Origin of the sequence: Herbaspirillum robiniae, from assembly GCF_002213415.1 — a bacterium.
GTDB lineage: Bacteria > Pseudomonadota > Gammaproteobacteria > Burkholderiales > Burkholderiaceae_D > Herbaspirillum > Herbaspirillum robiniae.
On sequence record NZ_NJGU01000005.1, the window covers coordinates 284,377 to 399,719 of the forward strand.

Genomic DNA, 115,343 nt, shown 5'->3' on the forward strand with positions numbered 1-115,343 from the left:
CGACACCACGATATCCGCCAGCTCGATGAGCGGTATGACGTCCAGCACGCTTTGCGAGTCGAAGAGAGAGGCGTGCTCCGAAGCCTGCACATGCCGGGTTCGTTCCTTTTCGCCGATCAGCACGACATGGTATCGGCTGCTCAGCAGCCGGCACACAATCCCGATCTGCTCGTCCGACAGAAAGCGTGCGGCAACGCTGCCAAAGGGGTTGAAGACGGCGATCTTCTTCCCCTCTGGATTATCCAGGGACTGCAGGAACGACGAGGCCTTCTTCCTGATCTCGTCGCTGACAAACAGTTCGTAGTGCAGGTCATCCGGCGTCACGTGCAGCTGATCCAGCAAGGTGCGCAGCTGGACGGTGACATGACTCTCAGGCGAATAATAGGGAATAGAAAAATTGAATGTGGCGAGATCACTCTTATTGAAGCCGGCCAGAATCGGCGTCTTGATATACGAGCAAAAAGCAATGTTCTTGAGATCGACGAAGCGATTACATCTGACATCTACCGCCAGATCGAACGTGTGCTTCCGGACTTCTCTGATCGAGTGGAGCCACGCATTCAGGCTGCTGTCGTCATAGGCGAACGTGCCGCTGACATGCGGGTTGTACTCAATGATATCCAGGGAGGGCTTCCTGGAGGACACATAGACCGCATAACCACATCTGGACAGATTCCTGATCAGCGCCGTGGTGGCAATCATGTCGCCAATACGATCATTTCTGACAATCAGGACTTTCTTTACCGATGACAAATCATATTGTTCTTTTCTGGGCCGCAAGACATATTTGAGCAACCCCATCAGCGCATAACGCATGCGCAATTTCCATCGTTTCACCAGGAAATTCTGTTCCCAGTTATATTCGCGCAGCGTCTGCTTGAATGTTTTTCCCATTTCTCACCAAGATATCTGCTTGATCTGAACAACCGATTCGTATTGACGTGACGAAATGCTGTTCATTGCGGCGTGCGAATTCCTGCAGCACTCGACAATGGTCTTGATTTCAGCCAGTCGTCAATTTTCTTGCAGAATTTCCCCTCTCCATTTTTGCCCCAACATTCATTGGACTCCGAAGGCGGTCATCGCGGCATGCCATTTGATGGCGCCCGCTGCTCGCACTGTCTCGAAGATCCCCGCTTCTCTTTGCACAAGTTTGCAATGATATCTCAAGGGTTTCATGGCACCGCGACTTGGTCAGGTCACCGTTGCCTCTTTGTCGACTCAGTCCAAAAGAAAAAAGGGACTCCGATCTCTCGGAATCCCTTACTGGTACTGGTGGCCCCCCCGTGAGTCGAACACGGCACCAACGGATTATGAGTCCCTCGCGATGGGCAACATTGAACAACTATGCCTAGCAATATGGGCGATTAGAAGGACTCAGGGCACTTTAGGAAAGCGTTAGGTCACTACACGGTTGAACCTTTGTTGACCCATGTCGCAAATCGGCAATGGAAAGATCTATAGTTTTATATACTGGATGTTTAGTGTGATCGCTTCGCTATAACGCAAAACAAAGTAATCACCATCAACAGGATAAAACCGGCTCTGTGGCAGAGCAGCCGAAGCAGTAGCGGAAGAATCAGCGCTCGCCAGTCCGTCAGCGGTTTCTGCGGACTTATCGGCGCCAATTGGCCGTCGAGATACATCCTGCAAGATTAATCGATCTAGCACACCATCTGCATTCACGAAAAACTCGTCCAAGATGCCTTTATAAAGAACAGCATCCCCTGCCACATCAACTATCGCAGAAATGTAAATGAAGTCCGGCTGTTCCTCTTCCGAAAAATCAGCTCCGGTAAGAAGATAGTACCAAGGTGCTTTATGAAATCGGAAATATCGAGCCGCGAATGAATCAATTCGATCAAGTCTTAATTCCTTGATGCCCCATCGCAAAACAGTTGGAATGACATAAGCACCGAATATGATCGAAGCAAAGTACACCTCTACTTGATCGGCTTTCCCCGAAATCTCTTTTATGGCATCAGCCTGACTTGCTTGATGTGCGGAGATAAGTTTTAACAGTATCCCGATATCAAAATAGTTTTCGAAGAAAAAGGCCGCGCCAGCTATCCAAATGGCATGCAAAATTGCGGCCCAAGTTGTCGCTTCAACAACAACCTCGCCGAAAGGAGAATAATCAAGCGAAGTTAATTCAACATGCTTGAATCTAGAACGGAATAAAAAACCTGGCAGGAGAATGAGGAATACAACTAATGCAGGCAACGCCAAATTCATAAATTAGGCGGCTTTTGCTACGACGCGAGGTCTAACGGTAATAGATTTACCGCCAGGTACTGTGATCTCGATGGCGATGCTCGAATATCTACCGTTATCAGCGAGCCGCTCTGATTTATCTTCCAAAAAGTGGCGCAACTGAGCCTTTCCCTGAGGATTAGCCAGCACTTCCTTTGCAAGTTGTGATTTCAGAGCTTTCATGATGCCTCTACTATGACATAAAACAATTAATTTGCGACGTTATGTTGTCGCATTGAAAACTGAAATACAGACACTTCAATCAAATCTAGCGAGCAATAATTCTGGCTTCGCTTTCACGCCCTTTCAAAGCGCGTAGCATCTTCGCCCGCTCATCCTTATTAGCCGTTCGAATTTCTTGCTTTAATGTCCATATTTTCTTATGCCTTGAATTAGGCAAGAGAACTTGCTCGTTGGAAACAATAACTCCTGTAACCGTTTTTGCAGAGTATGGTGCGAACGTTTTGGACTTTTTCTCCTTCGTCTTAAAGCCATGCCGCCTTATAACACCGCGAACTTTGGCTAAAAACTCCTTCGTCGCCCCTGGGCCTGACACCGTGACATCATCTACATAAAGTGTCATTCTATTTCCAGCCGAGGAGGCAAGTCTTGCGATCTCGTCAAACATTGGCAGCGCAGCAAAAAAGGCAACTCTCCCGCCTAACGGGCTCCCAGTTGGGAGATGCTGCTTATAGCAGCAAATGTCTGCCAAAATCCCAGCCACATCCTTCGCACAACGAAATTCAGTCACGAACATATTCCAAACCATGTAGTGCGTGGTACTAGGATAGAACTTTGAAATGTCGGTTTTGGCGAGTAGATGAGGGCCTATATGCTGACGAGCGTTATCTACATACGAGCGACCTTTTTGAGAAAAGACATACTCTGGAAGATCTATCCGAGATAACAAGTCACTGATTCTTTTGTGCACACTCTCCAGCCACCCAATCGGTTGCTGAATCTCACGGCCAGTTTCAGTCATCCACACACGATAACTTTTAGGATTGAGTAATCTATCCAAACAATCTAGGTCGATGCCTAGAAGCTCCGCTAATTTGCCTTTCCCTAGCAAACCATAGAGAGGCGATTGATTTAACGAGTAACGCACTTTAGCCATGTGACAAAGCGTCCTTCTCATCAATCCACTCAAGTAACCTCAGAATTTTGTCTGCCGCGGCTACACGCAATTTTTCACTGGGACGTCGTTCGTTGCTCATCTGCTCTGAAAAAAGCAAGATAGATGACACAGGCATCTTAAAGAGCTGGGAATATTTTTCGAGTAAATCCATTCCTGGCGCCTTCACGCCTTTTTCGATTTCACTCAGATAGGAATTGGAGACGCCAAGCTGCTTAGCCAACTCAATTTGCTTCAACTGATGATAGGTTCTGAGCAACCGAAGGGCTCGGTTCAACATGATAGTCCTTAAAAATAAGAGAGGTGCGAGCTCATTTGAAGTGGTCGATAAGGCGGACGACCAAGCTAATTAAATTCAAAACAAAAGCTGCTGCCTTGAAAGTGCCTGGACGCTTGAACCACGAACTCTTCTTACGTACTCGCCCCTGCCGCTGGGAGGTTTTAAGGTCACGCATGTGATCTCCTTGGTTATGCCATCAACAGGATGTCGATGACCGTCGTCCATAACCAAGCAAAGCTAACGGCAGGTTCTCCTCTCTTACCCGTAATGCATGTTCGGGGTCGTCCCGAACATGCTCGCCTTCGGCGGCATATTGATCATCATGACATCGCAGGATGAGCGGCATGCGCTGAAAACGAAATAGAGCCAAAACGCAGCTCCACGAACCGCGATCGCGGTCCACATAACAACGGTTGTACTTTGCTAACCTCAACACGAATACTACGAAAATCGTTTTGAAAATGCAATATTTATTTCGCTAATAGCGAAATAAATATGCAGATTTACGTATTTCACGATCGGTAAGTGATGAGCTCTCCTACGCATTTCGATGATCTGCTACGATTCACCCTTATTGCCTGGGGGATACATACATGAAATGTCACGTTGTTACGCTAGTCGCTGCAGCCACCGTTCTGTCAGTCACGCAATCTGCGAACGCTGGTTCGCCGGCTGACAAGATCACTCAGCATTTCGCGGAGAACAAGGAAGCTTGCACGTTTATCGGGACGTTCCCGATCACCGTCTCTCCTGGCTCGCTGTCGCCTTCGGTGACGTCGATAATGAATGAAGATGTACCCGCGCAGATGCTCGCTTTAGAGAAGGCCGGGGTAGTAAAACGAAGTAAGGTGGCGAAAGTCATAAAGGCAGGAGCCGCTCAAGGCAAAGTTGAAATGATCAACTTTGACCTCACCGAACTTGGCGCCAAATACTTCGGCAACCGAGAAAGTGACATCGTGACCATGTCAGGTCTAAAACACGTGACTCGCCCTGAGCTGTGTTTTGCCACTCAAAAATTGATCAGCATCAAGAAAACAGATGAAGGCAAAACGGCTGACGGGCGAAAAAAAGCAGTAGTCACCTATCAACTGACTATCACGCCTAATGACTGGGCCAAAGGAAAAGACATAAGTGACGCATTTCCCGAGATTCGTCGTTCATTGCAAAAATCTGGAAAAGATCTGAGCAGGACATTACTGAATGACGACGGTAAGTGGATCTTCGCGTTATAAGCCTAGCATTGCTCTGCGGCAGAAATATCAGGCCTGTTGACCGCAGAGCCTGCGTTAAAAATGCGTATCTTATTCGTTAATGATCGCCAACTTTGACCCAGTCCCTTCGACGCATCTATCGACCATGGCAAAAACCATTCTTAATGGCGAAGTGGATCTTTCCCACGCATACCGGACTTTCGAACGCCTTCAACAAGAAAGCGGAGATATAGAGGGCATCTACTGGTACAAGGTAGCGTGCTTCGTGAAGGAATCAGAAGAAGCCCAAGCACGAGCGCTTGCTGCGAAAACATCCGTAGAAACGCAAAAACCTGTCGACGGCTCAAAATAGTTTACGGTTTTCTTTACTGAGCCACTTTCGTTAGCTGCAACACAAGCAGGATTTCCGATCTGGATGTCTCGCTATTATTAGATCGAAAAAAAGATGGCAAAAAGGAGAATCCAGTTCTCCCATAGGTCTCCTTATTTTCAGCTAGTCCACCCAAGACAATAATCTCGCCATCCGACAAGGACACGTTCGTCTGAACCTCACGCTTATTCAACGTCGGGCTACCGTTCACTGTTGAATTGCATCCAAAACTGACCCACTTAACCCCATAAATTGCATCCAAAGTTGACCCACGTTTAAGACACAATCCTGCTCAAGACAGCGAGCAGGAGATCGGAGTGATAGACGTGGTATTACTTGGAATCATTCGGCGCTGGTACATCAGAGATCGCGTCTCGATCAGGGAGATAGCCCGCAGGCTAGACATCTCCCGAAATACTGTTCGCCGCTACATTCGATCCGAAGCGGCCGAGCCCTCCTACGCCAGCAGGCAATCAGCGAGTTCGCTTGATGAATACGCCCCCAAGCTCTCAGCCTGGCTAGTCTCAGAATCCGCAAAGTCACGCAAGCAACGCAAAACGCTTAAACAGATGTTTCTCGACTTGAGAACCCTCGGCTACGAGGGCTCCTATGACCGCGTGGCGGCATTCGGACGAGAGTGGAAGGTGGGTCAAATGGAGAGGGTCAAATCTGCGAGCAAATCAACAGATCTACCACATCCATGCCGCGATAAAACTCAACGTCGAAAAGCGCCATCTTTATTTGCCGACAAATAATCTGCGTTGACCTTCGGTTGAACCTCAGCATAAAAAAAGGGACTCCGATTTCTCGGAATCCCTTTTAGATACTGGTGGCCCCCCCGTGAGTCGAACACGGCACCAACGGATTATGAGTCCGCTGCTCTAACCAAGCATGAGCTAGGGGGCCAAAAAATCAGCCGGCGATTTTAACATCCTCGCCGGCTGGTTCTGACACCCGTTGGATCAATTTCCTTCGAGGAAGCTCTTCAGCTTGTCGGAGCGCGATGGGTGGCGCAGCTTGCGCAGCGCCTTCGCCTCGATCTGGCGGATACGTTCGCGGGTGACGTCGAACTGCTTGCCGACTTCTTCCAGCGTGTGGTCGGTCGACATTTCGATGCCGAAGCGCATGCGCAGGACCTTCGCTTCGCGCGGGGTCAGCGAGTCCAGGATGTCCTTGACCACGCCGCGCATCGAAGCGTGCAACGCCGCGTCGGCCGGGGCCAGCGTGTTGTTGTCTTCGATGAAGTCGCCCAGGTGCGAATCGTCGTCGTCGCCGATCGGCGTTTCCATGGAGATCGGCTCCTTGGCGATCTTCATGATCTTGCGGATCTTGTCTTCCGGCATTTCCATCTTGATCGCCAGCGTTGCCGGATCCGGCTCGGCGCCGGTTTCCTGCAGGATCTGGCGCGAGATGCGGTTCATCTTGTTGATGGTCTCGATCATGTGCACCGGAATACGGATGGTGCGCGCCTGGTCGGCGATGGAGCGGGTGATGGCCTGACGGATCCACCAGGTCGCGTAGGTCGAGAACTTGTAGCCGCGACGGTATTCGAACTTGTCCACCGCCTTCATCAGGCCGATGTTGCCTTCCTGGATCAGGTCCAGGAACTGCAGGCCGCGGTTGGTGTACTTCTTGGCGATCGAGATCACCAGACGCAGGTTGGCCTCGGTCATTTCACGCTTGGCCATGCGCGCCTTCTTCTCGCCGGCGCCCATCTTCTTGTTGATGGCGCGCAGGTCCTGCAGCGGCAGCACGACGCGCGCCTGCAGGTCGATCAGTTTCTGCTGCAGTTCCTTGATGGCCGGCACGTTGCGGCTCAGCACGGCGCTGTAGTCGTGGTTGGCGGCGACTTCGCCGTCGACCCAGTCCAGGTTCACTTCATTGCCGGGGAAGACCTTGATGAAGTGGGTGCGCGGCATGTTGCACTTGTTGACGGCAACGTCCAGGATCTGGCGTTCGACCTGGCGCACTTCGTCCACCTGCGCGCGCAGCGTGTCGCACAGCTTCTCGACGATCTTGGCGGTGAAGCGGATGCCCAGCAGCTCGTTGGAGATGATCTCCTGCGCCTTGACGTAGGGCTTGGAGTTGTAGCCTTCCTTCTCGAAGGCCTTGCGCATGTTCTCGAACTGGGTGGCGATGACGCCGAACTTGCCCAGCGCGTCGCGCTTGAGCTGCTCCAGCTGCTCGGCGGAGAAGCCGGCGGCGCCCGAGCTGTTGCTCTCGCCTTCGTCTTCTTCCTCTTCGTCTTCTTCTTCCTCTTCGTCCTCGTCCGATTCGTCGGAGTCGGAAGCGGCTTCAACCTGCTGTTCGCTTTCGTTGGGGTCGACCAGGCCGTCGACGATTTCGTCGACCTTGATCTCGTCCTTGGAGATGCGGTCGGCCGCGGCCAGGATCTCGGCGATCGTGGTCGGGCAGGCGGAGATGGCCTGGATCATGTCCTTGAGGCCGTCTTCGATGCGCTTGGCGATTTCGATTTCGCCTTCGCGGGTCAGCAGCTCGACCGAGCCCATTTCACGCATGTACATGCGGACCGGGTCGGTGGTGCGGCCGAAGTCGGAGTCGACGGTCGACAGCGCGGCTTCGGCCGCGGCTTCGGCGTCGTCGTCGCTGGCCACGTTGGCCACGTTGTCCGACAGCAGCAGGGTTTCGGCGTCAGGGGCGTGCTCGTAGACCGAGATGCCCATGTCGCTGAAGGTGCCGATGATGCCTTCGATGGCTTCCGGATCGACGATGTTTTCCGGCAGGTGGTCGTTGATTTCGGAGAAGGTCAGGAAACCGCGCTCCTTGCCCAGCTTGATCAGGGTCTTGAGCTTCTGGCGACGACGCTCCAGCTCTTCTTCGCTGGCCTCGGTGTCGGAGGAGAAGGCGTCCTTCAGCAGGGCCTTTTCCTTGGCCTTGCGGTCCTTGGCCTTGGCCTTGTCGACGGCCTTCAGTTCGGCGCGTTCGACGGCGTTGAGCGCTGCGACTTCTTCGCTCTCGGGCTGGAATTCCTTGGGTTTGCGGCCACGGCGGCCCGGCACCTTGACGGACGGCAGGACATAGCCCGACGTGTCGATGGCTGCCAGCGCAGCGGCATCAGTGGTTTGGCTTACGCTCGACGATGCGGTCGCGCTGACGTCTTTGCCTTCGACCGCTGCTGCTTTGGTCGTCTTGGCTGTCTTGGTTTCGGGTTTCTTGGTGGTCACGGAAGTCTTCGATTTCACAGAAACCGCTTTTTCGGCGGCTTGAGGTAACTTTTTGGCTGGCGTTGCAGTCGCCTGGGGCGCTGCGGCGCGGGCCGGCTTGGCGGGAGCCGCCTTGGCTACCGCTTTGTTGGGCGTCGCTGCTGATGCAGTCTTTACTGCTGCAGTCTTGGCCGCCGCGGTCCTGTCTACCGCTTTTACGGCTTTGGCCGTGGTTGCAGTCGTCTTGACTGCAGCAGGTTTGGCGGCTGACGCCCTGGGTGGTTTGGCAATGGCGGTCGATTTTACCGCCGTTGCCGTCTTCGTGCTGCTGGTGCTCTTTGCGGACGCTGCTGGTGTTTTTGCGGGTTTCTTCATTGCATTTGCCATAGAATCAACTGCCAATTGAGATATCCACTCATTGCGCCAATCAAGTCATGCTAATGATGCAACTCCGGCACCGGCTTACCCGGTAGACTCCGGCTGCACGCGCAACGTTCCTTTTTGCCTATGCGGCCCTCAATCGCGGAAGACGGGCAGTTACGCCATTCCGGATCCGGCCTGCGGTTGCGCCGCTTGCCGGCATCGCTGCCCCGCTGCGTTGCGAGGCGTGATGCATGAGCCGCCAGGTTGAGGATGCAAGAGCCATCCGACGGAACTAAAGCCCTATAGTATAGCACAGATAAGGCCCTTTTCTTCCCGATCAAGTCGCCAACGACGCCTATCGGGCGGGTAAATAACAGCAATTTGCGCCGCTTTACCGTTTCCGCCGATTTCCGACCATTTCCCGCATCCTCCGGGACCGGCCGCCGCCTTCATGCCGCGCCAGCCCGCCCCGTCCTTCCTGATGCGCCGCCCTCCGACAGGACGGCGCAGTGATCATCCCGCCATCGCCGCGCCGGGCTGGCGCTTGAGCACTTCCTTGCTCTGCATCAGCTCACGGTAGCGGTTGCGCTCCTCCTCGGTACGGAGATTGGAGGCCACCAGGACCTGCATCTCCTCCTCGATCGCGCGAATCTTGCTCTGGCGTATGGCGCCGGCCATTTCGGCGCGCACCACGTCGAATTCGGATTCCGACTCGGACGCGATCTCGGCGATCATCGAATCGAACTCGGGCCCGGCCTCGCGCAGGTGCTCGACCAGGCTGGCGAAATTGGCCTGCTCGCCCATGCTTTGCGCCGCGCCCACCAGGAAGCTCAGCATCTCGGCGCGGTCCGGCGCGATGCTGGCGACCGCCTGCAGCGCTTCGGCGTCAAGATCCGCGGACAGCTGCGGATGAGCCACCAGCAGCCGCATGATCTGCCGCTCCAGACCGGCCGGCGCGGTGCGCTTGGCGCGCGGCGGCGCGGCCCTGAGGCGCGCGACCGGCTTTTCCAGTTCGAATAATGCTTCGATCTCGGCCGGGGTTGACTGCGTGGCCTGCGCCACGCTGCGCACGATCTGCAATCGCAGCGAAGAAGCCGGCAAGGCCTGCAGCATCGGCTTGGCCGCGAACTGCGCGTGCGCGCGACCCTCGGGCGTGCGCAGGTCGTTCTCGCCGATGATCTCGCGCAGCAGGAACTGCGACAGCGGCAGCGCTTCGCGGATCTGCTCCTCGAACGCCGGCGCGCCCATTTCGCGCACATAGCTGTCGGGGTCGTGCTCCTTGGGCAGGAACAGGAACTTGATGGTCTTGTTGTCCGAGGCGTGCGGCAGGCAGGCCTCCAGCGCGCGGCGCGCGGCGCGGCGGCCGGCGTTGTCGCCGTCGAAGCTGAAGATCACCTGGTCGGTCTGGCGCAGCAGCTTTTGCACATGCACCGGCGTGCAGGCTGTGCCCAGCGTGGCCACGGCCTGCGGGAAGCCCAGCTGCGCCAGCGCCACCACGTCCATGTAACCTTCGGTCACCAGCGCGTAACCGGCCTCACGGATCGCCTGTCGCGCTTCGAACAGCCCGTACAGCTCGCTACCCTTCTGAAATAACGGCGTTTCCGGCGAGTTCAAGTACTTGGGCTCGCCGCCGTCCATCACGCGACCGCCGAAACCGATGACCTGGCCCTTGGTATTGCGGATGGGGAACATCACGCGGCCGCGGAAACGGTCGTAGCGCTTGCGGCGGCCGCCGGCTCCGCTCTCTTCTTCGCTCTTGTCGATCACCAGGCCTGATTCGACCAGGGCCTCGTTCTCGTACTCCGGAAACACTTCGCGCAGACTGTCCCACTCATCAGGCGAATAGCCGAGCCCGAAACGCGCGGCGATCTCGCCGGTCAGGCCGCGTCCCTTGAGATAACCGATGGCCGGCTGCGCCGAGCGCAGCTGCGCCCGGTAGAAATCGTTGGCGCGCGACATGACGTCGGACAGCGCCATGCTCTTGGCCTGCTTTTCCTGGCGCTGGGCCAGGGGAATGTTGTCTTCGCGCTCGGGCACCACCATGCCCACGCCCTGGGCCAGATCCTTGACGGCCTCCACGAAGCCCATGCCGGAATACTCGATCAGGAAGCTGATCGCGGTGCCGTGCGCGCCGCAGCCGAAGCAGTGATAGAACTGCTTGGTCGGGCTGACGGTGAAGCTGGGGGATTTTTCGTTGTGGAAGGGGCACAGGCCCATGAAGTTGGCGCCGCCCTTCTTCAACTGCACGAAGCGGCCCACCACGTCGACGATGTCGACGCGGTTCAGGAGATCCTGGATGAATGACTGTGGAATCACCTTGGCGAAACAGTCCGGTGCGCGAAAGCGGGAAGACGGATCAGGAAGCCAGCGCGGCCTTGACCAGCGCCGACACCGCGGTCATGTCCGCACGGCCGGCCAGCTTGGGCTTCAACACGCCCATCACCTTGCCCATGTCCTGGGGACCTGCGGCGCCGGTGGCGGCCACGGCGGCCTGCACTTCGGCCTTGATTTCGTCTTCCGACAGGCCTGCAGGCATGTAGGCTTCCAGCACGACCAGCTCGGCCTTCTCAATGTCGGCCAGGTCCTGGCGACCACCGGCTTCGAACTGGGAAATGGAATCCTTGCGCTGCTTGACCATCTTGTCGATGATGGCCAGCACCAGGGCGTCGGTCAGCTCGACGCGCTCATCAACTTCCTTTTGCTTCATCGCGGCCGTCAGCAGACGGATGGTGCCCAGCTTGCCGGTGTCCTTGGCGCGCATGGCGGCCTTCATGTCTTCCGTGATTTGCTCTTTCAAACCCATTAGGTGCTCCGAAGATGAGGTGGATGTCGTTCTGGCGTGCCGCCGGCGCCTTCGCCCGCCATGGCCGGACAAGCGGCAAAGCGGCAGGACGGCGCGGCGACAATACAGGAATGCCGATGTTGCCGATCCTTAAGATCGTAGAACATAGATGTGCTTATCGCCAGTACCTCGCTTGCCCCCGCTTGATACATATGCGGCCGCGCCCCGGAAAATCCAGGCGGGGCGGCGCAGACATCCCGGCGCCGGCAAAAACGATTTCGACGAAAATGCGAAAACCCGCTGCGGACCAACACCGGAGCGGGTTTGCACATCAGCCGCACGAGCGCGCGGCGAGAAATTCTTAGTACAGCTTCTTCGGCAGCTGTTGGCTGCGGATGCGCTTGTAGTGACGCTTCACAGCAGCGGCCAGCTTGCGCTTGCGCTCAGCGGTCGGCTTTTCATAAAACTCGCGTGCGCGCAGTTCGGTCAGCAGACCAGTCTTTTCAATGGTGCGCTTGAAGCGGCGCATTGCGACTTCGAACGGCTCGTTTTCTTTAACACGAATAGTGGTCATTTAATTCAAACCAAAAAGGTTAGGCTGGATTAGCAAAGAAAGCGATTCTATCAGACCGAAGCCCCGATTGGAAGGCCAAACGTAGCATTTTTTCCACCGGACGTCAAAAATCCGGATAAAAATCAATCGCTTAGCGAGGACAAGCTGAGACACTCCATGAACTGCCGTCGAATTCTTGTCAGACAGCCAATCCCGCCGCCACGCCGGAAGCCCAGGCCCACTGGAAATTATAGCCGCCCAGCCAGCCGGTGACGTCGACCGCCTCGCCGATGAAGTGCAGGCCCGGCGCCTTGGTCGCCATCATGGTCTGCTGCGACAGCTCGCGCGTATCCACGCCGCCCAGCGTCACTTCGGCCTTGCGGTAGCCTTCCGAACCGCTGGGCAGGATCACCCAGCGGTTGAGCGAATCGCCCAGCCGGCGCAGGGACTTGTCGGGCATGTCGGCGATGCGCGCGCCGGCGTCGACGCCGTTGACCTTGAGCCAGCCCTCGGCCAGCCGCCCCGGCAGCCATTGCGCCAGCAGGTTGCCGAGGTTCTTCTTCAGCGTGCCCTTGCCCTCGATCAGGGCCTCGGCCACATCCAGTTCCGGCACCAGGTTCAGGGTCAGCGGCGTGCTCAGCTTCCAGTAGCTAGAGATCTGCAGGATGGCCGGGCCGGACAGGCCGCGGTGGGTAAACAGCAGGTCTTCCAGGAAATGGCCGCGCTCCTTCTTCTGGCCGGTCTCGACTGCCACCGGCAGCGCCAGCCCGGCCAGCTCGGTGAAAGGCTCCCAATGCCTGCCGTCGAAGGTCAGCGGCACCAGGCCGGGATTGGTGGCCACCAGCTTCAGGTCGAACTGGCGCGCGACGCGGTAGGCGAAGTCGGTGGCGCCGATCTTGGGGATGGACAGGCCGCCGGTGGCGATCACCACGCTGGAGGCCAGTATCTCGCCGGCGGCGGTGTCGATGCGAAACAGCTCGCCGCTCTTGCCGATCGACTCCACGGCGCAAGGCATGCGCCAGGCGACGTTGCCGGCATCGCACTCGGCCTTGAGCATGGCGATGATGTCTTCCGACGAATCGTCGCAGAACAGCTGGCCCTTGTGCTTCTCGTGGAAGGCAATGCGATGGCGCTTGACCAGGGCGATGAAATCCTGCGGCGTATAGCGCGACAAGGCGCTGCGGCAGAAATGCGGATTCTGGGACAGATAGTTCTGCGGCCCGGCGCCGACGTTGGTGAAGTTGCAGCGCCCGCCGCCGGAGATGCGGATCTTTTCGGCCAGCTTGGCCGCATGATCGATCAGCACCACCCGCCGCCCGCGCTGGCCGGCCACGGCCGCGCACATCATGCCGGCGGCGCCGGCGCCGATCACGGCTACATCGAATTGCTGTTGGGTGCTGCTCATCATTCCTCCGGCTGACATCTCGGATGCGGCCCGAGCGCGCGTCAAAAGCGCGATTGCAAAGCCGTGATTGTCCGCGATTCGACCGCACAAGGCAAAAACACGTGTGCGGCTGTGGAAAAGACAAAGGCCGGCATCTCTCGATGCCGGCCCCTGCCCTCTCGCCTTGCCCGGACACGCGCTCTGCAATCGCGCGCCCGGTGCGGGCAAGACCTACTGGAAATACGGCGGCGGCTCCACGCCCATCCACAGCTCGGAAGACAGCCGCATCATGTCGTTGAGCGAACCGCGCTGGGCGAACATCTGGCGCAGCCAGCCGGCGTCGGACAGGCGGTCATGCGCGATGCGGCGCAGGCGCTGCACGGTCTGCTGCTCCGCCTCGTTCTGCACATAGGGTTCCAGCAGTTGCAGTTGCTGCAGCAGGTGCTCGAAGATGGGCAGCTTGCGCGACTCCGACGGCGTGGCGCCGTGCAGCGCCAGCATTCCGTTCAAGCCGAAGCGGCTGGCCTCGAAGCGGTTGTACTGGTAGAGCAGGTAGAAATCGTCGCCGATCACGAACGGACGCTCGGTCAGCACCCAGCGCGCCAGCAGCTGCGCGTAGGCGCCCAGGTGGGCGGCGTGCTCGATGGTCAGCGGCGTGTCGCAGACGCGGATTTCCACGGTGCCGTACTCGGGCTTGGGACGGATGTCCCAGTAGAAGTCCTTCATGCTGGCGACGATGCCCATCTGGATCAGCTCGTCGTAATAGGTCTCGAACTCGGCCCAGCGCGTATGCACCGGCGCCGTGCCCGACAGCGGAAAGGCGCGCACCACGTTGCTGCGCGAGGAATCGAACTTGGTGTCGGCGCCCTGGTAGAACGGCGAGGCCGCCGACAGCGCGATGAAATGCGGCACGTAACGCGAGAAGGCGTGCGTCAGGTACAGCGCGTCGTCGCCATTGGGCACGCCGATGTGGATATGCTGGCCGAACACGGTGAAGGTCTTGGCCAGGTAGCCGTACTTCTCGTGCAGGTAGTGGAAACGCTCGCTGGGCGTGATGCGCTGCTCGTTCCAGTGCTGGAACGGATGCGCGCCGCCGCCGGAGACGTCGATGTTCAGATATTGCGCGCCCTTGTTGAGCGCGGCGCGCAGGCCCTTGAGCTCTTCGATCAGTTCGTCCACGCGGGTGTGGATGCCGGAGTTGAGCTCGATCATACCCTGCGTCATCTCCAGCTTGATCTGCTTTTGCAGATCGCGCGGCTCGATCCAGTTCAGCAGGTCGACCGCATCGCTGGCCAGGTTGTAGTTGCGGCGGTTGACCAGCTGCAGCTCAAGCTCGATGCCCATGGTGAAAGGCGTCGACGAGCTGAACGGCAGGATGCCGGCGCTGGTCTGCGGACCGGCCGCGTGCTCTTGCGGCGCAGCCGCAGCCGTGGCTGCGCCCTCCGCGTCGTTTCGGATCAGTGTCTCGGTATTCATTCGCGTCCACTCTCTCCAGATTTGATCAGCGCAAACTGAGTCGCCACCGGGCCCAGGAACTCCAGCACGATCAGCGTGCCCGCCAACAGCGGCAGCACGTTGGCCGTGGTGTGCGGGTACAACGACGACACCGTCTGCATCAATCCCACGCCCACTTCGGTCATGGGCAGGGTTCCCAATGTCAGCAGCCCGGCCTGGCGCCAGTTCATGCGCGCGAAACGCGCGAACAGGAAGACCCCGCAAGCCATCGCCAGGAACCGCGCGGCGATCAGGATCAGCACCGAGAAGCCGAGGATGGTCAGGTCCGACAGGCGCATCGATGCGCCCACGGTGACGAACAGCATCACCACGAACAATTCGTTGGCGACGCCGAACTCCAGCTCCATCAAATCGAACTGGCGATCCAGGTTCTTCGACAGGATGGCGAAGATCAGCATGGTCAGCATCACCGGCAAATGCAGCGCATGCGCCACGCCGATGGCCAGCGCGATCACCGAGATCACCAGCACGAACTGCGAACTGCTCTCGCGCCCCAGCAGCCGCGCCAGCGGCATCATCAGCCAATAGGTCAGGTAGGCCAGCACGGCCGAGCCGACCAGCGAATACAGCGTGTGCTGGATCAGCGTCCAGACCGGCGTGCCGGCCTCATGGGCGATCACCGGCAGCAGCGCGTAGGCGGCCAGCACGGCGACGAAGTTGTTCAGCGCGGTCATGGCCGCCAGGCGACGCGTGACCTGGCCCTCGGCCTTCAGGTCGCGGAGCACCACCAGCACCACCGCCGGCGCGGTGGCAATCGCCATCACGCCGCCCAGCAGGGCCATCACCGGATCGGTGCCGAACCACGTGAGCGCGGCGCTGACGAAGCCGAAGCACAATACCGCCGACGTGGCGACCGTGATCAGCAGCCATTTTTCACGGCGCAGCCAGCCGATGTCGACATAGCGCCCGAGCTGGTAGACCACCAGCGCGACGGCGATGTCGGCAAAGACGTTGGTGACCTTGAGTACTTCACCTGACAGCAGGTTGAGGCCGCCGGCGCCGAGCACGAAACCCACCAGCAGATAGCCGGTGATGCGCGGCACCCAGGGCGACTTGGAAACTACGTAACCCGCGATCAGCCCGAACAGCAACAAGCCGCCGAATACCAGCAAGGCATTCCATTGCAGCGACTGTGCGAGGGTGAAAGACGGAAGAGCCCACTCCATATCTCCTCCTGAGAACAATGATTCGGATTGTTGAAACCGCGCCGCATCGCATGGACAGGACCACACTGCATGCACTGCGCGGATCGCGAGAGCGCCGGTAAGCCGTTCGACGTGTCGATGGATGCTTGCCCGATGATGTCGGTGCTGGCTGATGGAGCCTAGCCGATGATGCTGCTCGTCGCGATGATCTTTTTTATATTACAACGGAATAATTGATTTTCTTCGTTTGATGTTTTTCGGTTTGAAGTTTATCCGCTGCGCATGCAGTCCGGGATCAAGAGTTTTGGTGCCTCATTGTTCCCAGAAGCGGCCATCGGCGGTAATCAGAGCAGACCTGATTCGCTTGTCAGAAAACACCGACAGCAGCGCCGCGCGATAGCCCGCCAGTTGCGCCGCGTAGTCGGCGCGCTCGCTGTCCAGCAGGCGCCGCTTGTAATCGAGGATCCACACTTCATCGTCGAAGCTGACCACGCGATCGCAGCGCAGCACGCCGCCAGGCGTGACGACTTCCATCTCGTTGCGCGACCAGCGGTGCAGCGCGGGATTGAAGAAGCGCTCCAGTTCCGGTTGCGCGAACACGTGCAGCGCCTGCGCGTGCACCACCTGCGCCATCTCCGCCGAGATCCCCAGCCAGCGCACCAGGGCCGCTGCTTGCGGCACCTGCGGCGGCCATTGCGGCGACCACGTTACGCGCTCCAGCAGCGCATGCAGCGCCACGCCTTCGTCGATGGCGGCGCTGCCGGCCAGCGTTCCGTCTTCGCCGACGGCGATGGGGGCGTCGTCTTCGTCATCGAACGCGGCGCCGAAGAGAGACGGCGGCACCGGGCGCGGATCGAACAGCGCCAGCGCGAAGCCCTGCGCCGCTTGCGCCGCGCCGGCTTCAGCCACCGCTTCCGCGGCGATCTCGCGCACCGGCGCGTCGCCGGCGAACAGGCGCTGGTACCAGCTGCCCTCCTGCACGCCGCCCTCGCCCGCGCCGCGCGTGCCGGCCACGCCCGACACCAGCAGCAGTTGCTTGGCGCGCGTGACGGCGACGTAGAGCAGGTTCCAGTCCTCCTGCAGGCGGAAGCCTTCCTCGGCGTCGAACAGGTGCTCGCGCGCGAGTCCGCGCTCGCTGCGGCGACCGAAGGCCGAGAAATGCGTGGGCGCGTCCTCGTCCTGCGGCCACTCGCACAGGATGCCGACGTTGTCGTCCACCGAGTCGCTGTGGTTGGCGTCGAGGATGGCCACCACCGGCGCCTCCAGGCCTTTGGCGCTGTGCACGGTAAGGATGCGCACGGCGTCGGCCGCGGCATCGACGCTGGCCTCGTCGGGCGCGTCGCCGCCGGCGCTGCGCTGCAGTATGCGCAAGGCATCGATGAATTTGGGCAGGCTGGGATAACGGCCCGCGTCCATGTTCAGCGACAGTTCGACGAAGGCCGCGATGTTGCCCAGCGTCTGGCTGCGCGTGAGCGGCGAGGCATTCTGCGCATAGCGCGCCACCAGCTCGCCCTGGTGCAGGATCATGTCCAGCAGGTCGTGCACCGGCAAATGCGGCGCGGCCTGCAGCCAGCGTTCCAGCAGATTGACCGCGCGCACCATGCCGGCGGAGGCGACGCCCTCGCGCTGCATGGCCTGCATGCGCCACCACCAGTGACCGGCGCCGCCCTGCGCGTCGTTGCGCGAGGCGATCTGGATCAGGTCGTCGTCGGACGCGCCCACGATCGGGCTCTTCAGCACATGCGCCAGCGCGCGCGTGTCGTTGGGCGTGATCAAGAACGTCAGCAGCGCGATCAGGTCGGCGATCTCCAGCGACTCCAGCAGGCCGCCGCGCTTGTCGGAGACGAAGGGAATGCCGGCCGAGCGCAACGCGCTCTCGTAGGCGGCCAGGTGCGTGCGCTTCCTGACCAGCAGCATGACGTCGCTCCAGCGCATGGCGCGCGTTCCCTTGCCCTCGGCCACCGGCACCTCGCGGAAGGCCTTGATCAGGGCCTGCGCCAGCGCCTCGCCTTCAAGGCGGCGGCGCGCGTCTTCTTCCTCTTCGCGCGGGTTGGTCAGCGGATTGCGCCAGGCGATGACCGTTTCAGGCTCATCGGCTGCGTCCTCCTGCGGCTGTTCTTCCGGCTCGGCCTCGGCGACCTTTGCCAGCGGCAACCGCCACACCTCGCCGCCTTGCATGCCCAGCGTGGTCTGCGCGGCGAACAGCGGATTGCCGCCTTGCAGGAAGGAGCGGTTCAATACCTCCACCACCGCGCTGGCATTGCGGCGGGTCTGGTTGGCGCGCAGGACGGCGGCGCCCTGGGCGCGCAGCAACTCGCGCGCGGCCACGAACACGCGCGGCTCGGCGCGGCGGAAGCGATAGATCGACTGCTTGGGGTCGCCCACCACGAACACGCTGGGCTGCGAAGCGTCGTCGCCATAGGCGCGCAGCCAGGAGCGCACGATGCTCCATTGCAGCGGATTGGTGTCCTGGAACTCGTCCAGCAGGATGTGCTTGTAACGCGCGTCCAGGCGGGTCTGCAGATAGGCGGCGCTGGATTCGTCGTTGAGCAGGCGGTAGGCCTGCCATTCGAGGTCGGCGAAGTCGAACACTCGCTGCTCCGACTTCACCTCCTGATAGAAATCGAGATAGGCGCGCCCGGCGGAGAACAGCGCGCGGTTCAGCTGCACCACCAACTTTTCCTTGCTGCGCAGCTGCAGCGCCCTGAGCGCCTCGCCGACGGCATTGAATTGCGCCTCGAAGGTTTCCAGCGCGGCGTCGTCGCTGTCGGCGCCGAACTGCTTCACCAGCGCGGCAACCAGCGACTTGACCTTGCCGTTCTTGCGCGGCTTGTCCTTGTCGTCGAAGAACTGGGTGTACAGCGCCTCGAAATTCTCCAGCCCGGCGCCGGCCGTCAACGCGCTCTCGATGGCCACGGCGCGCGCCTTGTTGGCGGCGCCGCCCTGCCCCAGCAGTACCGCCAGCAGCGATGCGCGTTCGCACAGTTCGCGCGTTTCCCACAGCGACAGCCGCGCGTCCAGGCGTGCGTCGTCGCCGCACATCTGCTCCAGCCACAGTAGCGGCGTGGGCATGTCGACCTGGTCGGCGTCGTCGCCGTCATCCTGGGTCGCGGCCCACCATTCGGCGCGCTTGTCGATGAAAGCATCGAGCAGGTTGCGGGCGTTGAAGTCGCCGGCCAGGTCGTACAGCTCGAGCAGCGCCGCCTTCGCGCCTTCGCCCTTGGGCGTGCGCAGGCCTTGCATGAAACGGCGATAGGCTTCGTCCAGCAGCTCGCCGTTCTTCTCGGTCAGCGAATAGCCGTGCGGCACGCCCGCGGCCAGCGGCGCGATCTGCAGCAGTCGCGCGAACCAGCTGTGGAAGGTATCGATCGACAGGCTTTGCTCCGACGACAGGATGCGCTCGTACAAGCCGCGCGCCGCCGGCATCAGCCGCGCCAGGTCGGCCTCGGCCACGCCGCGCTCGCGCAGCAGCGCCGCCGCGTGGGCGTCGTCGGCCAGCGCCAGCTCATGCAGCAGCTCCATCAGGCGCTCGCGCATTTCCTGCGCCGCCTTGCGGGTGAAGGTGATGGCCAGCAGTTCGGATGCCTGCGCGCCCGACAGCAGCAGGCGCAGCATGCGCGCCACCAGCAGCCAGGTCTTGCCGCTGCCGGCGCAGGCCTCGACCACCACCGAATGGCGCGGATCGCAGGCCGCGCGCGTGAACACGGCGGCGTCGACGGGCTCGCCGTCGACCTCGTAGGCGGCCGGTTTCTTATTCTCGCTCACAGCCACGCTCCCTTGCGGCACAACCCGCGCATGTCGCAGTACTGGCATACCGTTTCGATGCCGTTGGCGGGCAAGGCGGCGCCATGCGCCACGGCTTGCATGGTGGTCGATATCTGCTGTTTCAGCATCTGCTGTTTGCGGCTGAATTCGGGGGCGGCGGCGTCGCCGATCTTCTTGTCGGCGCCCAGCTCCAGCGCGACGTAGTGGGCGGCGTCGATGCGACTGTCGGCCAGCAGGCCGTAGAAGGCCAGCTGGTGATCGTCCTCATCCTTCACCTTCTGCTTCAGGCTGACGGCGGCGCGCGTCTTGTAGTCGAGCAGCGCGCGTTCGCCGGCCTCATTCTGGTCGATGCGGTCGAGACGGCCGTAGAGTTCGATCGCGCCGTCGTCCCAGGCCAGCATGCTTGACTGCGCCTCCTCGCCGATCACGAAACGCCAGCCCTGTGCCTCGCGCTCGTTGGCCCACAAGAGGTAGGCGGGGATCACCTTCTGCCAGCGCGCGTAGTAGGAAAGCGCCGCCGGATGCTGGTTCATGGCGCGGTTGAAGACCTCGGCGGAGACCTCTTCCAGCAGCGCGGCGCGCGCGCCTTGCGGCGTGTCGCGGTCGCGCACGGTCTCGTGGTAGCGCGTCAGAATCTCATGCAGCCAGCTGCCGTAGTCGCGCTTCTCGGGCATGTCGGAGAGCTCGTCCATCACCGCCACGCGCAGCATGCGCTGGGCGAAGAATTGATAAGGGCAGGCCAGGAAACTGCCGAACGAACTCGACGACAGCTTGCCCGGCAGCAGCGCCGGCGCGACCGGCGCCGGCATGACCGAAGGCGCGGCCTGCAGCGTCTTCTCGGGCGGCGGCGCGCTGATCTCGCGTAGCGGCGGCAAGCCGTCCTGCGCCAGCTTCAGTTCCAGCCGCTGCACCCAGGGACTGACCGGATTGGGCTCGCCGTCCTGCCGGGTCTGCCAGCACAGCACGACCTCGTCGTTGACGCACAGCAGCTCGGTCAGGTCGCGCAATTGCTGGCGCTGGCGCGAGGCGCGCGTGGCGAGGTTCAGTTCGCGCCGCACGGCGTTGGAGAAGAACAGGGTTTCCTGCGGCGGCGAGGGCAGGTGCGCGGCGTCGGCGCCGATCACCAGCACCGCGTCGAACCGGCGCAGGCGCGCGCCGTTCAGCGGCAGCATCACCACCCGGCGGTCGCTGATGGGCGGCATGTACGAGGTCGCGTCGAGTCGCAGGTTGAGCAATGCGCGCCACTCCGGGAAGGAAAATTCGTCCTGCAGTCCGCCGCCCTGCTCGGCGGCGATCTCGTCGAGCAGCAGCAGGCATTGTTCGCCGGCCACGTCAGCGCGCAGCGCGGCTTCCATATCCAGCGCCGCAAACATCGCGCGCTCGGCGCGGCACCACGCCGCCAGCGTCTTGCGGCCGGTGAACTGGGCGGCCTGGCGCGCCAGCGTGACGATGCATGCCAGGTCGCCGCTGTCGGCGGCGTCGGCGAAGGCGTTCTGCAAGGCGCTCCAGTCGCCGGCGATGTTGGCGCGGCGCAGCCTGGCTTCGACCCGCATCACGCGGTCGGCCCGGGCTTCGTCGCCGGCGAAGACGAAGGGCGACTTCAGCAGATCCAGCAGCGCGCCGGTCTCGCCGCGCGCCGATACCAGTTCGTTCCATGCCGCCAGCGCGGCGGCGGCGCGCGTGGTGGAAAGCTTCCATCCGGTTTCGTCGGCCACGGCCACCTGGGCGCGCTCCAGCAGCGCCCGCAGGCGACGCGCCGTCACCCGGTCCTGCGCCACCACGGCGATCTCGCTCTTGCCCTGCTCCAGCCAGCGCAGCACGATCTGCGCGCTTTGCACGGCGGCGTTTTCCAGGTCGCCGGCCGGGCACAGCGCGGGCATGGCAAGGGCGGGGATGGCGGCGCTTTCTGCGTTCTCCGTGTTTTCCGGCGGCGGCGTATCGTCGTCCTGCGCCAGCTCGGACCAGGCGCCGAGATACACCGGATGCAGCGGCGCGATCGCTGCCCGGCTCCAGTCCAGCGTGACCACCCGCACCGGCTGGCGCTCGGCCCATGCGGCCAGGAAGGCGGCGTCCAGCGGCTCGGGCGCGGTGGGGCTGACCCAGATCAGCGGCATGGCGGCGTCCGCCGCCAGCGCCAGCATGGCGTCGAAGCGCTGGGCGATGCGGTCGCTGGCGTCCAGTTGCCCTTTCCATACCTGCCATACCAGTTGCGCCTCGTCGGAGAGCATGCCGTGCGCCGAGGGTTCGAGCTGTTCCAGCAGTTGCGCCAGCGCCTGGCGCCAGCGGTCGTCGGCGGCATCGGCGTTGGCCCGGATCTCGGGCAGCAGCGCCATGGTGAGCTCATCGGAGAGCGCCAGCAGCGTGTGCGCCAGCGGCAGCAGGTCGGCGTTGCGGCGCGCGGAAAACATTTTCTTGAGCCAGCCGTGCTCGCGCAGCTGGGCGTACAGCTGCATCAGCCGTTCGCTCTCGGGCGGCGCGGACTGTTCGACGGGCGGCTGCATGGCCAGCAGGCCCGAGGGCGTGTTGATGCGCGGCGCCAGGTAAGGCCGGCGCAGCTCGCGCGCCAGCGCGGCCTTGAAATTCTGCGCGTGCGAGAACGCCGGCACCAGCAGCTGGCAACCCGAGAGGTCGAGCGCGCCGCCCTGCCCGGCCAGCGCGTCGCCCAGCGGCTGTCCCTCCCTCAGCAGCAGGCGCACGGCCTGTTGCCAGAAATCGGGAGACGGCGGAATCGGGACGGTTGCTAGAGGCATGCGGCTTTCTATATATAAGAGGGCGCGCCGGCAGGACGCGGCGGCGATTGTATTTTTCTCTCGGCCCGACAGATTTTTTCAATCGTCGCGGCCGGCACACTGCTGCGCATTGTAATGCCAGCGCGCCCCACCCGCTGCGCCCGGCCACGGCAGGGCGGCCGCAAAGCCGCTAGCAGCCTGCGCCGGGGCCTGCCGCCGATGCTGATGATGGCTCGCAACAACAGCGCCGGGCGCGGCCACACTTTTGCCAAAAATCGGTTATGATTGCCTCCGTACCCCGCCGCTTACCCCTGCCGCGCTTCAAAAACAACTTGAATCGGCGCGCAACGACTCCACGTAGACTCAGCAACTCCGGAAGCGTTGATGGCTTAACGCCAGGCAAATGGTATTCGTCCACCGGCGCTATTTGACTACTTACTCTCCCTCATACCGAGGATCTGCCATGAGCGAAAATATCAAACATATCTCTGACGCATCTTTCGAAGCCGATGTGCTGAAGTCCGACAAACCCGTGCTGGTCGATTTCTGGGCCGAATGGTGCGGTCCCTGCAAGGCGATCGCCCCGATCCTGGAAGAAGTCGCCAAGGAATACGACGGCAAGCTGCAGATCGCCAAGCTGGACGTGGACTCCAACCAGGCCATTCCGGCCAAGTTCGGCATCCGCGGCATCCCGACCCTGATCCTGTTCAAGAACGGCGCCGCCGCCGCACAGAAAGTGGGCGCACTGGCCAAGGGCCAGCTGACCTCGTTCATCGACAGCAACATCTGATCGCATCCGACGGCGGCGCGCCCGCGCCGTCGTCAGCCTGGGGCGCATCCGCCCCGGGCAGATTCCTAGACCACACCACGCAACTCCCTCCCCCACCCTAAATTTTCCCGTCCCGGGACACTCATATGCATTTATCAGAACTAAAAGCGTTGCACGTCTCTGCATTGCTGGAAATGGCAATCAGCCTGGACATCGAGAACGCTGCGCGCCTGCGCAAACAGGAGCTCATGTTTGCCATCCTGAAGAAGCGCGCAAAATCAGGAGAACAGATTTTCGGCGATGGCGCCCTGGAAGTGCTGCCTGACGGCTTCGGCTTCCTGCGCTCGCCCGACGCCAGCTACATGGCGTCCACCGACGACATTTACATCTCGCCTTCGCAGATCCGCCGTTTCAACCTGCACACCGGCGACTCCATCGAAGGCGAAGTGCGCACGCCCAAGGACGGCGAGCGCTATTTCGCCCTGGTCAAGGTCGACAAGGTCAACGGCGAACCGCCGGAAGCCTCCAAGCACCGCATCCTGTTTGAAAACCTCACCCCGCTGCACCCCAACAAGCTGCTGCAGCTGGAACGCGACATGCGCGGCGAGGAAAACATCACCGGCCGCATCATCGACCTGATCGCCCCGGTCGGCCGCGGCCAGCGCGGCCTGCTGGTGGCCTCGCCCAAGTCCGGCAAATCGGTGATGCTGCAGCACATCGCGCACGCCATCACCACCAACCATCCCGACACCGTGATGATCGTCCTGCTGATCGACGAACGTCCGGAAGAAGTGACTGAAATGCAGCGCTCGGTGCGCGGCGAGGTCGTGGCATCGACCTTCGACGAACCGGCAACGCGCCACGTGCAGGTCGCCGAAATGGTGCTGGAAAAGGCCAAGCGCTTAGTCGAAATGAAGAAGGACGTGGTGATCCTGCTGGACTCCATCACCCGCCTGGCGCGCGCCTACAACACCGTGATCCCGGCCTCCGGCAAGGTGCTGACCGGCGGTGTGGACGCCAACGCGCTGCAACGCCCGAAGCGCTTCTTCGGCGCCGCGCGTAACGTGGAAGAAGGCGGCTCGCTGACCATCATCGCCACCGCCCTGATCGAAACCGGCAGCCGCATGGACGACGTGATCTACGAAGAATTCAAGGGCACCGGCAACATGGAAGTGCACCTGGAGCGTCGCCTGGCCGAGAAGCGCGTCTACCCGGCCATCAACCTGTCCAAGTCGGGCACCCGCCGCGAAGAGCTGCTGATCAAACCCGACCAGCTGCAGAAGATCTGGGTGCTGCGCAAGCTGATGTACGACATGGACGAAATCGAGGCGATGGAATTCATCCTCGACAAGATGAAGTCCACCAAGAACAACGCCGAGTTCTTCGACATGATGCGCCGGGGCAACTGATCCCCGCCGCACAGGCGACACGAGAACGGCATGCCCTGCGCATGCCGTTTTTTTTCGCTCCGACAAAACGTGTTCTTTTCGACAACAAATCCGGCACGAATGCGGCAAAAAGCTACACCAGGCCCGTCCGCGGGACGCCCGGCTTGACCCAAGCCCCTGATTTGATTGTATAATTTCGGACTTTTCCAAACCGGCAAGTGATCGACAATCGGGTCAAGAAGCAGTGCGACCGACGAAGTGGCGATTGGCTACCAAACTACCCTGAGGCAGAAAATGAAAGAAGGCATCCACCCGGATTACCGCGAAATCCTGTTCCACGACGTGTCGAACGACTTCAAGTTCATCACCCGCTCGACCATCGCTACCCGCGAAACCGGAGAGTTCGAAGGCAAGGAATACCCGCTGGTGAAGATCGAAGTTTCGTCCGAATCGCACCCGTTCTACACCGGCAAGCACAAGATCGTCGACACCGCTGGCCGCGTTGAGAAGTTCCGCCAGAAGTTCGGTTCCGTCGGTTCGAAGACTGCAGTCTCGAAGGCGTAATCAGCGACTTTCCAAAAAAGGCAGCTCCGGCTGCCTTTTTTTGTTTGTGCGCCGGGGCATGCGCCCGGGCGTCAGCCCGCCGCAACACGTCATGGCGATCGCCGGAGGAAGTGCCCGTCTGTAGCAGTCGGACACAACTATTTACGGTGAATTGCTGCACAATGACGGCTGCGAAAAAATCTCCCGGCGGCAAGACCTCCGTGGGCAATGCCGGCCGCTCTCCATGCGACGGCAAGCAAGCCCGGGCGCGACATGAGGCGCGCCAGGTGATCCGATGGGCCGCAACGATGCCTGCCGCGCCGCCGGCGCCGGGCCCGAACCGATAAGCACGACAGAACAAGAGCAATAAGATCTTGATGAAGCCAGTCCGTCTTCCAGCTGCTGCGACCAACGCGCTCCCGCGCATGGCGCTGCTTGCACTCGCCCTTTTGTACATCCTGCCCGGCCTGATCGGCCGCGACCCGTGGAAAAACGAGGACGCCACCAGCTTCGGCATCATGTGGACCATGGCCCATGGCACGCTGGCCGACTGGCTCACGCCCAACGTCGCCGGCCTCGCGCTGCCGGCCGAAAGCCCGCTGGCCTACTGGTTCGGCGCGATCTGCATCAAGCTGTTCGGCTGGCTGCTGGGCGACCCGCTGGCCGCGCGCGTGTCCACCGTCGGCTGCTTCCTGGTCGGCTCGCTGTCGATCTGGTACACCACCTACCTGCTGGGGCGTCGCCCCGAAGCGCAGCCGCTGAAGCTGGCCTTCGGCGGCCAGCCCGAGCCGCGCGACTTCGGCCGCACGCTGGCCGACGGCGCCTTCCTGATCTACCTCGGTTTCCTGGGCCTGCTGCTGCACAGCCACGAGACCAGCCCCAAGACGCTGCAGATCGCGCTGGTGGCCTACGCCATGTACGGCGCGGCCCGCGTGTTCGACCTGCACAGGCTGCGCCATTCGGTGTGGCTGGGCCTGGCGCTGGGCATGCTGATCCTGACCTACGGCTGGCTGCTGCCGGCCGGCGCCATGGTCGGCCTGCTGGTGCTGGCCGCAGTGCGCAAGGATGGCGCCGCCGGCAAGCTGCTGCTGGGCGTCGCGCTGCCGGTTGCGGTGCTGATCACCGCGCTGTGGGTGTTCGCCATCCGCACGCTGTTGCCGCAGGAGGCGGCCGGGCAGTTCGACCTCTGGATGAGCTGGAACATCTACCAGTTGAACCGTCCGACGCTGTCGACCCTGTCCTTCCTGCTCAAGTACGGCGTATGGTTCGCCTGGCCGGCCTGGCCGTTCGCCGGCTGGGCGCTGTACGCCTGGCGCCGCCAGCCGGGCTCGCTGCATATCGCGCTGCCGCTGGCCTTCTTCATTCCGCTCACGCTGCTGGTGCTGATCAACGTCCACACCGAGGAAGGCATGCTGCTGCCGCTGCTGCCGGCGCTGGCGATCCTGGCCGCCTTCGGCCTGCCGACCATGAAGCGCGGCGCCATCAACGCGGTGGACTGGTTCTCGGTGATGACGCTGACCACTTCGGCGGCCTTCATCTGGATCGGCTGGATCGCCAAGGAAACCGGCTGGCCGGCACAGATCGCGCGCAACGCCTACAAGCTGGCGCCGGGCTTCAAGCCGGGCTTCGAATGGATTTCGCTGGCCATCGCCATCGCCGCCACCGTGGCCTGGATCTTCGTGGTGCACTGGCGCATCTCGCGCCGGCCGTCGGTGCTGTGGCGCGCGGTGGTGCTGTCCTCGGGCGGCGTCATCCTGTGCTGGGTGCTGCTGATGACCTTGTGGCTGCCCTGGGTCAACTACGGCAAGAGCTACGCCGGCGTGGCCGAGCAGATCGAATCCAAACTGACCTCGGTCAAGCAGTGCGTGCAGACCAATGTGGGCCCGGCGCAGCGCGCATCGTTCGCCTATTTCGGCAGCGTGCGCTTCGCCGACGAGCGCGGCCAGACCTGCGACTACCTGCTGCTGCAGGACGACATCAGCAACCAGGATGCCTCGCTGATGCTGCGCCAGTACCCCGGTTCCTGGCGCATGGTGTGGGAAGGCCGCCGCCCGTCCGATCGCGACGAGCGCTTCCGCCTCTACCGCCGCGCCGGCGAGTGATGCCGGCCGCATCCGCTCCCACTTCCATTCCAGCTTGAACACCGACGCCGCTCCCCTGTCCTCCCGTATCCATGTCGGGCGCATCGCGCGCCTGGCATGGCCGCTGCTGGTCGGCCAGCTGGCGCTGATCGCCAACGGCGTGATCGACACCGTGATGGTGTCGCGCTTTTCCGCGCTCGACCTGGCCGCGCTGGCGCTGGGGGTGTCGATCTACGTGAGCGTCTTCGTCGGTCTCTCCGGCGTGCTGCAGGCATTGCAGCCGACCATCGGCCAACTGTTCGGCGCCGGCCGCCACGGCGAGATCGGCAACGAGGTCAAGCAGGGGCTGTGGCTGGCCGCGCTGCTGTCGGTCGCTGGTTGCCTGGTGCTGGCGTTTTCCCCGTACTTCCTGTCTTTCGCCAAGGCCTCGCCCGAGCTGGTGGAGAAGGCCACGCTTTACCTGCGCATCGAGGCGCTGGCCCTTCCGGCCACACTGGCCTTCCGCGTCTACGCCTCGCTCAACACCGCGATGGCGCGTCCCAAGATGGTGATGGCGATCCAGCTGTGCGGCCTGCTGCTGAAGCTTCCGCTGAACGCGCTGCTGATCTTCGGCGGCCTGGGCCTGCCGGCCTTCGGCGGTCCCGGCTGCGCGATCGCCACCACGCTGATCGCGTGGCTGATGATGATCGTGGCCTGGCTGCTGGTGGCGAAGCTGCCGGCCTACCGTCCGTTGAACCTGTTCGGCACCGGCTTCGTGAAGCCCTCGTGGCGCATCCTGCGCACGCTGCTGCGACTGGGCATCCCCATCGGCCTGTCCTATTTCATCGAAGTGACGGCCTTCACGCTGATGGCGGTGTTCATCGCGCGCCTGGGCGCGGTGCCGGTGGCCGGCCACCAGATCACCGCCAACGTCGGCACCGTGCTCTACATGCTGCCGCTGTCCATCGCCAGCGCCACCAGCACGCTGGTGGCGCAAGCCATCGGCGCCAACGAATGGAAGGCCGCCAAGAAGATCGGCTACGCCGGCATCCGCCTCTCGGTCTGCCTGTCGGTAATGATCGGGGTGGTGGTCTGGTTCACGCGCGCGCATATCATCCGCGCCTACACGCCCGATCCGCTGATCGTCGGCGCGGCGCTGCCGCTGTTCCTCTACATCGCCTTCTACCAGATGTTCGATTCGCTGCAGGTGACCACCGCCTTCGTGCTGCGCGCCTACAAGGTGGCGGTGATCCCCACCGTGATCTACGCGGTGACGCTGTGGGGCGTGGGTCTGGGCGGCGGCTATCTGCTGGGCTTTGACATCCTCGGCATCACGCCGGCGTCGCTGCAGGGCGCATCGGGATTCTGGCTGGCCAACAGCGCCAGCCTGGGACTGGTCGGCGCCGGGCTGCTGGCTTACCTGCGCGTGATCCAGCGCCGCGCCGGCGCGGTGGGCGAAAGCGCCTTCAAGGTCTGAGCACGCCGGCGGCGAACAGGTCGTCGTTGCTGGCGTCGAGCACGCCCTTCAATTGCGGCGCGCCGGCCGGACGTCCCAGCAGGAAACCCTGCACCTGGTCGCAATGCAGCGCCTGCAATTCGCGCAGCTGCTCCTCCGTCTCCACCCCCTCGGCCACCACTTCCATCTGCAAGGCATGGGCCAACGCGATGATGGCCGACACGATGGCGCGCCCGGAGTGGTCACCGGCATCCAGGCGCGAGGTGAAGAAGCGATCGATCTTGATTTGCCGGCAGTGGAACTGCGCCAGATAGGCCAGGCTGGAATAGCCGGTGCCGAAGTCGTCGATGGCGATGTCGAAGCCCAGCGCCTGCAGGTCACCGATGATGTGCGTGCTGCGCTCGACGTTCTTCATCGCGGCCGTCTCGGTGATCTCGAACATCAGGCGCTGCGGCGCGATCCCCGCCTGCCCCACGATGCAGGTGATGCTGTCGACCAGGTCGGCGCGCATCTGCACCGGCGACAGATTCATCGCCACCTTCACCGGCCGCACGCCTTCGGCATCCCAGCTGCGGATCTGCTCGCACACGGCGCGCAGCACCCAGTCGCCGATCTGGATGATCTGGCCCGAGCGCTCGGCGATGGGGATGAATTCAGACGGCGCCATCTCGCCCAGCTCCGGATGGGTCCAGCGCAGCAGCGCTTCCACGCCGGTCAGCTCCTTGCTGCCGCCGCGGTACTTGGGCTGGAAGTGCAGCGAGAACTGCTCCTCTTCGATGGCCTGCTGCAGCGCCTGGCGCACCTGCAGATGGCGCATCGCGCTGGCGTGCATGGCCGGCTCGAAGAAACGATAGGTGTTGCGCCCGCTCTGCTTGGCTTCGTACATCGCGGCGTCGGCGTTCTTCATCAGCGCATCGACCGAGTCGCCGCTGTTGGGATAGACGGCGATGCCGATGCTGGAGGTCACGCGCAATGTCGCATCCTCGATCTGGAAATCCTGGCGCAGCGCGGCGAGAATGTTTTCCGACAGGTGCTCCACCACCTCGGGCGACTGCAGGTTGCTCATCACCACCACGAACTCGTCGCCGCCGATGCGCGCCACCATATCCTCGCCGCGGATGCAGCAGCGCACGCGCTGCGCCACCGCCACCAGCAGGCCGTCGCCCACCGCGTGGCCGAGCGTGTCGTTGATGCCCTTGAAACCGTCCAGGTCCATGAACAGCACCGCGAACGGCTTGCCGTTGCGGCGCGCCACCTGGATCGCGTGCTGGATGCGGTCCGACAGCAGCGCCCGGTTGGGCAGTCCGGTCAGCACGTCGTGCGTGGCGAAATGCAGCAGCTTGTCGTTGGTGCGGCCGACGATGCGCTTGAGCACGCGGTTGCGCTGCGCGCCGGTCACCACCAGCGCCAGCGCCATGGTGAGGAAGGCGCCGAACACGATGCCGTTGACCAGGTGCTCGCGCGTGACGCTGTGCAAGGCGTGGCTTTGCGCGTCGGGCATGATGGCCACCGCGCGCAGGCCGGTGCAGGCGCTGGCCACCAGGGCCGCGCCCACCAGCAGCGACGCCAGCACCCGGCGCGTCTGCTGCGAGTTGAGCGAACCGGCCATGGACTTGCGGCTGTTGGTCACCGAGAACAGCGCGACGGCGAACACGGCCGTCAGTTCGGTCACCACCACCGCCAGCGACAGCAGCGCCTTCTGGTACATCAGTTCGGGAGTCAGCAGCATGGCCTTGAGCGCCATGTGGAAGGCGGCATTGACGGCTGCGCCGATGGCCAGTCCGCCCACCAGGAGGCGCATCGCATGCGGGCGCCGCAAGCCGGAAAGATGCATCAGGTAGAAGGAGCTGCCCACGGTCAGCAACAGCGCCAGCACGGCCAGCCGCGCCTCGAACCCGACCGCCGTCGGCAGGCGCAGCGCGGCGACGCACAGGAAGATCGCCGCCCAGATGCCCAGCCCGAACACGGCGGCGCCGAGCGACAGCCACAACCTGCGGTACTGCGCCTCCTGCGTCGAGATGCGCTCCGAGACCTCGAGCGCGGCATAGGCCGACAGGCTGGCGACCAGCAGCGCGAACGCCAGCAACAGGAAATTGTACGAACCAGGCATGGTGAGGGGACCCGCGTTCTTTCGGCGCCGCCTGCCCGGCAATCGCTGGAAGCCCGGGCGGTGACGCTTTTTTTCGATGTCGCGGCCGTTCCGCCCCTGCCCTGTCTCGGGCTGCGCGACTGGCGGCGGCACGAACGGGAAGACGTCAGTCGATTTGCCGCTGCTGCCAGCGGGTCGCCGCGTTCCATCCGGAGCGGGAGGACCGGCGGCGCGCAAATGTGCGCGTTCCCGCCGGAGACCGCCGGCGGCTCCGGAACAACAAAAAAGTTACGTAACTAAAACGATACTTCGGAAGTGCTGCCGACTGCTTTGATTATTTGACTTGTTTCATCCGGACCCGGCCTGGCAGGAACATTGATGCGGCCATCCGTTTGCCGGCCCGGTTTTCGCCGGCCCATCCCCACAAGATGAGAGCGACGCGTGACGACGCTGGTCCGCTGTCGCGAAATTCCCCCTGACGACGCTATTCTAGCCGCTTCCCCCGCCCTGCGCCGCAGTTGCGGCCGGCATTTGCGGGCGTCGCGGCTGTCTCGCCGCGGACACAAAACTTAAAAAAAAGTTAATAACAATATGGCAATTTTTTGAATCTGGATTATAACTACACCAAGGGTCCCGCAAATCCGGAACCCTTTGGTCCGGCAGCATGCATCATGTCGATCCCTCGTCACGGCACGTACCGAAAGTGGCCTGATGACCTGACATCTGAACATCTGCTGCGCCGGCCGGTTAGTGCTTCAATCTTCATCCGCCACATGATCGGAGGCCCTGCATGGTGCATTTCAAGCCCTCTGCAAACGCCCGCCACAGCTGCTTTGGACAGGCCGCGACGCATCGCCGACGACACCGGGACATGCCCATTTCTGTGCAGTGAGTATAAATCACGTTTGCTGCGTAACTCATTTCTAAAGCAAACGTACCCCGGGACGCTCGACCTCAAAGTACCTTCGAATCATGGAAACCGCCAATCAAAAATTCGCCAAGCGCCTGCGCGCTTCGATGGAAAAAGCCGGATACGAACCCAAGCCCGCCGTTCTGGAAAGGGAATTCAATCTGCGTTACTGGGGCAAGCCGATGACCCTGCACGGGGTTCGTCGCTGGCTGCTCGGAGAATCGATGCCCAAGCAGGACAAGCTGGAGACGCTGGCCGAATGGCTCATCGTCACGCCCCAGCACCTGCGCTTCGGCGAAGAGATCGGCAAGCGCATCGACAAGCGCAAAGCCCGCTGGGAAGAGGCTATCGGCTATCGCGAGCGCGAGGCGTTCGAGGCTTTCATCAATCTGCCGGCGCCGCAGCGCAAGATCGTCAAGGAGGTGATCTTCGCGTTTTCGCAGATAGCGGCCAACGCCCCGGACAAAGGGGCGACGCCGGTGAAATCGGGTACCCGGCGTCGCACCCGAAGCTGACCGAAAGGTCTCCCGAAGACGCTCCGACGCCCCTCCGATTCAGATCCCGCCCTCAACAGGGATCGCATCTTTTCTCCCCCTCCGCCTTGCCGCACTGCCGGCTTTTCTTTTCTTTTTTTTCCAATCGCACTGTCGTTTCATTCTGACGCGATCGTCAGCTTCTCGCCTGGCAGGAAGCACTTGTGGTTATTCATCCACGCTGTTTGATCGCGGCGGCGACTTCGACGCAATGGCCGACCTGTTCGGCAATCGATTCCGGCACCGGGCGCTTGCCGTCCAACACCTCGGCGATCCATGCCGCCGTCGTCTCGGCATCGCGCCCTTCCGGCAGATCCGGCAGGTCTTCGGCCACGCTCTGCTTTTCCACCAGCACCGTCTTCACGCCGCGGCTGAACCAGTCGATGCGCTGCGCGCGACGCGCGTTGGCCACGGTCTCGCCTTCGGTGCCGCGCATGAGGAAGGCGTCGCCGCGCTCGTGCGGCGCGGCATGGGCGAAATAGTCGCTCAGCATGTCCAGGTATTCGGGATGGGTGTAAGAAGTCAGGCGCAGCGCCGGCGAGGAAAACGGCTGCATGATCTTCACCAGCGTATGGGTCGAGTTGCGCACGCCGAGGATGGCGCGCATTCCCAATAGGCGGGAAATTTTTGGCGCCAGCGCCTGGATGGGAATGAAGGCCGGCTTGCCGGCCGCCATCAGCGCCTGCGCCTCCTGCGCCGAGGCCGCATGCGCGATGCCCAGCGCGCTGAAGATCTCGGCGCTGGTCACGCGCAGCGGATCGTGGGTGACGCCGTGCATCAGCACCGGCACGCCCTGGCGCACCAGCAGCATGCACAGCAGCGGCGTCAGGTTGGCCATCTTGCGCGAGCCGTTGTAGCTCGGCAGTACCACCGGCGCATAAGCGCAATCGGGCGCGGCGAGCGCAGCGAACGACGCTTCGGCGGCATCGAGGAAACCGCCGATCTCTTCCACCGCCTCGCCCTTGACGCGCATGGCCAGCAGGATCGCGCCCAGTTCGAGGTCGGACACGCGTGCGTCCAGCATGGCCTCGTACATCAGGCGGGCGTCCTGGCGCGACAGGCTGCGCGCGCCGTCCTTGCCGCGGCCGATCTCCTTGATGAAGCGGGCCGCCGCCAGCGGCTGTTGAGCTTGGGAGGCAGCGTCGGCGGCCGCGTCCGGGGAAGGGGAAGTGGGATGATTTTGCATGGCCGAAGGGTACACCAAAACCTCCCCCGCACGCAGCGGGCGGCCCGGCCAAAAACGCGGCCAGGCCCGTGGCGGCGGGCTTTCCAGTACAATAGCGCCTTTCCCGCGCGGCCCGTCGCCACGGCTCCTGAGGCCGCCGCCAGCATTCCCATATTCCATCCATGATAGTTCTCGGCGTCGAATCCTCCTGTGACGAAACCGGCCTCGCTCTGTACGACACCGATCGCGGCCTCCTGGCGCACGCGCTGCATTCGCAGATCGCCATGCACCAGGAATACGGCGGCGTGGTGCCCGAGCTGGCCTCGCGCGACCACATCCGCCGCGCCATCCCGCTGCTCAAGCAAACCCTGGCCGACGCCGCCATCGCGCCACAGGAGATCGACGCCATCGCCTACACCCAGGGCCCCGGCCTGGCCGGCGCCTTGCTGGTGGGCGCTTCGGTGGCCTGCGGCCTGGGCCTGGCGCTGGACAAGCCGGTGCTGGGCATCCACCACCTGGAAGGCCACCTGCTGTCGCCGCTCTTGGCCAGCAAGCCGCCCCAATTTCCCTTCATCGCCCTGCTGGTCTCGGGCGGCCATACGCAATTGATGCGCGTGGACGGCGTGGGCCGCTACGAGCTGCTGGGCGAAACCCTGGACGACGCCGCCGGCGAAGCCTTCGACAAGTCGGCCAAGCTGCTGGGCCTGGGTTATCCGGGCGGCCCGGCGATCTCGCGCATGGCCGAGTTCGGCGATCCGGCGGCGTACCAGCTGCCGCGCCCGATGCTGCACTCCAAGAACCTGGACTTCAGCTTCTCCGGCCTGAAGACCGCGGTGCTGACCGTGGTCAAGCAGCACAGCGGCAACATCTGCGAGCAGGACAAGGCCAACATCGCGCGCGGCTTCGTCGACGCCATCGTCGACGTGCTGGTGGCCAAGTGCATGTCGGCGCTGAAGGAAACCAAACTGAAACGCCTGGTGATCGCCGGCGGCGTCGGCGCCAATGCGCAGCTGCGCGCCGCGCTCAACGCGGCCGCCGCCAAGCGTCGCTATGAAGTCTTCTATCCGGAGCTGCAGTTCTGCACCGACAACGGCGCGATGATCGCCTTTGCCGGCGCCATGCGCCTGCGCGAACAGCCGGATGCGGCGAAGAAGGAATACGGCTTCGGCGTTCGCCCGCGCTGGCCGCTGGATGAGTTGCGCCCGCCGCAGGCAGCCTGAGCGCTGCGCACGCCCATGAAAAAGGCCGCTTGATGCGGCCTTTTTCTTTGCGGATCGGTCGGCGCTGGCCGGCCAATTTCGCCCGGCGGACTTACTTGCCCGCCTTTTTCTTGTCGCCGATCCGGCTTTCCTTGCCGGCCAGCAGATTGCCGATGTTCTTGCGGTGGCGATAGATCAGCAGCGCCGCCATCGCCACCACCGCCAGCAGGATGCCGTCGGTGGTGCCGAACAGCAGGCCGTAGTAGAACGGCGCGAACAGCGCCGCCACCAGCGCCGCCAGCGAGGAATATCGGAAGGCGAAGGCCACCACCAGCCAGGTCGCCAGCGTCGCCAGGCCCAGCCACACGTCCAGCGCCAGCAGGATGCCCAGCGCGGTGGCCACGCCCTTGCCGCCGACGAAGCGGAAGAACACCGGCCACAGGTGGCCCAGGAACACCGCCAGCACCACCAGCGCCATGCCGGTGTCGTCGACGCCGAACTGCGGGCCGAACTTCTGCGCCAGCCATACCGCCAGCCAGCCCTTGAAGCCGTCGCCGACGAGCGTCAATGCCGCCGCCTTCTTGTTGCCGCTGCGCAGGACGTTGGTCGCGCCCGGGTTCTTGGAGCCGTAGGTGCGCGGATCGGCCAGGCCGAACAGCTTGGAGACGACCACCGCGAAGGACAGCGAACCGATCAGGTAAGCGGCGATGGCGAAGAGGATGTTATACATGGATGAAAGTCTTTCTGTTGGATCTCGTCGTTATTATGTGGTCAGCCCTGCTCGCGCAGCGCGCACTGCACCGCCTTGGCGGGCAGCACCTTGAGGATGGCCGCCGGGTCGATGCCGACCAGGAAGCCGCGGCGCCCGCCGTTGATGTAGATCTTCTCCAGCGCCAGGATGCTCGATTCCACATACACCGGCATGGCCTTGCGCGTGCCGAACGGCGACGTGCCGCCGATCAGGAAACCGGAATGGCGGTTGGCCACCTCCGGCTTGCAGGGCTCGACCGACTTGCAGCCGATCTGGCGCGCCAGGTTCTTGGTGGACACCTTGCAGTCGCCGTGCATCAGCACCAGCAGCGGCTTGGCCGCCTCGTCCTGCATCACCAGCGTCTTCACCACGGCATGCTCTTGCACGCCCAGCTCGCGCGAGGACACCGATGTGCCGCCGTGCTCCTCGTAGTCGTAGGGATGCTCGGTGAAGGCCACGCCGTTCTTGCGCAGGAACTGCGTGGCGGGGGTCTCGGAAATGTGTTCTTTCTTGGAGCTCATGGGATTCGGTCTTCTCCGGCGCCCGAGGCGCCGCCATGGGCGCACATTATGCCGCAAGTCCGCCGGCTTGCGAGCGCGCGCTGCAGCATGAAGCGCGCTTCAACCGCGCGGGTGATGCTGGGCATGCAACTGCTTGAGGCGTTCGCGCGCCACATGGGTGTAGATCTGGGTGGTCGAAATATCGGCATGGCCCAGCAGCAGCTGCACCACGCGCAGGTCGGCGCCATGGTTGAGCAGGTGGGTGGCGAAGGCGTGGCGCAGCGTGTGCGGCGACAGGCGGGCGGTGACGCCGGCCAGCAGCGCGTACTTCTTGATCAGGGTCCAGAACATCTGGCGCGTCATCGGGCCGCCGCGCGCGGTGACGAACAGGGCATCGTCGACCTGGCCCTGCAGGATCTGCGCCCGGCCTTCGGCCAGGTAGCGCGCGATCCACGCCCCGGCTTCTTCGCCGAAGGGCACCAGGCGCGTCTTGCTGCCCTTGCCGGTGACCCGCAGCACGCCCTCGTTCATGCCGACCTCGATGCTTTTCAGCAGCACCAGTTCGGACACCCGCAGGCCGCTGGCGTACATCAGCTCGATCATGGTGCGGTCGCGCAGCCCCAGCGGCGTGGCGACATCGGGTGCCGCCAGCAGCGCCTCGACCTGCCCTTCCGACAAGGTCTTGGGAAAGCGCTGCGGCTGCCTGGCCGAGCGCAGCTTCAGGCAGGGATCGGCGGCGATGCGGTTCTGCCGCAGCGCCAGCTGGAAGAATCGCTTGAGCACCGCCAGCCGGCGGTTGGATGAACTGGCCTTGGTTTCGGCATGGCGCGCGGCGAAATAGGCGTTCAGGTCCTCGGCCTGGGTGGCGTAGAGCGGCTTGGCGCGCTCATGGTGCAACCAATGCGCGTACAGCGTCATGTCGCGCCGGTAGGCCTCCAACGTGTTCTTCGACAAGCCGTCCTCCAGCCACAGGCTGTCGCAGAACTCGTCGATGGCCTCGCGGCTTGGCTCGGGCGCTTCTATCTTGGGGGTGGTGCGTCCCATCGTGTTCAGTAGCCTTCCACGCCTTCGTGCCTGAGCAGCCAGCGCTTGACGTCGAGATAAAAGCCGTCGACGTCGTCGTGGTGCGAGAAGCCGCCCAGACCGCCCGCGGCGGTCACGCGATGGCAGGGACTGGCCAGCGCAAACCAGTTGGCGCCGCAAGCCTGGCCGACCGCGCGCGGCGCCGACTTGATGCGGCGCGCGATGTCGCCGTAGGTCAGCACCTGGCCGCTGGGGATCTCGGCGATGGCGGCCCACACGCGTTTCTGGAACGCGCTGCCCACGTCCGCCAGCGGTAGTTTGAAGCGGAACCCGGGATCTTTCAGGTAACGCGCGATCTGTTTGGCGGCCTTGGCTGCGGCGGCATCAGTGGCGTCTTTCTCGGCATAGTGCCTGGGCAGGTAGACCATCTCCAGGATCAGCCCGGCCTGGGTGCGGATGCCCATGCCGCCGAAGGGCGTGTGCACCACGGCGGAAAAGATGTCGGCCAGTTGCGAGGGCTTCGCAGGCGGCTGCACGGCGGGAGCTTGTTTCTTCATGGAGAAGTCGGGCTGGGCATTGATATCTTGTTGCGTTGATGCGTTCGTCACGTCCGCGCTATTTTAAGCAATTCCCGGCAGCCCTTGATACCATCGCCGCTTGCCGGGCACAACAAGGAGACAAGATGGGCAATATCACACCACGCGCCGAACCCGATCACCTGGTCGTCACCGCCGCCTCGCTGGAGCAAGGCATGGCGTGGGTCGAGGACAGGCTGGGGATCTCGATGGCGCCGCGCATCGGCGGCGAACATGTGCGGCTGGGCACGCATAATGCGCTGATGTCGCTGGGCCCGGGCTTCTATCTGGAAGTCATCGCCATCAATCCGGAGGCGCCGCCGCCGTCGCGGGCGCGCTGGTTCGCACTGGACGCCTTGCCCACCGGCGCCGCGCCGCGGCTGGCGCACTGGGTCGCGCGCACCGGCGACATCCATGCCGCGCTGCAGGCTTCGACGATCCAGCCTGGCATCGTGGAAGAGATGAGCCGCGGCAAGCTGCACTGGCTGATCACCATCGCCGCCGACGGCGCGCTGCAATGCGACGGCGCCCTGCCGTCGCTGATACAGTGGCAGAGCGAACCGCATCCCGCCGCCGCGCTGCCCGAGCTCGGCTGCCGGCTCGAGCGCCTGGCGCTCGAGCACCCACAGGCGCAACGGATCGGTGAATCGCTTGAAGCCATCGGGCTGCGCGACCACAGGATCGCATTGCGCGATGCGCCGGCGGCGCGCCTGTCGGCCGCGATTGCCACGCCGCATGGCGTGCGCGTACTGGACTGAATCGGGATGGCCGCCGCGACGGAATCGGCGGCGCAGAAGGGACACGAAAGTGGCGAGGAAGATGTCTGGAAGAGCCACAAAAGAAAAAGGCGCATCTGCGATGCGCCTTCAAAAACTCCTGATGCATTCCCGGCTGTTAAGACAGCTCAATCGAATGCACGTCTCCTCAGTTTCCTCGGTATCGATACCGTTTGTTATGCACCACCCGCTTTGTATCCGGTGAACCTGGCGACCGCGTTTCCGATGCATCGGAAGGCTTGCCGCAAGGCGTGTACATCAACAACTCAAAACATCATCAAAGACTGCCAAATTCGATTTGCTGAAGCGGCAACAGTTGCTTGCCGTTTCAGCAGAGCCCGCACTTTAACAGTACTTGCCGTGCTTTTCAAAGCACTTTTTTAGTGAAAATCAAACATACTTTTTAGCAACTTGACTGACATCCGACCAAGCCGGGAACGCCGCTGGCGGCGCCCCAACTTGTCATACAAATTTCGGCCGAATTCGGTCGGATGTCACCCAGGTTTCAATTGAATACCAGGTTCGGCAGCCACAGCGACAGCGCCGGCCAGTAGGTCACCAGCACCAGGAAACCGAGCATGGTCAACAGCCATGGCATGACCGCGATGGTCAGCTCGGTGATGCCCATCTTGGTGATGCCGGAAGCCACGTACAGGTTCAGGCCGACCGGCGGGTGGCACATGCCGACTTCCATGTTCACCACGATCAGGATGCCGAAGTGCACCGGATCGATGCCCAGCTTCATCGCCACCGGGAACAGGATGGGCGCCATGATCAGGACGATCGAGGACGGCTCCATCACGTTGCCCGCCAACAGCAGCAGGATGTTGACCACCAGCAGGAAGGTGATCGGACCGAGGCCCGAATCGGTGATCCACGCCGCCATCGCCTGCGGGATGTTCTCGCTGGTGACCAGGAAGGAGAACAGCACCGCGTTGGTGATGATGTAGAGCAGCATGGCCGACATCGAGGCCGAATCCAGCAGCACCTTGGGCACCTGGCTGAGCTTGAGGTCCTTGTAGACGAACACCGCGATGATGAAGGCATACACCGCCGCCATCGCCGCCGCCTCGGTCGGCGTGAACACGCCGGAGTAGATGCCGCCCATGACGATGACGATCAGGAACAAGCCCCAGCCGCTCTTGCGGAAGGCCGCGACACGCTCTGCCCAGGTGGCCTTCTTCAGGCGCGGGTAGTTGTTCTTGCGCGCCAGGTACCAGGTCGTCAGGCCCAGCAGGAACGCCAGCAGCAGGCCGGGCACCACGCCCGCCATGAACAGCTTGCCCACCGAGGTGTTGGTCGAGACCGAGTACATCACCATCACGATGGACGGCGGGATCAGGATGCCCAGCGCGCCGGAGGTGGTGATCACGCCCGCGCCGAAACGGTTGGGGAAGCCCTGCTTGACCATGGCCGGCAGGATGATGGAGCCGATCGCCACCACGGTTGCCGGCGACGAGCCCGACACCGCCGCGAACAGCGCGCAGGCCATCACGCCGGCCAGCGCCAGGCCGCCATGCCAGTGCCCCACCATCGAGGTGGCGAAGTTGATCATGCGCCGCGCCACGCCGCCGTGCGTGAGGAAGTTGCCGGCCAGGATGAAGAACGGGATCGCCATGATCTCGAACTTCTCGATGCCCGTGAACAGCTTCAGCGCCACCGACTGGATCGGCACGTCGGTCATCGTGAAGAGGAAGGTCAACACTGTCAGGCCGAGCGAGATCGAGATCGGCATCCCGGTCAGCATCAGCGCAAACAGCAAAATGAAAATGATGGCTGCGTTCATGCTTTTCCTCCGCTGATTTCTTCGTCCAGACCTTCCACGTGGGAATGGTCATGCTTGGGCAGTTCGCCGGTCTTGTGGAAATTCCACGCGACCTGGAGGAAGCGGAAGCACATCAGGTAGGAACCCAGCGGCACGGCCAGGTAGACGATCCACATCGGCATTTCCATCACCTCGGAGGTGCTGTCGTGCTGCGCGATGCCGTAGACGAACTCGACACCGAAGGTGCCGACGATGCCGGTAAACAGCGCACCGGCCAGCAGGCCGAAGATCACGAACTTGTTGCGCCACGGGGTGTTCAACCGGTTGATCAGCACGTCGACGCCGACGTGGATGCCGGTGCGCACGCCATAGGCGGCGCCGAACTTGGCCATCCACACGAACATGTAGATGCACAGCTCCTGCGCCCAGCTCATGTTGATCTGGATCAGCTCATCCTGCAGCCAGGGGATGTCGAGGCCGGATGCGTAGCGGTGCACCACGGCGAGAAAAATGATGAAGGTGGCGGCCGCCATGAGGAACGCGATCAGCCACTCTTCCAGATGGTCGAGGAACTTCATTGGGTCTCCTTGCGCCAGCAGGCCGCCGCATCGCATGCGACGGCCTGTGCGCCGGTATCGGTTTTTGATTTATTGGTCGTTTGCGCCCGATGCGACCGCGGGCGCCCGGTGAAACGCAGCGCGGATTACTTCTGGCCCAGCGCTGCCGCTTCCTTGTTGACGGCCGCGATCAGCTCCTTGCCGATACGGCTTTCCATCTGCTTTTGCACCGGCAGCAAGGCCTTGCGCCACTCCGCCTTCTCGGCGTCGGTCAGGCGGTAGACGGTGGTCTTGCCGGTCTTCTCGACGGCGGCCAGGGCGGCGTCGTTTTCCTGTTGGGCGATGGCGTTGGCGTACTTGGTGGCGTCCTTCATGGCGCCTTCAAGCTGCGTGCGGATGTCGGCCGGCAGGCCGTCCCAGAACTTCTTGTTGACGATCACCGCATAGCCCAGGTAGCCGTGGTCGGAGACGGTCACGTGCTTCTGCACTTCGTGCATCTTCTGGGTATAGAGGTTGGAAGGCGGGTTCTCGGTGCCGTCCACCACGCCGGTCTGCAGCGCCTGGTAGACCTCGGAGAAGGCCAGCACCTGCGGGTTGGCGCCCAGCGCGCGCATCTGCGCGTCCAGCACCTTGGAAGACTGGATGCGCATCTTCAGGCCGCGGAAATCGGCCGGATGGTGCAGCGGCTTGTTGGCCGACATGCCCTTGAAGCCGTTGTCCCAGTACGCCAGGCCGGTAATGCCCTTGGGCTCCAGCTTCTTGAACAGATCCTTGCCGATCGGACCTTCGGTCACGCGATACAGCACTTCCTTGGTCGGGAAGATGTAAGGCAGGTCGAAGACCTCGAACTCCTTCACGCCCAGCGGACCGAACTTGGCCAGCGACGGCGCCAGCATCTGCACGGCGCCCAGTTGCAGGGCTTCCAGTTCTTCCTTGTCCTTGTACAGCGTGCTGTTGGGATAGACCTCGATCTTCACGCGCCCCTTGGTGGCCTTCTCGGCCAGTTCCTTGAAGCGCTCGGCGCCCTTGCCCTTGGGCGTATCGCCGGCCACCACGTGGCTGAACTTGATGATGATCGGTTGCTGCGCGAAGGCGCTGCTGCTGACGACGGCTGCCGCGGACAGCGCAAACAGCAATGACTTGAGTTTCATTGTGTGTCCCCTTTGAGGTATTGGAAATTGGTTTTATTTTTTATTGTCTGGCGCGGGGCCAAGAATGGCCTGCGAATTCTGACCAGCTCCCCAGAAGGGGGCAACTGTGGTTAACCACAATGTCACGCGGCCGGGTAATTTCGCCCCCGTTTCATGATGCGTCGCAGCATGCTGGCGCAAGCGGGATGCCGCGGCTACACTGGCGGCGTCATGAAACCGCCCGCACCGACCTCCGCCCAGCCCACGCCCGCCTCGCTGCTGCTTGCGCCCAGCCGCAAGACCACCATGCGCTGGCTGATCCCGTTCCTGCTGGTGTTCCTGTTCATGGCCACGCTGATCTGGCTGCCGCGCCAGGCGCAGCAGATGGAAGCCAGCGAGCGGCTGGAGCAGCTGATCGCCGATTCTCTGTGGGTGGAACAGGCGATCCGCTTCCAGCTGAGCCGCGACGACGAGAGCATGCGCATCATCGGGCGCGAAATCATCAACTCGCACCTGCGCCAGGATCATTTCCGCAGCCGCCTGAACGCGCTCCTGCGCAACAACCGCGAGTTCTACCGCGTCACCTGGTTCGGCGCCGACGGCAAACCGATCGCCTCGACCGACGATTTCCCGATCACCCGCGACGACCTCTCCGAACCCTCGCGCATGACCGGCGAGCGTTCGCGCCAGCTGCGCCGCCCGCTTTACAGCCCGCCGGCCGTGCCGCCGGGCATCGCCGAACCGTCGCTGATGGACTATCACGTGCCGCTGTTTCGCGACAACCATTACATCGGCAGCCTGGTGGCCAGCTATGCGGTGGCGCGCATCCTGAACGAGATGGTGCCGTGGTGGTTCGCCCAGGACAACGAGATCTCGCTCACCGACACCGACGACAACGTGGTGGCGCGCCGCACCTCCGGCGGTCCCGGCCTGAACGTCTACACCCACCGGCGCGAGCTGGAGCTGCCGGGCCTGACGCTGGTGCTGCACACCAACAGCACCAAGAGCGCGCCCAAGCTGTTGCCCAACCTGCTGGTGGGCTCGGTGATGGTGCTGTCGCTGGGCTTGCTCTGGAGCCTGTGGGCGCTGTGGCGCGACATCAACCGCCGCACCAAGGCCGAAGGCGCGCTGTTGAACGAAGCCTCGTTCCGCGCCGCGATGGAAAACTCGCTGGTCACCGGCATGCGCGCGCGCGACCTGGAGGGGCGCATCACCTACGTCAACCCGGCCTTCTGCAAGATGGTCGGCATCCCGGCCGAGGAACTGGTGGGCAAGATCCCGCCCATGCCCTACTGGGCGCCGGAGGCGATGGACGAATACCAGGAGCGCTTCTCCAACGTGCTGGCCGGGCGCGCCACGCCGCAGTACGAAACCATCTTCCAGCGCATCGACGGCGAGCGTTTCCCGGTGCTGATCTTCGAATCGCCGCTGGTGGACCAGCACGGCAAGCAGACTGGCTGGATGGGCTCCATCCTCGACATCTCCGAGCGCAAGCGCGCCGAGGACCTGAACCGCACCCAGGAGGAAAAGCTGCAGGCCGGCGCCCGCCTGGCCAGCATGGGCGAGATCGCCTCGACCCTGGCGCACGAACTGAACCAGCCGCTGGCGGCGATCTCCAGCTTCACCACCGGGGCGCTGAACATGATGCAGCAGGGCAGCGCCGACCCCAGGACCTTGCAGCCGGCGCTGGAAAAGATTCACGCCCAGGCCCAGCGCGCCGGCCATGTGATCCGCAGCGTGCACCAGTTCGTCAAAAAGCGCGAACCGGCGCGCCAGCGCCTGCAGGTGCGCCAGCTGATCGACAACGTGGCGCCGCTGGTGGAGCTGCAGGCGCAGCAGTTCTTCGTGGTGCTGCAGATCAGCGTGCAGGCCAACCTGCCGCCGGTGCTGGGCGACCAGGTGCTGCTGGAGCAGGTGATCCTGAACCTGACCCGCAACGGCATCCAGGCCATGGCCGGCGTGCCGTCGGCGCGCCGCATCCTGCGCATCGTCGCCGAGCTGGACCGCGGACCGGGCACCTCGGAGTCGGTGCTGGTGTCGGTCATCGATCAGGGCCACGGCATTGCCGAGGACGTGGCGGCGCGCCTGTTCTCGCCGTTCTTCTCGACCAAGGCCGAGGGCATGGGCATGGGCCTGAACATCTGCCGCACCACCATCGAATTCCACGGCGGCACGCTGACATACACCGATAACCCGGCTGGCGGTACAATCTTCCGGTTTTCGCTGCCCGCCCAGGGCGGGACCTATTAAAAAATATCCGAGGAAGAGACTGACGGGTACGCGCCTGCCGCGCCCCGTTCCATACCGATGCTGCACATAGTCGACGACGAAGAGATCATCCGCGACTCGCTGGCCTGGCTGGCGCGCTCGCGCAACATCGCCGCCACCAGCTACGAAAGCGGCCAGGCGCTGCTGTCGGCGCTGGAGACGGCCGCCGGCTTCGACGCCGACGGCGAATGCATCCTGCTGGACGTGCGCATGCCGGGCCAGTCCGGCGTGGCGATGTTCAACGAGCTCAAGTCCAAGGGCCTGCTGCGGCGGCGTCCGGTGATCTTCCTCACCGGCCATGGCGATGTGCCGATGGCGGTGGACATGCTCAAGAACGGCGCCTTCGACTTCTTCGAAAAACCCTTCAACGACAACCAGCTGATGGACCGCGTGCTGCAGGCGCTGGAGAATTCGCGCGCCTCGGGCGCCGAAGATGCGGTGCAAAACCGCCTGGAGGCGCTGTCGGTGCGCGAGAAGGAAGTGCTGGACCTGATCCTGGCCGGCAAGATGAACAAGGTGATCGCCGACGAACTCGGCATCAGCATGCGCACCGTGGAAGTCCACCGCGCCCACATTTTCGACAAGATGAACGTCAAGACCGCGGTCGAGCTGGCGCGCCTGCTCAAGTAATCCGTGGACATCCTCAATCTCCTGCTGCCCGATTTCAGCCTGATCGCGCTGGGCGTGCTGGTCTATCGCATCAGCGGCTGGAGCGACGAATTCTGGGCCGGGCTGGAGAAACTGGTCTATTTCCTGCTGTTCCCCGCGCTGCTGTTCTACTCCACCGCGCGCCTCAAACTGGACCTCTCGGTCACCGGCGGGCTGGTGCAGACCGGCGTGCTGGCGCTGCTGTGCGGCATCGCGCTGACCTGGCTGGGCAAGACCTTCATCCGCGCCACGCCGATGACCTACGAGTCCGGCATGCAGACCGCCTACCGCTTCAACTCCTATATCGCGCTGGCGCTGGCCACGCGCATGGCGGGCGAAGAAGGCGCGGGCCTGATGGCGATCCTGCTGGGCTTTGGCGTGCCGCTGTGCAACGTCGCGGCGGTGCACGCGCTGGCGCCGAAGAACGGCAGCCTGCTGCGCGAGCTGGCGAAAAATCCCCTGCTGATCGCCACCGCGTCCGGCCTGGCCTTCTCGGCGGCGGGATGGCAGCTGCCTGAAGTCGCGGGCGTGGTGCTGTCGCGCCTGGGCGGCGCCTCGATCTCGCTGGGGCTGCTGATGGTGGGCGCCGGCCTGCGGCTGTCGGGCCTGAAGGAGAGCAAGCTGATGGTGGCCTGGCTGCTGGCGATCAAGCTGGTCGCGGTGCCGGCGGCGGCGTATGTCATCGGCCGCCATCTGCAGTTGCCACCGCTGCAGCTGCGCATCGTGGTGCTGTTCTGCTGCCTGCCCACCGCCTCCAGCTGCTACATCCTGGCTGCGCGCATGGGCGGCAACGGGCCGTTTACGGCCTTCCTGATTTCCTTCGGCACGCTGGTGTCGGCCCTGACCATTCCGTTCTGGCTGGCGCTGGTGCATTGACCGGCGCCAGCCCTTCCCTCACTTCGCCGGCTTGAGCACGATCCTGCGCTCGGTCACCTTCTCGATGGCCGCGCGCGAATACAGCAGCGGGAAGTACTCGCCCTTGAGCCACTTGTCCGCCAGGTCGCGGTAGTGCGGGCTGTCCGGGTCGCCGGACTGGCCCGGCGAATTGACCGCCCACGAATTGTCCCAGTTGCCCACGTCCACCACCACGCGGAACGACGGTCCGTTGGTCTGGCGGAAGTCGCTCACGCGATAGGTCGACTGGTTCGGCGAATAGGCGCCACCATGCTTGGGCAAGGGCCCCACGTTCAATTTCTTGCGCGTGGATTCGTCGACCACCTCGGCGAAGGGATGCGCCATCAGGTTGTGATGCAGCTTGCCCCACTGCCATTGGGTGGCGTCGGCGCCTTGCAGCCTGACCATCTCGGCATAGGCCTGGCCCAGGCTGGACAGCAGCACCTGGTCGCGCCGGGCGCGCGCCTCGGCCTCGGTGGCGCCGAACGCCGGCACCGGGCTTTCCAGCGTGTCGAGCAGCACGGCCGTGTCGGGCGCCGCCATGGCATCGGCCGCGGCCTTGGACAACACCGCCTGCTTGAACGCCGTGCCGAGATGACGCGACAGCCACACCTCGTAGAGCGCCGGCTGCGCCGCGTCGCTGCGCTCCACATAGTCCCAGTTGCCCAGGATCTTCAGCGCCGCGGCGGTATCGGCGTCATCCGAGGAGAGCGGCTTGAGCAAGGCCGCCAGCCTGCGGGCGGGAATGGCGAGGTCGTCGTTCTGCAGCTTCATCGAGTCCTGCAGCGAGACCTTGGGCAGGCCGGCCAGCACTTCGCTGATGCGGGTAAAGCGCGAATTGTTGGTCCACTCGAAGCCCAGCTTGCGCTCCTGGTACGGATAGTCGGCCGGGATGTTCATCTGGTTGGCCGAGGCGAACCAGCCCTGCTGCGGGTTGTAGGTCGACGGCAGCTGGTCGCCGCGCCAGAAGCCGGCCCATTCATAGCGGCCGTCGCCGGGCACCGGCAACAGGCCGTCCCAGTTGGGACGCTTGGGCGCGAGGCCGCCCGGCACCCAGCCGATGTTGCCCTTCACGTCGGCGTAGACCTGGTTCTCGGTGGGCGCGCCCCAGTTCAGCATCGAATGTTTGAAGCTCTTGAAGTCGCGCGCGCGCATGTAGTCGATGCTGCCGAAGTAAGGCGACATGCCCGGCTCCAGCCAGCCCGAGCGCACCGCGTAGGCGCGGTTCTTCTCGCGGTCCACATAGATCACCGGGCCGTGGCGGGTAAACGTCAGGTCGGCTACCGCCGGCGCGCCGTTCTTCACGCGCACGGGCTCGTGCAGCACGCGCATCGCCTCCCACTTGCCCTGGTACTTGTACTCATTGGGATTGGCCGGGTTGAGCTCGTAGACGTAGAGGTCTTCCTGGTCGATGTTGAAGATGGTCAGGCCGAAGGCGATGGTGCCGTTGTGGCCGATCGACACGCCCGGCAAGGCCGGTTCGCCGGCGCCGATCACGTCCAGCCCGGGCGCGCTGATGTGGGCGATGTAGCGCAGCGAAGGCGCCGAATAGGCGCGGTGCGGATCGTTGGCCATGATGGCGCGGCCGGTGGCCGACCTCGACGGCGCCACCACCCAGTTGTTGCTGCCTTCCTGGGTTTCCTCCAGGTTGGCGGCAGGCTCGGCGCGCACCAGGCGGCCGTCGGCGTCGGCGGCCGAGGCGTTCAGGCTGGCCTTGGTCAGCCGCACGTCCTGGGTCGCCAGCGTGAACACCTTCAGCAGGTCCTTGGGCAGGCAGGGATCGAGCCCTTCGGGCATCTGCGCGGTCCATTTCGGCGTGAGGCCGAAGCGCACTTCATCGGATTTCAGGTCGGCGGCGCAGGCCACCTTGGCGCGCGCGACCTCGCTCAACAGGTTGCGCGTCAGGCCGTGACTGCGGATGCGCACCACATCTTCGGCCTGCCACTTGGCCGGCAGGTAGCCGAGCTGGCGGAACTCCCAGGGCAGCTGCTCCTGGTGCAGCGAGACGTAGTCGATATAGGCGTTGATGCCCTCGACGAAGGCCTGCGCCACCTGCTCCGCCCCCTTGCCGTAGGAATTCCACTCGCGCCGCATGTCGCCGCGGTAGAGGAACAGCCGGGTAGCCTTGTCCTGCGCCAGGTAGGCCGGACCGAACACTTCCGCGAGCTGGCCCAGCCCGCGGCGGCGCCACAGGTCGATCTGGAACAGGCGGTCGCGCGCGGCGTTGAAGCCCTGCATGAAGAAGGCGTCGCGCTGGCTGCCGGCGAAGATGTGCGGCACGCCCCAGCGGTCGACCAGGATCTCGGCGCGCTTTTGCAGGCCGGGGATGGCGATGGTCTCGTTGCTGGCGGTGGGGGGAAGCCTGAATGCCTGCGCGTCGCGGGCGTGGGCTGCGGGGATGAGGGCGAGATGAATGGAACAGCCCAGGGCGGCGGCGATGATGCCCGCCTGGTGTTTCAATATTGGCATCTGTGGTCTCCATGTTTCTTTTTATGGGAGACCTACTTTACTCCATGCTTCTCCAGCGCCCAAGCCACGTGTTCGCGCACTAGCGCCGACGGATGAGCCTGGCGCGCGCGCAATGCCGCGACCATGCCGGCGTCGCCGCGATGCGCCTGCGACTGCGCGGCGTTGCCCAGGCCCACCGCCAGGTTGCGCAGCCAGCGCTCGTGGCCGATGCGGCGGATCGCGCTACCCTCGGTGTTGGTCAGGAACTCCTCCTCGCTCCAGCCGAACAGCCTCACCAGGCTGGAATCATCCAGGCCGTTGCGCACGTCGAAGTCGGCCAGGGCGGCGCGCTGCGCGAACTTGTTCCACGGGCAGTAGAGCTGGCAATCGTCGCAGCCGTAGATGCGGTTGCCGATCAGCGGGCGCAGCTCCTCGGGGATGCTGCCTTTCAGTTCGATGGTGAGATAGGAGATGCAGCGCCGCGCGTCGAGCTCGTAGGGCGCCACGATGGCCTGGGTCGGGCAGACGTCGATGCAGGAGCGGCACTGGCCGCAATGCGGCGTGACCGGCTCGTCCACCGGCAGCGGCAGGTCGGTCAGCATCTCGCCGAGGAAGAACATGGAACCGGCTTCGCGATGCAGCAGCAGCGTGTGCTTGCCCTTCCAGCCCAGGCCGGCCTTCTCGGCCAGCGCCACTTCCATCACCGGCGCCGAGTCGGTGAAGACGCGGTAACCGAAGGCGCCGATCTGCCCCTCGATGCGGATGGCCAGCTGCTGCAGCCGCGAGCGCAAGACCTTGTGATAGTCGCGGCCGCGGGCGTAGACCGACACCTGAGCCGCCGCCGGGTCGGCGCTGCGGGCTTCTTCGCGGGCGCGCCAGTCGGCCTGCTGGCCGTCCCCGGGCGCCGGCAGGTAGGGCATGCGCACGCTGACCACGCGCACCGTGCCCGGCACCAGTTCGGCCGGGCGCGCGCGCTTCATGCCGTGGCTTGCCATATAATCCATCTCGCCGTGATACCCCTTGTCCAGCCAGGCCTGGAAACCGGCCTCGCGATGCGACAGGTCGACATCGGCGATGCGCACCTCGGCGAAGCCCAGGTCTTTTCCCCAGGCCTTGATGGCGGCGGCGAGTGCAGACAGATCAACGGGATCGACGGAAGCGGTCATGAACCAGAAAACGGAATCGGAAATCAAGTAGTGAGCAAGCAGAGTCTTCACCTCCACCTGCCCGACGAGGCGGCCACCGCCAGGCTTGGCGCCGACCTGGCGCAGGTGCTGACGCCGGGTCTGGCGGTCTACCTGCACGGCGACCTGGGCGCCGGCAAGACCGCGTTGACGCGCGCCTTGCTGCATGCGGCCGGCCACCAGGGGCGGGTCAAGAGCCCGACCTATACGCTGGCCGAACCCTATGAAGTGAAAATCGCAGACCGCATGGTAACAGTCATCCACTTCGACCTGTACCGGATGGCCGGGCCGGAGGAGTTCCTGGATGCGGGATTTCGCGAACATTTCAACGAAAACACCGTCTGTATCGTCGAATGGCCTGAAAAGGGCAACCCGGTGTTGCCGCCGCCGGACATTCACGTCAGCCTGATGCTTGCACAGCACGGGCGTGATGTAGAATTACGTGCGTTGTCTGACAAGGGTCATCAATGCCTCGCTCGACTGAAATTCGCTCCGAACCTGTAAAGTCCAAAAGCCGCCGCACCATCCTCAAAGCAGGCGGCGCCCTCTTCGTCTCCGTCGTCACTCCCCTGCCCGCCTGCGCCTCGCAGATCCTGGCGGTGCGCGTGTGGCCGTCCGAGGACTACACCCGCGTCACGCTGGAAAACGACAGCGACCTCAAGGTCACCCACTTCGTGGTGAAGGACCCGGAGCGCCTGGTGGTGGACATCGAAGGCATCGACCTCAATAGCACCTTGAAGGACCTGGTCGCCAAGATCCAGCCCAACGACCCGTACATCCGGCAGGTGCGCGTGGGCCAGAACCGCCCGAGCGTGGTGCGCCTGGTGTTCGACCTGAAGGACGAGATCAAGCCGCAGGTCTTCACGCTGGCCCCGGTGGGCGAGTACAAATACCGTTTCGTGATCGACCTGTACCCGGCCAATCCGCCGGATCCGATCGCCGCGCTGATCCAGAAGGGCGACTGGATGAAGGAAATGCCCAAGGACCCGGCCCAGGCGCAGGCCCAGCCGCAAGCGCCGGCCAAACCCGACCCGGCGCCGCTGGCCGAAGCCAGGCCGCCGGTGGAGGACAAGCCGGAAAAGAATCCCAAGGTGGCCCAGGACGAGCCGCGCCTGCAGCTGACGCGCATGATCACCATCGCGCTCGACCCCGGCCACGGCGGCGAGGACCCCGGCGCCACCGGCGCGCGCGGCAACCGCGAGAAGGACGTGGTGCTGTCCATCGCCAAGCGCTTGAAGCGCAAGATCGAGCAGTATCCCAACATGCGCGTGATGCTGACCCGCGACGCCGACTTCTTCGTGCCGCTGGGCCAGCGCGTGGTCAAGGCGCGCAAGGTGCAGGCCGACCTGTTCGTGTCGATCCACGCCGACGCCTTCGTGCAGCCCACCGCGCGCGGCTCCTCGGTGTTCGCACTGTCGGAGAAGGGCGCCAGCTCGACGGCGGCGCGCTGGCTGGCCAACAAGGAAAACTCGGCCGACCTGATCGGCGGCGTCAACATCAAGACCCACGACCGCCAGCTGGCCAGCGTGCTGCTGGACCTGTCGACCACGGCGCAGATCAACGACAGCCTGCGCGTGGGCAATGCGGTGTTGAAGGAGATCGGCGGCATCAACAAGCTGCACAAGGGCGCGGTGGAACAGGCCGGCTTCGCCGTGCTCAAGGCGCCGGACATCCCCAGCATCCTGATCGAGACCGCTTTCATCTCCAACCCGGAAGAAGAAGCCAAGCTGACCGACGACCATTACCAGGACCAGATGGCCGACGCGATCCTGACCGGCATCCGCAAGTACTTCGCCAAGAACCCGCCGCTGGCCAAGAACAAGCTGACCTGATTCACGCTACCCGGGGCCCGATCTTCGCGCCCCAAATCAAAAGCCCCGGCCTGCATCGCAGCGCCGGGGCTTTTTGTTGTTCTTACGGGTCAGATCAGGTCGAACTCAGGCGTTGCTGACCTTGCGCTTGCCGCGCAGCTTGCGCCACACCTGCCAGCCCGCGCCCAGCACGATGGGAATGATGGCGCCGATGATGCCGACGATGACCAGGCAGTTCAGGTTCTGCTGCACCACCGGAATGTTGCCGAAGAGATATCCCAGCACCACCAGGCCGACCACCCACAGGAAGGCGCCGAGCACGTTGAACAGCTGGAACTTGGCGAAGGTCATGGCCGACACGCCGGCGATGAAAGGAGCGAAGGTGCGCACGATGGGCGTGAAACGGGCGATGACGATGGTCTTGCCGCCGTGCTTCTCGTAGAAGGCGTGGGTCTTCTTCAGCGCCTCGGGGTTGAGCCAGCGGTAGTTGTGCGTGTACACGCGATGCCCCACCAGCGAGCCTATCCAGTAATTGAGGGTGTTGCCGGAAACGGCGGCCACGATCAGCAGGGCCATCAGCACCCAGATGTTCATGGCGCCGGTGGCACAGAAGGTGCCGGCGATGAACAGCAGCGAATCTCCGGGGAGGAAAGGCAGCACCACCAGGCCGGTCTCGCAGAAGACGATCAGGAAAAGCACCGCGTAGATCAGCGTGCCGTACTGCTCAATCAGGAAACCGAGGTATTTGTCTACGTGCACCAGCACGTCCAGCAACTGCAGATAATCCATAAGCCCCATCGTCTGGAAATCATCGCGGCTGGCGTTTCCGTGCCGCGCGGTCGATATTGCAATGATAGCAACATCTGGAAGACGAGTGGTCACCTCATCCGACGACCCATCATACACCATCGTTCCCGGCTCTTTTGGACTAGAGTAAAGCGGATAGCCACAATTTTCCGCTGCTTTGCAACAGCCGACGTGACTGTAAATTACGGTTCGCACTCTTAAGAACGCATGTGCGACGACCGATAACAGCCGTGGCGCTCCATACACCGGCGCGCCGCTTCACTAAACCAAAAGGGGGAATACAGGTGAGCATCAGTCTGAAAAATACAAAGATAGGGATTCGCCTGGCAATCGGCTTCGCCGTCATGGTCGTGCTGCTGGTCTGCGTGGGCGGGCTGGGCCTGTCGCGCATGGCCGAACTGAACCGGCAGATGGACGGCGTGACCAACAACCTCTATCCCAAGACGGTGCTGGCCAACGACGTCGTGCTGCAGGAGAACGTGATCCTGCGCTCCACGCGCAACCTGCTCCTGCTCAACGACCCCGAGCGGCTCAAGCAGCAACAGGACATCATCGCCGCATCAATCAAGAAGATCGGCGAGGACATGCAACAGCTGGACAAGACCATCATCAGCACCCGCGGCCGCGAACTGTTCGGCCAGATCCAGACCGCCCGCACCGCCTACATCGCCAGCAGCGAAAAGACCGTGCAGCTGCTCAAGGACAACAAGCGCGAGGAAGCCATCGCCGCCATGTACGCGCCCAGCGAGCAGAACCTGCGCCAGGCCTACCTGGACAAGGTGGGCGAGCTGGTGCGTTACCAGGACCAGCTGATGCGCGAAGCCTCCGACGCGGTCCACGCCCAGTATGAAGAGGCGCGCAACCTGACCCTGGGCCTGATCGGGCTGGCCATCCTGTTCGCGGTGGCGGTGGCCTGGCAGCTCACGCGCAGCATCACGCTGCCGCTGAACCACGCCGTCAGGCTGGCGCGCACGGTGGCCGACGGCGACCTCACCAGCCGCATCGAGGTCACCAGCCGCGACGAAACCGGCCAACTGCTGGGCGCCCTGCAGACCATGAACGGCAACCTGCAAAAGATCGTCACCCAGGTGCGCCAGGCGACCGACACCATCAACACCGCCTCCGGCGAGATCGCCACCGGCAACCTCGACCTGTCCTCCCGTACCGAAGAGCAGGCCAGCTCGCTGGAAGAGACCGCCTCGGCCATGGAAGAGCTGACCTCCACCGTGCGCCAGAACGCCGACAACGCGCTGCAGGCCAACCAGCTGGCCGCCTCGGCCTCGGAAGTGGCGCTGCAGGGCGGCAGCGTGGTCGGCGAAGTGGTGCAGACCATGGGCTCGATCAACGAGTCCTCGCGCAAGATCGTCGACATCATCGGCGTGATCGACGGCATCGCCTTCCAGACCAACATCCTGGCGCTCAACGCCGCGGTGGAAGCGGCGCGCGCCGGCGAGCAGGGCCGCGGCTTCGCGGTGGTGGCCTCGGAGGTGCGCTCGCTGGCCCAGCGTTCGGCCACCGCCGCCAAGGAAATCAAGGAACTGATCGCCGACTCGGTGGAAAAGGTCGGCAACGGCAGCAAGCTGGTGGAACAGGCCGGCGTGACCATGGGCGAAGTCGTCAACAGCGTGCAGCGCGTCACCGACGTGGTGGCCGAGATCTCCTCGGCCAGCAAGGAGCAGAGCAACGGCATCGAGCAGGTCAACCACGCCATCTCGCAGATGGACCAGACCACCCAGCAGAACGCGGCGCTGGTCGAACAGGCGGCCGCCGCCGCCCAGGCGCTGCAGGAACAGGCCAGCCGCCTGACCTCGGTGGTGAGCGTGTTCAGGATCGATGGCATGGAAGCCGCCCCGGTGCGCGCGCAGGCGGCATCCGCAGCGCCCGCGCGGGCGACGCCGGCGGTCCGCGCGGCAGCGCCGAAGGCTGCGGCCACGGCCGCCGCAGCGCCCAAAAAGTTGCCGGAAAAACAAACCGTTCCGGCAGGCAAGCCGGGTCGCGACGACGCCGACGATTGGGAACAATTCTGAGCGCCGCCGCGGGCGTTGCGCGCCTGCGGCGAAGCCAGCACAGACGAGGAAATTAGGCATATGATCAAGCGAGGCGGCGCGCAACCGGGGCAGGCGCCGTTACCGGCAGACCAGGGGGTGCCTGCAATGCATAGCCATGAGCCGTTTATTGGTGACTTGAAACATCGGCAATTGCCGAGCGACGAGCAGGAAGCCTTGCTGGCAGCTCTCTCGCGCTCGATGGCGATGCTCGAATTCACGGCCGACGGCACCCTGCGGGACGTCAACGACAACTTCCTCAACCTCCTGGGCTACCGGCGCGAGGAACTGATCGGGCAGCATCACAGCATGCTGTGCGACCCTACCTATGTCGCCACCGGCCACTACGAGCAATTCTGGCAGCACCTGCGCGCGGGCGACGTCATCTCCGGCACCCTGCAGCGCCGCCGCGCCGACGGCAGCACCCTGTGGCTGGAGGCGATCTGCAGCCCCATCCTGGATGCCGGCGGGCAGTTGCAGAAGGTGATCTCGGTGGCGGCCGACATCACAGCCTACATCGACGATTCGCGCCAGAGCCACAGCGTGCTCAACGCCCTGAACCGTTCGCTGGGCGTGGTCGAACTGTCGGCCGACGGCATCATCCTCTCGGCCAACAGCAATTACCTCAAGACCATGGAGTACCTGGCCCACGAGCTGGTGGGCCAACCGCATCGCATCCTGTGCCCCGACGACTACGCCCAGAGCCCCGAATACGCCGCCTTCTGGCGCGACGTCTGCCACGGTCGCTTCTTCTCCGGCCGCTTCCAGCGGCGCGCGCGCAACGGCCGCACGGTATGGTGGGAAGCCACCTATTCACCGGTGCTGGACGCGCGCGGCAAGCCCGAGAAGATCATCTGCATCGGCGCCGACGCCACCTACCGCGTCACGCGCGAGGTGAGCGACCGCGAGCACCTGCACCTGCTCTCGCTGGGCATCAACGAGACCGACAACGCCGTCATCATCACCGACGACAGCAACCGCATCGTGTTCCACAACATCGGCTTCACCCGCATGCTGGGTTTCCAGGCGCAGCAGGTGATCGGCAAGCGGCCGCATGAACTGTTCGCCGCCCATCCCAACTTCGTCAAGTCGATCGAGCGCTGCCACGGCGAGCTGCTGCAGGGGCGCAGCTTCCACACCGAAGAGCTGATCCACAACATGAACGACCAGCCGCTGTGGATGTCGGCGGTGGTCAACCCCATCCTGGACGCGTCGGGCAAGCTGATCAACGCGGTCTGCGTGATGACCGACATCACCAACACCAAGGTCCACGAGGTGCTGCAATACCGCGTGCTCAACGCCATGGCGCGCGACTCCTCGCTGACCGAGCAGATGAACCTGCTGTGCGAGGAAGTGGAGCGCGTCGCGCCCGAAGTGATCGCCTCCATCCTGCGCGTGGACGAACAGGGCCGCCTGCATACCCTGGCCGGCCCCAGCCTGCCGGAAATCTACAACCGGGCCATGGACGGGGTGCAGATCGGCGCGTCCGTCGGCGCCTGCGGCGCGGCGGCCTTCAGCGGCGAGCCGGTGGTCAGCGCCGACATCGAATCCGACCCGCGCTGGGACGACTTCCGCCACCTGGCGCTGCCGCACGGCCTGCGCGCCTGCTGGTCCACGCCCATCAAGTCGTCCGACGGCAAGGTGATCGGCACCTTCGCCTTCTATTACCGCCAGCCGCGCAGCCCGAGCGCCTTCCACCACCTCCTGGTGGATGCCGGCCTGCACCTGTGCGCGCTGGCCATCGAACGCGAAGCCTCGCGCGCGCGCATCCACCAGCTGGCCTTCTACGATTCGCTGACCGGCCTGCCCAACCGCAGCCTGCTGCTGGTCCAGGCCGGCCAGGCGATCGCCACCGCCGAGCGCGGACGCAGCACGGTGGCAGTGATGTTCATCGACCTCGACCGCTTCAAGCAGGTCAACGATTCGCTGGGCCACCAGGCCGGCGACGAGCTGCTGCGCACTGTCGCCACGCGGTTGCAGTCGCAGGCGCGACGTTCGGACATCGTCGGCCGGCTGTCCGGCGACGAGTTCGTGGTGGTGCTGACGCAGTACGACGACAACCACCTGGCCGAAGTGGTCAAGCGCATCCAGGACCGGCTGTCGCAGCCGGTGCACATCAACGGCACGCCGCTCAATCCCTCGGCCAGCATCGGGGTGGCGCTGTTCCCCGCCAACGGCAACGACATCGAGACGTTGCTGCACCGCGCCGATATCGCCATGTACCAGGCCAAGGCGGTCAACCGCGGGCGCTTCAGCTTCTTCAGCGAGGAAATGAACAGCATGGCGCAGGAGCGCCTGGCGCTGGAGGGCGCGCTGCGCGATGCGCTGCGCGGCGGCGATTTCGAACTGCATTACCAGCCGCAGATCCATCTGCGGGATCATCGCCTGCACGGCGTGGAGGCCCTGGCGCGCTGGCCGCATCCGCAGCTGGGCAATATTTCCCCGGGGCGCTTCATCCCGATTGCCGAAGAGTCGGGCCTGATCGGCGAGCTCGGCAAATGGGCGCTGGAGGAAGCCTGCTTCCAGCTCTCCGACTGGCGCCGGCGCGGCATCAAGGTGCCGTCGATCTCGGTGAACCTGTCGGCCACCAACTTCCACGACCTGGAGTTGCCGCAGTTCGTCAGCAACCTGCTGCAGCGCTACTCGCTCTCCCCCACCGACCTCACCCTCGAGATCACCGAAACCGTGCTGATGGACACCAACCCCAGCACCAACCAGACCATCGCCGCGGTGCATGCGCTGGGCGTGCCGCTGGCCATGGACGACTTCGGCACCGGCTACTCCAGCCTGGGCTACCTGCGCAAGCTGCCGGTCGGCGAACTGAAGCTGGACCAGAGCTTCGTGCGCGACATGGTCAAGGACGAGGCCGTGAGCGCGCTGACCAACGCCGTCATCCGCATCGGCGAGAGCCTCAAGCTGATCGTGGTGGCCGAAGGGGTGGAAGACGCCGACCAGTACGAACTGCTGATCAAGCAGGGCTGCGACGTCGCCCAGGGCTATTACTTCTCGCGCCCGCTGACGGCGGACAACCTGGAGATCTGGATACGCGACTTCATGGCCGGCAAGGAAAACCCAGGTTGAGGTGAAGCCGGGGCGCCGCGCCGTTCCACCGCGCGGCACACAAACTCACCAATTCTTCGCCAGTGATGACAGCTTGAAATGTCAAAGAATTACTTTCCGAATGGAAAAACAACAGCCTCGGATAATGTGGGCGCAAACATCGCAAGAATTTGAGTCAAATCAAAGACCTGTCGATATACTTCTGCCTTCCCCAGCAAATCCAGAGATGTCAACGTAACCCGCCAGGATCCACAGCCTGGCCGCTTTTGTATTTCCCCGGCAGCCGTATCGCCGGCCGGCAAGTTCAGCAAGCGCAGTATCGGCGCCCGTCCAGGGATGCCGCTGGTTGCACCGATTGACCGATTGCGGTCTGCAAGGCATCTCGATCGGCATTTGCACGATTCCTCGTTTCGCTTTTCAAGAACAAGAACACTTATGGCTACTTACATGTCCGCTACGGCGCGTCGCGCGTCCCTGTTTAACCGATCGGTCGGTGCAAAACTCACTGCCCTGACGGTGGCCCTGGTGGGCGCCGTCTTCGTCATCGCGCTGCTGCTGATCACCTACTCGACCTCGCGCATGATGGAACAGCGCTCGATCGAGCAGATGGGCAACGAGGCGCGCAGCGTGTCGCACATGGTCGAGATGTTCGACCACTCGGTCAACAGCCAGGTGGACCGCTTCTCCACCATGTTCGGCAACGAGTTCAGCGGCAAATTCACGCTCGACGAAGGCCGCACCATCCAGATCGGCGACCGCGCCACGCCGGCGCTGCAAAACGACGGCCGCGACCTGAACATGGACTTCACGATCCCGGACCGCTTCACCGCCGAGACCGCCGTGACCGCCACCATCTTCGCCAAGACCGGCGACGACTTCGTGCGCGTGTCGACCTCGCTGAAGAAGGAAAACGGCGAGCGCGCCATCGGCACCCTGCTCGACCGCGCCCACCCCGGCTACGCCGCGCTGAAGGCGGACAAGAGCTACAGCGGCCTGGCCACGCTGTTCGGCAAGCAATACATCACCAAGTACGTGCCGATGAAGAACGCCGCCGGCCAGATCATCGGCGCGCTGTACGTGGGCATCGACATCTCGCCCGACGTCAAGGCCCTGAAGGACAAGATCAAGGCGCTGAAGATCGCCGACACCGGCTTCTTCTATGTGCTCAACGGCAAGGAAGGCAAGGACCTGGGCGTGATGATCGCCGGCGCCCCGCGCGAGGGCAAGGAAGAAGGCGCCAGCCTGCTGGAGCTGAAGGACGCGTCCGGCGACAACTACATCAAGGCCATGCTGGCCGAGAAGGACGGCTCGCTGCACTACACCGCCGCCGACGGCCGCAAGAAGATCATCGCCTTCACCCGTTATCCGGGCTGGAACTGGGTGATCGCCGGTGAAACCTACGTCGACGAGATCACGCGCGAAGTGCGCAGCATGCGCAACCTCTACATCGGCTTCGGCCTGCTGTTCCTGGCGGTGCTGGGCGTGATCCTGACGCTGATGGTCAACCGCACCGTGACCCGTCCGCTGGACGCGGTGTGCGACGCCGCCGACCGCATCGCCGCCGGCGACCTGACCACCCGCCTGCATGTCACGCGCGGCGACGAGATCGGCCGCCTGATGGGCTCCTTCAACGGCATCAGCGAAGGCCTGTCGGAAGTGGTCGCCAGCGTGCGCGCCGGCACCGACGAGATCAACACCGCCGCCAGCGAGATCGCGGCCGGCAACCTGAACCTGTCTTCGCGCACCGAGCAGCAGGCCGGCGCCCTGGAAGAGACCGCCTCGGCCATGGAAGAGCTGACCTCCACCGTCAAGCAGAACGCCGCCAACGCGGTGCAGGCCGACGAACTGTCGAACTCGGCTTCCGACGTCGCCAGCCAGGGCGGCGAAGTGGTCGGCCAGGTGGTGCAGACCATGGACGCGATCAACACCTCCTCGCAGCGCATCGTCGACATCATCAGCGTGATCGACGGCATCGCCTTCCAGACCAACATCCTGGCGCTGAACGCCGCCGTGGAAGCCGCGCGCGCCGGCGAGCAGGGCCGCGGCTTTGCCGTGGTCGCCACCGAAGTGCGCACGCTGGCCCAGCGCTCGGCGGCCGCCGCCAAGGAGATCAAGGAGCTCATCGACGCCTCGGTGCAGACCGTCGGCACCGGCGGCCAGCTGGTGGCCCAGGCCGGCTCCACCATGGGCGACGTGGTGGCCAGCGTGCAGCGCGTCTCCACCGTGATCAGCGAGATCACCACCGCCAGCCGCGAGCAGAGCGAAGGCATCGACCAGATCAACCGCGCCATCGCCCAGATGGACGAGACCACGCAGCAGAACGCCGCGCTGGTGGAAGAAGCCGCCGCCGCGGCGCAGTCGCTGCAGCAGCAGGCCGAGCGCCTGGCGGCAGCCGTCAGCACCTTCCGCATCTGAGGCTGCAAGCGGCAAGCGGCCGGGCAAGCCGCCCGGCCGGCCCGGTGCCGGCGGACGGTATAATCGCGCCATGAACGCACCGCACTCCCCTACCGCCACGCCCCCGACCTATCGCCCCATCCAGGCCCTGCCGGATCAGCTGATCTCGCAGATCGCCGCCGGCGAGGTGATCGAGCGCCCGTCCGCGGTGGTCAAGGAGCTGCTGGAGAACGCGCTGGACGCCGGCGCTACCCAGATCACCGTGCGCCTGGAGCAAGGCGGCGTCAAGCGCATCGCCATCACCGACAACGGCCGCGGCATCCCGCCGGACCAGCTGCCGCTGGCGCTGGCGCGCCATGCCACCTCCAAGATCGCGTCGCTGACCGACCTCGAGAACGTCGGCACGCTGGGCTTTCGCGGCGAGGCCCTGGCCTCCATCGCGTCGGTCGCGCAGCTGACCGTCACCACCCGCACCGCCGATGCGCCGCACGCCTGGGAAATCACCGGCTCGCAGCACGGCACGGTGTCGCCCGCCTCGGGCGCCCAGGGCACCACCATCGACGTGCAGGACCTGTATTTCAATACCCCGGCGCGCCGCAAGTTTCTCAAGTCCGAACAGACCGAATACGGCCATTGCGCCGAGATCGTGCGCCGCATCGCGCTGGCGCGTCCGGACGTCTCCTTCTCGCTGACGCACAACGGCAAGACCGTCGACCACTGGAACGTCGGCGAATTCGCCAAGCGCAGCGCGCACATCCTCGGCGACGAGTTCGCCAATGCCCGCCTGTCGCTGGACGAGGCCGCCGGCCCCTTGCGCCTGCACGGCTTCGTCGGCCTGCCAACCGCCTCCAAGGCGCGCGCCGACGGCCAGTACTTCTACGTGAATGGCCGCTTCGTGCGCGACAAGCTGCTCACACACGCCGTGCGCGCCGCCTACCAGGACGTGCTGCACGGCGACCGCTATCCGTCCTATGCGCTGTCCATGGAACTGGATCCGGCGCTGGTGGACGTCAACGTGCACCCGTCCAAGATCGAGGTGCGATTCCGCGACAGCCGCAGCGTGCACCAGTTCGTATTCCACGCGGTCTCGCGCGCGCTGGCGCAGACCTCCGCGACCTCCTTCGGCAACACGCCCGCGCCGCAGCCGAACCAGCCCGCCGGCAGCGCAGCCATTCCCTGGATGCGCGAGCAGCAGCAGACCAGTTTCCCGCAGCAGTTCGCCGAACAGCCGCGCCCGTTTTCCTTCGGCGGCGGCGGCTTCGGCGTGCGCCAGAATTCGGAAGCCTATGGCGCCATGTTCCGCGGCAATGCCGAAGACGGCGGCAACCCATCGCAGTTCAACCAGCCGCAGACGGGATACACCACAGGCGTCACCCCGCGCAGCAGCACACCGCAGGAAATGCCGGCCGGCGACTTTCCGCTCGGTTTCGCGCTGGCGCAGCTGCACGGCATCTACGTGCTGGCGCAAAACAGCGCCGGCCTGGTGGTGGTGGACATGCACGCCGCCCATGAACGCATCCTCTACGAGCAACTGAAGAACGCGCTGGACGACAAGGAAATGTTCGTGCAGCCGCTGCTGATCCCGGTGACCTTCTACGCCGACGCGGTCGAGGTCGGCACCGCCGAGGAGCACCAGGAGACGCTGTCCGCGCTGGGCTTCGACATCGCCGTGATGTCGCCCACCACGCTGGCCGTGCGCGCGGTGCCGGCGCTGCTCAAGAACGCCGACGCCCAGACCCTGGCGCGCGACGTGCTGCGCGACGTGCGCGAATACGGCGGCTCGCGCGTGCTGCTGGAACGCCGCAACGAACTGCTCGGCACCCTGGCCTGCCACACCGCCGTGCGCGCCAACCGCAGCCTGACCATCCCCGAGATGAACGCGCTGCTGCGCCAGATGGAAGCCACCGAGCGCTCCGACCAGTGCAACCACGGCCGTCCGACCTGGAGCCAGATGGCCCTGTCCGACCTGGACAAGCTGTTCCTGCGCGGGCAATAAGCGATGGCTGCAGCACGTCCCCTGGCTGTTGCCATCATGGGCCCCACCGCCTCCGGCAAGACCGCGGCAGCCCTGGAAATCGCGCGCCGCATTCCCAGCGAAATCATCTCGGTCGACTCCGCCCTGGTCTATCGCGGCATGGACGTGGGCACCGCCAAACCCAGCCGCGAAGAACTGGCCGAGGCGCCGCACCACCTGATCGACATCATCGACCCGGCCGACGCCTATTCGGCCATGCAGTTCCGCCAGGACGCGCTGCGCCTGTCCATGGAGATCGCCGCACGCGGCAAGCTGCCGCTGCTGGTGGGCGGCACCATGCTCTACTTCAAGGTGCTGCGCGACGGCCTGGACGAGCTGCCGCAGGCCGACCCGGCCTTGCGCGCGCAACTGGACGAGGAAGCCGCGCGCGTGGGCATGCCGGCCATGCACGCCAAGCTGGCGGCGCTCGACCCGGCCACCGCCGAACGCCTCAAGCCCAACGACAGCCAGCGCATCCAGCGCGCGCTGGAGATCACGCTGCTGACCGGCCAGCCGATGTCGTCGCTGCTGTCGCAAAAGGCCGCCGAACCCTTGCCCTTCGACCTGCTGCCGCTGGCGCTGGAACCGTCCGAGCGCGCCGTCCTGCATGAGCGCATCGCGCTGCGCTTCGACCTGATGCTGGCCGGCGGCGCGCTGGAAGAAGAAGTGAAGGCGCTGCGCGCGCGCGGCGACCTGCACCTGGGCCTGCCGTCGATGCGCTGCGTGGGCTACCGCCAGATGTGGGAATACCTGGACGGCGATATCGGGTTGCCCGAGATGCGCGAAAAAGGCATCGCCGCCACCCGCCAGCTGGCCAAGCGGCAACTGACCTGGCTGCGCTCGATGCCGGACCGTGTGGTGGTGGACTGCAATCGCGCCGACGCCACCGACCGGGTCGTGGCCGAGGTCGAGCAGGCCCTGGCGGGCAGGAAGACAGGCTGACCGCCTCCTCGGCAGGGTTTTCCAAATAATTTCAGAAAATGCCGAAGACGGTGTTGACAGGATCAAACAAAGCCACTATAGTTTCGGGCTTGCTTCTGGTGATATAGCTCAGCTGGTTAGAGCACAGCACTCATAATGCTGGGGTCGGTGGTTCAAGTCCACCTATCACCACCAGATACCCGTCGCTGCATGTGCAATCATGCGTATGCGGCGCCGTCCGAAAAACCCGCTGTCTCGAAAGAGCAGCGGGTTTTTTGTTGTCCCTCCGGTTCAGATCAATCCCAGCGTCAGCCCCTTCAAGGTCGCGGCCGCCCGAGTCGAGCATTCCAGCTTGCGAAAGATGCTCTCGATATGGGTGCGCACGGTCGACGGGCTGATCTGCATCACGCGCGCAGCCTCCTTGTTGCTCTCCCCCAGGCTGATGCGGCGCAGGACCTCGACCTCGCGCTCCGACAGCAGGCCCTTGCGCACCGGCGCGCCGCCAACCGCTCCGCCGGCCGCGGCGATGACCAAACCGGTCGCCTGCGCATCGAGTCGCCCGGCCTGCACCTCCTGCTCCAGCAGCTGCGCGGCGTCCTCGCTTGCGTATGCCGCGCGCCAGGGACGCGGCGCGCATAGCGCGGCATAGGCGCCGGCGGCCGCCAGCAGGCGCTGCGGCAAGCCCAGCGCGTCCTTGTCCAGGCTGCGGAAATATCCGCTGCCGTCCAGGCGCTCGTACATGTGGGACGCCAGCGCCGCCTCCTCGCGCAGCTCCGGCACCAGCGCGCCGCAACGCGCGGTCCAGTACGGCGCCAATCGAATCTTCTCCCAGTCGGCGCTGTCGGGCTTGCCGTTGCGCTCCCACACGGTATTGGGCACCGACGCGCGGCCGATGCCGTGGACCAATGCGGCGCGCGCCAGACGCTGCTGCTGCGGCGGCGCCAGTCCGGCCAGTTCGGCGGCGCGCAGGGCCAGCTCCGCCACCCGCCGCGAATAGCCGGCCAGCCACGGCAACTTCAATTCGATCAGGTCGGCCACGATGCTCAGCGGCACCTCGTGCGCGGGCAAGGCGGCGTCGGTCTCGGGCGCGTCCAGCTGCGTCAGCAGCGCGGCCGCCTGCCCGGCGACCAGCGCGGCCAGCGCCGCCGGATAACGGATGTCGGCCCAGCCGCGGATCATGCGCACCGCAGTCGCCGCGTCGTGGGTGCGCGCCATGATTTCCAGGTCGCCCGCCACGCTGGCGTAATAGACCGCCTGCGGAATGGCCTGCGCGCGCAGGCGCTGCGGCGCGCCGCTGCCGTCGTAGTGCTCCCAGACGTGGCGCAGCCCGGTCTCGACCTGCGCCGGCAATCCCAGCATGCGGGCCACATCGCCCGCCACCTCGCAGTGGATGCGCGCCAGCGGCTCGACATTGCTGAACGTGAGCGGGTGATCCGGCGGCAGGGCGTGGCGCAACATGGCGTTGCGCCCGGCCACGTCGTCGCCCAGCAAGGCGGCGAAGCCGGATGCGTTGGCGGTGCAGCCGGACCAGCGCAGCAGGGCCACCAGGCGGGCATGCAGCGCGCCGGCGCCATCGGCTCCATCAAGCGCGGCGATATGTCCGGCCAGGCGCGCCGAGCGCGCGGACTGGTCGGTCGGCTGGCCCATGCTCAGGTCGCCGGCGATGGCCAGCGCGCGGATCGCGACATGGGCGGGGACGACGAGGGGGCAATCGTGGGGAACGGAGTTGTCGGATGGCATCCCGGCACTCTAGCGGCAATGGCAGGCGCGGGCAAGGCGGCCTCCGCGGCCGGGTCGGTCAATTGACCGATACCGCCGCCCGGCCGGCTTTTCTACACTTGCCTCACCGATTCCGAACCACCACCCTCACCAAGGAGAATGTCATGAAAGCAATGTCCCCCCTCTTCAGCCTCAAGACCGGCCTGAGCATCCTCGCGGCGGCCGCCGCCTTCTCTGGCGCCAGCGCCATGGCAGCAGCCCCGGCCGAACAGCCTTCGGTCGTGATCGTCCACGGCGCCTTCGCCGACGGCTCCGACTGGGCCAAGGTGATCCCGCTGCTGCAAGCCAAGGGCATCAAGGTCACCGCCGTGCAGAATCCCCTGACTTCGCTGGCCGACGACGTCGCCGCCGCCAAGCGCGCCATCGACAACCAGCCGGGCAAGGTGGTGCTGGTCGGCCACTCCTGGGGCGGCACCGTGATCACCGAAGCCGGCAATGACGACAAGGTCGCCAGCCTGGTCTACGTCGCCGCCTTCGCGCCGGACGCCGGACAAGCCACCGGCGAACTCGGCCACGACCTGCCGACGCCCCCGGGCATCGCCAGACTGTCGGTCGACAAGGCCGGCTTCGCCAGCCTGCCGGCCGCTGCCGTGGCCGAGGATTTCGCCCAGGACGTGCCGGCCGCGCAGGCTGCGGTGATGGCGTCGACCCAGGGTCCGATCGCCGTGAAGGCCTTCGGTGAAAAAGTCAGTGTCGCGGCATGGAAGACCCGCCCCAGCTGGTACATCGTCAGCAAGAACGACCGCATGATCCAGCCGGCGCTGGAGCGCTCCTTCGCCAAGCAGATCGGCGCCACGACCACCGAGCTGCCGACCAGCCACGTGCCGCAGCAGTCGCGCCCGGCCGACGTCGCCAAGGTGATCCTGGACGCGGTGGCGGCCAGCAAGTAAGAAGAACCCGGCAAGCGCCGGACCGGCTTGCGCCATCGGCCGCCCGCATTGCGCGGGCGGCCGTTTTCGTCTCCGGGCGCAGCTCCCCGGGTTATGCCTTCAGTGCGCCGGCGTCCATCACGTCCCAGCACGCGCCCATCGTGTGGTAGTCGACCTTGCCGGCGGGCGACTTGGTGTCTTCGACCTTGGCGCCGTCCTCGGCCAGGATACGGAACCACGCGCCATGTCGGTGATCGACCAGGTGGCGCCAGCTCCAGGCCCAGATCTCGGCGTACTGCCGCCGGAACTCCTCGTCGCCGGTGACGCGCCATAGCCGCCAGGCGCTGGCGAAGGACTCGGCCTGCACCCAGAAATACTTGTAGGTGTCGTAAGGCCGGAAGTCGGGATCGAAGCCGTAGATCAGGCCACCGTGCCGGGCATCCCACCCGTGCGTCCATGCCGCGCGCTGCAGGGCCGCGGCGCGTTCGACATAACGCGGGTCGGCGGCGTGCCCGTGGGCGATCAGCAGCAGCTTGGCCCACTCGGTCTGGTGGCCGGTCTGGTAGCCCCAGGGCTTGAAGATGTTGTCGGGATTGCCCTTGTTGTAGTCCCAGTCCACCGACCAGTCGCGGCCGTAATGCTCCCACACCAGCGCCTTGGTCTGCGCGGCCAGGCCGAAGACGAAGGTCTCGATCAGCTCCCGGGCGCGCTGCAGGTAGCGCGCTTCCCGCGTGGCGTCATAGGCGGCCAGGCAGGCCTCGCACATATGCATGTTGGCGTTCTGGCCGCGATAGTCGATCAGCGTGCCGGCCGGCGTGATCTCGTCGGCGTAGGCGCGATGCGCGGCCTCGTAGAACGCGGCGTCCATCCGGTCGAAGGCGTGCGCGACCTTGTCCGCCGCGCACAGGCCGACGCGGTGCGCATGCGCATACGCCAGCAGCACGAAGGCCTGGCCGTAGGCCATGACGGTGCCGTCCTCGATACGACCCTGCTCCAGGGTCCAGGCGAACAGTCCCGCCAGCGGCCCGTCCGGATGCCGGAAGCGTTCCAGGTGCGCCAGCGCGTGCGCGGCCTGCTCCTTGTAGCGTCCCTCGCCGGTATGCGTGAAGGCCATCGCCTGGGTGAACACCAGCCGGGTGGCGCTGACCAGGTGGCGGTGCGTGCGGTTGTAGACCGTGCCGTCGTCCTTGAGGTAATGGAAGAACCCGCCCTGCGGGTCGATGGCGTGCCTGTCGTAGAACGCCAGCGTGGCGGCGACATGCTCCTGCAGGAAACGGCGGCTTTCAAAATCGGGAAGATTCATCGTCTGCTTTCTGTCTGTGTTCTGCCTGCGTTCTGCGCAATTACTGCGCCGCGCCTTGCTGGCGCCACTTGTCGAGGATGACGGCCAGCACGATCACCGCGCCCTTGGCCACATACTGCCAGAACGACGAGAGACCGAGGATGGTCAGGCCGTTGTTCATCACGCCGATGATGAGCGCGCCCACCACCGTGCCCCATATCGTGCCCACGCCGCCCATCAGGCTGGTGCCGCCCAGCACCACGGCGGCGATGGCGTCGAGCTCGTAGCCGCTGCCCCAGTTGCCGTTGGCGCCGTACAGGCGACTGGCCGACATGGCGCCGGCCAGTCCCGAGAACAGCCCGCTGATCGAATACACGAACAGCAGCACCAGGCCCACCCTGATGCCGGTCAGGCGCGCCGCCTGCAGGTTGCCGCCGATGGCGTAGATGTGCATGCCCAGCACCGTCTTGCGCAGGATCACCCACGACGCCAGCACCACCGCGACCGCGACCCAGATCAGCCACGGCACATGCAGGAAATCGCCGTTGCCTATCCACTCGAAGCTGGGGATGTCGTTGTTGAGCACCGTGGTGCCGTCGGCCAGCAGGTAGGCCGCGCCGCGAAAGGCCGTCATCGTGCCCAGCGTGACCACGAAGGCGTTGATGTTGAGGAAGGCCACCATGGCGCCGTTGATCACGCCCATCACCAGGCCCGAGGCGACGAACATCGGGATCGACCAGCCCGGCGCGACCGACAGCGAGACCTGCATGCCCAGCACCGCCGACACCGCCAGCACCGATCCCACCGACAGGTCGATGCCGGCCGTCAGAATCACGAAGGTCATGCCCGCCGCCAGCACCAGGTTGATGGCCACCTGGCGCAGGATGTTCATGGTGTTTTCCGGCGTGGCGAAGTTGGAGGTGCCGTCGCCGCTCAGGTAGATCGTCAGCGCATAGAAGATCACGTACAGCACCACCAGCACCGGCAGCATGCCCAGCCGGTGCAGCATCCATTCCGAGGCGTGGCGGGATTTGCGCGGCGCGCCGTGGTCGGCGTTTTGCATAGTATTGGAATCAGCCATGATGATGAGGAGGAGCGGAAGAAGGAGAAGAAGCCGTCGCGGCGTCGTGGGACGCCGCAAACGGAACGGCGGCGCCATGCGGCGCCGGATGGTCGGTGTCGGTGGCCAGGCGCATGATGTTTTCCTGCGTGATGGCGGCGCCGTCCAGTTCGCCGGTGATGGCGCCTTCGCGCATCACCAGCACGCGGTCGCAAATGCCGATCACCTCCGGCAGCTCGCTGGAAATCACGATCACGGCCACGCCCTGCCCGGCCATCCGGCGGATGAACTGGTAGATCTCGCTCTTGGCCAGGATGTCCACGCCGCGCGTGGGCTCGTCCAGGATCAGCACCTTGGGATTGATCTCCAGCCAGCGCGCCAGCAAGACCTTTTGCTGGTTGCCGCCGGAGAGCTTGCCCACCTGCACCTCGGGATGCGCCACCTTGACGTTGAGGCGCCGGATGGCGTCAACCGCCGTCGCGCGCAGCGCGCCGCTTCGCAGCATGCCCAAGCGGGTATGGCGGCCGGCGACGTTGATCGTCGCATTGGCGCCGACGGCCATCTGCAGGAACAGCCCCTGCCCCTTGCGGTCCTCCGGCACATAGGCGATGCCGTGGCGCATGGCCGCGCGCGGGTCGGGCGTGGCGATGACCTGGCCGTCGAGCCGGATCTCGCCGGAGGTCTTGGGATCGGCGCCGAACAGCAAACGCGCCAGCTCGGTGCGGCCGGCGCCGACCAGCCCGGCGAAGCCGAGCACCTCACCCAGGCGCACCTGGAACGACGACGGCCTGACCTTGCCGCCGCCCACGTCGCGCGCCTCCAGCATCGGCTGGCGGCGCGCCGCTTCTTCGGGCGCCATGCGCTCGTGCTGGTAGAAGTCGGACAGCGAGCGCCCCACCATCATCTGCACGATGCGGTTGGGATTGACCTCGGCCGGCGTCAGCTCGCCGACGAAGCCACCGTCGCGCAGTACAGTGACGCGGTCGGCCAGCGCATAGACCTCGGCCATGCGATGGCTGATGTAGATGATCGCCAGCCCCTCGTCGCGCAGGCGGCGCACCACCGCGAACAGATGCTCGGTCTCGCGCTCCGACAGCGCCGCGGTGGGCTCGTCCATGATCACGATGCGGCTGCGGTGCACCAGCGCGCGGGCGATTTCCACCTGCTGCTGCTCGGCGATCGACAGGCGTCCGGCGCGGTCGGTGGCGCGAAAGCCGGCGCCCAGTTGCGACAGCACGGCGTCGGTGCGGCGCCGCATGCCGGCATGGTCGATCAGGCCCAGGCGCGTGCGCAGCTCGCTGCCCATGAAGACGTTGGCGGCCACGCTGATGTTGGGCGCGATCGCCAGCTCCTGGTAGATCAGGTTGATGCCGGCGGCGCGGCTGGCGCCGGGGTCGCGCAGCGAAACCGGTTTGCCGTCGAGCAGGATCTCGCCGCGGTCGGGCGCGTAGACGCCGGAAAGCACTTTCATCAGCGTGCTTTTGCCGGCGCCGTTCTCGCCCATGAGCGCGTGGATCTCGCCGGGACGCACCGTGAGCTTCATGTCGACCAGCGCGCGCGTGGCGCCGAAGGCCTTGCAGATGCCGCTCATCTGAAGAATGGGATTGGTAGTCATCGTCAGCAGGCAAGGGTTGATCCCGCGCCTAGAAGACGCGGGAAACAAAGGGCAACAAAGGGCAACAACACAATGAAGGGCGGGAGCCGCAGCCCCCGCCCTTCGTTCAGTTATGCACCCAGCCCTTGTAGCTGCCGACGTTGTCGCGCGTGATCAGCTGCACCGGCAGCAGCTTGACCGGCTTTTCCGGCTTGCGCCCGTTCATCGCCGCATAGCCGATGGCCACGCTCTCGGCCGCCATGCCGTAGGGATCCTGCGCGGGCGAAGCGGCGAACAGCGACTTGCCGTCCTTCAAGGCGCGCTCGGCGTCGGGCGCGCCGTCCACGCCGCTGATGAGCTTGACGTCGGTACGCTTGGCCTGGCGGATCGCCAGCTCGGCGCCGATGGCGGTCGGGTCGTTGATGGCGAACACCGCGTCGATCTTGGGATAGGCCGCCAGCAGGTTGGACATGGTGGTCATGCCGCCGTCGCGGCTGCCGCCGGCGTTCTGGTTGTCGGACAGCACCTTGATGCCGGGCGTCTTCTTGAACTCCGCCTTGCAGCCGGCGGCGCGGTCCATCACCGCCGACACCGGCGGGCCGTTGACGATCACCACGTTGCCCTTGCCCTGCAGCTGGGTGGCGATGTACTTGCAGGATTCGGCGCCGGCCATGGTGTTGTCGGACATGACGGTGACGTCGGCACCCTCGGCCACGACGTCGACCGCGACCACCACGATGCCGGCCTTCTGCGCCTTCTTCACCGCCGGGCCGATGCCCTTGGAGTCGGCGGCGTTGACCACGATCATGTCGACCTTGTTGGCGATGAAGTTCTCGATCTGCCCGACCTGGGTGTTGAGGTCGTACTTGGAAGAGACCACGGTGACCTTGGCGTCGGGATTGATCTTGTGGACGCCGCTCTCGGCGCCCTTGGAGATGGCGACGAAGAAGGGATTGGCCAGGTCGCCGAGAGTGACGCCGACCGATTTCAGGGGCTTGTCCGCGGCGCTTGCCGTGGATGCGGTGAAGGCTGCGCAAGCCAGCAGCGACAGGGAACACGCCGCGACGAGGGATTTCTTGACCATGTTTGTCTCCGGATTCAGGTTATAGGTTTTGGGTGAAGCTCACTGCTCACTGCAAACTACAACGTACGGCGCCCATGCGCCGCCTGCTGCTTGAACATGCCCCGCGCAGGGCGGAGCACAGACAATCGAAACAGCCGGGCCTTACTCCCTTACTCCCAGCGGAAAATGAGATGCGCGCGCGACCGGGTCGATTCGATCAGCTCGGCATTGGGTTCGTCGCTGTCGCGTACCCAGGCCTCGGCCTGGGCGCGTTCGCGTCCGTACTGCTGATGGCGCGCGATCAGGCGCTCGCGCCGCAGGTCATGGTCGACATCGACATACCAGACCTCGTCCAGCAGGGGCTGCACGCGCGACCAGTGGCCGCGGTCGAGCAGCAGGTAATTTCCTTCGGTGATGATCAGCTGCGTTCCGGAAGAGACCGGGATGGCGCCGGCGACGGCTTCCTCGATGTCGCGATGGAAGGCCGGCGCGTAGACGGTCTCGCCGTCGCGCCGGCGCTTCAGGCGCTCCAGCAGATGGACGTAGCCGGCGCTGTCGAAGGTATCCTCGGCGCCCTTGCGCGACGCCCGGCCCAGCCGCGCCAGCTCGGCATTGGCCAGGTGGAAGCCGTCCATGGGAACGATGACGGCGTGCTCGCCGACATGCTCAAGCATGGCCTGGGCAAGGGTGGATTTCCCGCTTCCGGGAGCGCCGGCGATGCCGAGCATCTTGCGCCCGCCGCCGGCGAGCAAGGCATCGAGCCTGTCGCGATAGACCGCCGAAATCATGTTCGACAAATCCTCATCTGTTGTTGTCTGTTCTTGTGAGAGACCAACGCTGCGCTGACGATACGAACCACAACATCCGGGCGCGCTTGGCGCGCTCCGACTTTCCCTGCGGTGGCGGCCTTTGGCGATGGCCGTTTGGATTCCGCCGGGGAAAGATTTCCGTTTAGAACGTGATCCCGCGAGCCAGTTCCGCAAAGAAAGCCCGTCGCGCGCGCATTTTTCCTGGGCGCTGACAAGAATCGCCGCGGCTTGTCCCATGTTCGCCGACAGAAATACTCGCAGAAACTCTTCATTTAGCTTAACAGGGAACTCGACAGCAAAAGACAAGACTATTGTCCGGGTTCCGGATGTTGCTATTTTTGCTGCAAAGCAAGGTATCGAATCAGTGGTTTCGCGGCGCAGCAAAATGGTGAAAAGCGAGCTGTACCGCCGGGGCCTGAAACAAGAAAATCATTTGCATTTTTTGACCGGTCGGATTGCACAAGAGCATTTAATTTCCGCAAGAAAATTTCCATCGAAAAACTTTGAAAACCCTTTACCGGCGCGGCTTTGCGCGAAACACGAAAGTTCAGCGGAAACGCTGTTTTTTGTTAAATTTCCGTTGTATTTTCTTTAAGCGCTAAGTAAGCTTCGATCTGTTGAGCTCCACGATCAACAGCGCAGCAAAATGCGAAGGGCGTAGAAATTCCGAGAGGAAATTTTCATGCACTGCAATTCGCACTACCCATTCACGTCAACACGTAAAAGAAATAGGGTTACATCATGAAAAAACACGTTGCAAGCGCCCTTCTCCTGCTCTCCCTGGCTGCTGCGGGCACAGCCTACGCTGCTCCCGCGCCACAGATCTCCGGCACCACTGCCGTGGTCTTTGACAACACCGGCACCACTACCGCCATCAGCCACGTCTTCGGCAGCAGCGACGCCGGCAAGACCTTCTCCGAAAGCTTCACCTTCAACTACGGCAGCCTGTTCGACGTGACCACCGGCGTCATGTCGACCTCGCTGCGCAGCAGCTCGGCGCTGGAACTGACCAGCTTCACGCTGACCGGCAACGGCAACACCTACTACGGCGTCAAGACCACTGCCGGCGGTATCCAGACCTACGCGATCGACGCCTCGGGACTGACGGCAGGCAACTACACGCTGACCGTCGGCGGCAAGGTGATCGGCAGCGCCGGCAGCTTCGCCGGCACGCTCAACGTCGCGGCCGTGCCGGAAGCATCGACCACCGCCATGATGCTGGGCGGCCTGGCGCTGGTCGGCTTTGCCGCCGTGCGTCGTCGCCGCAAGGATGGCGTCAAGCTGCCCCACGGCGGCATGGCGCTGGCCTGATACCGGCACACAGTCGTTGCCGGCCCTCGCGGCCGGTAAAGAAAAACGCCCCGATGGCATCCATCGGGGCGTTTTTTATGGCGCGGCGCCGGCGGCTTGCCGGACCGGTTACGCCAACGCGGCAGCGTCGGGCACCACCGTCGCATAGCGGTCGGCCAGCTCGGCCAGCGCGATGCGCTGCAGGTCGGCGGCTGGGATAGGCGCGCCGCCCAACGGGTCGGGCAGGTCGCGCGTCGCGCAGGCCGCGGCCACCACGGTCGACGCGTAGCCGTGATCCAGCGCCGAGCGCGTGGTCGCCGAGACGCACATGTGGGTGGCGAAGCCTGCGATCACCAGCGACTTGCGGCCGGTCTTTTTCAGCTCCTCATCCAGCGTGGTGCCGGCGAAGGAGTTGGGCAGGCCTTTCACCACGATCGCCTCGCCATCCTGCGGCTGCACGCCCTCGATGATGGCCGAGTGCGGCCCCTGCGGATCGAACAGCACGCCGCCCGGCTTGGCATGGTGCACCACGTGGAGCACCGGCGCTCCGGCCGCGCGCGCCTGGCGCAGCAGCTCGGCGATCTGGCCGACGGCCGCGTCGATGCCGTGCAGCGGCACCTTGCCGGTGGTGTATTCGGCCTGGTGGTCGATGATGACCAGCGCCGCCTCCTGCCAGGACGGAATGCGCGGCGCGCCGCCGGCGATCTGGATCAGGGTCTTGGGTGCTGCCATGGTGTTCTCCTCTCGCGGGTTGAATGTTGCGGCCATCATAGGCCAGTAAAATACGCACAACAATCCTCCACAATCGACAGCCGCCTGTGAAAAAATCATCAGTACCTTCTGCATCGCCTGTCGCCCCGGCGGCAACAACGCCGGCCGCGCTGGCCGCACAGGCCGACTGGGAAGCGCTGCGCACCTTCGCCGCCTTCATCGACGCCGGCAGTTTCTCCGGCGCCGCGCGGGCGCTGGAGGTCACCCACGCCACGGTCAGCCGCCGGCTGCAGATGCTGGAGCAGTCGATGCGGGCGCCGCTGTTCACCCGCCGTGCGGACGACGTGGAGCTGACCCGACTGGGCGAGACGGTGCTGGCCGCCGCGCGCGCCATGCAGGAGCAGACGCGCCAGCTGGCCCGCACGCTGGCCGGCGACGACCTGCGCCTGGAAGGCAAGCTGCGCATCGCCTGCACCGATGCCCTGGGCGCGCTGTTCCTGGCGCCGCGCCTGCCGGCGCTGCTGCGGCGCTGGCCCGACCTCGACGTGGAGTTCGCCATGGGCCACCAGAACGTCAGCCTGGCGCGCCGCGAGGCCGACCTGGCGATACGCTTCGCCCGTCCGCAGGATGGCGAACTGATCGCCCGCCCGCTGGGCAAGCTGGCCTATTACCTGTGCGGCACCGCCGAGGTGGTCGCCGCCTGGCGCGCCGAGCGCAGGTCGACGCCCTTCGTCGGTTACGACGACGGCGTGCCCGATATTCCCGAGACGCTGTGGCACGCCGCCCACGCGGCCGGAAATCCGGTGCGCCTGCGCAGCTCCAGCCTGGTGGCGCAGTGCATGGCCGCGCGCGCCGGCGTCGGCATGGCCTTGCTGCCGCGCTACCTGCTGGCGCCCGAACTGGCGCCGGCCGAACCCCAGCCCCAGCTGGAGCGCGAGCTGTGGGCGGTGTTCCACCGCGACCTCAAGGCCGTGCCGCGGCTGCGCGTGGTACTGGAGTGGCTGGAAGACTGCTGCAAGGACCTGTAAGCCGCCGAAAAAGTTGCCATCCGCACATCATGCCGCGCCCGGCGCCGGGCACTGTTGCGCGAGCGCCCCGGCAAGCCGGTTCGGGCCGCCCGCAGCGGGGCCGGCCGGGGCTATCGGCGGGGTATCCGGTGTATAATCGCCAGCCTTTGAGGAATGGCTCGCCCACCGCTACGGCAGGCTTCGCAGGCGCCCCGGCGCCGCTTGCCGCGCCGCCCACCCCAGCCCACCGGCCCGCCTCCTTCCCTTGCCGGCGCCCGCATCCGCATCGCAACGCATGCGACTCTTCCTGCGCCCTCGCTTGAATGACATTTATGCAGAAAAAAGTATTCATCAAAACCTTCGGCTGCCAGATGAACGAGTACGACTCGGACAAGATGGCCGACGTGCTCAACATCGCCGAAGGCCTGGTCAAGACCGACCGTCCCGAAGAGGCCGACGTGATCCTGCTCAACACCTGCTCCATCCGCGAGAAGGCGCAGGAGAAGGTGTTCTCGGACCTCGGCCGCTTCCGTTCGCTGAAGAAGAAGAATCCCGACCTGGTGATCGGCGTGGGCGGTTGCGTGGCCTCGCAGGAAGGCGAAGCCATCGTCAAGCGCGCGCCCTTCGTGGACGTCGTGTTCGGACCGCAGACCCTGCACCGCCTGCCGCAGATGATCTCGGAGCGCCGCTACAGCGGACGTCCGCAGATCGACATCAGCTTCCCCGAGATCGAGAAATTCGACCACCTGCCGCCGGCGCGCGTGGAAGGCGCCACCGCCTACGTCTCCATCATGGAAGGCTGCAGCAAGTACTGCAGCTACTGCGTGGTGCCCTATACCCGCGGCGAGGAAGTCTCGCGCCGCTTCGAGGACGTGCTGACCGAAGTGGCGGGCCTGGCCGAACAGGGCGTGAAGGAAATCATGCTGCTGGGCCAGAATGTGAACGCCTTCCGCGGCGTCATGGCCGATGGCGAGATTGCCGACTTCGCGCTGCTCATCGAATACATCGCCGAGTTCCCGGGCATCGAGCGCATCCGCTTCGTGACCAGCCACCCCAAGGAATTCTCGCAGCGCCTGATCGACACCTTCGCCAAGGTCCCCAAGCTGGCCAACCACCTCTACCTGCCCGCGCAGCACGGCTCCGACCGCACGCTGGCGGCGATGAAGCGCGGCTACACCGCGCTCGAGTACAAGTCGGTGATCCGCCGCGTGCGCAAGGTGCGCCCGGACATCACGGTGTCGTCGGACTTCATCGTCGGCTTCCCCGGCGAGACCGAGGAAGACTTCCAGGCGCTGATGAAGCTGGTGGAAGACATCGGCTTCGACAACAGCTTCTCCTTCATCTTCAGCCCGCGCCCCGGCACGCCGGCCGCCGGCCTGGCCGACGACACGCCGCAGGAAGTGAAACTGGAACGCCTGCAGCGCCTGCAGGCCCTGCTGGCCGACAATGCCGCTCGAATCGGCGAGACCATGGTCGGCAGCGTGCAGCGCGTCCTAGTCGAAGGCCCCTCCAAACGCGATCCGGACAAGCTCACCGGACGCACCGAAGGCAACCGCGTGGTCAACTTCGACGGCGGCCCCGATGCCGCTGGCCTGGTGAGCCGGATGGTCGACGTGACCATCACGCAATCGTTCCCGTTCTCGCTGCGCGGCGAGATCGTCACCGTACAATAACTCCGGAATCCTTCATTGAAAAAGATCCCCAACCAGCCGCATTACTTCATCCCCGAGCCGCTGGATAACAAGCGCCTGGCCAACCTGTGCGGCGCACTGGACGAAAACCTGCGGCAGATTTCCGCCGCGCTGGACGTCACCATCTTCCGCCGCGGCGAAAAATTCATCGTCAACGGCACCAATGCGCAGCGCGCAGTCGAGGTGCTGGAACGCTTCTACCAGCAGGCCAGCCGCCCGGTCGCGGTGGAGGACATCCAGCTGGCGCTGGTCGAGCAGCGCGCCAATGCCGCCGCCGACGAGGAAGCCGGCCTGCCGCCGCTGGCCGCCAGCGTGCGCCGCGCGCGCAAGGCCGAAGCCCCAACCAAGGAAGAGGCGGCGGTGGCCGACGAGCAGGCCGTCCCCGAAACCCCGGTGCTGAAGACCCGCAAGCACGACCTGCGCGGACGCACGCCGCACCAGAGCCAGTACCTCAACGCCATCCTCGAGCACGACATCACCTTCGGCGTCGGCCCGGCCGGCACCGGCAAGACCTACCTGGCCGTGGCCTGCGCGGTCGATGCGCTCGAGCGCGACGCCGTGCAGCGCATCGTGCTCACGCGCCCCGCGGTGGAAGCCGGCGAACGCCTTGGCTTCCTGCCGGGCGACCTGGCGCAGAAGGTCGATCCCTACCTGCGCCCGCTGTACGACGCCCTGTACGACCTGCTCGGCTTCGACCGCACGCAGAAGCTGTTCGAAAAACAGGCCATCGAGATCGCGCCGCTGGCCTACATGCGCGGCCGCACGCTCAACCACGCCTTCATCATCCTGGACGAGGCGCAGAACACCACGCCGGAACAGATGAAGATGTTCCTGACCCGCATCGGTTTCGGCAGCAAGGCCGTGGTCACCGGCGACGTCACCCAGGTCGACCTGCACCACGGCCAGAAGAGCGGCCTGGTGGACGCGCTGGCCGTGCTCAGCAACGTGCGCGGCATCGCCTTCTCGCGCTTCACCAGCGCCGACGTGGTACGCCATCCGCTGGTGGCGCGCATCGTCGACGCCTATGACGCCGTCGGCAACTCCCGCCCCTCCAATCCCGACACGGCGCGCGCCACCGCTCGCGCCGCCTCCAATCTCCTGACCAAAGCCGCAAAGCCACGCAATGCCAAAACCTAAGCTCACGCTGTCGGTGCAATATGCCGACGACCGACTGAAAGAAACCATTACCCGACCGATGCTGCGCCGCTGGGTGCAAGCCGCGCTGTTCGCGCCGGCCGAACTGACGCTGCGCTTCGTGGGCAGCGAAGAGGGGCGCGAGCTGAACCGCGACTACCGCGGCAAGGACTACGCCACCAACGTGCTGACCTTCGCCTACACGGAAGACGAGGACAGCGAAGTCACCCAGGCCGACATCATCTTCTGCACCGACGTGCTGGAGAAGGAAGCCGCCGAGCAGAAGAAGAGCGTGGAAGAACACACCGCCCACCTGGTGGTGCACGGCGTGCTGCACGCCCAGGGCTACGACCACGAGGAAGAGGAAGAAGCCGTCGAGATGGAGACGCTGGAAACCGAGTTGCTGGCCACGCTGGGCTACGCCGATCCTTACGTGCGCCGCTGAAGCGCGCATTGCAGAACGCAGGACGGCCGGCACGCGCAAGCGTGGCCGGCTTTTTTTGACGTGTGACAATTGCATTTACGGCAACGATCGACGCAGTCAATGTTGCGCCGCCACCGAAAAAGAAAGAGTGGCCGCAACCCTTCCAACAGACCGCATTTCTTCCCGCTGTTTCTTCGTTCACCGCCTCCTGCTTGGTGAGAATCTGGATACTGCACACGCCGTGCCGGCTCAAGTCTTCTCACCACCTCCGGGAGAACGTCATGAAGAACCTCAAGATCGGCCAACGCCTTGGCCTGGGTTTCGCAGCCTTGCTCGTCCTGTTGCTGGCCATTGCCGGCTTCGGCCTGCACCAGCTCTCCAGAATGAACGAGCGCATCGAGTACCTGACCTCCGTCGATGAGGGCAAGCTGGCGGCGCTGTCCAAGGTGCAGTTCGCCGTCGGCCTGCGCGCCATCGCCGCGCGCAACCTGGTGCTGGTCGCCGGCGCCGGCGAACAGAAGGGCGACCTGGATCTGGTCGCGTCCTCCCAGAAAGACATCGATGCCGGCATGGAGGAACTGACCGCGCTGATGAAACAGCCCGGAGTCTCGCAGCAGGAGCGCGATCTGCTGGAGCAGCTGCGCGCGCTGGAAGCCAGGTACCTGCCCATCGCCGTCAATATCGTGAAGCTGGCCACCACCCAGCAGGCGGAGGCGGCGCGCGCTTCGCTGGTGAAGGATTGCATGCCCCTCCTGCGGCAGGTGATCGCGCAGATCTCCCAGATCAACACCGTGATGCGGAGCAACTCCAGGGCCAACAGCGAGGCCGCCGAAGCTGCGCAGTCCGCCGCGCGGCTGACCATGTCGCTGGCCAGCCTGGCGGCCCTGCTGCTGGGCGCCGCCATCGCCTGGATGCTGGCGCGCTCCATCCTGCGCCCGCTGCAGGAGGCGCTGCGCGTGGCCACCAACGTCAGCGCCGGCGACCTGACCAGCCGCATCGACGCCGGCGGCAAGGACGAGCTTGGCCAGCTGATGACGGCGCTCAAGGCGATGAACGACAGCCTGCAGTCCATCGTCGGCGACGTGCGCACCGGCACCGACGCCATCTCGGTGGCCTCCGACGAAATCAAGCGCGGCAACATGGAACTGTCCAGCCGTACCGAACAGCAAGCCGGTTCGCTGCAGGAAACCGCGTCGGCGATGGAGCAGCTCACGGCAACCGTGAAACAGAATTCGGAAAACGCCGGCGAAGCCAACCGCCTGGCCGAACAGGCCTCGCAGGTGGCGGTCCAGGGCGGCGACGCGGTCAACCGCGTGATCGGCACCATGAGCTCGATCAGCGAGTCGTCGAAGAAGATCGTGGACATCATCGGCGTGATCGACGGCATCGCCTTCCAGACCAATATCCTGGCCTTGAACGCCGCGGTGGAAGCGGCGCGCGCCGGCGAACAGGGGCGCGGTTTCGCGGTGGTGGCTTCCGAGGTGCGCTCGCTGGCGCAGCGCTCGGCCGTCGCCGCCAAGGAAATCAAGACCCTGATCGACGACTCGGTCTCCAAGGTCGAAACCGGCGCCAGGCAGGTCAATGAAGCTGGCAACACCATGCAGAACGTGGTCGACAGCATCGCCAGCGTGACCCGCATCATGCATGACATCAGCGCCGCCAGCCACGAGCAGTCCTCCGGCATCGAACAGATCAGCCGCGCCATCGTCCAGATCGACGAGGCCACCCAGCAGAACGCCGCGCTGGTGGAAGAAGCCGCCGCAGCCGCCGCCTCGATGCAGCAGCAGGCCTGCACCCTGACCGAGGCCGCCAGCGTGTTCCGCATGGATGCGGTGCGCCGGCCGGCGACGCAGATCCCGCGCGGGCGCGACAGCCAGCCGCAGGCGGCGCACGGCGCGCCGATGGACGCGTTGGGCTTTGCGCACTGAAGAACTGTTCAGGCGGGAATTGCCGCGCGATTTTCCTGGCGGATATTGAAGCGCGGCAAGCTTGACACTCTGCCACCCAGTGCGATGCGGGCTTTGTGCAAGTCCGATAACCAAAACAGAAATAACTTAACCGTCTGTCAACCGGATCAGGGTTTTCCTGCGTTATTAATGGCCCATTTTCAGGAAAACCCTGATGGTTGCGAAGCGGCCGCTGGACAACAATCCTCTCACCACTACTCGGGAGGATGTCATGAAAAACTTCAAGATCGGCCAACGCCTTGGCCTCGGTTTCGCAGCACTGCTTATCCTGTTGGTTGCCATTGCCGGCTTCGGCCTGCGCCAGGTTTCAAAACTGAATGACCGCATCGAATTCCTGACATCCATCGACGAGGGCAAGCTGATGGCCCTGTCCAAGGTACAGTTCGCCGTCGGCCTGCGCGCCATCGCCGCCCGCAACCTGGTGCTGGTGTCCAGCCCGGCCGAACAGAAGGGCGACATCGAACTGGTCACCAACGCCCAGAAAGACATCGACACCGGCATGGAGCAACTGGCCGCGTTGATGAAGAATCCTGAAACCTCGCAACAGGAACGCCAGATGCTGGAGCAGCTGCGCGCCCTGGAAGCGAAGTACCTGCCCATCGCCGTCAACATCGGCAAGCTGGCGACCACGCAGCAGACCGATGCCGCCCGCGCCTCGCTGGTGAAGGACTGCATGCCGATCCTCAAGCAGGTGATCGCCCATATCTCGCAGTTCAATGAAGTGATGCACGCCAACTCCAGGGCCAATGTCGCCGCCGCTGAAGAAGCCTACGACATCGCCAAGTGGACCATGTTCGCCACCAGCCTGATCGCCCTGATCCTCGGCACCGTGATCGCCTGGATGCTGACCCGCTCGATCTCGCGTCCCCTGAAGGAAGCCGTTTCGGTGGCCCAGAACGTTCGTGACGGCGACTTGACCAGCCGCATCGAGATCAAGAGCAACGACGAACTCGGCCAGCTGATGAGCGCGCTGAAGGGCATGAACGACAGCCTGCAATCGATCGTCGGCGAAGTGCGCTACGGCACCGACACCATCTCGGTGGCCTCCGATGAAATCAAGCGCGGCAACATGGACCTGTCCAACCGCACCGAACAGCAAGCCGGCTCGCTGCAGGAAACCGCCTCGGCGATGGAGGAACTGACCGCGACCGTGAAGCAGAACTCCGAAAACGCCGCCGAAGCCAACCGCCTGGCAGAGAACGCCTCGCAAGTGGCGGCCCAGGGTGGCGCAGCGGTGAGCCGCGTGGTCGACACCATGAGCTCGATCAGCGAATCGTCGAAGAAGATCGTCGACATCATCAGCGTCATCGACGGCATCGCCTTCCAGACCAACATCCTGGCCCTGAACGCAGCAGTGGAAGCGGCCCGTGCCGGCGAACAAGGCCGCGGCTTCGCGGTGGTGGCTTCCGAAGTGCGCTCCCTGGCCCAACGCTCGGCCGTCGCCGCCAAGGAAATCAAGACCCTGATCGACGACTCCGTCTCCAAGGTCGAACTGGGCGCGCAGCAGGTCAACGAAGCCGGCGCCACCATGAGCAACGTGGTCGACAGCATCAAGAGCGTGACCCACATCATGCACGACATCAGCGCCGCCAGCCGTGAGCAGACCATGGGCATCGAACAGATCAACCGCGCCATCGTGCTGATCGACGAAGCAACCCAGCAGAACGCCGCCCTGGTCGAAGAAGCAGCAGCCGCCGCCGCTTCGATGCAGCAACAGACCGTCACCCTGACCGACGTGGTGAGCGTGTTCAAGCTGGACGAGACGCAAGCTCTGCCGGCCCCGACCGCACCGCGCAGCCGCAAGGTGGAAGCGCCGATGCTGGGCGGCATGTCGATGGGCGCCCTGGGCTACGCCGCCTGAGTCGGTGACCGGCGATCAACCAGCAGAAGACAGACCGTTTTTGCAGTAGTGGTAGCAGTAGTGCAGTAAGCAGTAGTGAGTTGTAGTTGTTTGACTTCCCTGAGGTATCTTTGCCGGCATCCACGGATGCCGGCTTTTTTTTGCTCCGGGAAAACCTGCGCGGACATGGGCTCCCGCGCGGCGGCAACGGCGGGCGCGGGCTTTCCGGGGATCGGGAATCGAACGCCATCGGACGCCATCGGACGTTTTCATGCCATTTCCGGCGTGCAACTGACGGCATCTGCGCGCAAGCCACACACAGCCCGGCCTTGCGGGGGTTTAGTGGACTTGTCACATAATTGTTGTATCCTATGCCTCTTCGAAACTACGTCGGGCTCGCGCCTAACGCCATGCAAGATCACCCTAGTAGCGTCAAGTCTGACGCTAAACCCCACCGTTCGCTGTTCGAACGACTCACCGCACTGATTTCCCCCGAACCCGAGAACCGGGCAGAGCTGCTCGAAGTTCTGCATGACGCGCACGAGCGCAACCTCATCGACGCCGACGCGCTGTCGATGATCGAAGGCGTGTTCCAGGTCTCCGACCTCGCCGCACGCGACATCATGGTGCCGCGCTCGCAGATGGACACCATCGACATCAGCAAACCCATCGACACCTGGATGCCCGACGTGCTGTCGACCTCGCACTCGCGCTTCCCCGCCGTGGACGGCGAGCGCGACAAGGTGGTCGGCATCCTGCTGGCCAAGGACCTGCTGCGCTACTACGCCGAAGAATCCTTCGACGTGCGCGACATGCTGCGCCCGGCCATCTTCATCCCCGAATCCAAGCGCCTCAATGTGCTGCTGCGCGACTTCCGCGCCAACCGCAACCACATGGCCATCGTGGTCGACGAATACGGCGGCGTGGCCGGCCTGATCACCATCGAAGACGTGCTGGAACAGATCGTCGGCGACATCGAGGACGAATACGATTTCGACGAGGCCGAAGACAACGTGCTGGCCCTGAAGGACGGCCCCAACGGCGCCCGCTGGCGCATCAAGGCGCTGACCGAGATCGGGCAGTTCAATGATGAGGTCGGCAGCAGCTTCTCCGACGAGGACGCCGACACCATCGGCGGCCTGGTGGCCAACCATGTGGGCCGCGTGCCGCGCAAGGGCGACGAGTTCGACATCGACGGCCTGCACTTCGAAGTGCTGCGCGCCGATGCCCGCCAGGTGCACGTGCTGCTGGTGTCCAAGCTGCCGCCCGCGACCGCCGAAGAGTAATTCGGCCACTTCCGCCCGTCCTTTCCAGCGTGAACTCCCCCGCACAACAAGATCGCCCCGTCCTGCGCGGGGACAACGCCGCGCGCGGCCGCTTCGACGCCATCTCGTGGCTGCTGCCGGCGCTGGCCGGCGCGGCCAACGTGTTCGCCTTCGCGCCGTTCCGGCTGTGGCCGCTGCAGATCCTGGCGCTGGCCTGGCTGTTCAACGGCGTGATCGCGGCGCCCGTACCGCTGGGCCGTTCCAGCACGCGCGCGTATTTCCTGCGCGGCTGGCTGTACGGCTTCGGCTGGTCGGCCGCCGGCGTGCACTGGCTGTACATCAGCATGCACGACTACGGCGGCATGCCGTCCTGGATGGCGGCGCTGGCGGTGGGCCTGCTGGCGCTGTACCTGGGACTGTACGCGGGTGCGGCCACCGCGCTGGCCGGCTGGCTGCGCACGCGCTGGTCGTCTTCGCAACCGGTGCTGGGCCTGCTGATGCTGCCCGCCCTGTGGACGCTGGCGGAATGGATGCGCGGCTGGGTGTTCACCGGCTTCCCCTGGCTGATCTCGGGCTATGCCCATACCACCGGCCCGCTGGCGGGCTTTGCCGCCGTCGGCGGCGTCTACGGCGTGGGCTGGGTCGCGGCGCTGATCGCCGGCGCGCTGGCGCTGCTGTGGCAAGGATTGCGCCGCAAGGGCGCGGGCTCGGTGCGCATCGCCCTGCCGCTGGGTGTGGCGGCGGCGCTGTGCCTGGCAGGACTCGGGCTGCGCCAGGTGCAATGGACCTCGCCGCAGGGACAGCCGATCACGGTGCGCCTCCTGCAGGGCAACATCCCGCAGGAGATGAAGTTCTCCAACGACGCGCTGGTGTCCACGCTGGGCATGTACGAACAGATGATCAGCGCCGAACCGGCCGACCTGATCGCCACCCCGGAAACCGCGATCCCGCTGCTGCCGCAGCAGCTGCCGCCGGACTACCTGGCGCGCATCGCACGCTTCGCCCAGAACTCCGGCAGCCACCTTGCGCTGGGCATTCCGCTGTCCGACGGTCCGCAGATGTATGCCAATTCGGTGCTGGGTTTCGGCCCCGAGGCCGGCTCGGCGGCAATGCCTTATCGTTATGACAAGCATCACCTGGTGCCTTTCGGCGAATTCATCCCGCCTGGCTTTCGCTGGTTCGTGGACATGATGAACATCCCGCTGGGCGACATGACGCGCGGCGATCCGGTGCAATCGCCCTTCGGCGTCAAGGACCAGTGGGTGCTGCCCAATATCTGCTACGAAGACCTGTTCGGCGAGGAAATCGCCAGCCAGCTGCGCGGCGCCTATCGTGCCGGCCAGCCGCAGGCCAGCGTGCTGCTGAACCTGTCCAACATCGCCTGGTTCGGCAACTCCATCGCCCTGCCCCAGCACCTGCAGATCTCGCAGATGCGTACGCTGGAAACCGGCCGTCCCATGCTGCGCGCCACCAACACCGGCGCCACGGCCGTGATCGTGCCCGGCGGCGGGCTGGACGAGCTGGCGCCTTACACGCGCGGCGTTCTGTCGGCCAAGGTGCAGGGTTACGCCGGACAGACGCCCTACATTCTGCTGGGCAACAAGCTGGCGGTGGGCCTGGCGGTGCTGATGCTGCTGCTGGCCTGGGGCCGCAACAAGGCCGCGCGCATCCGCCACTGAGCCGTGGCGGGGGCTCCGCCGTCCGGGCGCGCGCCCGCACGCCGTCATCGGCCCTCCCGAAACCGGGTCAAACGACCCAAAAGACGCTAAAATTCAAGGTTTTAGCAATTCCTCGCCGCTTCATCCGGGCAACAACACACGATGCTGACATTCCAACAAATCATCCTCAAGCTGCAAGAATATTGGGACGCCCAAGGCTGCGCGCTGCTGCAGCCCTACGACATGGAAGTGGGCGCGGGCACCTCGCACACCGCGACCTTCCTGCGCGCGATCGGGCCCGAGCCGTGGCGCGCCGCCTATGTGCAGCCGTCGCGCCGTCCCAAGGATGGCCGCTATGGCGAAAACCCCAACCGCATGCAGCACTACTACCAGTACCAGGTGGTGTTGAAGCCGGCCCCGGAAAACATCCTGGACCTGTACCTGGGTTCGCTGGAAGCGCTGGGCCTGGACCTGAAGCAGAACGACGTGCGCTTCGTCGAGGATGACTGGGAAAACCCGACCCTGGGCGCCTGGGGCCTGGGCTGGGAAGTCTGGCTCAACGGCATGGAAGTGACCCAGTTCACCTACTTCCAGCAGGTCGGCGGCCTGGACTGCAAGCCGGTGCTGGGCGAGATCACCTACGGCATCGAACGCCTGGCGATGTACCTGCAGGGCGTGGAAAACGTCTACGACCTGGTCTGGACCGAATGGACCGAAAATGGCGTGAAGAAGAAGCTGACCTACGGCGACGTGTTCCACCAGAACGAAGTGGAGCAGTCGACCTTCAACTTCGAATACTCGAACACCGAGTTCCTGTTCTCGCTGTTTTCCAATTACGAAGCCGAGGCCAAGCGCCTGATGGAAGTGCCGCTGGCGCTGCCGGCCTACGAGCAGGTGCTCAAGGCCGCGCACACCTTCAACATGCTGGACGCGCGCGGCGCCATCTCGGTCACCGAGCGCGCCGCCTACATCGGCCGCATCCGCAACCTGTCGCGCGCCGTGGCGCAAGCCTATTTCGAGTCGCGCGAGCGCCTGGGCTTCCCGATGCTGGGCGCACCGGCGCCGGCGCAGGCAGCGTAAGAACATGAGCGGCGCGCGGCCGGTGGCCGGCGCCTTCTGCAAGACAGCAAGACAAACGACATGAACCAGACACTCCTCGTAGAACTCGTCACCGAAGAACTCCCGCCCAAGGCGCTGGCCAAGCTGGGCGACGCTTTCGCCGCCGGCATCTTCAACGGCCTGCAAAGCCGCGGCTATCTCGAAGCCGATGCCGTCGCCACCGCCTATGCCACGCCGCGCCGCCTGGCCGTGAACGTGACCAAGGTGCGCGCCGCCTCGCCGGACAAATCCATCCGTGAAAAGGTGCTGCCGGTATCGGTCGGCCTGGACGCCGAAGGCCGTCCGGCCGCGCCGCTGGTCAAGAAGCTGGCGGCGCTGGCCGCCGCCACCGGCGCCGCCGTGATCACGCCCGACCAGCTCGAGCGCGCGCAGGACGGCAAGGCCGAGAGCTTCTTCTACACCTATACCGCCAAGGGCTCGCCGCTGGCCGTCGGCCTGCAGGCCGCGCTGGAGGACTCCCTGTCCAAGCTGCCCATCCCCAAGGTGATGAGCTACCAGCGCCAGTTCGGCCGCGCCGCCGGCGAGACCGTGCACTTCGTGCGCCCGGCGCACTACTTGGTGGCGCTGTTCGGCGCCGACGTGGTGCCGCTGAACATCCTCGGCCTGGACGCCGGCCGCACCACGCTGGGCCATCGCTTCCTGTCGCAGGGCGCGCTGCAGATTTCCGCGCCCGACGCCTACGTCGAGACGCTGGTCTCGCAAGGCCGCGTCATCGCCAGCTTCACCGAGCGCCGTGAAAAGATCCGCGCCGCGCTGCTGGCCCAGGCCGGCGCCGACCAGGTGCTGATGCCGGAAAGCCTGCTCGACGAAGTCACCGCGCTGGTCGAGTGGCCGGTGGTCTACGAGTGCCGGTTCGAGGATGAATTCCTGGCCGTGCCGCAGGAATGCCTGATCCTGACCATGCAGACCAACCAGAAGTATTTCGCCCTGACCGACGCCGCGGGCAAGCTGCGTTCGCGCTTCCTGATCGTCTCCAACCTGGAGACCGCGCATCCCGAGCACATCATCGGCGGCAACGAGCGCGTGGTGCGCCCACGCCTGTCGGACGCCAAGTTCTTCTTCGAGCAGGACAAGAAGAAGAAACTGGCCGACCGCGTGCCGCAGCTGGCCAACGTGGTCTATCACAACAAGCTGGGCAACCAGCTGCAACGCACCGAGCGCGTCAAGGCGCTGGCCGGCAAGATCGCCGGCCTGTTGGGCGGCGACGTGGCGCTGGCCGAACGCGGCGCGCTGCTGGCCAAGGCCGACCTGCTGACCGACATGGTGGGCGAGTTCCCCGAGCTGCAAGGCATCATGGGCACCTACTACGCACGCCACGACGGCGAAGCCGACGAGGTCGCGCTGGCCGCGTCCGAGCATTACCAGCCGCGCTTTGCCGGCGATGCATTGCCAGCGACTGCCACCGGCGCCGCCGTGGCCCTGGCCGACAAGCTCGAAACCCTGGTCGGCATCTGGGGCATCGGCCTGCAGCCGACCGGCGACAAGGACCCGTTCGCGCTGCGCCGCCATGCCCTGGGCGTGCTGCGCATGCTGGTCGAAAAGCGCCTGCCCCTGTCGGTGAACGCCTTGCTGGACGCAGCCGTGGCGCTGTTCGCCGGCAACGCCAACTTCAAGGATCCGCGGGCCGACGTGCAAGCCTTCATCTACGACCGCCTGCGCGGCCTGCTGCGCGAGCGCGGCTTCGCCCAGAACGAGGTCGAAGCGGTGGTGGCGCAGCAGCCTGAAATGCTGGACAACGTGGTCGAACGCCTGGACGCTGTGAAGGCCTTCGCCGCCCTGCCCGAGGCCGAAGCGCTGGCCGCGGCCAACAAGCGCATCACCAACATCCTGAAGAAGATCGAAGGCGTGGCCATCGACGGCCATGGCGCGGTACAGAACGGCCTGCTGCGCGAAGTCGCCGAGCAGGGCCTGTACTCGGCCATGCAGCTGTCGCGTCCGCAAGTGCAGGCGGCCTATGACAAGGGCGACTTCGCCGGCGCGCTCAAGGCGCTGGCCCAGCTGCGCACCAATGTCGACGCCTTCTTCAACGACGTCATGGTCAACGCCGAAGACGAGCAGCTGCGCAAGAACCGCCAGGCATTGCTGGCGGAACTGCACGGCATGCTCAACCAGGTGGCCGACATCTCCAAGCTGGCCGCCTGATCGAAACGCTGCAAGGGAAGCTCCGCCGCGCATGGCCTTCGGGCCTGCGCGGCGGATTGCATAAAGGGAAGCCAAAGGCATGAAACTGATCATCCTCGACCGCGACGGCGTCATCAACCACGACTCCGACGCCTTCATCAAATCGCCCGACGAGTGGATCCCGATCAAGGGTTCGCTGGAAGCGATCGCGCGCCTGAACCAGGCCGGCTATCGCGTGGTGGTCGCCACCAACCAGTCGGGCGTGGCGCGCGGCCTGTTCGACATCAAGACCCTGAACGCCATCCACCAGAAGATGCACAGCGCGGCCCAGCAGGTCGGCGCCGACATCGACGCGGTGTTCTTCTGCCCGCACTCGGCCGACGACAACTGCGACTGCCGCAAGCCCAAGCCGGGCATGTTCCACGAGATCGCCAAGCGCTTCAACATCAGCCTGCGCGGCGGCGTGGTCACCGTGGGCGACTCGCTGCGCGACCTGCAGGCCGGCTACGTGGCCGGCTGCGCGCCCTGCCTGGTGCTCACCGGCAAGGGCGAGAAAACCCAGGCCAAGGGCGGCCTGCCGCCGGGCACGCTGACCTATCCGGATTTGTCGGCGGTGGTTGATTTCGTTCTCAAGTCGCCGGTCGACGTTTCGGTATAGTAGGCGCTCGTACCACGAGCGGCCCGGACGGCCCGCATCCTGCGCCGTCCGCCTCACAACACAAGCATGCTGCGGCATGGGAGAAAAGCATTTTGCGCCTTACCCTGATTCTGCGTTCGGTGGTGTTCATGGTCCTGATGGCGGTCGCCACCATCATCTGGTCCTTCGCCTGCCTGCTGTCCGCCCCCTTCCCTTACGCCCAGCGCTATTGGTGGACCTCGCGCTGGAACGTGTTCGTCATCTGGACCGCGAAAGTCATCTGCGGCATCCGCTATGAGATCCGCGGCAGGGAAAACCTGCCCGACGCGCCCGTGATCCTGCTCTCCAAGCACCAGTCGGCCTGGGAGACCATCTTCTACGTCATCAACATGCCGCGCCCGCTGGTGTTCGTGTTCAAGAAAGAGCTCACCTACATCCCGTTCTTCGGCTGGGGCATCGCGCTGCTGCGCATGATCCCGATCGACCGCAGCAAAGGCCGCGACGCCTTCTCGCAGGTGCTGGAACACGGCAGGCGGCGCCTGCGCGACGGCCAGTGGATCGTGATGTTCCCCGAGGGCACGCGCACCAGGGTCGGCTCGCAGGGCAAATACAAGGCCGGCGGCTCGCGCCTGGCGGTGGAAACCAACACCCTGGTGGTGCCGGTCGCCATGAACTCCGGCGAACACTGGCCCAAGGGCACCTTCGTGAAGCGGCCGGGCAAGATCATCGTCTCCATCGGCAAGCCGATTTCGCCCGAAGGCCTGACGCCGCAGGAGTTGAACGAGCGCGTGGAAAATTGGATAGAATCCGAGATGCGCGTGATTTCGCCGGACGCATACAAGAACAGCGCGCCCCGGCAAGCCGCCGGCGCTTCCGCTGATCCGGCCGGTCTTAGCAAATAGCCAACCGCACTCCCAGGACGCCGCGACTCCCTTGAAACTGCTTCGCAAACCCAAGACCCAGCCCAACCAGCTTTTGCTGCAACTGGATTTGTTCGCTCCGGAACCGGAGCAGGCAGAGTCGTCCGCGCCCCCCGTCATCCCTGCCGTCGATCCCGGCCCCGCCTTGCCGTCGCCGACGGTGCAGCCGCCGCTGATCGTCACGCCCGCGCCGGTGGTGCATGCCGCGCCGCTGCCACCGCCGGTGATCGCCGCGCCGCCGGTTCCGGTCAACACCCTGGTGCCGCCGCCGACCGGCCGACCGGCCGACGGCAAGCGCCGCATCCATCTCGGCGAGCACACCATCGACTACGCGCTGCTGCGCTCCAAGCGCCGCACCATCGGTTTCCTGGTCAGCGACGAAGGCCTGCGCGTGACCGCGCCCAAGTGGGTGACCATCGCCGAGATCGACAACGCCATCCGCGAGAAGCAGCGCTGGATCCTGACCAAGCTCAACGAACGCCGCGAACGCTCGGCGCGCCGCCTGCAGCCGCAGATGCAATGGCGCGACGGCGCCACCCTGCCCTACCTGGGCAACGACATCACGCTGCGCATCCGCGCCGGCCAGCGCTTCGGCGTGCAGCTCGATGAGCAAACCCGCGAACTCTGCGTCAGCCTGCCCGGCGACGCCGGCGAACAACAGCTGAAGGACCGCGTGCAAGGCTGGCTGCAGGCGCGCGCCGAGGAACTGTTCGGCAAGCGGCTGATGATCTACGCCGAGAAGCTGGGCGTGACCTACCGCTCCTATGCGCTGTCCTCGGCGACCACGCAATGGGGCTCCTGCACCGCCGACGGCCGCATCCGCCTGAACTGGCGCCTGATGCATTTCGCGCTGCCGCTGATCGACTACGTGATCGCCCATGAACTGGCGCACCTGCGCGAGATGAACCACGGCCCGCAGTTCTGGGCCACCGTGCAATCGATCTTCCCTGAATTCGAATCGGCCAAGCGGGCCCTGCGCGACAACGCGCCGGAGACCCTGCCGATCTTCTGACCGCAGGCGCGCCGCCTCACGCATGGCGGGCGCGCCGACTTCCCAAGGCAGGTATTTCACCTACAGCCGCCACCTACCCAAAAGAGGAATCTCATGCGAATGCTGCACACCATGCTCCGAGTGGGCAACCTGGACCGCTCCATCGACTTCTACACCACCGTGCTGGGCATGAAGCTGCTGCGCCGGAACGACTATCCCGACGGCAAGTTCACCCTGGCCTTCGTCGGCTACGGCGACGAAAGCACCCACACCGTGCTGGAGCTGACCCACAACTGGGACACCGAGAGCTACGACCTCGGCACCGGCTACGGCCACATCGCCCTGGAAGTGGAAGACGCCTACGCTGCCTGCGAAGCGGTCAAGCAAAAGGGCGGCACCGTCACCCGCGAAGCCGGCCCGATGAAGCACGGCAAGACCGTGATCGCTTTCGTGGCCGACCCGGACGGCTACAAGATCGAGTTCATCCAGAAGAAGGAACAGGCCGGCGCGCGCGACTGACCCGAGCCTGGCAAGAACATGAAAAAAGCCCGCTTCACGCGGGCTTTTTTCATTGCCGGCAAACAGCGACCGGGGATCAGACGATGCCGCTGCTACTGGCGCCCTCCGCTTGCGGCCGCTCGGCGCGCTTGTGGTCGCGGTAGGCGCTGGCGCGATAGCAGCCCACCGGATCGATAGCGCCGCCGTTGCGCAGGCGGGCCATCGCGAGGATGGGGCCGACGTCGGTGCGGAATGCCTGCTTCAACGTCTGCGCAGCCATCAGCGCATCGTTGTTCTTCTGGTGATGCGACAGGGCCTGGGCATCGACCAGCGCCGCCTGGATATAGGCGCGCTGCACCTCGACGGCGGAAGTCATCAGGCTTTCGATCGGGTCGGTGACATTGTGCGACTGGTCCAGCATATAGGCCGGTTTGAACGCATCGCCCTCGCGCACGGCGGCGTCGCGCAATTCATTGAAGACCAGGAACAGCTGGAAGGGATTGATGCTGCCCGAATCCAGGTCGTCGTCGCCGTATTTGCTGTCGTTGAAATGGAAGCCGCCCAGCTTGCCGAACTGCGCCAGGCGCGCCACGATCATCTCGATATTGGTGTTGGGCGCGTGGTGGCCGAGGTCGACCAGGCACTTGGCCTTGGGACCGAGCTCGGTGGCGCAAGCGAAGCTGGTGCCCCAGTCGGCGATGGTGGTGGCGTAGAAGGCCGGCTCGAACAGCTTGTGTTCGATGTACATCAGCCAGTCCGCGGGCAAGGCGGCGTAGATCGCCCGCATGCTCTCCAGATAGCGCTCCAGCGCGCCGCGCAGGTTGTGCTGTCCGGGAAAATTGGCCCCGTCGCCGACCCATACGGTGAGCCCCTTCGATCCCAGCGCATGGCCCAGTTCGACGCAATCGATGTTGTGCGCCACCGCCTGCGCGCGCACCGCCGGATCGTTGGCGGTCAGGCTGCCGAACTTGTAGCTGTGCTCCTGGCCGGCCGCGTCCTGGAAGGTGTTGGAATTGACCGCGTCGAAATGCAGGCCGTGCTGCTGCGCCGCCTCGCGCAACGCGCGAGGATCGGTGGTGCGGTCCCACGGGAAGTGCAGCGAGACGCCGGGAGTGGCGCGGGTCAGCTGATGGATGGCGCCGCAATCATCGATCTTGTCGAATACGTTGCGCGGCTCCCCCTTGCCCGGAAAACGCGCAAAGCGGGTGCCGCCGGTGCCGACGCCCCAGCTGGGCAGCGCCACCGAAAAACCGGCGGCCAGCGAAACCAGCGCCTCGATGTCGCCGCCGCGACGCTGCAGCATGCCGGCCAGCGCGTCGTAGTCGGCGTCGAGCCGGCGTTGTTCGCGCGCGTTGTGCTGGGCGAGGAAGTCGCTTGAAATACGGTAAGTCATGGTGTCTCCGTGAAGGATGGCGCGATCCTTGTGCCGCGCCGTTTTTATTTCCCTGTGACGTCAGGGATGGATGCGATCGTACGCCTTATCGTCCCTATCGCCCCTATCGCCCCTATCGCCCCTATCGCCTCAGCGTGTGAAGGCCCCGGCGTTGCCGGCATCGACGTTGAGGATGTTGCCGGTGCTCTTGGCCGACTTCTCGCTGGCGAAAAAGTACACGGCTTCGGCGATGTCTTCCGGCAGCACGCTGCGCTTGAGCAGGCTGCGCTGACGATAGAACTCCTCGATATCGTCGCTGCCGATCTTATTGGAGGCGGCCCGCTCTTCCTTCCATTTGCCGTCCCAGATGCGCGAGCCGCGGATCACCGCATCGGGGTTGACCACGTTGACGCGAATGCCGTGCGGCGCGCCTTCGAGGGCGATGCAACGCGCCAGATGGATCTCCGCCGCCTTGGCCGTGCAGTAGGCGGAAGCGCCGGCCGAGGCGACCAGACCGTTCTTGCTGGCGACGTAGACGATGCTGCCGCCCAATCCCTGCGAAGTCATGCTGCGAAAAGCGCTGCGGCTGACCAGGAAATAACCGGTGGCCAGCACCGACATATTGCGTTGCCAGGTTTCCAGGCTGGTGTCTTCCAGCGGCGAGGCCGAAGCGATGCCGGCGTTGGACACCAGCAGGTCGATCCCGCCGAAGCGCAACGCCACATTGTCGATCACGCCGGCCACGTCGTCTTCCCGCGTGATGTCGGCGCGCACGGCGGCGACCGCGTCGGAACCGGCCTGCCGGGACAACGCCTGGCAGGCGCTGTCGAGCGCGGACTGGTCGATGTCGGTCAGCATCACGCATGCGCCTTCGGCCAGCAGCTGGCGCGCCACGGCCTGGCCGATGCCGCCGGCGCCGCCGGTCACCAGCGCCACGCGCCCGGCCAGGCTCTTGGGCTTGGGCATGCGCTGCAGCTTGGCCTCTTCCAGCAGCCAGTATTCGATATCGAAGGCCTCCTGCTCGGGCAGGCCGACATAGGCGTCCACGCCGTTGGCGCCGCGCATGACGTTGATCGCATTGATGTAGAACTCACCGGCGATGCGTGCCGTGGCCTTGTCCTTGGCGAAGGACAGCATGCCTACGCCGGGGATCAGGTAGATCACCGGATTGGGGTCGCGCATGGCCGGACTGTTGGCGCGCGCGCAGCGCTGGTAATAGGCGGCGTAATCCTTGCGATAGGCTTCCAGCGCGTCATCGAGGCCGGCGACCAGGGCATCGAAATCGGGCGCCTCCGGCGTGTAATCCAGCACCAGCGGACGGATCTTGGTGCGCAGGAAATGATCGGGGCAGGATGTGCCCAGCGCGGCCAGCGCCTGCAAATCGTTGCTGCAGACGAATTCCAGCACGGCCGCGCTGTCGTCGAAATGGCCGAGCTTGTATTCGGCCTGGCTGATCTTGCCACGCAACAGCGGCATCAGGCGCGCGGCCAGTGCGGCGCGTTCCCCGTTCGGCAGGGCTGCGTGGCGCTGGCCGCCGAAAGCGGCGCCGGTCGCATTGGATCCCAGCCACGCATCGGCGCGGCGGATCACATTGAGGGTGTTTTCGTAGCAGGACTTGGCGGTGTCGCCCCAGGTGAACAGGCCGTGGCCTTCCAGGACGATGCCCTTGAGCGCGGGTTGCTCGCGCACCATCTGCTCCAGCTTCAGGCCGAGATCGTAGCCGGGACGCTGCCAGGGCAGCCAGCCCAGCTCCCCTTCAAAGATCTGCGCCGTCAGCGCACGGCTGTTCTTGCAGGCGGCGATGGCGATGAGCGCATCCGGATGCATATGGTCGACGTGGCGGCGCGGGATGTAGGCATGCAGCGGCGTGTCGATGCTGGCGGCGCGCCCATTGAGGTTGAAGGTGCAGTGCGGCAGGTAGCCGACCATCTCGTCCTCGTGCTCGAGCCCCCGGTAGCGGCCGCGCAGGGCGTTGAGCTTGTCCATGTAAAGCGTTGCAAATCCGTCCAGCCTGATGCTGCCCAGATCGCCGCCGGATCCCTTGACCCACAGCACCTCGACCTGCTCGCCGCTGAGCGGATCGGTCATCGGGATCTTGGCGGAGGTGTTGCCGCCGCCGAAGTTGGTGATTGCCTTGTCCGCGCCCAGCAGGTTGGAGCGGTACAGCAGCAGATGAGCTTCGTCCAGCGTGGCGGCGTGGGCGTCGTCCCAGGCCGAGACGATGCTTTGCTTGCCGGCCTTGGCCGGCGCGGCATCAGAAGCGGAAGAAAAGGCGGTGGTCATGCGTGTCTCCGGTTTTGATTATGGATGCGCTCTGCGGATGACTTGCATCGCTTCCCCGCAGCATGGAGACAAGTAAAAAGCAGCTTTCAATCAGAGTCAATCGATCTCCAATCAACTTATTGATTGTTTGCGAAGTAATCAATAAGTTGATTGATTGTTTGTTGACTTGTTTTTTGCCGATGCTTAGTCTTGCCACATAACGAGAAAACTGGACAAGGCGCCCGGCAACGACCGGCGCCGCCAGCGACATCATGGAGACGCACATGATCAACCATAACCGCCGCAAGCGATTGCTGGGCCTGTTGGGCGAACACGCCTCGGCCAGCGTCGACCAGCTCTGCGCCTGGCTCAACGCCTCCGCAGCCACGGTGCGCCGCGACATTTCCTTCCTGGCCGAGCGCAACATGCTCACGCGCACCCGCGGCGGCGCCGAACGCATCGAGCCCAAGCGCAATGCCTTCGCGCTGACCGGCGAAACCTTCCAGGCCAGCCTGGAACGGCGCCCGGCGCACAAGCGGGCGATTGCCCGGCACGCCGCCGGCATGTGCGAGAACGGCGAGACCATCATCATCAACGGCGGCACCACCACCTTCATGATGGCCGAGTTCCTGGCGCACAAGCGGCTCAAGATCCTGACCAATTCCTTCCTGATGGCCGAACGCCTGCTGACCACCAGCGAGAACCAGATCATCGTGCCCGGCGGCCAGATCTACCGCGAGCAGAACGTCATCCTGAGCCCCTTCGATAACGACATCACCCAGCACCACTACGCCAGCAAGATGTTCATGGGCATCTACGGACTGTCGATGCTGGGCCTGATGGAGGTCGACCCGCTGCTGATCCAGGCCGAGAAGCGGCTGCTGGGCCAGGCCGAACAGCTGATCGTGATGGCTGACAGCAGCAAGTTTTCGCGCAAGGCCGGCCTGATCCTGTGCGGCCTGAACCGTGTGAGCTGCCTGATTACCGACACCGACGCGTCCGACGCGGCGGTGCAGATGATGGAACATGCCGGCGTGCAGGTGATGACCGTCACGCCGGAAGAAGAACAAGAACTGGTGCTGGAAGACTGACGCCGGTCGGACCACCTCTCCTGCCGGGATCATCCGTTCCCGGCATTTCACCACGGCATGGCCGGGCGGCGTTGCGCCCCCAGCCCGCTGCTCAATCATCAACAAGGAGACACCGCATGATCAAGAACAAGACAAACGCGGCTGCAGGGCAGGTGCGCACGGCGGCACTGGCGCTGCTGGTGGCCGCCATCGGCTTCACGCTGCCGGCGCAAGCGGCGGAGAAGGTCCGCATCGCGATGGTCGTCAAGAGCCTGGGCAACGGCTTCTTCGACGCGGCCCATGAAGGCGCGAAGGAAGCCGCCAAGGAACTGGGCGACGTCGACGTCATCTACACCGGCCCCACCACGCCCACCGCCGAAGGCCAGATCGAGATCGTCAATTCGCTGATCAGTCAGAAGGTCGACGCCATCGTGATCTCGGCCAACGATGCCAACGCGCTGGTGCCGATCGCCAAGCGCGCCATGCAGCGCGGCATCAAGGTGCTGTCCTTCGACAGCGGCATCGCCCGCGCCGGTCGCCTGATGCAGCTCAATCCCTCCAACGCCGAACTGATCGGCGTGAAGCAGATCCAGATGGCGTCCGACGCCATCGGCGGCGCCGGTGAAGTGGCCATCCTCTCGGCCACGGCACAGGCCACCAACCAGAACATCTGGATCGGCGAGATGAAAAAGGCGCTGGCCAAGCCCGAGTTTTCCAAGATCAAACTGGTGGCTACCGTGTACGGCGACGACCAGTCCGACAAGAGCTATCGCGAAGCCATCGGCCTGCTGCGCAGCCATCCCAATCTCAAGGCCATCATCGCGCCGACGACTGTGGGCATCAACGCCGCCGGCAAGGCCGTGGCGGACGAGAAGCTGGTCGGCAAGGTGTACGTGACCGGCTTGGGACTGCCCTCCGAAATGGCCGGCCACGTCAAGAGCGGCGCGGTGAAGAGCTTCGCGATCTGGAACCCGATCGACCTCGGTTATGCGGCCACCTACGCCGCCTACCAGTTCACCAAGGGCAAGGCCCAGGGCAAGGACGGCGAAACCATTGCCGTGGGTCGCATGGGGTCGATCAAGCTGGATGCTTCGGGTGAGGCCGCACTGGCGCCGCCGTTCACCTACGACGCCTCCAACGTCGACAAATTCGCCAAGATCTTCTGAACGGATCGTGGCGCCGCATAGCGGCGCCACGATATTGAAAACGTCTCACCACGGAAACCGAGTTTCGCCATGGCTTCTACCGTTTTACCCGTGCAGGGCGCGCTGCGCCCTCCGCCGTCGGCGCAAGCGACGCCCGCCGGCCGCATCCACGCCGGCGAGTCGACCTCGCCGCTGCTGGCGCTGTCCGGCATCGGCAAGCGCTTCCAGGGCGTGGTGGCTTTGCAGGATGTGGGCTTCTCGGTGCGCGCCGGCGAAGTGATGGCCCTGCTGGGCGAGAACGGCGCCGGAAAATCCACCCTGGTCAAGATACTGACCGGCATCCACCAGCCCGACGAAGGCAGCATCTCGCTGGGCGGCAGCGAGGTGCGCTTCGCCAATCCCCAGGCGGCAATGCAGGGCGGCATCACTGCCGTGCACCAGGAGACGGTGATGTTCGAGGAGCTGAGCGTGGCCGAGAATATCTGCATCGGCCGCCAGCCCTTGTGCGGCATGCCGCCGCGCATCGACTGGCCGCGCATGGAGCAGGAGGCGCAAGCGCTGTTCCAGCGGCTGGAAGTGGACTTGCCGGTGCGCGCGCGGGTCAAGGACCTGAGCGTGGCGCAGCGTCACTTCGTGGAAATCGCACGCGCCTTGTCGCAACAGGCGCGCGTGGTGATCATGGACGAACCCACCGCCGCGCTGTCGCACCACGAGATCGGCGAGCTGTACCGCATCATCGGCCAGTTGCGCGCGGCCGGCACGGCGGTCATTTTCATCTCGCACAAGTTCGACGAGATCTTCGCCGTTGCCGACCGTTACACGGTGCTGCGCGACGGCCGCTTCATCGCCGCCGGCAACCTGGCCGACGTCACCGAGCCGCAGCTGGTCTCGCTGATGGTCGGGCGTGAAGTGGGGCAGGTATTCTCGCGTCCGGCCGCATCCGGCACAGCCGATGCGCCGCTGCTGGAGGTCCGCGGATTGAGCCATCCCAGTGAATTCAGCGACATCGGCTTTGCCGTCAAACCCGGCGAGATCCTGGGCTTCTACGGCCTGGTCGGCGCCGGGCGTTCGGAGGTCATGCAGGCGCTGTTCGGCATGTCGCCGGAGGCGCAGGGCGAGGTGCGCATCGACGGTCGCGCGGTGAAGATCAGCTCGCCCGCGCAAGCCGTCGCGCACGGCATCGCCTATGTGCCGGAGGATCGCCAGCGCCAGGGCGCCATGCTGTCGCTGCCGATCTTCCAGAACATCACGCTGCCCATCTTGCCGGGCATCGGCTTCTTCCTGCGCCGCCATCGCCGGCGCGAGCTGGAGATTTCACGGCGATTGTGCGAGCAGCTGGAGCTCAAGGCCGCGCACTTCCATCAACAGGTGGCGCAGCTCTCCGGCGGCAACCAGCAGAAAGTGGTGCTGGCGAAATGGCTGTCGACGCAACCGCGGGTATTGATCCTGGACGAGCCGACCAAGGGCATCGACATCGGCTCCAAGGCCGCGGTGCATCGCTTCATCGGCGAGCTGGTGCGGCAGGGCCTGGCCGTGATCCTGGTGTCGTCCGAGTTGCCGGAGGTGATGGGCATGTCGGACCGCATCATGGTGATGCACCAGGGCACCATGCAAGGCGAATTCACACGCGACGAGGCCACGGCCGAACGGCTGGCGGCGGCCGCCTCCGGCTGTACGCCGCCAGCACAGGGAGCCCCGGCATGGCACTGACTCAACGCCTTGGCGCAGCCGCGCTGCTGACGCGCCGGCGCGAACCGCTGCTGGCGGCGCTGACCGTGGCGCTGATCCTGCTGGTCGGACTGCGCGCGCCCACCTTCCTGTCGCTGCAAAGCCTCGACAACCTGGCCACCGACAGCGCGCTGACCATCATGCTGGCGCTGGCCCAGATGCTGGTGATCGTGACCCGCGGCATCGACTTGTCGGTGGCGTCCAACCTGGCCTTGTCGGGCATGATGTCGGCGCTGCTGGCGATGCACTATCCGCAACTGCCGGTGGGCGCGGTGATCGCCGTCGCAATCGTCATCGGTCTGGGGCTGGGCCTGGTCAACGGCTGGCTGATCGGCTACCTGCAACTACCGCCCATCGTGGTGACGCTGGGCAGCATGAGTGTCTATCGCGGGCTGGTGTTCGTGCTCTCGGGTGGCGCCTGGGTGTCCTCGCGCAACATGCCGGCCGATTTCATCGCCTTCCCGCTGGCGCGCCTGGGCGGCTTCACGCATCTGGTGTGGCTGGCCGCGCTGTCGGTGGCGGCGCTGTGGTTCGTGGCGCGCCATACGCGCTTCGGACGCGACCTGTACGCCATCGGCAACGATCCGGTGGCGGCCGCCTACCTGGGGATCGCTTCGCCGCGCCGCCTGTTCTGGACCTATGGCATGTCCGGCGCGATGGCCGGGTTGTGCGGCTATCTGTGGGTGGCGCGCTATGCGGTGGCCTATACCGAGATCGCCTATGGCTTCGAGCTGACGGTGATCGCGGCCTGCGTGATCGGCGGCGTCAGCATCGCCGGCGGCGTGGGCAATATCAGCGGCGCGGTGCTGGGCGCGCTGTTCCTGTCGGTCATCAACAATGCCTTGCCGATGGTGCGCATCTCGCCGTTCTGGCAGAGCGCGCTGACCGGCCTCGTCATCTTGTCGGCGGTGATGATCAATGCCCGGGGCGAAAAGAAGCGCCACAAGCAGATCCTGCCATTGCATCGGCACGCCTCCGCCATACCATCCGCATCCATCGCGAGGACCACTCCATGAGCATCATGAGCGAGCCGCCCACAAGCGCCACATCGCGCTATCGCATCGAAGAACGCGCGCGCTTTCGCGCCGGCGACATCCTGCGGCATTGGGAATTCCTGCTGGCGCTGCTGCTGGTGGCGGTGTTCTGCGCCAACAGCCTGCTGTTGCCGCATTTCCTGGATCCCTACAACCTGGCCGACAGCACCTTCAACTTCAGCGAGAAGGCGTTGATCGCGCTGCCGATGGCCTTGCTGATCATCTGTCGCGAAATCGATATTTCGGTCTCGGCCGTGATCGCGCTGTCCTCGGTTGCGATGGGACTGGCCAACCAGTATGGCGTGCCGCCCGCAGGGTTGTTCGTCGTCGGCATCGCCACGGGAATTGCCTGCGGCACGCTCAACGGCGTGCTGGTGACGCGCATGGGACTGCCCTCCATCGTGGTGACCATCGGTTCGATGTCGCTGTTTCGCGGGCTGGCCAGCGTGGTGCTGGGCGACCAGGCCTTCACCAACTATCCCGAGCTGCTGGGCGAGTGGGGACAGGGATATTTCTTCGACGTGCTGCCGCGTCCGTTCATGGTGCTGCTGGCGGCCGCCGCATTGTTCGCGCTGGCGCTGCATGCCACTGCCTGGGGGCGGCGCATCTATGCCATCGGCACCAATCCGGTCGCGGCGCGCTTTTCCGGCATTGCGGTGGACCGCTACCGCCTGGCGCTGTTCATTCTGACCGGCGCCATGGCCGGGCTGGCGGCGTTCCTGCTGACCGGGCGCATCGGCAGCACGCGCCCCAATATCGCGCTGGGCTGGGAGCTGGAAGTCATCACCGTGGTGATCCTGGGCGGCGTCAGCATCGCCGGCGGCACCGGCACCATCGGCGGCGTGATGCTGGCGGTGCTCACGCTGGGCATGGTCACGTACGGACTGGCGCTGGCCAATATCCCGGGCATCATCATGACCATTGTGGTGGGCATGCTGCTGTTGGTCACCATCGCTGTGCCGCGCCTGTTGCGCGGCAGGCATACGCGCTGACGGCCTGCCATGAAGGACGCCGGACACATGGAGCAGATCGCCTTCACCATGCAGCTCAAGCCCGGCTGCGAGACGCAATACCGCATGCGCCACGACGCCCTGTGGCCGGAGCTGGCCGAGCTGTTGCGGGCGGCCGGCGTGCGCGACTACAGCATCTTCCTGGAGCCGGCCAGCGGCAAGCTGTTCGCGGTACTGCGCCGCACGAGGGATCACGGCATGGAGCAGCTTCCCGCCCATCCCGTGATGCGTCGCTGGTGGGACACGATGGCCGACCTGATGGAGACCGCTCCCGACAACACGCCGGTCTCCCATGCGTTGACGCCGATGTTCCACCTCCCCTGACCACCCACCGAGCGCACCAACGGACCCGCTGCAATGACTGATCCAATGACTGGCGCAATCGCCATCTTCGACATCGGCAAGACCAACATCAAGCTCAGCCTGGTGGATGATCATGGCCGCGAGCTGGCCGCGCGACGCCGCTCCAATGCGGTGCGCCGCGACGGCCCCTACCCGCATCACGACGTCGCCGCCATCGAGGCGTGGCTGCTGGCCATGCTGCGCGAGCTTTCCATGGTGGCGACCATACGCGCCATCGTGCCGGTCACGCACGGCGCAACCGCCGCGCTGGTGGACGACGAGGGACTGGTGCTGCCGGTGCCGGACTACGAGCACGACTTCCTCTTGCCTGCCGGTTGCGCTCCATATGAGGCGCAGCGTCCTCCGTTTTCCCAGACCTGTTCGCCGCAGCTTGGCCTGGGCCTGAACCTGGGACGGCAACTGCACTGGCTGCAGAGCAGCTTTCCTGAGGCTTTCGCGCGGGGCCGCCGCCTGCTCATGTATCCGCAATACTGGTCGTGGCGTCTGTGCGGCGTGGCCGCGAGCGAGCTGACCTCGCTTGGTTGCCATACCGACCTGTGGCAGCCGGGACCGCGCGCTTATTCATCGCTGGTCACGCGCTGCGGCTGGTCCTCGCTGATGCCGCCGCTGCGCGGCGCATGGGAAGCGCTGGGCAAGATACGCCCGGCGTTGGCGCAGGAGGCGGGCCTGCCGCCGGATTGCCAGGTGCTGTGCGGCATTCATGACAGCAATGCTTCGCTGCTGCGCTACCTGGCAGGCGGACCGTCGGCCCCGCGCATCGTGCTCTCGACCGGCACCTGGGTGATCGCAGCGGCGCTGGATGGCGACCTGCAGCGCCTGCAGGAACATCAGGACATGCTGGCCAACATCAATGTCGACGGCGACGCGGTGGCCTGCATGCGCTACATGGGCGGCCGCGAGTTCGCCGAACTCGCCGGCGACATCACGCATGCCGGCCCATGCGGCAACGCGGAGCTGCAAGCGCTGGTCGACGCCGGCATCATGGCGCTGCCTTGTTTCTCCGGCTGCGGCGGACCGTTCGCAGGAGACCCGGGCGAGATCATCGGCGCCTTGCCTGCGGGCGGCGCCGCGCGCTACGCGCTGGCGACCCTGTACTGCGTGCTGATGGCCGACTATTGCCTCGACCAATTGCAAGCCGCAGGCGATGTGGTGATCGAAGGCAGCTTCACGGCCAATCCGTGCTTCGCCCCCTTGCTCGCCGCGCTGAGCGGTCGCGGCGTCTATTGCTCCGATGACGGCAGCGGCACCACGATAGGCGGCTGGTTGCTGCACGACTGGAAAAAGACCCGGCGCGACGCGCCCCTGCCGGCGCCGCACCAGGCGACGCCGCTGCCGCTGCGCGGCCTGCGCGCCTATCGCGACCAATGGCGCGCGACCCTGCTGGCGCGGGCGACGCAGGACACCATGCCGGCCATGCAGTAGCGCCTGGCCGACCCGGCTCCGTTGGCCGCTGGAGGCGGCTTATCGCGCCCGCCGCACGGAGCGTTCCTTTTGCGTTGATCACTGCAATGGGCCCCTCATGAGCAAGAAAAAACCGCCGCGGATCGATGCGCACCAGCATTTCTGGCGTTACCGCTCGGAAGACTATCCGTGGATAGGCGCCGGCATGGAGTTGCTGGCGCAGGACCGCCTGCCCTATCAATTCCAGCCGCTGCTGGAGGCGCAGGGCCTGCACGCCTCGATCGCCGTGCAGGCGCGCGCCGGACGCAACGAAACCGCCTTCCTGCTCGACCTGGCGCGGCAAGACCGCTGCATCGCCGGGGTGATCGGCTGGGAGGACATGTCTTCTCCGGCCCTCGCCGACCAGGTCGGCCAATGGGAGCACGGCAAGCTGCTGGGGTTTCGTCACCAGTTGCAGGATGAGGATGACACGGCCGGATTGCTGACGCAGCCGGCATTCAATGCCGGCATCGCCTGGCTGCAACAGCAACGCTACGTCTACGACGTGCTGGCGCACGAACGCCAGTTGCCGGCCGTGCGGCGTTTTTGCGCGCGGCATGATCGTCACTGGCTGGTGCTGGATCACCTGGGAAAGCCGGCATTGAAGGAGTTCCGCAAGAGCAAGGCCGCCTTCGCGCGCTGGCGCGGCGAGCTGCGTGAGCTGGCCGCCATGCCGCACCTCACCTGCAAGATTTCCGGGCTGGTGACGGAGGCGGACTGGCTGCGCGGCCTGAGCCCGATGGACTACGAGCACATCGTGTGGTGCCTGGACGCGGCGCTGGAGGCGTTCGGCCCGCAACGCCTGATGTTCGGCTCGGACTGGCCGGTGTGCCTGCTGGCGGCATCCTATGCGCGCGTGACGACGGTAGTGGGGCAATGGGCGCAACAGCGCCTGTCCCCCTCGGAACAGGACGCCCTGTGGGGCGGGACCGCGGCCGCTTGCTATGGCATCGCGGCGTAGACCTGGACACGGCACGCGCATGAAAAAAGGGCAGCCATGCATGGCTGCCCTTCTTCATGTCCTCAAGACGTGGATGTCTGCGTATCTGCTACCCGGCTCAGCGACCGTAGTAGTACGGACGGTCGTCATAGCGATAGACCTCGGTGCGTTCCACGTAGCGCACCGGGCGCGGCGGCGGCGCATAGTAGCGCGGCTGCTCGTAGTACACCGGTTGCGGGGCCTGGTAGTAGACCTGCTGCGGCGGGGCCTGGTAGACCGGCTGGGCCGGGGCGGAATTGGCGTTGGCGATCAGGGATCCGATGGCAACCGCACCGATGATGCCGGCGGCGATGGCGACGCCGTCATTGCCGCCGCGGCCATGCGCCATGGCGGGCGCGCTGACGACTGCAGCCGATGCGAGAAGAGTGCTTGCGATCAGAACCGATGCGATTTTTTTGCTGGCCATGATTGGCTCCTGTCTGAAAAGTCCGCTATGTTGTCGCGGTACGATTTCAATATACGCCGCAAAAAATCGAAATCCATCGATTCTGAAACTTGGTTACAGTTCTTACGAGTCGCGTCCCGAATTGTGACTTTCTGCAACTGGAACGGCTCGCGAAGACCTGCAATCAGACCGTAGTCGGGCCGCGATCAGGCCTGGCGCTCGCCCAGCAGGCGCGCCAGCGCGACGAATTGCTCCACGGGAACAGTTTCCGGGCGGGCTTGCGGATCGACGCCGGCCTGCCTCAGTTCGTCTTCCGTGAACAGGCCCGCCACGCAATTGCGAATCACCTTGCGGCGCTGGGAGAAGGCCTTGGTGACCACCTGCTCGAGCAGGGCCTCGTCGCAAGGCAGGGGCTGCGCCAGCGGAATCATGCGCACGATGGCCGAATCGACCTTGGGCGGCGGGTCGAAGGCCTCGGGCGGCACCACGAACACCAGCTCCATGTGATAGCGCCACTGCAGCATCACCGACAGGCGGCCGTAGGCCTTGCCGCCCGGCTCGGCCACCATGCGCTCGACCACTTCCTTCTGCAGCATGAAATGCTGGTCCTTGACCTGCGGCGCGATCGCGGCCAGGTGGAACAGCAAGGGGCTGGAGATGTTGTACGGCAGGTTGCCGACCACGCGCAGCTTCTGCCCCTGCGGCACCGGGATCGAGGTGAAATCGAACTTGAGCGCGTCGGCCGAATGCACGGTCAGGCGGGCCTTGTCGAAGCGCTTGTTGAGGCGCTCCACCAGGTCGCGATCCAGCTCCACCACGTGCAGGTGGCGTACCGTGTCCATCAGCAGCGCGGTCATCGCCGCCAGGCCCGGGCCGATCTCGACCATGGCGTCGTCGGGTTCCGGCGAGATGGAGCGGATGATGTCGTGCAGTACGACGTCGTCGGTCAAGAAGTTCTGGCCGAAGCGTTTGCGCGGGATGTGTTTCATGGTCTTGTCTTGTCGTGTCTTTGCGCGGGCATCAGGGCGACGCCTGCGCATCCTTCTGCTTGCGCGCCATATCGGCGGCGGCGCGGATGGCTACCATCATGCTGCCGTGGTCGGCATGGCCCAGGCCGCGCGCGGCCAGGTCCAGCGCGGTGCCGTGGTCGACCGAGGTGCGGATCAGCGGCAGGCCCAGCGTGATGTTGATGCCATGGCCGAAGCTGGCGAACTTGAGCACCGGCAGCCCCTGGTCATGGTACATCGCCAGCACGCAATCGGCGTCTTCCAGGTACTTGGGCTGGAACAGCGTGTCTGCCGGATACGGGCCGCGCGCATCGATGCCGCGCTGCTGGGCTGCCTGCAGGGCCGGCGCGATCACCTCGATCTCCTCGCGGCCGAGATAGCCGTTTTCGCCCGCATGCGGATTGAGGCCGGTCACCAGGATGCGCGGACGGGCGATGCCGAACTTGCCTTGCAGGTCGGCCTGGATGATGTCCAGCGTGCGCGCCAGGCTCTCAGCGGTGATAGCGGCCGGCACGTCCTTCAACGCCAGGTGGGTGGTGGCCAGGGCCACGCGCAGGTGCGGCGCATCGCCGCCGGCCAGCATCATCACCACCTGCGGCGTCTTCGTGACGTCGGCGAGGTATTCGGTGTGGCCGGTGAAGGCGACGCCGGCGTCGTTGATGACGCTCTTTTGCAGCGGCGCGGTAACGATGGCGGCGAAGGCGCCGTTCAGTGCGCCTTCCACCGCCATGTCCAGCGTCTGCAGCACGGCGCGGCCGTTGCGCGCGTCGAGCTGGCCGGCGCGCACCGGTTCGGCCGCCGGGCAGTCGATCACGCAGAGGCAATCGGCCGGGAAATTGGGCAGGCCGCTGTTGCGCCACGCCTGGATGGAAATCGCCGCCACCCGCATCTGCCGGTCGATGTCGTAGGCGGTCTGGGCCAGGAGCGCGGCGTCGCCCAGCAGCACGCAACGCACTTCGTCGCGCAGCTCCCAGGCCGCACGCAGGGAAATCTCGGGGCCGATGCCTGCCGGTTCGCCGCAGGTGAGCGCAATGATGGGTCGGTTCATGGCGTGAAACTGGTGGGCTTCAAAAGGACAAGAGCCGGCGACAGGGCCGGCTTCTTGCTCGGTGATGCGGGACGCGCCGCATGGCGCGTCCTGGCAATGCTTAGTCGTCGTTGCGGTATTCGACGTAGGCGCGGTCGCGAATCTGGCGCATCCAGTCTTCCGTGGCTTCCTCGATCTTGCGTTCGCGGATGGCCTGGCGGGCCGCCTGGCGCGCGCGCTCCTTGGAAGCGTCGTCGGTCTTGCGCTCGACCACCTGGATCAGGTGGTAACCGAACGGCGACTCGACCGGATCGCTGACTTCGCCCGGCTTCAACTGGTCCATCACGCGCTCGAACTCCGGCACGGTATCGCCGGGGTAGATCCAGCCCAGGTCGCCACCCTTGGCGGCCGACAGGTCATTCGAATACAGCTTGGCCAGTTCTTCGAAGGTGGCCGAACCATGGTCCAGGCGCTCCTTCAGCTCGGCCAGCTTGCGCTTGGCGTCGGCCGCGGTCACCACCTGGTTGACCTTGATCAGGATGTGGCGCACGTGGGTCTGCTGCACCGCCGGTGCGGCAGCCTGGGTGTTGCCGGCGGCACGGCGGCCGACCAGCTTCAGGATGTGGAAGCCGTTGCCGCTCTTGAGGATGCCGCTGACCTGGCCGTCCTGCAGCTTGGCGACGCCGTCCAGGAACAGCTGCGGCAGGCGATCGGAAGGACGCCAGCCGAGATCGCCGCCCTGCAGCGCATCGGATGCGTCGGAATAAGCGGCCGCGGTCTTGGCGAAATCGGCGCCGGTCTTGAGCTGGCGCAGCACGTCTTCGGCGCGCTCGCGGCGCGAGGCCAGTTGCTCGGGCGATGCGTTTTCCGGCACGCGGACCAGGATCTGGGCGATGTCCAGCTCCTGGCGCGCGCCGCCGGCGTTGGCTTCGGCGGCGAGGTAGTTGTCGACCTCGGACTCGGTGACGGTGACCTTGTTGTCGACCTCACGCTCGCGCAGGCGCTGGCTCAGGATCTCGCGGCGGATCTCTTCGCGGAAGGAGGCGTAGATCATGCCTTCCTTCTCCAGGCGGGCGCGGAACTCCGGCATCGTCATCTTGTTCTGGTCGGCGATGCGCTGCATGGCGCGGTCCAGCATCGTGTCATCCACGACGATGCCGCTTTCCTTGGCGGTCTGGGCCTGCGCGCGCTCGACGATCATACGCTCGACCAGCTGGCGCACCAGCTGGTTGCGCGGCGGCAGTTGGGCGTTCTGCGCGGTCATGCGCTGCTCCACGCTGGCCAGGCGATCGGCCACTTCCTGGCGCGTGATGACCTCGTTGTTGACCACGACCAAGATCGAATCGACCGGCCTGGGTTCGCTGCGCGCAGCGGCCGAAGCCGCGGCAGGCGCAGATGCGGGGGCTGCAGCTGCAGGAGCCGGCGCGGCGGCGGCCGGCTTGGCCACAGGCGCCGCAGCGGGCTTGGCCGCCGGCTTGGCCGGGGCTTGCGGAGCGGTTTCCGACGGCGTCACCGGAATGATGGTGGTCGCGAATTGCGCATGCGCATCGCCGATCACGCCAAGCACGCACAGCAGCGCGGTCACTGTTTTGGTTTTTGCGAGGAGTGGTGTACGCATATTACGCATGAATGAACACAGGTCAGAAAGAGGTTAGAAATTGCTGTTGGGAGTGCTGTCCGGCAGGTTCACGTTCTGGTAGCCCGGAACGCTGCTCTTGATCGCTTCAAGCGGGTTGTTGCCGATCTTGGAGAAGCCGGTGAGTTCCAACTGGAAGAAGAAGCCCGTGGACGCCTTGGTCGACGAGGTCGGAATCCGTTGCGCCACGACACGGAACACCCAGCAGTCCGCCTTGTACTCCATGCCGGCAAGTCCTTCGGCCACGGTCTTGTCGGGGATGGAATAGTTGATGCGGCCCACAGCATACCAGCGTTGCGATATCGGCCACTGGCCGGAGACGTCGACCTGCTTGAGCGGATCGAGCAGGCCGGTCGACGGGTTCACGTAAGTGCGGTCCAGCCGGTATTGCAGGTTCAGCACGCGCTTGGGCGCCGGCTGCCAGCGTAGGCCGAAAGTGGAACGCACCATCTGGCGCAGCGTCTCGCTGTACTGCACCGTGTTGTCGGTGGAGAATTCCTTGGAAATCTGGCCGCCCAAGGACAGCAGCAGGTCCGACTTGCTGCCCAGCGTGGTGGCGGTGGTGCCATTCAGGATAACCTTGGGATCGGCAAAGTAGTAGCGCTGCCCCACTGCCATGCGCAGACGCTCCAGGCCGTTTTCCTCGATCAGGCGCGAGGTGAGTGCGGCGGTAAGCTGGTTGGCATCGCTGATGCGATCGTGGCCGACGAAACGGTTCTCGCTGAAGATCTGGGCGAAATTGAAATCGGCCAGGCCGGAGTCGAAGTTGGGGAGCTGCGACTGGTCACGATAAGGCGTACGGACATAAAACAGTCGTGGCTCCAGGGTCTGCGTCATGCTGCGGCCCAACAGCGTGGACTCGCGCTCGAAAACCATGCCCGAATCCAGCGATACCGTCGGTACGGTGCGCGAGAAATTGGTGGGCTGGCCCACCGAGACGTTGTTCAGGTTGTAGCGGGTCGCATCCACGGACAGCTTCGGGGTGATGAAGTAACCCGGGCGCACGATGGGATAGGAAACGGACTGCGTGACGAAAGCGCGGTCGCCACCGACCAGGTCGCCGCTGGAAAAGCGCGTGAAGTCGGCAACCGTATTGAAATCGAAACCGCCAATGTCATAGCGGGAGCCGGTGAAGACGATTTGCGGCACCCGGTCGTAGGGCTTGGTAATCGGGCTGTCGACGTCCTGCAGCAACTGGTACTTCGATACGTGGCCGTACAGGCTCCAGTAGGTGCTGCTATAGGTCAGGCTGACGTCACGGGTCAGCAGCCGCTGCGTGCTGCCGGTGATCGAATGCGAAAAGTCGGATGGATAGTCGTTGTCCGAAGCCTTGTTCAGGTTCCAGGCCAGGGTCAGGCCGGGCGCGAGCGTCTGATTGTGGATCGACGACAGCGAGTAGCGGCCGGTGCCGGTCACGCGGTCCTGGATGCCTTCGACGTTGGTGATCCCGGAATAGGTGTCGCCCAGGTAACGCGTTTCCGCGCCCAGCTGGAAACCGCGGCGGGCAATGTACTTCGGCACCAGCGTCAGATCGTAATTGGGCGCCAGGTTGAAGTAGTACGGCACCGCCAGTTCCGCGCCGCCGGTGCTGGTCGCGCCGAAGGTCGGCGGCAGCACGCCGGACTTGCGCTCGCCCGACAACGGGAAGGTCATCCAGGGCGAACCGAGGATGGGCACATCCTTGAAATACAGCAGGCCGCCGTGCATGGTGCCGACGTCGCGGCCGCTGTCCAGATCCAGGGTATTGGCCCGCAGGTACCAGTCCGGGTCGGTCGCCTCGCAGGTGCTGTAGGTGCCTTGCTGCACCTGCGCCTGGTCGTCGGAGAGGAAGTCGATGCGCTCGGCCTTGCCGCGGCCGCCGTTCTTGCCAATCAGGTAAGTCGGCTGGGTCACGTAGCCGGCGCCCGAGCCCATGTTCATCTCGGCATGGTCGCCGGTGTACTGGTCCTGGAAACGCTTCATCCAGACGTGGCCGGTGGCCTCCACTTCGTCCTGGATGATGCGGTATTCGGCCTTGTCCGCCTTGATGGTGGTGCCGCCCTTGATGATCTCGACGTCGCGATCCAGGTTGACCTGGCGGTCGGGGCGACCGGTCATCTGCTCCGCGCTGACATTGACCGGCGCATCCTTGTCGTCGGCAGGCGCGGCGGCCGGCTGCGGCACCGCCATTTGCGCGTGGACCGTCAGCGGCAGCAGGCTGGACGCCGATGCGACCACGACAACCGATGAAAACAGACGCGCCAACCGCCAGTTGACAGTGCGTTCAGAAAGAGACTTGGGAAACCGGATCATGAAAAGAGTGGCTAGACACCGTGCAGGCGGATTTTTTGAATTTAATCCCTTATTATATGGGAACTCATACACGTCAAACGAATTCCTCAGATAGTTCATGTCTTCATCCAGTTCTGCCCCTGATCTCCGCCTGTCCGAATTGCACGCCTGGCTCGATACCCTCGCCGACACTCCGGTGCTGTCCTCCACCCTGCGCCCGGCCTCGGCCGACGCCAGCTTCCGCCGCTATTTCCGTGTGGATACGAAAGACGGTAGCACCGCCATCGTGATGGACGCGCCTCCGCCGCAGGAAGATGTGCGCCCCTTCGTCAAGGTCGCCGGCCTGTTCGGCGCCACCGGCGTCACGGTGCCCAAGATCCTGGCGCAAGACCCGGCCCGCGGCTTCCTGCTGCTGACCGATCTCGGCTCGACCACCTACCTGAACCAGCTCACGGCCGACAGCGCGCACAAACTATACATGGATGCGATCGAGGCCTTGATACTTTTACAAGCGCAAAGCAAGCCCGAGGCGCTGCCGGAATACGACCGTCCGCTGCTGCTGCGCGAGCTGGAGCTGTTTCGCGAGTGGTATATCGGCAAGCACCTGGGCGTGACGCTCACCGACGAGCAGAACGCGGTGCTGACCAAGACCTTCGACGCCATCCTGGCCAACAACCTGGCGCAGCCGCAGGTCTATGTGCACCGCGACTACCATTCGCGCAACCTGATGGTGCTGCCGGCCGGCAATCCCGGCATCATCGATTTCCAGGATGCGGTCTACGGCCCCATCACCTACGACCTGGTTTCGCTGCTGCGCGACGCCTACATCCAGTGGGACGAGGAACTGGTGCTGGACTGGGCCATCCGCTACTGGGAAAAGGCGCGCCGCGCCGGCCTGCCGGTGGCGCCGGACATCGATAGCTTCTACCGCGACTTCGAGTGGATGGGCCTGCAGCGCCACCTGAAGGTGCTCGGCATCTTCGCCCGCCTCTACCACCGCGACGGCAAGGATGCCTATCTGAAGGACATGCCGCTGGTGATGGAATACACGCTCAAGACCGCGCGCCGCTATGTCGCCTTCACGCCGCTGGTGCGCCTGATCGAAAAGCTGGAGCAGGAACACGCGCCGAAATTCGGCTACACCTTCTGAGGCGGCCGACATGAAAGCCATGATCTTCGCAGCCGGCCGCGGCGAGCGCATGCGCCCGCTGACCGACGAATGTCCCAAGCCGCTGCTGAAAGTGCGCGGCCGCCCGCTGATCGTCTGGCAGATCCTGTCGCTGGTGCGCGCCGGCATCACCGACATCGTCATCAACCACGCCCACCTCGGCCACATGATCGAAGAAGCGCTGGGCGACGGCAGCAAGTACGGCGCGCAGCTGCAATACTCGCCGGAAGGCACCGCCTTGGAAACCGCCGGCGGCATCGCCAAGGCGCGCCACCTGCTGGGCGAGGAACCCTTCGTGGCGGTCTCCGGCGATATCTACTGCCCGCACTTCGACTACGAGCAGGTCAAGTCCGTGCTGGAAGACGAAGACCCATGGGGCAACCCGCTGGCGCTGGACAAGCGCGACGTGGCCTGGATCTGGCTGGTCAGGAACCCGCCCTTCCATCCCGTGGGCGACTTCGCGCTGAACAATTTTTCCATCGCCAACGAAGGCGAACAGAAGCTGACCTTCGCCAACATCGGCGTCTACCGTCCACAGATGTTCGACGCCATCACGCCCGGCGAACATGCCAAGCTCGGCCCGCTGCTGCGCGAATATGCGGCGCGAGGCCAGGTCGGCGGCGACGTCTATCGCGGTGACTGGCATAACGTCGGCACCATCGATCAACTGCAAGCATTGAACTAAGGAGCGCACGCCATGAGCTTCAACGCCACGCCCTTCGCCGCTCGTCGCGAGCGCCTGATCGCCAGCATGCAAAAGGCCGGCGGCGGCGTCGCCATCATCCCGACCGCGCCCGAAGTCATGCGCAACCGCGATGCCGACTATCCGTATCGCCACGACAGCTATTTCTATTACCTGTCCGGCTTCACCGAACCCGAGGCGGTGCTGGTGCTGGTCGCCGGCCGCGAGAATCGCAGCATCCTGTTCTGCCGCGACAAGAACCTGGAACGCGAGATCTGGGACGGCTACCGCTTCGGCCCGCAAGCCGCGCAGCAGCAGTTCGCCTTCGACGCCGCGCATCCCATCGACGAACTCGACAAGAGCATGCCGGCGCTGCTGGCCGATGCGCCCGCCGTCTACTACGGCCTGGGGCAAGACGAAAAACGCGACGCCCAGCTGCAACGCTGGCTGCAGGGCGTGCGCGCGCTGGCGCGCAGCGGCGTGGCCGCGCCCGGCTCGGTGGTCGACGTCAGCGTGCTGCTGGACGACATGCGCCTGTTCAAGGATGCCTTCGAGATCGATCTGATGAAGCGCGCCGGCGTGATTTCCGCCGAAGCGCATTGCCGCGCCATGCGCCTGTCGCGCCCCGGCCTGCGCGAGTACCATCTTGAAGCCGAGCTGCTGCATGAATTCCGCCGCAACGGTTCGCAATATCCGGCCTACGGCTCCATCGTCGCCACCGGCGCCAACTCCTGCGTGCTGCATTACCGCGCGTCCGACGCCGAACTGAAGGACGGCGACCTGGTGCTGATCGACGCCGGCTGCGAACTGGACGGCTACGCCTCCGACATCACCCGCACCTTCCCGGCCAACGGCAAGTTCAGCGGCCCGCAGAAGGAGCTGTACGAAATTGTGCTGGCCTCGCAGGTTGCGGCCATCGCCGAGACCGCGCCCGGCAAGCGCTTCATGGACGGCCATGACGCCGCCGTAAAGATCCTCGCGCAGGGCATGCTCGACACCGGCCTGCTGGACAAGAACAAGGTCGGCTCGCTGGAAGACGTGATCGAGAAAGGCGACTACCGCCAGTTCTACATGCACCGCACCGGCCACTGGCTGGGCATGGACGTGCATGATGTGGGCGACTACCGCGACCCGGCCACGGCCGACGGCACCAAACCCTGGCGCACGCTGCAGCCGGGCATGGTGCTCACGGTCGAACCGGGCATCTACGTGCGTCCGGGCGAAGGCGTGCCGGAGAAATACTGGAACATCGGCATCCGCATCGAAGACGACGCGCATGTCACGCCCACCGGCTGCGAACTGCTGACCACGGGCGTGCCGAGCAAGGTCGACGACATCGAAGCGCTGATGCGCCAGGGCTGACAGCCTTCCCTGCATCACGCCGGGCATGCGCCGGATCAATCCGCGCGCATGCCGCTCCGCTACAATGGCGGCTTCTTTCGCTCCCGCACTTCACTCGCTACCGGCACCATGGGCACCATGAACACCGTCGACTTCGACCTCATCATCTGCGGCGGCGGCCCGGTGGGCCAAAGCGTCGCCGGCCTGCTGGCGCGCCGCGGGCGCGATGCCGCGCGCATCGCCTTGGTCGACATGAAGACGCCGGAGCAGGCGGCGCGGGATCCGCGCACCATCGCCCTCTCCTACGGCAGCCGCCAGATCCTGGACGAGCTCGGCGCCTGGGATGCCGTCGGCAGGAGCGCCACCGCGATCGAACAGATCCACGTCTCGCGCCGCGGCCATTTCGGCCGCACGCTGCTGGACCGCAAGGACTACGCACTGCCCGCGCTGGGCTATGTCGCCCGCTACGGCGAGGTCAACCAGGCGCTGGCGAACGCGCTCACGCCGCTTGGCATCAGTTTCCTACGCCCGGCCGAAGTCGCCGCGCTGGCCGAAGAGGAAGACCACGTCGCCGTCTCGCTGCAGGACGGCCGCGTGCTGCGCGCCGCGCTGGCGATCCAAGCGGAGGGCGGCGTGTTCGGCGAACAGAAACGGAAATCGGTGCAACGCGATTACCAGCAGCTGGCGCTGATCGCCCATGTGCACGCCGACCAGCCGGTCGCCCATCGCGCCTTCGAACGCTTCACCGATGAAGGCCCGCTGGCGCTGCTGCCGCAGGACGACGGCTACGCCATGGTGTGGTGCGTGCGCCCCGCCACCGGCGAACGGCTGCTGGCGCTGGACGACGGCGTCTTCCTGGCGGCCTTGAACCAGGCCTTCGGCCACCGCGTCGGCCGCTTCACGCGCGCCAGCGCGCGCCACTCCTATCCGCTTGGACTGAACGCCAACCCCGGCCAGACGCGCCGCGTCGTGGCCATCGGCAATGCCGCGCAGACGCTGCACCCGGTCGCCGGACAAGGCCTGAACCTGGGCCTGCGCGACGCCCGCGTGCTGGCCGACACGCTGGCGCGCGAGCTGTCGCCCGCGGCGCTGTCGGCCTTCGAGCGCAAGCGCGGCGGCGACCGCGGCCTGACCATCCGGCTGACCGACCTGATGGCGCGCGCCTTCGCCGGTTCGCCGCAAGGCTCGCCCCTGCAGGCGGCGCTGGGCCTGTCGCTGGGCGCCATCGACCTGCTGCCGGCGGCGCGCGACCTGCTGGCCGAGCAGATGATGTTCGGCCGCCGCTGACGCCCGCGCCCGACGGATTCCGCGCCGGGCCGCGCCGTGAGACAATGCCGCCATCGCGGCGCAACGCCGTACCCACACAGCCCAATCGCTTTCCATCATGAAACAAGATCCGCGCTTCAAGAACCTCTTCATCCTGGACCACCCGCTGATCCAGCACAAGCTCACCCACATGCGCGACAAGCGCACCTCCACGCGCACCTTCCGCGACCTGCTGCGCGAGATCACGCTGCTGATGGGCTATGAGATCACCCGCGACCTGCCGCTGACCACCGAATCCATCGAGACCCCGCTGGTGACCTACGACGCCCCGGTGATCGCCGGCAAGAAACTGGCCATCGTGCCGGTGCTGCGCGCAGGCGTGGGCATGAGCGACGGCCTGCTGGAGCTGATCCCCTCGGCGCGCGTGGGCCACATCGGCGTCTACCGCGACGAGAACCACCAGCCGGTGGAATACCTGGTGCGCCTGCCCGACCTGCAGGACCGCACGATGATCCTGTGCGACCCCATGGTGGCGACCGGCAACTCCGCGGTCTACGCGGTCGACGCGCTGAAAAAGCGCGGCGTGCCCGCCGCCAACATCGTGTTCGTGGCACTGGTGGCCGCGCCCGAAGGCGTGAAGGTGTTCACCGACGCGCATCCGGACGTCAAGCTCTACGTCGCCTCGCTGGATTCGCACCTGAATGAAGACGCCTACATCGTGCCGGGCCTGGGCGACGCCGGCGACCGCATCTTCGGGACCAAGTAAGCCGCGACGATTCGTCTTCCCGCGCAAAAAAAAGCCGCTCCGAGGAGCGGCTTTTTTCATGGCACCAATCGATGCAGAGCTCAGTCCACCGCCTTGACCATGTCCTCGATGACCTTCTTGGCGTCGCCGAAGACCATCATGGTCTTGTCCATGTAGAACAGTTCGTTGTCCAGCCCGGCATAACCGGCGGCCATCGAGCGCTTGTTCACGATCACGGTCTTGGCCTTGTAGGCTTCCAGGATGGGCATGCCGGCGATCGGCGACTTCGGGTCCTTGGCCGCCGGGTTCACCACGTCGTTGGCGCCCAGCACCAGCACCACGTCGGCCTGCGCGAACTCGCTGTTGATGTCTTCCATCTCGAACACCTGGTCGTAGGGCACTTCGGCCTCGGCCAGCAGCACGTTCATGTGGCCGGGCATGCGGCCCGCCACCGGGTGGATCGCGTACTTCACGGTCACGCCGTTGTGGGTCAGCTTCTCGGTCAGCTCCTTCAAGGCGTGCTGCGCGCGCGCCACCGCCAGGCCGTAGCCGGGAACGATGATCACGGTCTCGGCATTGCCCATCAGGAAGGCGGCGTCATCGGCCGAACCCGACTTGACGTTGCGCTGTTGCTGCGCGCCGCCGCCGGCCGCCGCGGCCTCGCCGCCGAAGCCGCCCAGGATCACGTTGAAGAACGAACGGTTCATCGCCTTGCACATGATGTAGGACAGGATCGCGCCCGAGGAGCCCACCAGCGAACCGGAGATGATCAGCATCGGGTTGTTCAGCGAGAAGCCGATGCCGGCCGCGGCCCAGCCCGAATAGCTGTTGAGCATCGAGACCACCACCGGCATGTCGGCGCCGCCGATGGGGATGATGATCAGCACGCCCAGCACGAAGGCGATCGCCGCCATGATGATGAAGGGCAGCCAGTTCTGGGTCAGCACGAAGATGATGCCGAAGCCGATCATGGCCACCGCCAGCAGCAGGTTCAGGAAATGCTGGCCGGAGAAATTCACCGGCGCCCCCTGGAACAGGCGGAACTTGTACTTGCCCGACAGCTTGCCGAAGGCGATCACCGAACCGGAGAAGGTGATGGCGCCCACAAACGTGCCGATGAACAGCTCCACGCGGTTACCCACGGGAATCGGCATGCCGTGGCCGGAGATGCCCAGCGCCCAGGGTTCGGCCACGGCGGCCACCGCGATGCAGACTGCGGCCAGGCCGATCAGCGAGTGCATCGCCGCCACCAGTTCGGGCATCTTGGTCATCTCGACGCTGCGCGCGAGATAGGCGCCGATGCCGCCGCCCACGATCACGCCGGCGGCCA

General features: G+C 64.8%; 96 protein-coding genes and 2 tRNA genes (2 of these 98 only partly in view). 53 read left to right on the forward strand and 45 right to left on the reverse strand.

From position 1 onward, the window contains the following. The 6 genes from CEJ42_RS10635 to CEJ42_RS25010 form a co-directional block, all read right to left on the reverse strand. A protein-coding gene (locus tag CEJ42_RS10635) for a glycosyltransferase family 9 protein (protein ID WP_088751022.1) crosses the window boundary here: on the reverse strand, window positions 1–894 show its 5' portion. It extends 423 nt beyond the left edge of the window; 894 of the gene's 1,317 nt are visible here — the first part of the coding sequence; it begins with the start codon at window positions 892–894; its stop codon lies beyond the left edge, outside the window. Window positions 895–1,458: 564 nt separating this feature from the next. Further along, the gene (locus CEJ42_RS24460; protein ID WP_129587695.1) at window positions 1,459–2,235 is read right to left on the reverse strand and encodes a hypothetical protein; all 777 of its coding nucleotides are present in this window, start codon (window positions 2,233–2,235) and stop codon (window positions 1,459–1,461) included. A 3-nt stretch (window positions 2,236–2,238) separates the two neighbouring features. Continuing rightward, window positions 2,239–2,436, reverse strand: a complete 198-nt coding sequence (locus tag CEJ42_RS24465; protein ID WP_129587696.1) for a hypothetical protein — start codon at window positions 2,434–2,436, stop codon at window positions 2,239–2,241. Window positions 2,437–2,521: 85 nt separating this feature from the next. Continuing rightward, entirely contained in the window at window positions 2,522–3,370 is an 849-nt protein-coding gene (locus CEJ42_RS10640; RefSeq protein ID WP_243397839.1) for a reverse transcriptase family protein, read from the reverse strand. Beyond that, on the reverse strand, window positions 3,363–3,668 hold the full coding sequence (locus CEJ42_RS10645; RefSeq protein WP_088751024.1) for a helix-turn-helix transcriptional regulator: 306 nt from the start codon (window positions 3,666–3,668) through the stop codon (window positions 3,363–3,365). Before CEJ42_RS10645 ends, CEJ42_RS10640 begins: the two co-directional genes overlap by 8 nt. A gap of 31 nt (window positions 3,669–3,699) precedes the next feature. Further along, complete coding sequence (locus tag CEJ42_RS25010; protein WP_165774418.1) at window positions 3,700–3,843, reverse strand: hypothetical protein; 144 nt, start codon at window positions 3,841–3,843, stop codon at window positions 3,700–3,702. Between the two features lie 418 nt (window positions 3,844–4,261). Here CEJ42_RS25010 and CEJ42_RS10650 point away from each other — a divergent pair, with 418 nt between their 5' ends. Both CEJ42_RS10650 and CEJ42_RS24470 read left to right on the forward strand, forming a co-directional pair. Beyond that, a complete protein-coding gene (locus tag CEJ42_RS10650; protein WP_088751026.1) occupies window positions 4,262–4,900 on the forward strand; it encodes a hypothetical protein in 639 nt (212 codons plus the stop codon). A 124-nt stretch (window positions 4,901–5,024) separates the two neighbouring features. Then, window positions 5,025–5,231: a hypothetical protein gene (locus CEJ42_RS24470; protein ID WP_129587697.1), complete on the forward strand. Its 207-nt coding sequence runs from the start codon at window positions 5,025–5,027 to the stop codon at window positions 5,229–5,231. A gap of 13 nt (window positions 5,232–5,244) precedes the next feature. Here the strand turns inward: CEJ42_RS24470 and CEJ42_RS25425 are convergent, their stop codons facing one another. Beyond that, complete coding sequence (locus CEJ42_RS25425; RefSeq protein WP_088751028.1) at window positions 5,245–5,460, reverse strand: bacterial type II and III secretion system family protein; 216 nt, start codon at window positions 5,458–5,460, stop codon at window positions 5,245–5,247. A 115-nt stretch (window positions 5,461–5,575) separates the two neighbouring features. On the opposite strand from CEJ42_RS25425, the gene CEJ42_RS24475 reads away from it, so the two are divergent. After that, complete coding sequence (locus tag CEJ42_RS24475) at window positions 5,576–6,004, forward strand: helix-turn-helix domain-containing protein (RefSeq protein WP_420840756.1); 429 nt, start codon at window positions 5,576–5,578, stop codon at window positions 6,002–6,004. Between the two features lie 72 nt (window positions 6,005–6,076). Here the strand turns inward: CEJ42_RS24475 and CEJ42_RS10660 are convergent. From CEJ42_RS10660 to CEJ42_RS10705, 10 genes are all read right to left on the reverse strand, one after another. Further along, window positions 6,077–6,155: transfer RNA gene (locus CEJ42_RS10660), tRNA-Ile, on the reverse strand. Between the two features lie 56 nt (window positions 6,156–6,211). Continuing rightward, window positions 6,212–8,800 carry an RNA polymerase sigma factor RpoD gene (rpoD, locus tag CEJ42_RS10665; RefSeq protein ID WP_079216606.1) on the reverse strand — a complete coding sequence of 863 codons (2,589 nt, stop codon included), beginning with the start codon at window positions 8,798–8,800 and terminating at the stop codon, window positions 6,212–6,214. A gap of 489 nt (window positions 8,801–9,289) precedes the next feature. Beyond that, entirely contained in the window at window positions 9,290–11,092 is a 1,803-nt protein-coding gene (gene dnaG / locus CEJ42_RS10670; protein WP_079216608.1) for a DNA primase, read from the reverse strand. Window positions 11,093–11,132: 40 nt separating this feature from the next. Then, on the reverse strand, window positions 11,133–11,579 hold the full coding sequence (locus CEJ42_RS10675; RefSeq protein ID WP_079216610.1) for a GatB/YqeY domain-containing protein: 447 nt from the start codon (window positions 11,577–11,579) through the stop codon (window positions 11,133–11,135). Window positions 11,580–11,919: 340 nt separating this feature from the next. Next, window positions 11,920–12,132 (reverse strand): 30S ribosomal protein S21, encoded by a 213-nt coding sequence (gene rpsU, locus CEJ42_RS10680; protein ID WP_006462949.1) that lies wholly within the window; start codon window positions 12,130–12,132, stop codon window positions 11,920–11,922. A gap of 178 nt (window positions 12,133–12,310) precedes the next feature. Further along, window positions 12,311–13,516 (reverse strand): BaiN/RdsA family NAD(P)/FAD-dependent oxidoreductase, encoded by a 1,206-nt coding sequence (locus tag CEJ42_RS10685; protein ID WP_088751030.1) that lies wholly within the window; start codon window positions 13,514–13,516, stop codon window positions 12,311–12,313. A 210-nt stretch (window positions 13,517–13,726) separates the two neighbouring features. Beyond that, window positions 13,727–14,971, reverse strand: a complete 1,245-nt coding sequence (locus CEJ42_RS10690; protein ID WP_237772539.1) for a YbdK family carboxylate-amine ligase — start codon at window positions 14,969–14,971, stop codon at window positions 13,727–13,729. Further along, window positions 14,968–16,176, reverse strand: a complete 1,209-nt coding sequence (locus CEJ42_RS10695; protein ID WP_079216614.1) for a cation:proton antiporter — start codon at window positions 16,174–16,176, stop codon at window positions 14,968–14,970. The genes CEJ42_RS10690 and CEJ42_RS10695 overlap by 4 nt, the downstream gene beginning before the upstream one ends. 291 nt (window positions 16,177–16,467) lie before the next feature. Continuing rightward, complete coding sequence (locus CEJ42_RS10700) at window positions 16,468–19,968, reverse strand: UvrD-helicase domain-containing protein (protein ID WP_207760414.1); 3,501 nt, start codon at window positions 19,966–19,968, stop codon at window positions 16,468–16,470. Beyond that, window positions 19,917–22,670, reverse strand: coding sequence for a PD-(D/E)XK nuclease family protein (locus tag CEJ42_RS10705; protein WP_088751034.1), 2,754 nt, complete (start codon window positions 22,668–22,670; stop codon window positions 19,917–19,919). The genes CEJ42_RS10700 and CEJ42_RS10705 overlap by 52 nt, the downstream gene beginning before the upstream one ends. 442 nt (window positions 22,671–23,112) lie before the next feature. Between CEJ42_RS10705 and trxA the strand changes: the two genes are divergently transcribed. The 5 genes from trxA to CEJ42_RS10730 all read left to right on the forward strand — a co-directional run bounded on the left by trxA (window position 23,113) and on the right by CEJ42_RS10730 (window position 28,886). After that, entirely contained in the window at window positions 23,113–23,439 is a 327-nt protein-coding gene (trxA, locus tag CEJ42_RS10710) for a thioredoxin TrxA (RefSeq protein ID WP_050469112.1), read from the forward strand. A gap of 125 nt (window positions 23,440–23,564) precedes the next feature. Then, window positions 23,565–24,827, forward strand: coding sequence for a transcription termination factor Rho (rho, locus tag CEJ42_RS10715; RefSeq protein WP_079216621.1), 1,263 nt, complete (start codon window positions 23,565–23,567; stop codon window positions 24,825–24,827). A 273-nt stretch (window positions 24,828–25,100) separates the two neighbouring features. Next, window positions 25,101–25,370, forward strand: a complete 270-nt coding sequence (locus tag CEJ42_RS10720) for a type B 50S ribosomal protein L31 (RefSeq protein ID WP_079216623.1) — start codon at window positions 25,101–25,103, stop codon at window positions 25,368–25,370. 356 nt (window positions 25,371–25,726) lie between these two features. Continuing rightward, window positions 25,727–27,451, forward strand: a complete 1,725-nt coding sequence (locus CEJ42_RS10725; RefSeq protein WP_088751036.1) for an ArnT family glycosyltransferase — start codon at window positions 25,727–25,729, stop codon at window positions 27,449–27,451. 34 nt (window positions 27,452–27,485) lie between these two features. After that, window positions 27,486–28,886 carry an MATE family efflux transporter gene (locus tag CEJ42_RS10730; protein ID WP_079216628.1) on the forward strand — a complete coding sequence of 467 codons (1,401 nt, stop codon included), beginning with the start codon at window positions 27,486–27,488 and terminating at the stop codon, window positions 28,884–28,886. Here the strand turns inward: CEJ42_RS10730 and CEJ42_RS10735 are convergent. Further along, the gene (locus CEJ42_RS10735) at window positions 28,876–30,975 is read right to left on the reverse strand and encodes a putative bifunctional diguanylate cyclase/phosphodiesterase (RefSeq protein ID WP_079216641.1); all 2,100 of its coding nucleotides are present in this window, start codon (window positions 30,973–30,975) and stop codon (window positions 28,876–28,878) included. The genes CEJ42_RS10730 and CEJ42_RS10735 overlap by 11 nt on opposite strands. Before the next feature lie 951 nt (window positions 30,976–31,926). Here CEJ42_RS10735 and CEJ42_RS10740 point away from each other — a divergent pair. Continuing rightward, the gene (locus CEJ42_RS10740; protein ID WP_079216643.1) at window positions 31,927–32,379 is read left to right on the forward strand and encodes a DNA-binding protein; all 453 of its coding nucleotides are present in this window, start codon (window positions 31,927–31,929) and stop codon (window positions 32,377–32,379) included. A 190-nt stretch (window positions 32,380–32,569) separates the two neighbouring features. Here the strand turns inward: CEJ42_RS10740 and ybiB are convergent, their stop codons facing one another. Beyond that, window positions 32,570–33,583 carry a DNA-binding protein YbiB gene (gene ybiB / locus CEJ42_RS10745; RefSeq protein WP_079219199.1) on the reverse strand — a complete coding sequence of 338 codons (1,014 nt, stop codon included), beginning with the start codon at window positions 33,581–33,583 and terminating at the stop codon, window positions 32,570–32,572. 161 nt (window positions 33,584–33,744) lie between these two features. On the opposite strand from ybiB, the gene tsaD reads away from it, so the two are divergent. Further along, window positions 33,745–34,782, forward strand: a complete 1,038-nt coding sequence (gene tsaD / locus CEJ42_RS10750) for a tRNA (adenosine(37)-N6)-threonylcarbamoyltransferase complex transferase subunit TsaD (protein ID WP_079216645.1) — start codon at window positions 33,745–33,747, stop codon at window positions 34,780–34,782. A gap of 91 nt (window positions 34,783–34,873) precedes the next feature. Here the strand turns inward: tsaD and plsY are convergent, their stop codons facing one another. The 4 genes from plsY to CEJ42_RS10770 all read right to left on the reverse strand — a co-directional run bounded on the left by plsY (window position 34,874) and on the right by CEJ42_RS10770 (window position 37,592). Continuing rightward, window positions 34,874–35,491 carry a glycerol-3-phosphate 1-O-acyltransferase PlsY gene (gene plsY, locus CEJ42_RS10755; RefSeq protein WP_079216647.1) on the reverse strand — a complete coding sequence of 206 codons (618 nt, stop codon included), beginning with the start codon at window positions 35,489–35,491 and terminating at the stop codon, window positions 34,874–34,876. A 41-nt stretch (window positions 35,492–35,532) separates the two neighbouring features. After that, entirely contained in the window at window positions 35,533–36,033 is a 501-nt protein-coding gene (locus tag CEJ42_RS10760; protein WP_079216649.1) for an aminoacyl-tRNA deacylase, read from the reverse strand. A gap of 99 nt (window positions 36,034–36,132) precedes the next feature. Beyond that, window positions 36,133–37,056: a site-specific tyrosine recombinase XerD gene (gene xerD, locus CEJ42_RS10765; RefSeq protein WP_079216652.1), complete on the reverse strand. Its 924-nt coding sequence runs from the start codon at window positions 37,054–37,056 to the stop codon at window positions 36,133–36,135. Window positions 37,057–37,061: 5 nt separating this feature from the next. Continuing rightward, window positions 37,062–37,592 (reverse strand): methylated-DNA--[protein]-cysteine S-methyltransferase, encoded by a 531-nt coding sequence (locus CEJ42_RS10770; protein ID WP_088751038.1) that lies wholly within the window; start codon window positions 37,590–37,592, stop codon window positions 37,062–37,064. 125 nt (window positions 37,593–37,717) lie between these two features. On the opposite strand from CEJ42_RS10770, the gene CEJ42_RS10775 reads away from it, so the two are divergent. Together CEJ42_RS10775 and CEJ42_RS24480 are read left to right on the forward strand one after the other, a co-directional pair. Then, the gene (locus tag CEJ42_RS10775) at window positions 37,718–38,368 is read left to right on the forward strand and encodes a VOC family protein (RefSeq protein WP_088751039.1); all 651 of its coding nucleotides are present in this window, start codon (window positions 37,718–37,720) and stop codon (window positions 38,366–38,368) included. A gap of 6 nt (window positions 38,369–38,374) precedes the next feature. Then, complete coding sequence (locus tag CEJ42_RS24480) at window positions 38,375–38,770, forward strand: hypothetical protein (protein ID WP_129587699.1); 396 nt, start codon at window positions 38,375–38,377, stop codon at window positions 38,768–38,770. Between the two features lie 121 nt (window positions 38,771–38,891). Here the strand turns inward: CEJ42_RS24480 and CEJ42_RS10780 are convergent, their stop codons facing one another. From CEJ42_RS10780 to CEJ42_RS10790, 3 genes are all read right to left on the reverse strand, one after another. Continuing rightward, the gene (locus CEJ42_RS10780) at window positions 38,892–40,172 is read right to left on the reverse strand and encodes a TRAP transporter large permease (RefSeq protein ID WP_088751041.1); all 1,281 of its coding nucleotides are present in this window, start codon (window positions 40,170–40,172) and stop codon (window positions 38,892–38,894) included. Further along, the gene (locus tag CEJ42_RS10785; protein ID WP_088751042.1) at window positions 40,169–40,729 is read right to left on the reverse strand and encodes a TRAP transporter small permease; all 561 of its coding nucleotides are present in this window, start codon (window positions 40,727–40,729) and stop codon (window positions 40,169–40,171) included. The genes CEJ42_RS10780 and CEJ42_RS10785 overlap by 4 nt, the downstream gene beginning before the upstream one ends. 125 nt (window positions 40,730–40,854) lie before the next feature. After that, window positions 40,855–41,859 (reverse strand): TRAP transporter substrate-binding protein, encoded by a 1,005-nt coding sequence (locus CEJ42_RS10790; protein ID WP_088751044.1) that lies wholly within the window; start codon window positions 41,857–41,859, stop codon window positions 40,855–40,857. 210 nt (window positions 41,860–42,069) lie between these two features. On the opposite strand from CEJ42_RS10790, the gene CEJ42_RS10795 reads away from it, so the two are divergent. The 3 genes from CEJ42_RS10795 to CEJ42_RS10805 are packed head-to-tail and all read left to right on the forward strand — an operon-like array spanning window position 42,070 to window position 45,630. After that, window positions 42,070–44,088 carry a two-component system sensor histidine kinase NtrB gene (locus CEJ42_RS10795; protein ID WP_088751168.1) on the forward strand — a complete coding sequence of 673 codons (2,019 nt, stop codon included), beginning with the start codon at window positions 42,070–42,072 and terminating at the stop codon, window positions 44,086–44,088. Between the two features lie 57 nt (window positions 44,089–44,145). Next, window positions 44,146–44,736, forward strand: a complete 591-nt coding sequence (locus tag CEJ42_RS10800; protein ID WP_079216665.1) for a response regulator transcription factor — start codon at window positions 44,146–44,148, stop codon at window positions 44,734–44,736. A 3-nt stretch (window positions 44,737–44,739) separates the two neighbouring features. After that, window positions 44,740–45,630 carry an AEC family transporter gene (locus tag CEJ42_RS10805; protein ID WP_088751045.1) on the forward strand — a complete coding sequence of 297 codons (891 nt, stop codon included), beginning with the start codon at window positions 44,740–44,742 and terminating at the stop codon, window positions 45,628–45,630. An 18-nt stretch (window positions 45,631–45,648) separates the two neighbouring features. Here the strand turns inward: CEJ42_RS10805 and CEJ42_RS10810 are convergent, their stop codons facing one another. Then, a complete protein-coding gene (locus CEJ42_RS10810) occupies window positions 45,649–48,117 on the reverse strand; it encodes a penicillin acylase family protein (RefSeq protein ID WP_088751047.1) in 2,469 nt (822 codons plus the stop codon). A 32-nt stretch (window positions 48,118–48,149) separates the two neighbouring features. Beyond that, a complete protein-coding gene (gene queG / locus CEJ42_RS10815) occupies window positions 48,150–49,262 on the reverse strand; it encodes a tRNA epoxyqueuosine(34) reductase QueG (RefSeq protein ID WP_088751169.1) in 1,113 nt (370 codons plus the stop codon). A gap of 30 nt (window positions 49,263–49,292) precedes the next feature. Between queG and tsaE the strand changes: the two genes are divergently transcribed. Beyond that, window positions 49,293–49,784 carry a tRNA (adenosine(37)-N6)-threonylcarbamoyltransferase complex ATPase subunit type 1 TsaE gene (gene tsaE / locus CEJ42_RS10820; RefSeq protein WP_088751049.1) on the forward strand — a complete coding sequence of 164 codons (492 nt, stop codon included), beginning with the start codon at window positions 49,293–49,295 and terminating at the stop codon, window positions 49,782–49,784. Continuing rightward, window positions 49,748–51,112, forward strand: a complete 1,365-nt coding sequence (locus CEJ42_RS10825) for an N-acetylmuramoyl-L-alanine amidase (protein ID WP_079216673.1) — start codon at window positions 49,748–49,750, stop codon at window positions 51,110–51,112. The genes tsaE and CEJ42_RS10825 overlap by 37 nt, the downstream gene beginning before the upstream one ends. 105 nt (window positions 51,113–51,217) lie before the next feature. Here CEJ42_RS10825 and CEJ42_RS10830 read toward each other — a convergent pair whose 3' ends face one another. Next, window positions 51,218–51,880 (reverse strand): VTT domain-containing protein, encoded by a 663-nt coding sequence (locus CEJ42_RS10830; protein ID WP_079216674.1) that lies wholly within the window; start codon window positions 51,878–51,880, stop codon window positions 51,218–51,220. 308 nt (window positions 51,881–52,188) lie between these two features. Between CEJ42_RS10830 and CEJ42_RS10835 the strand changes: the two genes are divergently transcribed. From CEJ42_RS10835 to CEJ42_RS10860, 6 genes are all read left to right on the forward strand, one after another. Beyond that, the gene (locus CEJ42_RS10835) at window positions 52,189–53,925 is read left to right on the forward strand and encodes a methyl-accepting chemotaxis protein (RefSeq protein ID WP_420840757.1); all 1,737 of its coding nucleotides are present in this window, start codon (window positions 52,189–52,191) and stop codon (window positions 53,923–53,925) included. 126 nt (window positions 53,926–54,051) lie between these two features. Then, a complete protein-coding gene (locus tag CEJ42_RS10840; RefSeq protein WP_088751052.1) occupies window positions 54,052–57,024 on the forward strand; it encodes a sensor domain-containing protein in 2,973 nt (990 codons plus the stop codon). A 414-nt stretch (window positions 57,025–57,438) separates the two neighbouring features. Next, on the forward strand, window positions 57,439–59,418 hold the full coding sequence (locus tag CEJ42_RS10845) for a methyl-accepting chemotaxis protein (protein ID WP_079216676.1): 1,980 nt from the start codon (window positions 57,439–57,441) through the stop codon (window positions 59,416–59,418). Between the two features lie 70 nt (window positions 59,419–59,488). Further along, window positions 59,489–61,393, forward strand: coding sequence for a DNA mismatch repair endonuclease MutL (gene mutL / locus CEJ42_RS10850; protein ID WP_088751054.1), 1,905 nt, complete (start codon window positions 59,489–59,491; stop codon window positions 61,391–61,393). Window positions 61,394–61,396: 3 nt separating this feature from the next. Further along, on the forward strand, window positions 61,397–62,353 hold the full coding sequence (gene miaA / locus CEJ42_RS10855; RefSeq protein WP_088751056.1) for a tRNA (adenosine(37)-N6)-dimethylallyltransferase MiaA: 957 nt from the start codon (window positions 61,397–61,399) through the stop codon (window positions 62,351–62,353). 97 nt (window positions 62,354–62,450) lie between these two features. Then, window positions 62,451–62,527 (forward strand) — tRNA-Met (locus CEJ42_RS10860). A 96-nt stretch (window positions 62,528–62,623) separates the two neighbouring features. On the opposite strand, the gene CEJ42_RS10865 is transcribed toward CEJ42_RS10860, so the two are convergent. Further along, window positions 62,624–64,072 (reverse strand): HD domain-containing phosphohydrolase, encoded by a 1,449-nt coding sequence (locus CEJ42_RS10865; protein WP_088751058.1) that lies wholly within the window; start codon window positions 64,070–64,072, stop codon window positions 62,624–62,626. 143 nt (window positions 64,073–64,215) lie between these two features. On the opposite strand from CEJ42_RS10865, the gene CEJ42_RS10870 reads away from it, so the two are divergent. Then, window positions 64,216–65,001 (forward strand): alpha/beta fold hydrolase, encoded by a 786-nt coding sequence (locus CEJ42_RS10870; RefSeq protein ID WP_079216680.1) that lies wholly within the window; start codon window positions 64,216–64,218, stop codon window positions 64,999–65,001. A 91-nt stretch (window positions 65,002–65,092) separates the two neighbouring features. Here the strand turns inward: CEJ42_RS10870 and CEJ42_RS10875 are convergent, their stop codons facing one another. The 5 genes from CEJ42_RS10875 to CEJ42_RS10895 form a co-directional block, all read right to left on the reverse strand. Continuing rightward, the gene (locus tag CEJ42_RS10875) at window positions 65,093–66,283 is read right to left on the reverse strand and encodes an AGE family epimerase/isomerase (RefSeq protein WP_088751060.1); all 1,191 of its coding nucleotides are present in this window, start codon (window positions 66,281–66,283) and stop codon (window positions 65,093–65,095) included. A gap of 40 nt (window positions 66,284–66,323) precedes the next feature. Continuing rightward, a complete protein-coding gene (locus CEJ42_RS10880; protein ID WP_088751062.1) occupies window positions 66,324–67,325 on the reverse strand; it encodes an ABC transporter permease subunit in 1,002 nt (333 codons plus the stop codon). Window positions 67,326–67,335: 10 nt separating this feature from the next. Next, window positions 67,336–68,937 carry a sugar ABC transporter ATP-binding protein gene (locus CEJ42_RS10885; RefSeq protein ID WP_088751064.1) on the reverse strand — a complete coding sequence of 534 codons (1,602 nt, stop codon included), beginning with the start codon at window positions 68,935–68,937 and terminating at the stop codon, window positions 67,336–67,338. Window positions 68,938–69,043: 106 nt separating this feature from the next. After that, on the reverse strand, window positions 69,044–70,000 hold the full coding sequence (locus tag CEJ42_RS10890; protein WP_079216684.1) for an ABC transporter substrate-binding protein: 957 nt from the start codon (window positions 69,998–70,000) through the stop codon (window positions 69,044–69,046). Between the two features lie 149 nt (window positions 70,001–70,149). Continuing rightward, the gene (locus tag CEJ42_RS10895; RefSeq protein ID WP_088751066.1) at window positions 70,150–70,767 is read right to left on the reverse strand and encodes a nucleoside/nucleotide kinase family protein; all 618 of its coding nucleotides are present in this window, start codon (window positions 70,765–70,767) and stop codon (window positions 70,150–70,152) included. 121 nt (window positions 70,768–70,888) lie between these two features. On the opposite strand from CEJ42_RS10895, the gene CEJ42_RS24485 reads away from it, so the two are divergent. Both CEJ42_RS24485 and CEJ42_RS10900 read left to right on the forward strand, forming a co-directional pair. Continuing rightward, window positions 70,889–71,383 (forward strand): hypothetical protein, encoded by a 495-nt coding sequence (locus tag CEJ42_RS24485; protein ID WP_129587700.1) that lies wholly within the window; start codon window positions 70,889–70,891, stop codon window positions 71,381–71,383. Window positions 71,384–71,529: 146 nt separating this feature from the next. Next, window positions 71,530–72,099: an FxDxF family PEP-CTERM protein gene (locus CEJ42_RS10900; protein ID WP_088751068.1), complete on the forward strand. Its 570-nt coding sequence runs from the start codon at window positions 71,530–71,532 to the stop codon at window positions 72,097–72,099. A gap of 108 nt (window positions 72,100–72,207) precedes the next feature. Here the strand turns inward: CEJ42_RS10900 and CEJ42_RS10905 are convergent, their stop codons facing one another. Continuing rightward, the gene (locus CEJ42_RS10905) at window positions 72,208–72,810 is read right to left on the reverse strand and encodes a cysteine hydrolase family protein (RefSeq protein ID WP_088751070.1); all 603 of its coding nucleotides are present in this window, start codon (window positions 72,808–72,810) and stop codon (window positions 72,208–72,210) included. Window positions 72,811–72,896: 86 nt separating this feature from the next. Between CEJ42_RS10905 and CEJ42_RS10910 the strand changes: the two genes are divergently transcribed. The 14 genes from CEJ42_RS10910 to gloA all read left to right on the forward strand — a co-directional run bounded on the left by CEJ42_RS10910 (window position 72,897) and on the right by gloA (window position 90,082). Then, the gene (locus CEJ42_RS10910; RefSeq protein ID WP_088751072.1) at window positions 72,897–73,817 is read left to right on the forward strand and encodes a LysR family transcriptional regulator; all 921 of its coding nucleotides are present in this window, start codon (window positions 72,897–72,899) and stop codon (window positions 73,815–73,817) included. A gap of 311 nt (window positions 73,818–74,128) precedes the next feature. After that, window positions 74,129–75,469 (forward strand): tRNA (N6-isopentenyl adenosine(37)-C2)-methylthiotransferase MiaB, encoded by a 1,341-nt coding sequence (miaB, locus tag CEJ42_RS10915; protein ID WP_088751074.1) that lies wholly within the window; start codon window positions 74,129–74,131, stop codon window positions 75,467–75,469. A gap of 15 nt (window positions 75,470–75,484) precedes the next feature. Next, window positions 75,485–76,624: a PhoH family protein gene (locus CEJ42_RS10920; RefSeq protein ID WP_079216690.1), complete on the forward strand. Its 1,140-nt coding sequence runs from the start codon at window positions 75,485–75,487 to the stop codon at window positions 76,622–76,624. Next, on the forward strand, window positions 76,611–77,066 hold the full coding sequence (gene ybeY, locus CEJ42_RS10925; protein WP_079216691.1) for an rRNA maturation RNase YbeY: 456 nt from the start codon (window positions 76,611–76,613) through the stop codon (window positions 77,064–77,066). The genes CEJ42_RS10920 and ybeY overlap by 14 nt, the downstream gene beginning before the upstream one ends. 260 nt (window positions 77,067–77,326) lie before the next feature. Continuing rightward, the gene (locus CEJ42_RS10930; protein WP_088751075.1) at window positions 77,327–78,973 is read left to right on the forward strand and encodes a methyl-accepting chemotaxis protein; all 1,647 of its coding nucleotides are present in this window, start codon (window positions 77,327–77,329) and stop codon (window positions 78,971–78,973) included. 250 nt (window positions 78,974–79,223) lie between these two features. Further along, entirely contained in the window at window positions 79,224–80,873 is a 1,650-nt protein-coding gene (locus tag CEJ42_RS10935; protein ID WP_088751077.1) for a methyl-accepting chemotaxis protein, read from the forward strand. 389 nt (window positions 80,874–81,262) lie between these two features. Next, a complete protein-coding gene (locus CEJ42_RS10940) occupies window positions 81,263–82,138 on the forward strand; it encodes an HlyC/CorC family transporter (protein ID WP_079216694.1) in 876 nt (291 codons plus the stop codon). A 29-nt stretch (window positions 82,139–82,167) separates the two neighbouring features. Then, window positions 82,168–83,796, forward strand: a complete 1,629-nt coding sequence (lnt, locus tag CEJ42_RS10945; protein WP_088751079.1) for an apolipoprotein N-acyltransferase — start codon at window positions 82,168–82,170, stop codon at window positions 83,794–83,796. A gap of 141 nt (window positions 83,797–83,937) precedes the next feature. After that, window positions 83,938–84,855 carry a glycine--tRNA ligase subunit alpha gene (glyQ, locus tag CEJ42_RS10950; protein WP_079216696.1) on the forward strand — a complete coding sequence of 306 codons (918 nt, stop codon included), beginning with the start codon at window positions 83,938–83,940 and terminating at the stop codon, window positions 84,853–84,855. A 60-nt stretch (window positions 84,856–84,915) separates the two neighbouring features. Further along, entirely contained in the window at window positions 84,916–87,036 is a 2,121-nt protein-coding gene (gene glyS / locus CEJ42_RS10955; protein WP_088751081.1) for a glycine--tRNA ligase subunit beta, read from the forward strand. A 79-nt stretch (window positions 87,037–87,115) separates the two neighbouring features. Beyond that, entirely contained in the window at window positions 87,116–87,673 is a 558-nt protein-coding gene (gene gmhB / locus CEJ42_RS10960; protein ID WP_079216698.1) for a D-glycero-beta-D-manno-heptose 1,7-bisphosphate 7-phosphatase, read from the forward strand. Between the two features lie 128 nt (window positions 87,674–87,801). Next, window positions 87,802–88,554: a lysophospholipid acyltransferase family protein gene (locus CEJ42_RS10965; protein ID WP_088751170.1), complete on the forward strand. Its 753-nt coding sequence runs from the start codon at window positions 87,802–87,804 to the stop codon at window positions 88,552–88,554. 31 nt (window positions 88,555–88,585) lie between these two features. Beyond that, entirely contained in the window at window positions 88,586–89,584 is a 999-nt protein-coding gene (locus tag CEJ42_RS10970) for a M48 family metallopeptidase (RefSeq protein WP_088751083.1), read from the forward strand. Between the two features lie 93 nt (window positions 89,585–89,677). Continuing rightward, the gene (gloA, locus tag CEJ42_RS10975; protein ID WP_079216700.1) at window positions 89,678–90,082 is read left to right on the forward strand and encodes a lactoylglutathione lyase; all 405 of its coding nucleotides are present in this window, start codon (window positions 89,678–89,680) and stop codon (window positions 90,080–90,082) included. A gap of 76 nt (window positions 90,083–90,158) precedes the next feature. Here the strand turns inward: gloA and rhaI are convergent, their stop codons facing one another. From rhaI to CEJ42_RS24490, 3 genes are all read right to left on the reverse strand, one after another. Next, a complete protein-coding gene (gene rhaI / locus CEJ42_RS10980; protein ID WP_088751085.1) occupies window positions 90,159–91,454 on the reverse strand; it encodes an L-rhamnose catabolism isomerase in 1,296 nt (431 codons plus the stop codon). Between the two features lie 129 nt (window positions 91,455–91,583). Next, on the reverse strand, window positions 91,584–93,716 hold the full coding sequence (locus tag CEJ42_RS10985) for a bifunctional rhamnulose-1-phosphate aldolase/short-chain dehydrogenase (protein WP_079216702.1): 2,133 nt from the start codon (window positions 93,714–93,716) through the stop codon (window positions 91,584–91,586). Beyond that, window positions 93,688–93,969, reverse strand: coding sequence for a hypothetical protein (locus CEJ42_RS24490; protein WP_129587701.1), 282 nt, complete (start codon window positions 93,967–93,969; stop codon window positions 93,688–93,690). The genes CEJ42_RS10985 and CEJ42_RS24490 overlap by 29 nt, the downstream gene beginning before the upstream one ends. A 10-nt stretch (window positions 93,970–93,979) precedes the next feature. Between CEJ42_RS24490 and CEJ42_RS10990 the strand changes: the two genes are divergently transcribed. From CEJ42_RS10990 to CEJ42_RS11025, 8 genes are all read left to right on the forward strand, one after another. Then, window positions 93,980–94,786, forward strand: coding sequence for a DeoR/GlpR family DNA-binding transcription regulator (locus CEJ42_RS10990; protein ID WP_079216703.1), 807 nt, complete (start codon window positions 93,980–93,982; stop codon window positions 94,784–94,786). A 116-nt stretch (window positions 94,787–94,902) separates the two neighbouring features. Further along, a complete protein-coding gene (rhaS, locus tag CEJ42_RS10995) occupies window positions 94,903–95,931 on the forward strand; it encodes a rhamnose ABC transporter substrate-binding protein (RefSeq protein WP_079216704.1) in 1,029 nt (342 codons plus the stop codon). Between the two features lie 69 nt (window positions 95,932–96,000). Continuing rightward, a complete protein-coding gene (locus tag CEJ42_RS11000) occupies window positions 96,001–97,620 on the forward strand; it encodes a sugar ABC transporter ATP-binding protein (protein WP_088751087.1) in 1,620 nt (539 codons plus the stop codon). Next, window positions 97,611–98,654 (forward strand): ABC transporter permease, encoded by a 1,044-nt coding sequence (locus CEJ42_RS11005; RefSeq protein WP_088751089.1) that lies wholly within the window; start codon window positions 97,611–97,613, stop codon window positions 98,652–98,654. Before CEJ42_RS11000 ends, CEJ42_RS11005 begins: the two co-directional genes overlap by 10 nt. Continuing rightward, a complete protein-coding gene (locus tag CEJ42_RS11010; RefSeq protein WP_088751091.1) occupies window positions 98,651–99,664 on the forward strand; it encodes an ABC transporter permease in 1,014 nt (337 codons plus the stop codon). Before CEJ42_RS11005 ends, CEJ42_RS11010 begins: the two co-directional genes overlap by 4 nt. 27 nt (window positions 99,665–99,691) lie before the next feature. Next, window positions 99,692–100,006 (forward strand): L-rhamnose mutarotase, encoded by a 315-nt coding sequence (locus CEJ42_RS11015; protein WP_088751171.1) that lies wholly within the window; start codon window positions 99,692–99,694, stop codon window positions 100,004–100,006. Between the two features lie 45 nt (window positions 100,007–100,051). Continuing rightward, on the forward strand, window positions 100,052–101,467 hold the full coding sequence (locus CEJ42_RS11020; protein WP_088751092.1) for an FGGY-family carbohydrate kinase: 1,416 nt from the start codon (window positions 100,052–100,054) through the stop codon (window positions 101,465–101,467). A 97-nt stretch (window positions 101,468–101,564) separates the two neighbouring features. Next, a complete protein-coding gene (locus CEJ42_RS11025) occupies window positions 101,565–102,446 on the forward strand; it encodes an L-fucono-1,5-lactonase (protein ID WP_088751094.1) in 882 nt (293 codons plus the stop codon). Window positions 102,447–102,543: 97 nt separating this feature from the next. Here the strand turns inward: CEJ42_RS11025 and CEJ42_RS11030 are convergent, their stop codons facing one another. The 5 genes from CEJ42_RS11030 to CEJ42_RS11050 all read right to left on the reverse strand — a co-directional run bounded on the left by CEJ42_RS11030 (window position 102,544) and on the right by CEJ42_RS11050 (window position 108,832). Continuing rightward, entirely contained in the window at window positions 102,544–102,891 is a 348-nt protein-coding gene (locus tag CEJ42_RS11030) for a hypothetical protein (RefSeq protein ID WP_079216710.1), read from the reverse strand. A 185-nt stretch (window positions 102,892–103,076) separates the two neighbouring features. Next, window positions 103,077–103,859: a 16S rRNA (adenine(1518)-N(6)/adenine(1519)-N(6))-dimethyltransferase RsmA gene (rsmA, locus tag CEJ42_RS11035; protein WP_088751096.1), complete on the reverse strand. Its 783-nt coding sequence runs from the start codon at window positions 103,857–103,859 to the stop codon at window positions 103,077–103,079. Window positions 103,860–103,890: 31 nt separating this feature from the next. Further along, the gene (gene pdxA, locus CEJ42_RS11040; RefSeq protein WP_088751097.1) at window positions 103,891–104,925 is read right to left on the reverse strand and encodes a 4-hydroxythreonine-4-phosphate dehydrogenase PdxA; all 1,035 of its coding nucleotides are present in this window, start codon (window positions 104,923–104,925) and stop codon (window positions 103,891–103,893) included. Between the two features lie 100 nt (window positions 104,926–105,025). Then, window positions 105,026–106,531: a peptidylprolyl isomerase gene (locus tag CEJ42_RS11045; RefSeq protein ID WP_079216713.1), complete on the reverse strand. Its 1,506-nt coding sequence runs from the start codon at window positions 106,529–106,531 to the stop codon at window positions 105,026–105,028. A gap of 24 nt (window positions 106,532–106,555) precedes the next feature. Further along, window positions 106,556–108,832 carry an LPS-assembly protein LptD gene (locus CEJ42_RS11050; RefSeq protein ID WP_088751098.1) on the reverse strand — a complete coding sequence of 759 codons (2,277 nt, stop codon included), beginning with the start codon at window positions 108,830–108,832 and terminating at the stop codon, window positions 106,556–106,558. Between the two features lie 97 nt (window positions 108,833–108,929). Between CEJ42_RS11050 and CEJ42_RS11055 the strand changes: the two genes are divergently transcribed. The 5 genes from CEJ42_RS11055 (at window position 108,930) to upp (ending at window position 114,034) form a co-directional block, all read left to right on the forward strand. Beyond that, the gene (locus CEJ42_RS11055) at window positions 108,930–109,961 is read left to right on the forward strand and encodes an aminoglycoside phosphotransferase family protein (RefSeq protein ID WP_088751099.1); all 1,032 of its coding nucleotides are present in this window, start codon (window positions 108,930–108,932) and stop codon (window positions 109,959–109,961) included. A 10-nt stretch (window positions 109,962–109,971) separates the two neighbouring features. Continuing rightward, entirely contained in the window at window positions 109,972–110,664 is a 693-nt protein-coding gene (gene murU, locus CEJ42_RS11060; RefSeq protein WP_088751100.1) for an N-acetylmuramate alpha-1-phosphate uridylyltransferase MurU, read from the forward strand. Between the two features lie 12 nt (window positions 110,665–110,676). Then, complete coding sequence (gene pepP / locus CEJ42_RS11065; RefSeq protein WP_088751101.1) at window positions 110,677–112,023, forward strand: Xaa-Pro aminopeptidase; 1,347 nt, start codon at window positions 110,677–110,679, stop codon at window positions 112,021–112,023. Window positions 112,024–112,140: 117 nt separating this feature from the next. Beyond that, window positions 112,141–113,289, forward strand: coding sequence for an FAD-dependent monooxygenase (locus CEJ42_RS11070; RefSeq protein ID WP_088751172.1), 1,149 nt, complete (start codon window positions 112,141–112,143; stop codon window positions 113,287–113,289). Window positions 113,290–113,386: 97 nt separating this feature from the next. Beyond that, window positions 113,387–114,034, forward strand: coding sequence for a uracil phosphoribosyltransferase (gene upp / locus CEJ42_RS11075; RefSeq protein WP_088751102.1), 648 nt, complete (start codon window positions 113,387–113,389; stop codon window positions 114,032–114,034). 80 nt (window positions 114,035–114,114) lie between these two features. On the opposite strand, the gene CEJ42_RS11080 is transcribed toward upp, so the two are convergent. Then, window positions 114,115–115,343, reverse strand: partial view of an NAD(P)(+) transhydrogenase (Re/Si-specific) subunit beta gene (locus tag CEJ42_RS11080; protein WP_088751103.1) — the 3' portion only. The gene runs 211 nt beyond the window's last position; 1,229 of the gene's 1,440 nt are visible here — the last part of the coding sequence; the start codon falls outside the window, past its right edge; it ends in the stop codon at window positions 114,115–114,117.

Bases quoted from the DNA above. Each gene is read 5' to 3' on its own strand.
- CEJ42_RS24460 (WP_129587695.1), bottom strand. From the start codon at position 2,235: ATGAATTTGGCGTTGCCTGCATTAGTTGTATTCCTCATTCTCCTGCCA.
- CEJ42_RS24465 (WP_129587696.1), bottom strand. From the start codon at position 2,436: ATGAAAGCTCTGAAATCACAACTTGCAAAGGAAGTGCTGGCTAATCCT.
- CEJ42_RS10640 (WP_243397839.1), bottom strand. From the start codon at position 3,370: ATGGCTAAAGTGCGTTACTCGTTAAATCAATCGCCTCTCTATGGTTTG.
- CEJ42_RS10645 (WP_088751024.1), bottom strand. From the start codon at position 3,668: ATGTTGAACCGAGCCCTTCGGTTGCTCAGAACCTATCATCAGTTGAAG.
- CEJ42_RS25010 (WP_165774418.1), bottom strand. From the start codon at position 3,843: ATGCGTGACCTTAAAACCTCCCAGCGGCAGGGGCGAGTACGTAAGAAG.
- CEJ42_RS10650 (WP_088751026.1), top strand. From the start codon at position 4,262: ATGAAATGTCACGTTGTTACGCTAGTCGCTGCAGCCACCGTTCTGTCA.
- CEJ42_RS24470 (WP_129587697.1), top strand. From the start codon at position 5,025: ATGGCAAAAACCATTCTTAATGGCGAAGTGGATCTTTCCCACGCATAC.
- rpoD (WP_079216606.1), bottom strand. From the start codon at position 8,800: ATGGCAAATGCAATGAAGAAACCCGCAAAAACACCAGCAGCGTCCGCA.
- CEJ42_RS10675 (WP_079216610.1), bottom strand. From the start codon at position 11,579: ATGGGTTTGAAAGAGCAAATCACGGAAGACATGAAGGCCGCCATGCGC.
- rpsU (WP_006462949.1), bottom strand. From the start codon at position 12,132: ATGACCACTATTCGTGTTAAAGAAAACGAGCCGTTCGAAGTCGCAATG.
- CEJ42_RS10685 (WP_088751030.1), bottom strand. From the start codon at position 13,516: ATGAGCAGCACCCAACAGCAATTCGATGTAGCCGTGATCGGCGCCGGC.
- CEJ42_RS10690 (WP_237772539.1), bottom strand. From the start codon at position 14,971: ATGAATACCGAGACACTGATCCGAAACGACGCGGAGGGCGCAGCCACG.
- CEJ42_RS10695 (WP_079216614.1), bottom strand. From the start codon at position 16,176: ATGGAGTGGGCTCTTCCGTCTTTCACCCTCGCACAGTCGCTGCAATGG.
- CEJ42_RS10700 (WP_207760414.1), bottom strand. From the start codon at position 19,968: ATGCCAGTACTGCGACATGCGCGGGTTGTGCCGCAAGGGAGCGTGGCT.
- CEJ42_RS10705 (WP_088751034.1), bottom strand. From the start codon at position 22,670: ATGCCTCTAGCAACCGTCCCGATTCCGCCGTCTCCCGATTTCTGGCAA.
- trxA (WP_050469112.1), top strand. From the start codon at position 23,113: ATGAGCGAAAATATCAAACATATCTCTGACGCATCTTTCGAAGCCGAT.
- rho (WP_079216621.1), top strand. From the start codon at position 23,565: ATGCATTTATCAGAACTAAAAGCGTTGCACGTCTCTGCATTGCTGGAA.
- CEJ42_RS10720 (WP_079216623.1), top strand. From the start codon at position 25,101: ATGAAAGAAGGCATCCACCCGGATTACCGCGAAATCCTGTTCCACGAC.
- CEJ42_RS10725 (WP_088751036.1), top strand. From the start codon at position 25,727: ATGAAGCCAGTCCGTCTTCCAGCTGCTGCGACCAACGCGCTCCCGCGC.
- CEJ42_RS10735 (WP_079216641.1), bottom strand. From the start codon at position 30,975: ATGCCTGGTTCGTACAATTTCCTGTTGCTGGCGTTCGCGCTGCTGGTC.
- CEJ42_RS10740 (WP_079216643.1), top strand. From the start codon at position 31,927: ATGGAAACCGCCAATCAAAAATTCGCCAAGCGCCTGCGCGCTTCGATG.
- ybiB (WP_079219199.1), bottom strand. From the start codon at position 33,583: ATGCAAAATCATCCCACTTCCCCTTCCCCGGACGCGGCCGCCGACGCT.
- tsaD (WP_079216645.1), top strand. From the start codon at position 33,745: ATGATAGTTCTCGGCGTCGAATCCTCCTGTGACGAAACCGGCCTCGCT.
- plsY (WP_079216647.1), bottom strand. From the start codon at position 35,491: ATGTATAACATCCTCTTCGCCATCGCCGCTTACCTGATCGGTTCGCTG.
- CEJ42_RS10760 (WP_079216649.1), bottom strand. From the start codon at position 36,033: ATGAGCTCCAAGAAAGAACACATTTCCGAGACCCCCGCCACGCAGTTC.
- xerD (WP_079216652.1), bottom strand. From the start codon at position 37,056: ATGGGACGCACCACCCCCAAGATAGAAGCGCCCGAGCCAAGCCGCGAG.
- CEJ42_RS10770 (WP_088751038.1), bottom strand. From the start codon at position 37,592: ATGAAGAAACAAGCTCCCGCCGTGCAGCCGCCTGCGAAGCCCTCGCAA.
- CEJ42_RS10775 (WP_088751039.1), top strand. From the start codon at position 37,718: ATGGGCAATATCACACCACGCGCCGAACCCGATCACCTGGTCGTCACC.
- CEJ42_RS24480 (WP_129587699.1), top strand. From the start codon at position 38,375: ATGGCCGCCGCGACGGAATCGGCGGCGCAGAAGGGACACGAAAGTGGC.
- CEJ42_RS10780 (WP_088751041.1), bottom strand. From the start codon at position 40,172: ATGAACGCAGCCATCATTTTCATTTTGCTGTTTGCGCTGATGCTGACC.
- CEJ42_RS10785 (WP_088751042.1), bottom strand. From the start codon at position 40,729: ATGAAGTTCCTCGACCATCTGGAAGAGTGGCTGATCGCGTTCCTCATG.
- CEJ42_RS10790 (WP_088751044.1), bottom strand. From the start codon at position 41,859: ATGAAACTCAAGTCATTGCTGTTTGCGCTGTCCGCGGCAGCCGTCGTC.
- CEJ42_RS10795 (WP_088751168.1), top strand. From the start codon at position 42,070: ATGAAACCGCCCGCACCGACCTCCGCCCAGCCCACGCCCGCCTCGCTG.
- CEJ42_RS10800 (WP_079216665.1), top strand. From the start codon at position 44,146: ATGCTGCACATAGTCGACGACGAAGAGATCATCCGCGACTCGCTGGCC.
- CEJ42_RS10810 (WP_088751047.1), bottom strand. From the start codon at position 48,117: ATGCCAATATTGAAACACCAGGCGGGCATCATCGCCGCCGCCCTGGGC.
- queG (WP_088751169.1), bottom strand. From the start codon at position 49,262: ATGACCGCTTCCGTCGATCCCGTTGATCTGTCTGCACTCGCCGCCGCC.
- CEJ42_RS10825 (WP_079216673.1), top strand. From the start codon at position 49,748: ATGCCTCGCTCGACTGAAATTCGCTCCGAACCTGTAAAGTCCAAAAGC.
- CEJ42_RS10830 (WP_079216674.1), bottom strand. From the start codon at position 51,880: ATGGATTATCTGCAGTTGCTGGACGTGCTGGTGCACGTAGACAAATAC.
- CEJ42_RS10840 (WP_088751052.1), top strand. From the start codon at position 54,052: ATGCATAGCCATGAGCCGTTTATTGGTGACTTGAAACATCGGCAATTG.
- CEJ42_RS10845 (WP_079216676.1), top strand. From the start codon at position 57,439: ATGGCTACTTACATGTCCGCTACGGCGCGTCGCGCGTCCCTGTTTAAC.
- mutL (WP_088751054.1), top strand. From the start codon at position 59,489: ATGAACGCACCGCACTCCCCTACCGCCACGCCCCCGACCTATCGCCCC.
- miaA (WP_088751056.1), top strand. From the start codon at position 61,397: ATGGCTGCAGCACGTCCCCTGGCTGTTGCCATCATGGGCCCCACCGCC.
- CEJ42_RS10865 (WP_088751058.1), bottom strand. From the start codon at position 64,072: ATGCCATCCGACAACTCCGTTCCCCACGATTGCCCCCTCGTCGTCCCC.
- CEJ42_RS10870 (WP_079216680.1), top strand. From the start codon at position 64,216: ATGAAAGCAATGTCCCCCCTCTTCAGCCTCAAGACCGGCCTGAGCATC.
- CEJ42_RS10875 (WP_088751060.1), bottom strand. From the start codon at position 66,283: ATGAATCTTCCCGATTTTGAAAGCCGCCGTTTCCTGCAGGAGCATGTC.
- CEJ42_RS10880 (WP_088751062.1), bottom strand. From the start codon at position 67,325: ATGCAAAACGCCGACCACGGCGCGCCGCGCAAATCCCGCCACGCCTCG.
- CEJ42_RS10885 (WP_088751064.1), bottom strand. From the start codon at position 68,937: ATGACTACCAATCCCATTCTTCAGATGAGCGGCATCTGCAAGGCCTTC.
- CEJ42_RS10890 (WP_079216684.1), bottom strand. From the start codon at position 70,000: ATGGTCAAGAAATCCCTCGTCGCGGCGTGTTCCCTGTCGCTGCTGGCT.
- CEJ42_RS10895 (WP_088751066.1), bottom strand. From the start codon at position 70,767: ATGATTTCGGCGGTCTATCGCGACAGGCTCGATGCCTTGCTCGCCGGC.
- CEJ42_RS10900 (WP_088751068.1), top strand. From the start codon at position 71,530: ATGAAAAAACACGTTGCAAGCGCCCTTCTCCTGCTCTCCCTGGCTGCT.
- CEJ42_RS10905 (WP_088751070.1), bottom strand. From the start codon at position 72,810: ATGGCAGCACCCAAGACCCTGATCCAGATCGCCGGCGGCGCGCCGCGC.
- miaB (WP_088751074.1), top strand. From the start codon at position 74,129: ATGCAGAAAAAAGTATTCATCAAAACCTTCGGCTGCCAGATGAACGAG.
- ybeY (WP_079216691.1), top strand. From the start codon at position 76,611: ATGCCAAAACCTAAGCTCACGCTGTCGGTGCAATATGCCGACGACCGA.
- CEJ42_RS10930 (WP_088751075.1), top strand. From the start codon at position 77,327: ATGAAGAACCTCAAGATCGGCCAACGCCTTGGCCTGGGTTTCGCAGCC.
- CEJ42_RS10935 (WP_088751077.1), top strand. From the start codon at position 79,224: ATGAAAAACTTCAAGATCGGCCAACGCCTTGGCCTCGGTTTCGCAGCA.
- CEJ42_RS10940 (WP_079216694.1), top strand. From the start codon at position 81,263: ATGCAAGATCACCCTAGTAGCGTCAAGTCTGACGCTAAACCCCACCGT.
- glyQ (WP_079216696.1), top strand. From the start codon at position 83,938: ATGCTGACATTCCAACAAATCATCCTCAAGCTGCAAGAATATTGGGAC.
- glyS (WP_088751081.1), top strand. From the start codon at position 84,916: ATGAACCAGACACTCCTCGTAGAACTCGTCACCGAAGAACTCCCGCCC.
- gmhB (WP_079216698.1), top strand. From the start codon at position 87,116: ATGAAACTGATCATCCTCGACCGCGACGGCGTCATCAACCACGACTCC.
- CEJ42_RS10965 (WP_088751170.1), top strand. From the start codon at position 87,802: ATGGTCCTGATGGCGGTCGCCACCATCATCTGGTCCTTCGCCTGCCTG.
- gloA (WP_079216700.1), top strand. From the start codon at position 89,678: ATGCGAATGCTGCACACCATGCTCCGAGTGGGCAACCTGGACCGCTCC.
- rhaI (WP_088751085.1), bottom strand. From the start codon at position 91,454: ATGACTTACCGTATTTCAAGCGACTTCCTCGCCCAGCACAACGCGCGC.
- CEJ42_RS10985 (WP_079216702.1), bottom strand. From the start codon at position 93,716: ATGACCACCGCCTTTTCTTCCGCTTCTGATGCCGCGCCGGCCAAGGCC.
- CEJ42_RS24490 (WP_129587701.1), bottom strand. From the start codon at position 93,969: ATGATGTCGCTGGCGGCGCCGGTCGTTGCCGGGCGCCTTGTCCAGTTT.
- CEJ42_RS10990 (WP_079216703.1), top strand. From the start codon at position 93,980: ATGATCAACCATAACCGCCGCAAGCGATTGCTGGGCCTGTTGGGCGAA.
- rhaS (WP_079216704.1), top strand. From the start codon at position 94,903: ATGATCAAGAACAAGACAAACGCGGCTGCAGGGCAGGTGCGCACGGCG.
- CEJ42_RS11000 (WP_088751087.1), top strand. From the start codon at position 96,001: ATGGCTTCTACCGTTTTACCCGTGCAGGGCGCGCTGCGCCCTCCGCCG.
- CEJ42_RS11005 (WP_088751089.1), top strand. From the start codon at position 97,611: ATGGCACTGACTCAACGCCTTGGCGCAGCCGCGCTGCTGACGCGCCGG.
- CEJ42_RS11010 (WP_088751091.1), top strand. From the start codon at position 98,651: ATGAGCATCATGAGCGAGCCGCCCACAAGCGCCACATCGCGCTATCGC.
- CEJ42_RS11015 (WP_088751171.1), top strand. From the start codon at position 99,692: ATGGAGCAGATCGCCTTCACCATGCAGCTCAAGCCCGGCTGCGAGACG.
- CEJ42_RS11020 (WP_088751092.1), top strand. From the start codon at position 100,052: ATGACTGGCGCAATCGCCATCTTCGACATCGGCAAGACCAACATCAAG.
- CEJ42_RS11025 (WP_088751094.1), top strand. From the start codon at position 101,565: ATGAGCAAGAAAAAACCGCCGCGGATCGATGCGCACCAGCATTTCTGG.
- CEJ42_RS11030 (WP_079216710.1), bottom strand. From the start codon at position 102,891: ATGGCCAGCAAAAAAATCGCATCGGTTCTGATCGCAAGCACTCTTCTC.
- rsmA (WP_088751096.1), bottom strand. From the start codon at position 103,859: ATGAAACACATCCCGCGCAAACGCTTCGGCCAGAACTTCTTGACCGAC.
- pdxA (WP_088751097.1), bottom strand. From the start codon at position 104,925: ATGAACCGACCCATCATTGCGCTCACCTGCGGCGAACCGGCAGGCATC.
- CEJ42_RS11045 (WP_079216713.1), bottom strand. From the start codon at position 106,531: ATGCGTAATATGCGTACACCACTCCTCGCAAAAACCAAAACAGTGACC.
- CEJ42_RS11050 (WP_088751098.1), bottom strand. From the start codon at position 108,832: ATGATCCGGTTTCCCAAGTCTCTTTCTGAACGCACTGTCAACTGGCGG.
- CEJ42_RS11055 (WP_088751099.1), top strand. From the start codon at position 108,930: ATGTCTTCATCCAGTTCTGCCCCTGATCTCCGCCTGTCCGAATTGCAC.
- murU (WP_088751100.1), top strand. From the start codon at position 109,972: ATGAAAGCCATGATCTTCGCAGCCGGCCGCGGCGAGCGCATGCGCCCG.
- pepP (WP_088751101.1), top strand. From the start codon at position 110,677: ATGAGCTTCAACGCCACGCCCTTCGCCGCTCGTCGCGAGCGCCTGATC.
- CEJ42_RS11070 (WP_088751172.1), top strand. From the start codon at position 112,141: ATGAACACCGTCGACTTCGACCTCATCATCTGCGGCGGCGGCCCGGTG.
- upp (WP_088751102.1), top strand. From the start codon at position 113,387: ATGAAACAAGATCCGCGCTTCAAGAACCTCTTCATCCTGGACCACCCG.